The following is a 115,343-nucleotide window of genomic DNA, read 5'->3' on the forward strand; positions in this document are numbered from 1 at the left end:
ATAATTCGTACAGGTGGATTGTTTTTAGTTCTGTATTACTTGCGTATTTTTTAATTGTGAGTCAAAGAACAGCGCCTGGTTTGATTACCGATCAGGTTATGAAAGATTTTCAAATTTCTGCTGCTGTTGTGGGATTAATCACCAGCATTCAATTTGTAGCCTATTCCGGCCTGCAGATTCCTGTTGGTCTTTTGTCTGACCGTTTTGGGCCCAACCGCTTTTTGATTATCGGAACATTATTAAATGGCATAGGGACCATCCTCTATAGCCTGGCAACCCATGAATCTATTTTACTCTTTTCCAGATTATTAGTTGGAGTCGGAGATGCTACGATATGGGTGAATGTGGTGTTAATCTTAAATCAATGGTTTAAGGGTGGGGAATTTACGAGATTACTTGGATTAGCGGGTGTGGCTGGAAGTCTTGGCTCGCTTTTAGCCACGGTTCCTTTTTCATCGCTTATCACCCTTGCTGGCTGGAGACCTGTATTTTTATCAACCGGGATTGTCTTATGCTTTATTTCCGGGCTGCTTTATTTTGTCCTGGAAAAAAAAGCAAAGCAAAACGGCAAAAAGGATTTAACAGCGCTTGTTCGACAACCACAAAAGCATGAAAAAACATCGACAATACTAAAACGAGTGCTGTCAAGCAGACAGGCATGGGCAACCTTTTTCTGTCACTTTGGTGTAGTCGGTACATATGTTGGATTTATCGGTTCATGGGGAGTCCCTTATGGGATGAATGTACTGGAGGTCAGCCGCTCTGCCGCCAGTCAGTTAATGATGTACGGGTTAATTGGGGCCATTGCGGGATCCTTACTAATTAGTCAATTTACCAGTAGACTAGGATCAGTCAAACGTTCCTATCTCGCTATTCAAATCATGATTTTCCTCAGCTGGGTCACTTTATTTGTGATTGAGAAGCCGCCATTCATGCTCGCTATCTTCCTTTTGTTTTTGATTGGCTTCGGGCATGGGGGCGGTCCGTTAACGTTTGCCATTGTCCGCAGCACCTTTCCGCAGAAGGAAGTAGGTGTGGTGACTGGATTTGCCAACACTGGAGGGTTTATCAGTGCGGTATTATTACCATTTTTCTTTGGGCAAGTGCTTGATATGTTCCAGCTGGCTCCCGTTGAAGTGGGTTACCACTATGGATTACTGATCCCTGTCATTTTCACTCTAATCGGTCTTATCGGTGGTATGCTGATAAAAGAACAGCAAAAGAGTACGAAGCCATTGGCAAAATCAAGCGAGATTATCTAAAAAAACAGCGTATAGAGCATGAAACTGCTTTATACGCTGTTTTTTTCTGAATGAACCAAAACAGGCTGTTTCTTTGGCAGGTTTAATAGGGTAATCGCTCCTAACACAAGCAGTATTCCTACTATGGCTAACAGTGTAGGTACCTCTTGATAGAGAAATATACCGAATAGGGTGGCCGCAACTGGTTCACAGGATGATAAAATCGCCGCACGGCCTGTATCTACATACTTCATTCCCCATGTAAATAAAATATAGGGTGCTACACTGGCGATAACGGCATGCAAGAGTAGAAAGGATCCAAAGTAGAAGGGTGATTCTTGTAAGGCAAGATTGATCGGTCCAAAATCAGTAAATAGCGCACCGCCTAAGCTGGCAAATAGAAAGCTGTATACGTTAATAGTCAGTGACTCATAGCCTTTATTCATTGCGAATCGTGAAAAAATACTATATAACGCATAACCAAAGCTTGCAGCAATCCCCAAAATGAGACCGGCTAGGGAGAATGTGATGGCATTTTCAAATAGGCCACTGACCAGCATACAGCCAATGATAGCCAATGTGACGGCTATTAATTTGATGGGTGTCATCTTTTCTCGAAAAAGGATGGCTGATAGCAGTAGCACAAAGATAGGTGCTGTACAAAGTAAAGTAGCAGCTAATGATAGTGTGACCAAACTAATCGTCTGATTGTAGAGATAATTAAAAAGCAGCATGCTGACAATGCCTGTGCCGACAAAGAGCCAGCTGTCCTTTAGTTTTATTTTTAATAACTCTCTTTTATAAAATAGAACCCCAATAAACGTGATAATAAACGCTCCCAGCATTCTTGTTTCGACAATCGACATCGCATTTAATCCATAGCCTTCCAGTGCCCTGACAAAAAGTCCTACCGAGCCCCACATGCATCCTGCAATGACAATGACAAATGGAGCCAAATTTTTCAACATCATTTCTGTCCTCTCCTCTGACTAATTTGTTCAGCAAATATGACTACTAGATGTATTTCATAAATAGTCAAAATCTGATTAATTGAAATATTCTATATAATTATTAGGAATCCTGTATTTTTTACGCTCAAAAAACCCGGGATTCCTGAAAAGTGGGTAAATGCTAAGGGGAATTGGCTGTTTATCGCTAATGTAACAGAAGGAAGATTTCTACCATAGTAGATGAAAAAGGCTAAGGTTCATTTAAGCCAGATAAGGGCTGGTAGGTTGTAATAGTGATGCAGTTTTGGATGAAACAGGTTTACGAAGCTAGTATATTCAAGAAATTTCTTAAAGGTTCTTTAAGAAAAGTCATTATAGTCGTTATCCTTCATTTCGATTATTTTGGAAATAGAGGGAGCCTTAGTGATTCGAGAAGATGACGATGTTCCTAAATCATATAGACTACTTGGAGGGGATATTATGGCAAGAGTAATGCGACTAGGTCGAGTGGAGCTCAAAGTACTAGACTTGGAACAATCAGTAGAATACTATACGAAAATTATTGGTTTGGAAGAAACCGGTCGATATGGTGATAGTGTATATTTAAAGGCATGGGATGAATATGACCATCATAGCTTAATTTTAACAAAATCCAACACAGCAGGAATTGCCCACTTTGCCTTTAAAGTGGAGTCATTAGATGACTTAGCCTACTACGAAAAGAAAATTGAACAGTTTGGCTGTAAAACCTCCCGCATCTCTAACGGAACAAGACTTGCAGAAGGGGAAGCAGTACACTTTATTTTGCCAACGGGCCATCATTGTGAGCTATATTATGAAATGGAATTCCTTGGGACTGCTGTCGGAACCTTGAATCCACATCCATGGCCGTTAGGAAAGCAAGGGATTGCTCCGCATCGGTTGGATCATTGCCTATTAACAGGAGATGATTTGAAAACGGTCACAAGATTCTTTGTGGAAGCGTTAAATTTCAGACAGAGTGAAAGAATCACTTCGATTGATGGGGAAGAGCTATTAGGCTCCTTCTTATTTACAACGAATAAGGCCCATGATATAGCTTTTGTAAAAGGACCGGATGAAAAGCTTCACCATGCTGCTTTCTTTGTTGATTCTCTTCATGAGGTATTTAAAGCAGCGGACCTTTTAGCTATGTATGAGGTTCCGTTTGAGGTAACCCCAACAAGGCACGGCATCACAAGGGGAGAAACGATTTATTTCTTTGATCCTTCAGGAAATCGGAATGAAGCCTTTGCGAGTGGCTATATCACTTATACAGATTTCCCTACACTTACCTGGACAGAAGATAAAATTGGACAAGGGATTTTCTATCACCGTAGAGAATTAGTAGAATCCTTTATGAAGGCATTAACTTAATAAAAGAGGAGAAATGAAAGGAGGTATTCTATGTTTAATGTAAAGCTTTATGCACGTGGGCAGGAATTTAATTATGCCTGTTCAACTGCTGTCACGCCATTACAGGCCGCACGTGATCAGTTTATTCCGATTCCAACCGGCTGTCGGCGTGGAGGCTGTGGACTGTGCAAGGTTAAAGTCATGGAAGGAAAATTCAACCAAGAAATGGTTCGCTCTCATGAAGCGTTGTCAGATGCAGAATTAGCTAACGGGTATGCACTAGCCTGTTGTATGGTGCCAGAGAGTGACTTAAACATGATTATGGCAGAGGAATATGTGAAACAAGAAAAAGTAGAATCATAGTTTCCTCTGATTTCAAAAGGATAGAATAAAAGGCATAACTAGTAGATTTAACTAGTTATGCCTTTTATTTCTGTTTAGAGTGGTGACGTAGCTGAATTCACCTGCTTGCGATAAGAGGTGCTTGTATCACTTCGTGCTGTAGAATTTTTTGTAGATGCTGTTTAATGAGTTTACTATTTTTCTGATTTTCTCTCCGATAAATAATGGAAAAGCGGGTGTCAAATTGGAAATCCTTGATGTGTACGATCGAAAGCTGGCCGCTCTCGATTTCTTTTTTTACATCCGGATAACTTAAAACGGCAAATAAGCCTTTCCCACTCATGACAGCACTTTTTATGGTTTCAATATCACTGATTTCTATAATGTTTTTGAGGAAGGATAATCCTCCTTGGGCTAATTTGGCACGTTTCTTGGCATGCGGAGCCATCAAAAACGTATGCGGTTCCAAATCTTTTTTTACAACCCTTTTATTGCCTGCAAACGGATGTCCCGGTGAACAAATGATCACTAAGGGAATCGAAAAAATAATATCATGATCTAATTGTTTAGTTTGGTAGACTTGTGTAATCATGCGGGTGGATACTAAACCAAATTGTAAAGATTCCTTTTCAACCTGCGTACAGGTATCAAACGAAGGAGACGGGGTAAAGTTTATATCTAATGAAGTAAAGGATTGTGTTTTCTTTAATGATTGATTCAATAGACTATAGATGACATGTGTTACACCAATCGATACAGATTGTGCAGTCTGTTTTAATCGGGTTAGTCTTTCTTCTAAGCTTTGATTAAGATGTTCGATTTCTAGAGCATATTTATAAACCTCTAAACCAGAAGCTGTTAGCTTTATGTTTCTTCCAGAACGTTCGGTCAATTTAACCCCAAAATGACGTTCAATTTCTCGAATATGGCCACTGACTGCCGCTGGACTTGTCAGCATCTCCTTTGCCGTCTCTGAGATGCTCTCTAACTCTACTACCCTGCAAAAAACAGATAAGTTGTAAAAATTCACTCTATCACCTCAAAGATATTTTTATGAAAATATTGAATTTTTAGATAATTCTTAAACGAAATATTCGACATAAAAGAGTTTTGTCCTTCAATGTTTTTGCAAATATAATAAAACTTTACTCATTCTTCTAGTAATTTGTAATGAGCGAGGATATTTTGTAGTTAAATTTGTCAGGATAAAGTCAGTTGTGTTCAAGTTTTTTCCACATTATACCAATATATATCTTAAAATATCAGAACTTTAAGAATTTTCTTAAAGGTATATTAAGAAAAATCGGTATAGTAGATGTAAGCGTTTTGATTTATGATTTTTATAGAAGTTGATGACTGGCATATTTAGATTATAATCGATTAAATTAATAGAAAATTGAAAATATTGTCTAAGCTATGCAGGTTTCCATCACGTAAGTTGACTTCTCAAAAAAAGAAAAGGGAGAGATTATCATGGTAGAAAAGCAAATGACAGAACAAAAAACGAAATATGGAAAGTATATTGCCCAAATCGGTTGGGGGCCTGAATCAAGAAATCTAACAAGAGAAGAAGTAATTGAAAAAAGAATTACTCCTCCGCTAATTGGTGATGCTTTCAACTTGCCAACAGCGACGCATCATATTGAGTCATGGGTAATCCCTGAACCAAAGGCCTTTAGTGCCATGAGTCCTAGGGGAGGAATCCATAAGCACTTAGACTGCAGACCGCCAGGGATGTTTGCTGAAGATGATGAAACATCTATGCTGGATAATTCACCACATTATCACACTTATGATGAAGTATATCTCTTTACCGGAACAAATCCATACGACAACAGAGATTTAGGCGGGGAAGTTGAGCTTTGGTTAGGACTTGGTGACCAAGCTGAAAAGTTTACCTTTGATAAACCAACAATGGTTCATGTACCGGCAGGACTTGTTCATGGTCCATTAGTTTTTCGTAGGGTAGATGACCCTGCCCGTCCGATTAACTGGGTAGTATTCTATGATTCTCCAGTGCTTAGCAATGTTCACGTTCGCATGCTACCTCCAGGTTTTAAACAATTAGATGAAGAATAATAGGAAAGTATCCTTATTCAAAAGTAGGAGAATGCTTAACTGCATTTTTCTCCTACTTCTAATGAAAGAAAGGTGGTAAAAATGAGTAACTATAAATCTGATCTTCATAATCCGGATCTTAAGAATCCAGCATTAGAATTTGAAGAGCTGCGTTCGAAATGCCCTGTTTCACATACTGATGGTTTTGGTGGAGGCTGGAACATTAGCAGACATGAAGATATTGTCAAAACAACACTAGATCCTGGAACGTTTTCCAATGCTGGTGCGATTAGATATCCACATATGCCACGGTTCCCTTTTGAAGCAGATCCCCCCCTTCATACGCCATACAGAAAAGTCATGCAAGAGTTTTTTACCGCCAAGAAAATGATAACCTTCGCAGATAAAGTAAGACCAATTGCCATCGAGCTGCTAGAGCCTATTGTGAATAGAGGCTATGGGGATATTGCAAAAGAAGTGCATTATCCGATGCCAGTCCGTGGCATCATCGCATTTCTTAATCTGCCTGACAAGGATTGGCCGCGTATTATGCATTGGGCTGAAGAGCTTTACTATAGTGCGGCCGAAGGGGATTTTGCCAGACGGAACGCTGCTGCAGAAGAACTAGAAGAATATTGTCGAGCGGCAGTCGCTGACAGACGTGAAAATATGCTAGATCCAAAAGAGGATTTGCTCAGTAAAATGCTACATAGTAGCATGGAAGATGACAGCGGAACTGTTACTGAGAACTTAATTGTCGGAACATTGCATTTATTATTAACAGCAGGACATGAATCGACTACAAGCTCGTTAGGAATCATTGTTAATTATTTAGCCACCCATCCAGAGGACCGGAAGAGGTTGCAGGAAGAACCGGAGTTGATTCCTAATGCGATTGAGGAAATATTACGATATGAATCACCCGTACAATTTCATCCGAGATATGTAACAAAGGATACGGTGATACAGGGACAAGAAATTAAAGCAGGAGAAAAGGTATTTTTACAATGGGGCTCAGGAAATCGAGATGAAGAAGTATTTCCGGATGCAGATCAATGTATCATCGATCGTGATACGAAGAAAAGTCTTGTTTTTGGTTCTGGGATTCATAAATGTATTGGTGCCCCTATTGCCAGAACACAACTGAGGGTTGTCATAGAGGAACTGTTAAAGAGAACAGGCTCATTCCAGTTAAATGGAGAGATTCAAAGAATCGGTTATACCCGATATGGAGTTAGTTCCTTGCCAATCTTATTTGATAAATAATATTTGTGCTGGAAGAGAAGGTAAGAGTTTAAGAGAATTTAATGATCTTTGGGGGGTTAATAAAAAATGAAAAAGCGTTTCTTTGTCACTATAGTATTCTTATCGATTTTCTCATTACTAGCTGCCTGTTCTTCCTCCTCCTCAAGTAGTGATGGGGGAGGCGGAGAAAGTCATAATTGGACCCTTACTTCAAGCTTTCCAGCAGGCCATAATATGAACAATGTCCTTCATAATTTAAAGGATGAACTAGAAAAGCGGACAGATGGTGCCATTAAAATCACACTCCATGAGGATACACTTGGAAAACCGACTGAAGCATGGGATATGGTTAAGGATAATACGATTCAAATGACCTACACTGGTGAAGCTTATAATCCTTCACGTATGCCTGTCACAAATATGATAGCGCTTCCGTTTGAAGTAACAGATCCAACATCAACGTCTGAGCTGCTTAAAAAGTGGGAAGAGGAAGGCAATCTTAAAGAATTGACAGATAGTTTTAAGGTTTTAGGCTATTTACCTACTACAGCCAATCATCTATTCCTTCGTGATAAAAAAGTGGAAAAAATGGAGGATTTAAAAGGGTTAAAGATAAGATCTGTATCTTCGACACAAGCAGAAATGCTTTCAGCATTGGGCTCATCAGCCGTAACGATTTCAGGTTCTGAGGTATATATGAGTCTGGATCGCGGTGTAATTGATGGTACCTTGACAGGTGTTGATAATGTAGTAGACCGAAAATTATTTGAAGCTGCAGATTTTGCACTTAAGCTTCCATTATATGAGGCTGCTTTTAGCTTATTAATGAATAAAGAAACCTGGGAATCCCTTACACCTGAATTACAAGAAACGGTACAAAGTGTGGCAGATGAAGTAATAGGTGAAGAGATTAAACGGGTAGAGGCTATGGACAATGAATTATGGGAAAAGCTTGAGAAAGAAGATTTAATGGAAGTTTATACCTTATCAGAGGATGAACAAAAAAGATGGCATGAAGCAACAAAAAATGTAGCGGATAAATATGCTGAAGAGATTGAAAAACAAGGCTATCCAGGTAAAGCCGCGTTAGAAACAATGAGAGATGCCGCTGGTAAATAAAGAAGAGATTGGATTGAAATAAAAGATGTTGGAGGTAAATGGATGAAATCAACGATTATTCCAGATAAGAATCGTTCTGTTGAAACGGGAGATCAATCCTCTAGCCCCAAAAAACCACTATTGATTAACCGATTGACTCGATATTTGAGTTATGTCGGTATGGTAGTCATGATGGGGATGGTGCTGCTAGTTACCATCGATGTAGCCGCTCGTTATGTGTTCAATAATCCGATAAATGGGTCAACCGATATTATTGAAATCATGATGGTCATTGTGGTTTATAGCTGTCTTGCTTATGGAGCTACAGAAGATAAGCATGTACGGATTGATTTCCTATACAGTCGACTTTCAACCGTTGCAAGGGGTTATGTGGACATTGTTACCTCCATTCTTAGTATCTTAATTGTTGTATTAATTTCTTGGCAATTAGGAGAGAGAGCCGTCAATATCATCAATAATCCCCCAGGACCAACAACAACCTATTTTGGTTGGGAACTCATGCCATTTATTGCCTTTGCTTCTTTTGGAAGTGCCTTATTAGCTATTCAGCTCTGCACATGGCTGTATCAGGCAGTCAAACAGGCATTTGGGAAAAGCACAGACTATCAAAGCACTGTACATGAAAGTGAAGCTGTTCCATCACCGCAAGAATAAACGAATGAAAAACCATTCCATACAAAGAATTTTAGATAGCGAAAGCGTATAACGGATATTAACGAAATGGTGGTGAGTATGTTGGATCCAGCAATGATTGGGATCATAGGATTCCTTGTAATGTTTGCTCTATTGTTTCTAGGAATGCCGTTAGGTCTTGGGATGGCACTGGTCGGATTTGGTGGTTTTGCTATCCTCTCCGGGGTAGATGGAGCTTTAAATCAGTTGGGAAGGATCCCTTTTTCAACCGTTGCTAGTTACACTTTTAGTGTTCTCCCGCTGTTTGTCTTGATGGGTGAATGGCTGTCACATTCAGGGATGATGACCAAATCATTTAGTGCCGTTCAGAAAACTGTCGGCCGCTTACCTGGAGGACTGGCAATGGGAACGGTTGCAACGTGTACTATCTTTGCTGCCTGTACCGGATCAAGCTTAGCTACTTCTCTGACGATGACAAGAGTTTCCCTGCCATCGATGCGGAAATATAAGTATGATGACAAATTATCGTTAGGTGCGATTGCTGCTGGAGGAACATTAGGCATTTTGCTCCCTCCAAGTTCACCGATGATTGTCTATTCTATTATGACGGGTGCTTCTATTGGTTCCTTATTTATTGCCGGTGTCATACCAGGTCTATTATTGTCAGCAATGTTTATGCTAGGTATCTATCTTCAATGTAAAATGAAGCCAGAGCTTGGACCGGCTGCGGAGAAATCTAGCATTGGAGAAATTCTAGCAGCTTCTAAATCTCTATGGATGCCTTTTCTCCTTGTCTTTATCGTCCTTGGCGGAATTTGGGGCGGTGTCTTTTCTTCATCTGAAGCGGGTGGTATTGGTGCCTTTTTTGCTCTAGTAACGCTTGTGATGCTAAAAGGCTTTGATATGAAGGGGATCCTAACAGGACTAAAGGACACAGTCCTTACAACAGCTATGATTTTACTCATCATTATGGGTGCGATGATTTTTGGTGAGTTTATGACGATTAGCGGTGTAACGACGATGCTTGCAGAATTTTTTACAAGTCTTCCATTTAGCAGTACAGGAATCCTTCTTATGATTCTATTAATGTATATCATATTAGGCTGTGTGTTGGATTCATTGGCGATGCTCCTATTAACACTGCCGCTCGTATTTCCAGTGATTGAATCCATTGGGATTGATCCGATTCTTTTTGGAGTTTTACTAGTGATTACGATTGAAATGAGCTTCATCACACCACCGCTTGGAATGGTTGTCTTTGCCCTAGCAGGTGCTGTCAAGGATGTACCGATGACAAATATTTTCCGCGGTGCGATGCCATTCTTTGTTATTATGGTTATCTTTCTTGGAATCCTAGTGGCATTCCCAGATATTGTACTCTGGCTACCGGAAACGATGCGAAGTTAGCGTATCAGGGCATATTACACTTAAATAATTCAGAAAATTCAGTTAAATAAAATGGTGAATGGAAGGGAGAATTTTAATATGAAACAAAGAGAACAATTTGATGTCGTCGTCATTGGAGCAGGAATTGCTGCATCTGCTTCAGCTATCACTGCAGTTGAAAAAGGGGCAAGAGTTCTCATGATTGAGAAAGCTCCAAAACATGAAGCAGGGGGCAACGGTCGTTATACAGGCGGCGGATTCCGGATTGTCCATAAAGGAAATTCTGAGCTCTATAACTATATGACGGGGATTCCAGAAAGCCAGCGACAATTAATTGATGTTAAGGAATACACAGAGGATGAGTTTTATTCCGATATCATGCGTGTCACAAACGGCTTGGCAGATGTAGGGTTAACCGAAATGGTTGTTAAGGAATCCAATAATGCCTTTAAATGGGTAGATTCCTTAAACATTGGCTGGGACGTTAACTATGATATGGCCACAAGAGTAGGCGAACGAATGGTGTTTACACAAGGCGCGATTCCTTTAAATGTAAAAGGAGGCGGAGAAGGCTTTGTTGATTCGATGATTGAAATTGCCATCAAAAAGGGCGTTGAGGTTCGCTTTGAAACAAGTGCAACAAAGCTTTTAGTTGATGAGGATGGAGCGGTTTGCGGTGTAAGAACGAAGAGCAAGGGTGAAGGTCAAGATATTTACGCCAACTCGGTGATTCTTGCTGCCGGCGGTTTCTCTGCTAATGCCGAGATGCGTGCCAAGTATTTAGGCAAGGGCTGGGATTTGGTTAAGGTCAGAGGCTCTAAGCATAATACCGGTGAAGTGATCAAAATGGCGTTAGACGCAGGGGCGCAACCTACAGGTGAATGGAGCGGGTCCCATTGTACACAAATTGATCTTAGTGCAGCGAATGTCGGCGGCGGTTTAAGTACGGACCGTAAGTCCTATACGTTTGGGATTTTAGTGAACACAAATGGAGAACGCTTCTTTGATGAAGGCGAGGATTTCCATGGCTACACTTATGCGAAATTAGGCAGAATTACGCGAGACCAGCCGAACGGCGTGGCTTTCCAAATCTTTGATTCAAAGGTATTTGACCTACTAATGAGTGATTATTCCCACCAAACACCTGTTGAGGCCAATTCAATTGAAGAACTAGCAGAATTGCTGGACATTTCTGTCGAGGCGTTGAAAAAGACGGTCGAAGAATATAATGCAGCCGTTGTAGATGGTCCGTTTAATCAAGCAGAACGTGATGGGAAGCACACGACAGGTCTTGCGATTAATAAATCCAATTGGGCGCAAAAAATTGATCAAGCTCCATTTAGAGCCTACCCGGTTACTTCCGGAATTACCTTTACCTTTGGCGGCGTGAAGGTCAACAAAAATGGTCAAGTGCTGGATGTAACCAATCAGCCAATTAAAGGGTTGTATGCAAATGGTGAATTAGTCGGTGGCTTCTATATCGGAAACTATCCAGGAGGATCTGGGATTGTACGAAATTTAGTGTTAGGTCGTAAGGCTGGGAAGCATGCAGCTTTAGCAGATGGAATGGTCAAAACAAACTAAGACAATCTTGAAGGAGTGATAGAATGCGCATTGTAGTATGCTGCAAAGCAGTTCCTAGTTGGGTAGACAATCTAGAATATGATGAACAGGAAAAGAAAATCAATTATGACAGCAGTGCGTTGGTGATGAATGAATCAGATGAAGCCGCGTTAGAAGAAGCTTTGTTTCTGAAAAAGGAATATGGCGCAGAGGTCATTGTTTTAACTGTCGGCGGTTTAACTTCACAGGAAATGCTCTATCAATCCATGGCAAAGGGGGCTGACCGAGTGATTCGGGTCAGCTCCGACCAAGCCGATGATGCAGCGGAGATTCTAGCTAAAGCTATCCAAAAGCTAGAATGTGATTTAGTACTTACGGGTGTCGAATCAAGTGATAGCATGACGGCAAAGACAGCGATGCTCTTGGCTGAGGAGTTACAGCTCCCACATGCTTTTGTTGTAACCCATATTGAGTATGATGAAACACAGCAAATCATGAAGGCGACATCCGAGCTTGGACAGGGACAATATGAAGTGCTTGGTTTATCATTTCCAGCTTTAATATCGATTCAATCAACGACAAAACCTATTACGCAAGCATCTGTTATGAAAGTACTCCAGGCCCGTAAGAAAAAGGTGGAATCCATGACACTTGATAGTCTGGGATTAAATCAAGACAACCATTCCAATCAAGCCTTTACCATTGTCGATTTATTTGATCCGCCGGTCAATGATGCCTGTGAAATCATTGAAGGAGACCTTGATGAAATCTCAACTGTCTTAATGAGGAGGATTGCTGATGCAGCTAGATAAGGAATATAACGATATCTTCATATTAGCAGAAGCTAAAAATGGGGAACTGGATACATTAGCCCTGCAAATGGCAAGCCGCGGCAGACAGCTGGCGGACGAGTGGGGCTGTGAACTAAATGCTTTAATTCTGGGACATGACCTGGAATCACATGTCCAGCAACTATCAGATAAAGGCTTTAACCATATCTATGTTGTGGATGATGAAGAGTTTGAACCGTATCATCCTGAAGTTTACGTGAATGTCGTGACTAAGTTCATAAAGGAGCAAAAACCATCCTTAGTATTAGTTGGTTATACGTATTTAGGTATGGAGTTAGGTCCGATTATATCAAAGCGATTAGGAACAAATCTCCTAAGCAATTGTGTGGATATTGCCTATGAAAATAACAGTCTGTTTGTGACAAGGCCGATGTTTAATGGTGATGTATTTGCCAAACTCGAGGTGAATGAATTACCGCTTATTGCCAGTGTCCAGAAAAATTACCTTCCACCAATCGAAGGAAGCTTTCTTCCGGCTAAAGTTATCGCGGTCCAGCATAACCAGCAAGCGGCAGAAACAAGAGCCAAAATATTATCGATTCTTAGTCCTAATATTGAAGGAATTGATATTACCAAAGCAGAGATTCTTGTGTCTGTTGGTAGAGGTATTGGAACGAAGGAAAATATCGAGCTAGCAAGAAAGCTGGCTGAAAAATTAAACGGAACTGTGAGCGGCTCACGTCCAATAACCGATATGGGATGGCTGCCGCATGAATGTCATGTCGGTATTTCAGGCCGGATTGTCCGTCCGAAAATCTATATCGCACTAGGAATTTCAGGAGCATCCCAGCATGTTGCTGGTATGGTCGATTCACAATATATCATTGCCATCAATAATGATCCAAACGCCCCTATTTTCAGGGTAGCAGACTGCGGAATCGTTGGTGACATTATGGAAGTCGTACCAGCCCTTTTAGAAAGCGTCCCACAGGCCTAGAAAAAACTTAAGGAAAATTGGAGGAGAATGTATGTCAAAGAAACCTATTACAGTACTTGGTGTTGGAGATGTCATCATTGACCGGGAAGAGCCGGAAACGATATTTGAGCATGTAGCGGAAGTGATGCGTGCAGGAGACATTACCTTTGCCAATTGTGACCAAACCTATTCTGATATTGGTTATGCGATACGTGGCAGCGCCACCTATTCTGCGAGTCGAAATATTCCAGCACTGCTTTATGGAGGCTTTGATGTCCTCTCATTAGCGAATAACCACACACTAGACTGGGGCAGAGAAAATTTAGTGGACACGATGGATAAATTAGATGAGGTCAACCTGCCATACTGCGGTGTTGGTAGAAATATGGAGGAAGCCAGAAAACCGGTCATTCTAGACCGAGATGGAACCAAGGTTGGCTTTTTAGCCTATTCCTGCGTTCATCCTAAAGGCTTTGAAGCGGATGCAAAAAAATCGGGTCTAGCACCTGTACGCATCTGGACCATTTATGATCAGATTGATTATCAGCCAGGAACACCGCCAAAGATTGTGTCCATGGCCTATAAGGAAGATTTAGAGGCCATGGTTGAAGATATCAAGAAATTAAAGCAGGAAGTGGATGTTGTCGTGGTGTCTTATCACTGGGGACAGCATATGATTCCACGCGTGATTCCGATGTATTGCCATGAAGTCGGTCATGCAGCGATTGATGCAGGAGCGGACTTAATCCTTGGCACTCACACCCATATTGCCAAAGGAATCGAAATGTACAAAGGGAAAGCGATTTTCTATTCGACAGGGAATTTTGCGGCAGAAATTGGACCTGGAACGGCCGATGGACCAGGCGGTCCACCATCAGGATTATTAGAAAGATACAATATAACGGCTGATCCGGAGCTGCCAAAGGGCTATATTGCTCGTGAGGCACGAAACACGATGATTGCCAAGGCTTATATTGAGGATGGTGAAATTAAGAAGGTTACCTATATTCCATGCTATATCAACAATGATTGTGAACCGGAAATTGTCGTAAAGGACGATCCATTAGGTCAGGGTGTGTTTGATTATATTGACGATATTTCTAAGAGTGAAGGACTAAATGTTGAGTTTAGCTGGGATGGGGATGAAGTATTAATCCAATCTAAAGACTAGATTCATAGACTTACAGACTGCTGACCTAGCATTCATAAAGCATTACTTACTCATCGCTAAGATGTCAGGTTATTAAAGCAACACTTTATCATTGCTGCTGCCTGGCATCTTACCGCAAATGTGAATTGAATACATATATTCCTTGGGGGTGTCCTATGAAGGATTTTAAGATTGCTGTAACAGGAGATTCAATTATAAACCGTCGGATTTCAGTTCAAGAGGAACCTGGTTTTTTATCATTGGTCAATGTGCTAAGAGAGGCAGATGTATCCTATACCCATTTTGAATCATTAATCCATGATTATGATGGGCCTGAGGTCTATCCTGCCGCAGAGGCTGGCTGGACGTGGATGCGCTCCCCAAGGTTTGTGGCGGATGAATTGAAATGGGCAGGCTTTAATTTGGTTTCACATGCGTCCAACCATGCTTTAGATTATTCCTACGGCGGCTTATTCTCCACCTGGAGGGCACTTGATGGAGCAGGACTCGTACACGCAGGAACAGGGAGAAATCTAGGTGAAGCCAGGGAACCGAAATATCTTGAGACAGCAAAGGGACGAGTCGCGCTTATTTCAATGAGCTCAACCTTTACTGGCTGGGCGAGAGCAGGAGAAACAAGACAAGACGTGAAAGGCAGACCAGGACTCAATCCGCTCCGTTATTATTACCGTGCAGACCGTACCATCATTGAAACGATAAAGGATCTTGCTTTTAAAATGGGCTGGGGCATCGCAAACAAGGGGAAGGAATGGTATTTTAACGCGCCAGGGACGATGATGGCGATTCAACGCTTTGTTGAAAGTGACGAACCGGGAATCACTACGGTTGTAGACGAAGATGATGCTGCGGGTAATTTGAAAGCCATTAAAGAAGCCGCAAGACAGGCAGATCATGTAATCGTAGCCCTGCACAGCCATGAAATGCATCCAGAAAAAGGGTTAAATGTACCAGCTATGTTTGTTCAAGACTTTGCCAAGTCATGTATTAATGCGGGTGCGAGTGTCTTTGTCGGTCAGGGCAGCCATGCACCGCTGCGAGGGATTGAAATTTATAACGGAAAACCAATCTTTTACGACCCAGGTGATTTCTTTGCCATGAGCAGTACGGTAACAAGACTGCCGGCTGATTTCTTTGCAAGACCTGGTTATGAACCTGAGTTAAAAAACGGTCATGCCACGACGGCAGATGGTTTCGATGCTCGTGATGCCTTACCAAAACCATTAAACCCACCTGGCGGACATTTTGCGGTGAAGGTTTTCGGCTCGATTATTCCTGTGTGTACATTTAATGAAGCAGGAGAATTTACCGAGCTAGTCCTTTATCCAGTCACGATGGATCATAAACCGCGCTCGACTGGCGGCATCCCAAGGCTTGCTGAAGGAGAGCTAGGTAAACAAATTATCGAATATTTAGGCGAGCTAGCCGCTCCTTTTGGTACTAGTATTGAATATTCAGATGGTAAAGGGGTGGTACAGCTAAAGCATCCCGTTAAGTAATGTTTGTCATGCTTCAAAATCTCACAGACTCTAGAATTCACTGACTAAATAGATAGATAATCATATAAGTTTGGGGTTTTTCTTATGAGCGATATTTTGGTCAATGTACTTTTCCTACTCGTGATGCTCTTTTTAACGCAGCTCTTTCTGGAAGTGTACAAAAAGGATTTTACAACGAAGGACATCAAAATATTTATGTTTCTATCAGGATTGGTGTCTTTTATCTTTTTCGTCATTTTTCCATTTGCTAGTAATGAAGGGGTTAATTATGACATCCGCGTTGTTCCTTTTATTGTTGCCAGTTTATATGGGGGACCCTTAGCAAGTATTATCTTATACATTTCTGGATTTATTGTCCGATTAGGGTTAGGAATCGAAGAGGCGACATGGATTACGGCATTTATTTATGCTTTGATTCCACTATTAACCTTCTTTTTTTACAAACCATTCTTTCATGCGACGAAGAGTAAAAAACTATGGATTTCGATTTCTATTTTATTCATTCATATGTTTTTCAGTACATTGATGAATAACTTCATTTTTCAAGTGGCAGCCCCGTCCAATATACTACTAATCGGATCCTTGATTAAATTAGGGTGTATTGTCCTGACGGTCATTACAAACGAAAAAATTCTCTATAATCACAAAATGAAGAATGAATTGCTTGAAATGGAAAAGATGGAAATGGTCAGTCATTTAAGTGCATCTGTTGCACATGAAATTCGAAATGGTTTAACAGGTGCGAAAGGATTTATTCAGCTGTTAAAGGAGGAAGAGAAGGATCCACTTAAACAGAAATATATTGAAATTGCCTTGAATGAAATGGAAAGATCTGATTCGATAATTCGTGATTTTCTTACCTTTGCCAAACCAGCTCCAGAAAAGGTAGAAAAGATTAATGTAGGGCAGCTAATGAACGATTTAATCGATATTTTACAGTCTCTTTCAAATATGAGCTCGATTGAAGTGAAAAAGCAGCTTTTCCCTTTTTACATCACTGGGGAAAGAAGAATCGTGCAACAGGCATTCTTAAATATGCTGAAAAATGCCATTGAAGCGATGCCTAATGGTGGAGAATTATTCATTTCGATGAAGGAACATAAAAAACAATATGAAATCGTCATCCAAGATAGTGGGTTGGGGATGGATGAAGGGCAAATGAAACGATTAGGCAAGCCATACTTTACAACCAAGGGTCAGAAGGGAACTGGATTAGGGTTAATGGTCGCTTATCGGGTGATCGAGCAATTAAACGGACAGATTAAGGTGAACAGTGAAAAGGGAAAAGGCACGGAGTTTCATATTTATTTGCCTTGTGCAGGAGAAAAGCAGGAAATTGTTCACGTTGACCAAAGCATGCAGCAGGGTGAAATCCAAATGCATTCTTAAGTAAAATGAAACCTTCAAATCTAATACAGAACGAGAGAATAGGGGGGGGATAAAATAAAATCAAACGTGTTCCATCTCTTGGAACAGCCAGATTGTATTAGTCTTTATAGCGGTTAAAATGATAATACAAACGCTTAATTGTACCCAATAGTAGAACACTGGAGAAAGCTTGTGTCTAAAAAAAATCGAGTGAATGGGGGGATTGGATAAGATGAAGAAGAAAATCGCTTTTTTAATTGTACTTTTAATATTCATCATTATGTCGGCAGCATGTGGCAATGAACAAAGCAGCGGAAATAATCACACAGAAAAGGGAGCCGAACAAAAAATCAAAATCGGTCATCTTGCTCCTGAAAATAACGTCTGGCACGAGAGTCTTCTAAAGTTTGACGAGGAATTGAAGGCTCGTTCGGATGGTCGTTTAAGACTTGATATTTATCCGAATGCTACATTAGGGAATGAAACGGATATGTTTCAGCAGGTACAGGCAGGCTCCCTAGATATGATGATTGTTACAGCTGCAGAAATGGCGAACTATTCAGATTCCTTCTCAGCCTGGTTTATGCCTTTTATTCTTAAAGACCACGAAGATTCCTATAAAATGGCAGCTACAAGTGAAGCTTTAGGGTTATTTGATCCTATCAATGGTGTAGAAGGCTTAGGCTATTATTTCGCTGGAATGCGCCATGTTCTAACAAAGGATGATCCAATAACCGATATAAAAGATTTCAAAGGTGCTTCGATTCGAGTAACACCAAGTCCAGCCATAGTTGATTTCTGGGAAAAAATTGGGGCAGGTCCCACACCGGTCCCACTACCTGAATTATACAGTGCCTTTCAAACAAATGTGGTGAATGTCATCGACATCGATTTAGATGCTACGATAGGAAATGCCTATTACGAGGTAGGAGATCAATTAACGACGATGAATCATATGGTGTGGGCAAGCGGAGTGGTAATGAACGAAGCTCTATGGTCAGATTTTTCTAAAGAGGATCAAAAAATGATAAAGGAAGCCCTGCAGGTTTCTATTGATTTTAATAAAGAGAATAATATGGAGCGAGAAGAAGCAAATCTAAAAGCGTTTAAAGAACAGGGGGGAAAAGTGACAGAGCTTTCCAATTTAGACCCGTTCATGAAGGTAGCCGAGGAAATCCATAAAAAATATGGTGGTCAAGATCCATCCATTCAAGCTTTCATCGATAAAGCAAAAGAGATAGCAAAATAAGCAGGAAAATCTTCAGAAGGGAAGAGACTAATATATGAATCAAGAAATGGAAAATAAAAGCTTGTTAGCTACTAACCAAAAGGATGATTTATCAATCATAGTTGAGGCTGACACACATTGGATTGATCATATATTAAACCGCTTAACAAAGGGAATCGAGATACTCGCCATGATTAGTGTCGGAATCATGTGTATAAGCTTAATCTTCGGGATTATTTTTCGAAAAATTTTGAAAAATCCCCTTGTTGGGACTGATGAAGTAGCGATGTTCTTCATGCTCTGGATTACCTTTTTGGGTGCCTGTATTGCTTTAAGTAAAAGGGATATGGTTGCGGTAACCTTTATCGTTGAAAAGCTGCCTGCAGCCATGCAAAAAAAGATAAAGATTCTTTGTCAAATCTTCATCTTAGGAATTTCAGCAATGCTTTTCTATTACGGCTATCAATGGGTTATGACAACGGCCCTGATGCAGGCAACAACAGCCGCTTTAAAAATACCGATGTGGATTCCTAATCTAATATTTCCACTATCTATGTTGATTATGGTCATCTATAGTACGGCTAATATACGATACTATCTGAAGCAAAGCTAAAACCCTATCGTAAAGGAATGAAATCATGATGCTAATTGCGGGAATCGTGTTTCTGGTACTCCTTCTCATTGGCTTACCGATTGCCTATGTGTTAGGAGCCACTACCATCGTCTATATGCTGATATCTGAAAATCTAAACATGCTGGTTTCCATCCCGCAAAAGATGTCAACAAGCGTTCAAAATTATGGGTTACTGGCTATTCCATTGTTCGTTCTAGCAGGAGAATTAATGAATCGCGGTGGGATTACCTCTAGGTTAATTGGATTATCACAGGTTCTGGTTGGACATTTTCGTGGGGGCTTAGCTTATGTAAATGTCGTGACCAATATGTTTCTTGCTTCCATAATTGGCTCAGCAAATGCTCAGACGGCAATGATGAGTAAGGTCATTGTTCCGGAAATGGAGAAGCAGGGCTATAAAAGGGAATTCAGCTCAGCATTGACTGCATCCGCCTCCTTAATAGGACCAACGATTCCTCCTAGTATTCCCTTCATTCTATATGGCGTCTTAGCAGAGGTTTCGATTGCCAGTATGTTTATTGGAGGAGTGATTCCAGGGATTCTATTAGGGCTCGGATTTGTACTATTAATTATTCTTTTTTCGATAAAAGAAAAATATCCAAAACAGACGAAGGCTACCGTAAAAGAAATGATGAAATCAGTACTAATTGCATTACCGAGTATTTCTATACCGTTACTTATTGTTTTAGGAATCCTGTCCGGGGTTTTTACAGCAACGGAATCGGCAGCCATTGCTAGTTTATTAGCTTTTCTGGTCGGATCCTTTTTCTATCGTGAATTAAAACTAAAGGATCTTCCTAGCATTCTAGTGAATACGGCAGTTATTACCTCTATTGTTACGTTTATCGTTGCAATGGCGACGATGTTTGGCTGGCTTATATCATTTGAGAAAATACCACAGATGATTGCTTCCTTCTTAGTGAACATTACGGAAAGCCAGTTTGGATTTCTATTAATCTGCCTTTTCTTATTTTTAGTCATTGGCATGATTATGGAAGGGGCGGCAGCTATGATTATTCTGGTCCCAGTCATGTTGCCTATTGCTGTTCAATATGGAATTGACCCCGTTCATTTTGGGATTATGATCTGTCTCAATTTAACCTTAGGATTAATTACCCCTCCGGTCGGAACTGTCTTATTTATCACATCATCTATTACAAAGATTTCATTTGAGAAGCTTTCAAAGGTAATCATGCCATTTTTCGCCGTTGGAGTGGTTGTACTCCTTATTGTGACTTATATTCCCGCAGTCACCACTTGGTTACCGTCCTTCATTAAGTAAAAGTAAAAACAACTTGAAAGGGGTGGTGAAAATTGGAGAAAGGTGATGTGCAGCCATTTAAGGTGCAAAAGGAACAAATGCAAATAACATCCGTTCAAAAAGCATTACGAATATTAAAGCTGTTTTCCCATAAGGACCCAGAATTAGGGGTAAGCGAGATAAGCAGAAGGCTTGGCATCGCCAAAAGTACGGTTAGTCGATTGGTCCAAATCCTTTGTCAAGAGGGTTTGTTAAAGAAGAACCCAGAAACACGGAAATATCATTTGTCCCTGACGGTGTTTGAAATCGGGTCCATTGTTTATCAAGAAATAGACATTGTTCAAGTGGCCCTGCCGCTTTTGAAGAAGCTGTTACCAGTCGTAAACGGAGTGATACAACTGGCAATCTATGATAACGGTGGCATTGTCTATTTATTAAAGCTCCCGGAGCATCATGATCAACATGTGATTAATTCAATGGGGAAAAGAGTTCCTGCTCATTTGACAGCAGCTGGGAAAGCGTTATTAGCCTTTCAAAGTGATGAAGAAATTGCCCAATATATATCAAAACCCTTGGAACGAAGTACAGAGCAGACAATTACTTGTTCCGATAAGCTTTGGAATGAATTAATTAAAATCAGAGAATCAGGCTATAGTACCTCATTTGGAGAATATCAGGAAATGGTTGGGGCTGTCGCTATCCCGATAATGGATGAAGAGGGAAAGGTTATGGCTTCCTTAAGTGTAACCAAACCTAAAAACCTACTAAATTCTAATCAAATTCAGCGGATTTTACCAGAAATGAAAATGAAGGGTCGAATCATTGCTGAACGATTAGAAGGAATGACCTGGGAACATCCATTGTTTTCATAATAGGAAAAAAATCATTACTAAAGGAGGTAGGCCATCTTGATTAAGGCTGCCGTAGAAAAAATAGATAATTTTTTTGGTCACCAAGAGGTAAAATCGACCGAATATTTCGATGTGTATGATCCTGGAATGTTTACCGATGTAGTGGCAAAGGTAGCGAAGGGGAATAGTGAAACGGCCGATCAGGCTGTTCAAACCGCGTATCAGGCCTATCGGGAATGGAAAGAGGTCCCCTTAACAGAAAGAATTGAGCTAGTGAAGAAGGCTGCCGTTGTATTAGAAGAATCAACCGAAACCTTAAGACCCTTACTGATAAGAGAGAATGGCGGGACGGTTAAGGAGTCCACTGCCGATTTTATGAGAGGGGCCAGTATTATTCATAATATGGCAGAGCGGGCAGAAGCGTTTCTAGAACCAACACAGTTTGAAAATAAAGTGAGCTGGATGAGCATTGAAAAGACTCCCATAGGGGTTATTGGACTAATTGTTCCTTGGAATTCTCCTATTATCTTAACCATGGCTAAGTTGGCACCTGCCTTATTAGCTGGAAATACGGTAGTCGTAAAACCTTCACGGGATGCTCCTGTTGCCTTGACATTGGCCTTAAAAGCAATGGCGAAGATCCTACCACATGGTGTTATTAATGTGGTAAATGGAAGATCAGATGTCACGATTACACTGACAGAGCATCCTCTAGTGAGAAAGATTTCCTTTACCGGTGGTACGGAAACGGGCAGCTCGATTATGGCTAGTGCCGCATCCACGATAAAAAAGGTTAGTTTAGAGCTTGGGGGTAATGACCCCGCTATCATTTTGGATGATGCCGATGTTAATAAAATCATGCCAAGGCTATGTAAAGGGATTTTCACAAGAGCTGGGCAAATCTGCTTTGCTGTGAAGCGGGTCTATGTTCCAAGCCATATGATGAATTCTGTGTATGAAGCGATGTCGGAGCTTGTGAATGAGTATCAGGTGGGCCATGGCTTGGATGAGCGGACAACATTTGGGCCATTAATTAATCAGAAGCAATTTGATTATGTTCAAGGCTTAGCGAACAAAGCACGCCAATCAGGTGCTACGGTCAGACAGGTAGGGAAAAAGGTTGATCAAGAGCAATGGGTTAACGGCTATTATATGCTGCCATCGATTGTTCGGGATATTGATCCTCGTCATGAATTGGTTGTTAGTGAACAGTTTGGACCGGTGATTCCGTTAATCTCGTACAACTCGATTGAAGAAGCGATTGAAATGGCGAATGGAACTGAATTTGGATTATGCTCCTCTGTATGGTCTGAGGATACGAACCATGCATTAGCTGTAGCCCGGCAGCTAGAAGCGGGCGGTACCTTCATCAACAGTCATAACGTTGATTCACTATCACTTGATATGCCGTTTGGCGGTGTTAAACAAAGTGGATTAGGAAGAGAAAGAACAGAGATTGGTTTCTCTGATTACGTTGAATATCAAGCCATTCGTATGTTGAAAGAAAATTAAATTCAAATAAAAGGAAGTGGAGATAAATTGAATAAAACGATTCATAAAGATCATATATCAAACATTAGGGATTTACTGCAAACGGGTAAGCTCCCGCAATGGATTATGACAGATCCTGAAATTCATCAATTAGAGATTGAAAAAATCTTCAGCAAAACCTGGAATTTTATCGCACATGAATCTGAGATTCCAAACAAAGGGGATTATGTGTCAAGGTGGATTGTTCAAGACCCGATCCTGTTAGTTCGTAATGGCGAGGGTGAAATCAATGCCTTCATTAATTCCTGTACACATCGGGGTGTTCATTTATGTCCATCGGATTTAGGCAATAAGAAAGCCTTCACCTGTCCGTATCATGGCTGGACCTTTAATATGGATGGCGATTTAGTCGGGATACTAGCCGGGAATAAAATATACGGCGAAGAAATGGATAAAAAAGAGTGGGGGCTTAGGAAGGTTCCAAAGGTTGAAAGCTATCATGGATTAATTTTTGCTTCTTTAAACCCAGATGCAGAACCGTTAGAAAAGTACTTAGGCGGATTAAAATGGTATTTCGACATTATGCTGGGCAGAAGTAATAAAGGGATGGAGGTCATTGGGGCACCACAGCGCTGGGTAGTGGATACGAATTGGAAGGTAAGCGCGGAAGTGTTTGTCGGTGATGCTTATCATACCGCCATGACACACCGCTCAACAGTTGAACTGGGAATCAGTCCGAAGGATCCGTTATTTGCCAGCAATGGTTATCAAGTCCAACTTGAGCAGGGACATGGTATCAACGTAATTCAACCGCCAAAGTCTGTGTCCATTCCACCATATCAAGGGCTTCCGGAAGAAATGTGGCCGATGTTTCATGAAAACTTAACCGAAGAACAGTTATCTGTCTTTAAAAAGACGATGGTGTTCAATGGAAACTGCTTCCCTAATCTTTCCTTCTTAAGTCCAATGCACGGAAAAGGGGAACATGAGAACCTAACAAACTTCTTAACGATTAGACAATGGCGTCCACTTGGACCTGACAAGATTGAAGCATGGTCATGGATATTGGTCGATAAAGAAGCACCGCAAGAATTTAAAGAAAATTCTTACAAAAGATACGTGAATACATTTGGACCTGGTGGAACATTAGAGCAGGATGATGCAGAGCTATGGACAAGACTTGCGGATGCGAGCAAAGGTGTAACAGCTCGGGATAAGACCTTACATTTCAATAACGTCGTGAATTATTTGATGGGAATGGATGTTGTGGAGCCTGTTGACGATTTTCCAGGACCGGGCATTGCCTATCCAACGACCTTCTTGGATGTAGTACACCGAGGTTTTTATGAATACTGGCAGGAATTAATTTCGAAAGAATCTTGATTTAGAGGAGGTACTTTAATGGTTGAAATAAAGGAGCAAAATCAATATATCGTAAATTTAGAATTACAAAATGAAATTACCTTGTTTTACTATCGTGAAGCAGAGCTATTGGATACAAGAGACTATCATTCATGGTTTCAACTGCTTTCCGAGGACATTATCTACCGTATGCCGTCACGGGTGACCCGTGATAGCTCAAGCGGCTCAGACATCATTGATGAGATGAGCTATTTTGAAGACGATTATACCACGATGAAAACAAGAGTGGACCGTCTTTATACGAAGTCTGCCTGGTCTCATGATCCGCCATCGCGGACTCGTCACTTTATCAGTCATGTTCGCATGAAAAAAGGTGAAAAAGAAAATGAATTAGAAGTGAAAAGCTATTTTCAATATATCCGTAACCGGGGCAATCAAACCATCAATGACCAGCTAACAGGAGAGCGTGTGGATATTCTCCAAAGAGTGGGCGAAGACTGGAAAATTGCGAAAAGAACGATTTATCCTGATCATGCTGTGATTGGAACATTAAACCTGCATAACTTTTTCTAACGAAGGTGGGACAAATACAATGGGAAAACAGGAAAATTTAACCGAATTTCGGAAGGTGATTGCCGAGCAGCGGAAACCCTTACCAAGGGTAGCGGAGGAGGAGTGGGAGCATGTTGTCGTCCATGCAGATGAAATTCCTTGGTACAGTCCGGGAAAGGAATCGAATCCTTCGCGATTAGGACCGGTTCTCCAGTTGCCGGCAAAGAGCTTTGAGATTTTTTTACAGGAAATTGAACCAGGTTCGGCTTCTGATATGCAGCGCCATCACCATGAATCTGTTCACTATGTGATGTCAGGCACCGGTTACAGTGAAATCGGGGACAGAACCTATCCTTGGTCTACAGGAGATTTTGTTTATACACCGCCGATGGTCTGGCATAGGCATTATAACAGCAGTCAGGAGGAGCCGGTCCGAATGTTCCTGGTGGAAAATTCGAAGTTACTAGAATCTCTCGGGCTGAACTTTCGTGAATCAGAGGGCTCGATTGATTATGCAGAACTTCAGGAAAGGCTGAAAAAGAAAAACGCTGAGCCTCAAATATAGAGTTCAATTAGGCTAGATTTGACAGAGAAAATGGGGGAATAAGGATGTCAGCTTACGAGATTAATAAATTATTTCATGCAATTTCTGTGCATGAGGATGTGAAGCAGAGATATATTCAGAATCGGAAAGTTGTTATGGATGAATATAACTTAAATGAGCAGGAACAAAGGATGGTTCAGGAAAATGATTTTGCCGCGCTTACGGATTATGGCGTGAATGGTCTGATATTAATGAGAATAAAGGATGTTCATCAGGTTCCTGTCCCAGAAATGATCAAAAGCTTAAATCGCAAGATTCATAGTTAATAAATATTTTGTTAAACCATTAGGAGGTTAAATCATGAGTAAATTAGTAGCTGCACTTGCAATGAGTCATAGCCCGTTGGTTCCATCCATTCCAACGGCACCACCGATTGAAAAAAGAGAACGAGTACAAGGAGCCTATGATCAATGTAGAGCGATCCTAGAAGAGGCAAAACCAGAGGTGATTATTATCATTTCTGCGGAGCATATGAGCACATTGTCACCGCAATTAATTCCGCCATTTACCGTTGGGGTAGCAGAAAGCTATAAGGGACCGCTTGATAAATGGATTGGGATTCCTGAAAAGGTCTATCCTGGTTCCCCGGAATTATCCCATTTTATTCTATCCAAGCTATTTCAAAATAATTTTGACGTAGCGATGGCAGGGGAGTTAGCTCTTGATCATGGAACGATTCAACCATTGCATTATGTGGAGCCTCTTAATGAACAGGCTATTGTGATACCGATTATCTTAAATGGAATCACTCATCCATTACCGTCGATGAAACGTTGCTTTGAATTTGGAAAGGTGTTAAGAGAAGCGATTGAACAGCAGGATATTTTTGAAAGAGTAGCGATTCTTGGAACAGGCGGCTTGTCACACTGGGTCGGTACGAAGGAAATGGGCATCGTAAATGAAGAATGGGACCGACAAATTCTCAATTTGATTTCTTCAGGCCGCGCAGAGGAATTTGCGTGCATGAATGATGAGGATATTATCGCTGGCGGAAATGGAGCGGAAGAGGTCCGTGCTTGGTCAGCCGTTGTGGGGGCTTCCTTATCCAATCAAGGCCAGGTGATTGCCTATGAGAACGTGAAGGAATGGGTAACAGGGCTTGGCTTTGTTCAAATGAAGGTGGAAGAGGGTGCCTTAGTTTGAGAGAAACTGTTCAGGATGTAAAAGGAATTTATGCGATTATCCCTACTCCTGCCTTACCGTTCGCTGATCAAATCACAACAGAAGATACAGTGGATTATGAAGAAACGGTAAGAGCGGTTAATCAAATGATTGAAGACGGCGTTGATGCAATTATGACAACGGGAACTTTCGGTGAAGCGGCGACGTTAACATGGGATGAGCATTTGAAATTTGTCGCAACTGTCGTGGAAGCTGCTAAGGGACGTGTTCCTATCTATGCCGGGGCTACGACATTAAATACAAGAGATACGATTGCTAGAGCAAGGGCTTTTCAGGAAAAAGGTGTTTCTGGATTATTATTAGGCAGGCCGATGTGGTGTGAATGTGATGATGATTCGATTGTCAGCTATTATCGTGGCGTGGCAGAGGCCGTTCCAGATTTAGGGATTATCGTCTATGATAATCCGGTTGCCTTTAAAGGCAAGATTAGCTCTGCTGTATATGCGAAGCTAGCTGAAATTCCTTCTATTATCGCAGCGAAATGCACATCCTTGAATACAGCGTTTTGGGAGGATGTCGAAGCAGTAAAAGGAAAAATCAGAATGCTGCCGATGGAACGGAATTGGTATGAAGGCTGGAGAGCGAAGCCTGATGAGGTATTGGCCTGCTGGAGTGGTGCTGCATCCTGCGGCCCACAGCCGGCTGTTGCATTAAAACGGAGTATTTTTAACGGTGATGAGCAAAAGGCACAGGAAATTACGGAAGGAATGCAGCATGCCTCCAGTACCTTCTTTCCAAACGGTGATTTTAAATTATTTGCTAAATATAATATTCAGCTTGAAAAAATTCGTATTAATGAAGCTGGTTATATCAATGCTGGACCGAGCCGACCTCCATATACAAAAGTACCGGAGGAATATGCCGAAGGAGCGAGAGTGGCTGGCAGACGTTTAGCACAATTGCGAAGAAAATATGACGGAAGTAAAGCACGATAGGTAATGTGTGTGAATAGGCGATTTAAGAAGGAAGAATCTCGCAATCTATTAAAAGGGAAAAGGAGTTGTTAAGGGATGAAAGCAGCAACAAAGAATCAGGAATTAAATCTAACGTGGCCGGAAGAAGGAATTACACGAGTTCCGTACCAAGTGTTTTTAGATCAAAAGGTATATGATGAGGAGCAAAAGAATATTTTCCGTGGTCCAACCTGGAATTATCTTTGCCTAGAGGCCGAGCTGCCAAATAAGCATGATTACAAAACTGGTTTTATTGGGGATACTCCAGTCGTGGTTACACGGTCATCAGACGGTACGTTCAGCGCCTTTGTCAATCGCTGTGCCCATCGCGGGGCTACCGTTTGTATGGATTCATGCGGTAACAGCCGTAATTTCACCTGTGTCTATCATGCCTGGGTGTATGATGATAAAGGAAATTTGAAGGGCGTTCCTTTTAAAAATGGTGTGAATGGTAACGGCGGGATGCCGGATGATTTTGACACGAAGAAACTGTCCCTGACAAAGGTTAGAGTGGAAAGCTATCATGGAATGCTATTTGGTACCTTTGATGAAAATCTCGAGCCACTTGACCAATATATTGGCGAAAAAATGGGTCACTATTTGCAGCGGGTCTTTAATGGCAGACCAATTAAAATATTAGGCTACCAGCGCCAAAAGATGCAGAATAATTGGAAATTATATTTTGAAAATGTGAAGGATTCCTATCATGCGAGCTTACTTCACCTTTTCTTTACAACCTTTGGCATTAACCGTTTGTCACAAAAGGGTGGGATTGATTTAGACGAGCGCGGGATGCATCATGTCAGCTATACGTTTGGCAATAAAAATGAGAATGAGAGTGTCTATAAAAATGAAAAGGTACGTTCCTATTCTAAATATACGTTGGATGATCCAAGTCTGTTAGACGGGTGGAATGAATTTGAGGATGGCATTACACTTGCGATTCAATCAATCTTCCCTGGAGTGGTTCTGCAGCAAATTCATAATACATTAGCCGTCCGCCAATTACTGCCAAAGGGCCCGGGTGAATGTGAGCTGATCTGGACGTTCATTGGCTATGAGGATGATACCGAGGAACAAACAGAAATGCGCTTAAAGCAGAATAATTTAGTGGGTCCGGCAGGGTTTGTTTCACTGGAGGATGGCGGTATTGGAGAAATGGTTCAAAAGGCAATTGTCAGGGACCAAGAGAAAACAGCCTTCATTGAAATGGGCGGTCGAGATGTAAAAAGTGAAAACTACCGCATTACTGAAACATCCATCCGTGGTTTCTGGAAGCAATATCGAGAATTAATGCGAGTCTAATGACTGGCTCAGTACATGAATGGAAACCAACAAACAATGATGACAGAGCATAAGGAATAGACAAGGAGGAATAAGGATGAGTAATCAGGAAACAATCGGCATAACAGAGGTACGAGAAAAAATCCAACAATTAAATGACCAGTATATTCATTGTATTGATGATGATCGACTGGAGGAATGGCCTGAATTTTTCACAGAGGATTGTACTTACAAAATCATTTCAAGAGAAAATTATGCGAGAAATCTGCCATCTTCCTTAATTTATTGTAAAAGTAAGGGGATGCTAAAGGACCGCATTTCCGCCCATCGAAATGCCAATATCTTTGAAGCTCATTTTTACCGCCATATTGTCAGCAATAGCTTGATCATGGGAGAGGCAGATGGAGTCTACCAGGTTCAATCAAACTATGTTGTCTTTCAAACGAAATTAGATGGGAATACAGAAGTCTATAATACGGGCAAATATATTGATCAAGTTGTCTTTGAAGCAGGCGAACCAAAGCTAAAAGAGAGATTAGTCGTTTATGATACTTTAAATATCCCTAGTTTACTAGTTACACCTATTTAACTTCATTAGCAAATGCTTTTTGTACCGAAAGCTTGCGACAGGTACAGAAGTCCTCCACTACTACAAGTGGGGGATGAAGGCAAATGGTCCTTCGATTCAGTGGGGGTTCAAACCCCGGCTGAATGAAGTTAAGCCTCCGGCGGATGTCACGGATTTTTTAGGGGTAATTTATCGAGCAAGCTCGATAAAAATCCGGACGCAAATTCGGCGGGGCGAATTTGATTTTAAACAGTTGTGTAAATACAACGGTGGCCTGTGGTGTTTGTGGACTTTCGTTGGATTCAGCATGAGTCAGTTAAAGGAAACTTATGCCAGAGGCCGTCTAGTAGTTAAGCTAGATGAATGGCTTTTTCTCATAAAAAGGAATGGTGAACGATGATAACATTACTGAGCCTACTGATCTTCCTTACCGTTGCAGGCTATGCATTCTATTTGTTTATCAAGCTTGTCTACAGTCGTTATTTGTTTATTAAGCTGGGAAAGAGGGTGGATTTTAATCTCGATCTCAGGGAGAGACTCAATAGCCTTCTAATTAATGGTTTTGGCCAGCGAAAGCTGTTTAAGGACAAGAAAAGCGGCATCATGCATTTCATCTTATTTTATGGTTTTTTTATTATCCAAATTGGACTTATTGAATTGATTATTAAAGGCGTTATTACAGGCTATGAGTTTCCCCTAGGAGAAGCACATAAATATTTCAGTTTCCTGCAGGAATGGACAACCTTCCTCATGCTTTGTGCCATCCTGTACGCGGCCTATCGCCGTTATGGAGAGAAGCTCAAGCGGCTGCAATGGAGACGTGATGCGAAAGCCGCCTTTGTTTACAGTGCCTTGACAGTGCTGACGACATCCATTCTGCTAAGCCTTGGCTTTGAAGCTGTCATGCTTGGCCATGTGCCGAGCTTTACTCACGCACCTTTCTCAGCGATGGTTGCGATGCTCTTTTCAGGCATAGGGACAACCGCAAGCACTGTGCTGTTCTATGTATTTTGGTGGATTCATATGTTGGCAGTAATGAGCTTCATGGTTTTTGTCCCGCAATCGAAGCAGGCCCATGAGCTGTTTGCTCTAATTAATATCTTTTTTAAGAAGGTTGGAAGCGGAAAGCGTTTAAAGAAGATTGATTTTAAGGACGAAACCGTCGAGGAGTTCGGAGTCGGGAGAATTGAAAATTTCAGACGCGATCAGCTGATTGATTTATATGCCTGTGTGGAATGCGGTCGATGTACAAATATGTGCCCGGCATCTGGGACAGGTAAGCAGCTTTCGCCGATGCATCTGATGATTAAGCTTCGGGATCATTTGACCGAGAAGGGGGCTGCGGTTACTTCAAGGGAGCCATGGCTGCCGACCTTTGCATTCGCAGGGGCTGGAGCCCATGAAGCTGCAGCTGGCTCTGTCGCTCTTGAGGAGAATTTGGTTGGAGATATCATGACAGAGCAGGAACTTTGGGCCTGTACGACCTGTCGAAATTGTGAGGACCAATGTCCGGTAATGAATGAGCATGTGGAAAAAATTATCGACATGCGCCGTTATCTCATTCTTACACAGGGAGAAATGCCTGCCGATGCATTGCGATACTTTCAGAATATTGAGCGTCAGAATAATCCATGGGGTCTTAATCGGAAGGACCGGGTGAAATGGCGGGATGGAATGGAAGACATCGTTAAGACGGTGAAAGAAACGGATGAATTCGAGGTGCTTTATTGGGTTGGCTCGATGGGCTCGTATGATGCCAAAAGTCAGAAAATAGCCAAAGCATTTGTACGTATTCTCGATAAAGCAGGTGTGAAATTTGCTATCCTTGGAAATGAAGAGGGAAATTCAGGCGATTCAGCACGCCGGCTCGGGAATGAGTATTTGTTCCAGGAATTGTGTGCGCAGAATATTGAGACTTTCCAAAGATATGGCGTCAAGAAAATTCTCACAACCGATCCACATGCCTATAACCTATTCAAAAACGAATATCCAGAGTTCGGCTTTGAGGGTGAGGTTCTGCATCATACCGAATTTATTCTGCAGCTGTTAAAGGACGGTCGTCTCAATCCGGAGAAGGAGGTTAAGGAGAAAGTAGCCTACCATGACTCCTGCTACATTGGGCGGTACAACGGCATGTATGACATACCGCGTGAAATTCTTAAGGCTATTCCAGGAGTCGAAATTCTCGAGCTGGAGCGTAGCCGAGAGGAAGCGCTTTGCTGTGGTGCCGGTGGTGGATTGATGTGGATGGAGGAGCATGAGGGAACACGAGTCAATATTGCCCGGACAGAAATGGCGCTTGCCACCAATCCAACGGTTATCGGTAGCAACTGTCCGTACTGCTTAACCATGCTAACCGACGGTACAAAGGCGAAGGAAGTCGAGGAGCAGGTGCAAACATTGGATATAGTTGAAATTATTGAACGCTCATTGTAAGCGGCAAAAGGCCAGTCACGAACCGGTATAAACGGAATCGTGACTGGCTTTTTTGATTGAACTGCAGGGTATTGTTGTGTTTTTATTGCCCTTGAAAAAAACATGAATATCAAAATCGAGAATAGGATAGATAGTAATGAGAACAAAAGCATTATTGGAATGGAGGATTGTATGATACAAATATCGGGTGTTCCGTTTCAGCTGCCTGGAGCGTGGCAGCTTGGAACGGTGGAAAAAACCATTATTCAACAGATGCAGAATGCTCCCGTTCATTACTCTTATTATTCCGTGAATGAATTTCTGTTTGAGCTCAAGGTGCGAAAAAATATTATTAAAAGTGCAAAGGAAATGAATCAAGGGAAAGCGGTCTTTACAACTTTTGAAACGGCCAAATGCAATCCAAAATACTGGCAATTAACACCAGCAGGCGGATTCCTGATAAGACCCCATGTAAGACCCGCATCTGCGATTTTGGATATCTATCGAAACAGCGAACTATATGCCTTTGAATGTGCAACCGCCATTCCTATCATCTATTACCATGCCATATTGAATAGTATTGGCAGCCAGTTATTTAATGCTTTGTTTCAACATCTCTATTTATACAGCTGGCATACCGATTCTGACCTTGGAATTGTCACGTTTCATACCGATTATGTTATTCCTGGTGATGTGGTTTATTTTAATAATCCTGATTATGACCGAAGTACGCCACAATTTAGAGGTGTGAATGCGGTTGTTCTTGACGATGGAACTTACTTTGGACATGGATTTAACATAAGACCAGCTAAAGAAATCATTGAAATTCTAAATGAAATGCGAAAGCCTGGTAGTCAGAGACCTGCATATTTAACCAAACTTGTGACAAGACCTTCGTTTAAGTATTTATATAGAGTCTCAAACTGGTACAGAAGTGATCGAGCCTACAAAATACAGCGCCCAATTGTCCACCATAATAAAAGCTCTGCTTCCTATGTCCACCATTTATATTACCTCATTTAACGAGAACGTATAATAACCCTGACAAACACCCATTTATTTTGTAGACGGGCTCCAATTTCATCCTCGAGAGTATGATATATAGAAATTCCTTACTCGAAGGGAAGTGTTAATATGTATTCAAATTTAAACGCACCTCCAAACCTTGGACCTAATCTTGGACCTAATGTAGCTCCAATGGCTACAGCGAATGTTCCACCAATGCCGACTTATACAGCTCCTGCTTATGGTTACGGCTGTCCTGCTCCGCGGAACGATGATTTCATCCTCATCGTCGTACTGTTTATTTTACTCATCATCGTAGGTGCAAGCTTTTACGGATATAGCAAGTGCTAATTCTATTTTGTCTAGAAAATTCCTGAGCGTGAAAACACGATCAGGAATTTTTTTGTCATATACTGGGTCCTGAAGGTTGGCTAACCTATCTAAATGCTGTACTATAAGCCATATATAAGCATGAACATGTCAAATTGCTAAAGAAAGGGTTTCTGTATAGATGCAACTTATCCTAACCTTTATTATCCTTGCTTGTACCATTTTTTTATTTATGAGTAATATTATTCGTGCAGATTTGGTTAGTATTCTGGCGTTACTGGCTCTTGTACTCACAGGGATATTAGAGCCGGCAGAGGCTCTATCTGGCTTTTCAAACTCAGTGGTCATTATGATTGCGGCCTTGTTTGTCGTTGGAGCAGGGATTCGGCGAACGGGACTCGCCCGCAAGGCTGGTGATTTGCTTTTACATTGGTCAGGGAATAGTGAGAAAAAGCTTTTCATTTTTCTACTCATTATTGTTCTTTTTGTCGGTTCTTTTATGAGTAATACAGGTACAGTCGCGATCATGCTGCCAGTGGTCATCAGTATTGCGATCAGTATCAAAAGAGATGTTTCAAAGTTATTAATACCGCTGTCCTATACAGCAAGCTTATCCGGATTGATGACATTGATTGCTTCTCCGCCAAACCTGATTGTTAGTCAAGTACTTAGTGATCATGGCTTTGAAAGACTGGGTTTTTTCGATATGACCCCAATCGGAGTGGTCGCAGCTATTACAGGAATTCTTTACTTATTCCTAGTACGAAATATTCTTCTGCCTAACAATCAAAGTAAAAACCAGGTTGAGAATCACGAGATTACACCGAAAGAGCTCATTTTAAATTATGGGCTAGAGGACAATTTGCATCGCGTGCAGGTGCTGGAAAACTCACCAGTGGTGGATAAGCCCCTTTCAGAATTGAAAATCCCTTCTAAATATCATTTAGCGATTTTAAAAATTGACCGAAAAATCGCTGAGGGGAGACGGCTTTTACCCATTACATACCAAGAAATGGCTGGTCCCGGGAGTGTTGTGCAGGCCAAGGATATTCTTTATATCCAAGGCTCACGTACACAGGTGGAAAAGCTGGTGGAGGATTATCAGCTCATCATGGAAACGGAGAAATCAAGGGATGATGTGTTGGTTTCAAGTAAAATGGGGATTGCGGAGGTCCTATTAACGCCTGATTCTCGGCTGATTAATAAAACGATTCGTGAGATTCACTTTCGGAAAAAATACAATGTGAACGTGATTGCGATTAATCGAAAAGGGCAGTACCTTTTGAGAGAAATGTCCAAGATTAAGCTGCGTTTTGGTGATGCATTGCTTGTACAGGGGACATGGGAGGAAATGGAATACCTGGCAAAGGAGACAAAGGACGTCGTCGTAGTCGGTCAGCCGAAGGAGCTTGCCAGTCAGGCAGCCGCCAGCGGTAAAGCACCGATAGCGGGGATGATTCTTCTCCTCATGGTTGCCTTAATGGTTTTTGAGGTATTTCCGGCTGTTATTTCTGTCTTAATCGGCGCTAGTTTAATGCTGGTAACGGGCTGCTTACGGAATATGGATGACGCATACAGCCAAATGAACTGGGAAAGCATTGTCCTAATCGCCTGTATGCTGCCATTGGCAACAGCCCTAGAGAAAACAGGTGGAATGGTATTTTTATCGGAGGGCATTATTGAGCTGCTTGGCGGATTTGGGACGATAGGAGTTCTGGCCGGCATCTATTTTCTAACAATGGTTTTTGGACAGTTTATCAGTAATACAGCCACAGCTGTCCTATTTGCTCCGATTGGTATCAACGCTGCTATCAATCTAGGCGTCAGCCCCTATCCATTTCTGATTGCGGTTGCTGTTGGCGCCAGCATGGCCTTTGCCACACCTGTGGCTACACCGACGAACGCATTAGTTATGACCGCTGGCGGCTATAAATTTATGGATTTTGTCAAAATCGGGGTTCCGCTGCAGTTGATTATGTTTGTTGTTATGATGATCGCCATTCCGATTCTTTTTTCATTATAGATCAACCTAGACGCATGGATGTCTGAAGTTAGTCCATGCGTTTTTTGGTATCAGTGTGTAGAAATTGACATTCCACCCTTTATCATTTATCTTGAAATCAAGATATTTAATGAGGAGAGTGGATATGGTTAATCAAAATATTTTACATGTGCAAAATTTAGGCTTTCAATGGCAGGCTGAAAGTCCCTTTCTTGTCACGATGCACCATAGGGATGCCTATCCCCCAGGAAATGAGGAGCAGGGACCGAATGTGTCATTAGCAGGAAGAAAGCTTGGGGAGGATTTTAGCGGAAAAGACGGCTTTAGTATGTATCATGGAAAAACAGTACCTGGATTCCCATATCATCCTCATCGAGGCTTTGAAACGGTAACCGTTGTATTGGAGGGCTATGTCGATCATTTTGATTCGACAGGTGCATCCGGCCGTTATGGCAATGGCGATGTTCAATGGATGACGGCAGGGAAGGGCTGTCTGCATACAGAGATGTTCCCACTCGTCCATCAGAATCAGGATAACCCGCTTGAGCTGTTTCAAATTTGGCTCAATCTTCCGGCTAGAAGTAAATTTGCCGATCCGGAATATAAAATGCTGTGGGCGGAAGATATCCCTGAATTTGAATCTGTTTCAGAGAATGGTCAAAAATCAACCGTCAGGCTGATTGCCGGAAATTTATTCAGTAAAAAAAGCTTAGCTCCAAGCCATGCTTCATGGGCAAAGGATGAAAACAACCATGTTGGAATCTATCTGATTAAAATGGAGCCGAAAGCCTCGATTACGTTACAAGCTGTTTCGGCGACCTTGAACCGAAATGTTTATTTTTATAGAGGCAATGAAATCAAGATAGACGATGCTGTTATTCCTAGTATGAATCGTATCAAGCTTGCTGGTGACCGGGAAACGACTATTACTAATGGGAATGAAGAAAGTTATCTATTGGTTCTAGAAGGGGAACCGATTCAAGAGCCCGTTGCACAATATGGCCCATTTGTAATGAATTCACAAGCAGAGATTCGCGAGGCCTTCCGAGATTATCAACAGACGCAATTCGGGGGCTGGCCATGGGGGAGCGCGGAGCCTGTGAATGAAAGACACGCAGGAAGATTTGCCCGTTATGCTGATGGGACCGTTGAAAAAAGATAGCTTAAGATATTAAGAAAGGTGCTTCATCATGTGGTGAAGGCCTTTTTTTATGGTGATGAAAAATGGCTCGAATAGCACTGTTTGTGGTCGGTTTTGATATACTTAGAGTAGAAATGTGATTCGTTGAACAAGTTGAAGGAGTGTGATGTTCGGTGATGAAAAAATGTACAGCAAATGATTTGAAGGCCTTCTTCACTGAGTCTGAAGGGAGAAGCAGGCTGGATTTATCCAATATTCAGGTAGAAAAGGTCAATATGACAGGCTGGAGCCTGGAAAAGGTTGATTTTTCCTATTCTATTTTTGAGCATTGCAGCTTTAACGACGTCACACTTGAGCAATCAAGCATTGAAAATGCATTGTTTGTGGAATGCAAATTCCATAGAACCAATTTTAAAAAGGCAAATATGAGGGGCGCTACCTTTAGAGATTGTGAAAAAGGGACTGGTTGGTTTCGGATATCCAGATAATGCTGGATATCCGAAACCAACCAGTCCCTGATGTTGCGTGGGAAGGTGGCTATCTCAGGTCTCTACGAAGCGACCTGCTGCTTCCGGGCGGCAGTCCTTTTTGCCCAAAGATAGGTGAGAATAAAGCAACCTAGTAGAATCACGGCACCAAATGTGAAGGGAATGCTTAGATGCCAGTCAAATAAGGTACCTGCTAACGCTGGGCCAACCATGTTTCCTAAGCTCATATAGGAGTTGTTCATACCGGCAGCAAAGCCTTGTTCATCACCAGCTGTTAACGAAATTAACGTATTGACGGCCGGACGGATTAACGTGGTAGCCGTTGTGAATACGGTAGCCATTAGGATGATGATATAGAAGCTGCTGACAAATAATAAGCCATACAGACTGATGGCAGCAACAAGTAGATTAAATAAGATAATCTTCATTTCACCAAAGCGTTTGAATAATTTATTAATGGCAAACCCTTGAACAATCACACCGGCAAAGCCTCCCACTGTCATCACAATGGCAATGTCACTTGGTGTATAGTTAAATTTATAGGTTAAAAACATCGTTAACGTAGATTGATAGTTGGAAATTCCGAAGGAAAACACAAACACAACAATTAATAGAACAAAGTAGCTTGTTTTAATGGAACGAGCCATTTGCTGGAGAATATTTTCTCCTTTTTTCAAATCCTTTGTTACTGGTTTGATGGATGGCAGGACCATGAACGATAGGATTCCAGCCACGATGGTCGCAGAGCCTCCGAAATAGAATGGAAAGTGGAGGCTAACATTGGATAGAAAGCCGCCAATACCAGGTCCGATCATAAATCCTAACGAAATAGCGGCGCCTAACCAGCCCATCGCTTTCCCGCGTTCTTGATGGGTGGTGATATCCGCCGCATAGGCCATCACAGGAGGAACAATAAAGGCAGAGCCGACACCTGTAAAAAACCGGCATAAATAAAGTAACCAGAGCTCGGAGGAAAGCCCAAAGCCAATTTGTGAAAGTCCATTAATGAAGAGGCCCAGGATGATTAAATTTTTACGCCCATGGCGATCCGATAAATTCCCGGCAACTGGTGAAAAGATAAATTGAGCTAAAGCCATAATCGCAATAATAAAGCCCAGTGCCTGCCCAGCGGCGCCAAAGGTTTTCAGGTATTCAGGCATGACAGGGACAATCAGTCCAATTGCACTAAAGGTGATGAACATATTGAACATTAACATATAAAGTGCTGCTTTTTTTGAGTATTTCATAGTAGTAATCTCATTTCTATTAATATAGGAAGCAAATAAATTATATTATATTCCTGTTTAATCAGATTCACAATGAAAAAGATATAAGGACTTATTTTTCTGCTCTTTAAGTAAAAATAAAGAAAACACATGGATAAAAAGGGGATCCATGTGTTGTCTATCTGCTATTTTTGTTTACTTTTTCTTGCGCGAGTCCCTTAAAAGGATGACAGCGGCAACGGCCGTTACAATAATAAAAAACCAATAAACTATATCCCATACCATGATCGATCCCTCCAACGAAAATATTATCTTACTATATTATACGATATGCTTTATCGATAGTTTGAGAAAAACAGTAAAAAGGAGGTAGATTCTTTGCCGGCTGTAATAGAATTGTCACATGCATCTAATTAAAATTAAGTGGATTTTATTAATCTAATCATTTCTATATAACTACATTCAGCAGAAGTCCTCCACTTCTACAAGTGGGGGATGAGTGCAAATGGTACTTCGATTCAGTGGGGGTTCAAAGCCCGGCTGAATGAAGTTAAGCTTCCGGCGGATGTCACGGAATTTTTAAAGGTAGTTTATCGAGCGAGCTCAATAAAGATCCGGACGCAAATTCGACGGGCGAATTTGATTAAGAGAATTATTTGAGGAAATTGATGTGACTGTTTCCAAGCGATAAAATAAAGGGGAGAAGTTTTTGCGAAGACAAGATAATGAGTTATGGGGGGGAATCTTAATGGATAAGGAAAGGCTGAAACGTCAGATAGACTTTATCGTTGAAATCGATCAGTTAAAACGAATCATGCGACGGAGTCGGATTATTGGGGATACAAAGGATGATACGCTATGGGAAAATTCAGCGGAGCACTCTTGGCATATTGCGATGCTTGCCATGGTATTGAGTGATTATGCCGATGAAATGGTTGATGCTGTAAAGGTGATGAAGATGGCACTGGTCCATGATATCGTGGAAATTGATGCAGGAGATACATTTGCTTATGATCAGGCAGGGAATCTTGATAAGGCAGAACGGGAGGGAAAGGCGGCTTCGCGCATTTTTGGTCTATTGCCCGATGATCAGCGTGATGAAATGATGGAGCTTTGGCGCGAGTTTGAGGAAGGAAAAACGAACGAAGCCCAATTTGCGGCGGCATTAGACTTCCTGCAGCCCTTGCTGCAAAATTATTATACAGAGGGCTATTCCTGGAAATTGAACAAGGTTACCGCTGATCGTGTTCTTGCCCGAAACGAAGCAGCAACGCATAACTCACAGGCCATCAAGGAGTTCATTGACTGGCTCCTACACGATGCCATTGAAAAAGGGTATTTGCCTGACAAGTATTAGGGCTGACAAGAGAGAAGCGAAAAAGCGAGAGACTGTCAGAAGAGAGGCTTAGTTCTGAGAGGGGAACGAGAAAAAGCCAGGGTGTGTCAGAGCTAAGCCTGAGCTCTGACAAAAAGAGCGCAAAAAAGGCAGAGAGTGTCAGAGGTCAGCCCTAGTTCTGACAAGAGGAGCGTCAATAAGCCAGAGTCTGTCAGAAAACAGCCAGTTTGAGTCTTTTTTATAGACAAGTATAGTAGGGGAATCCTTCAATCATACGTATGAAAGTAGGTTAAAACTATGAAATCAGAGAAAGAAAAAATGTTGGCTGGGGAAATGTATGATCCTGCAGACACAGTATTATTAAAGGATCGTGAAGAAGCTAGACGAAAGGTGAGGTTCTATAATCAAACGCTAGAAACCGAAGGTGAAAAGCGAACTAAAATGTTAAAGGAATTACTCGGCTTAACGGGTGAGCATATCTATATCGAGCCCAATATCCGCTTTGATTATGGCTATAATACATATGTAGGAGAAAACTTTTATGCAAACTTTGATTGTACGATTTTAGATGTTTGTGAGGTCCGCTTTGGGGACAATTGCATGCTCGCTCCGGGAGTCCAAATCTATACCGCTACACATCCACTTCATCCAGGTGAACGCAACTCAGGAAAGGAATATGCGAAATCAATTACGATTGGAAACAATGTGTGGATAGGGGGAAGTGCCATTATCAACCCAGGCGTAACGGTGGGAGATAATGCCGTAATCGCATCAGGTGCCGTCGTAACGAAGGACGTTCCAGCTAATGTAGTAGTAGGAGGCAATCCAGCAAAAATTATTAAACAAATAGAGGGCTAGAATACTAAAACTGAAAAAGGACCAAATTCCCCACTCAAACCTTCTCAGTCGATGGAAATACCTTCTTTGTCAATAGACAGACTCCTGGTATTACATTTGCCATCTGGGGACTTTTCACTATAGCAAAAAAGCTAATCGGCAGTGACCGATTAGCTTTTTTGACTCTATAGAAAATAACTAAGATTTCCGGTTTACCTTCAAGACCTGAGTGAAAAAAACAACCGAACAGATGAATGGGAATAGAGCGAGATAATTTTTATCAAGAGCCTGAAAAATCGCCGTTAGGAAGAGAGTGATGCCGATAATAGAGAAAACTATCCTTTTATAGCTGGTTTCCATCGCTTTGGTCACCTCTCAAATTTACTGAACTAAAAATCAGCCTTCGAATAAATCCGTGTCGAGACGAGATAGGATAGTAGCGTGAAAGCAAAGGAGAGAATCGCAACCGAAAGGAAGGGATGCTCCACCACAATCGATGTCAAGCTGGTTTTGATGGTCAGTAGCTTACCAAATCCGCTTGTCACCACGAAAAAGAAGAGGATTCCAATTAAGCTGGATACTCGATAGCCAAATTTATAGTAAATCGGATAAAAAATAGAACACAATAAATAAGCAAAGCAAAGGGATAGAAACATGACCTTTAGATCAAATGATAGAGTAATAGACATGTGAAAAAGCTGTTTAAGAATAACCACCAATAAGCTATAGGAAATAAACGAGATGAGCCACCATGCGAAGATCATAGCATATTTAGCATTAATGACGGTCTTTCTCTCAATGGGCAGGCTAAGCAAAAGTCTATTTTGCATCCGCTCGCTTTCGCCTAAATTAAAATTGGAATACATCATCATAAAATAGGCTATGCAGGCGATGCTTAAGCCGAAAATCAAATGCTCAATAATGGGATTGTCACCACTGACTTCCTTCCCCAACGTGAGCAAATAGGTTAATAGTAGAAGCGGAATAAAATAGGCGACTTTTCTTTGTGTGTGGAAATCCTTTAACATTAACTGGAACATATTACTGAACTCCTTTCTGTCAGGAATAAGCTGAGTTATATTTCACTCAAGCTTTTTGTGATTTGACAAAATAATACATAATTTCCTCAAGGGTTGGGCGTTCAAAGCGTAGGTCAGATTGAGTTTCCAACTGTTGTGTTTTACGCGTTTCAAGCAAAGCTTCAAACCCTAGCGAGGTTTCCTTCAGCATAATCGGCTGCAGTTGTTCAATCCTTTCCTTCAGCCTTTTCACACCTTTAACGAGCACATACTCGTCTAATAAGGTCTCTGTTTCCTCAGACAAAATAATTTTTCCATTCAGGATGAAGGTGATATAGTCGGCTACCTGCTCTAAATCTGTCGTAATATGGGTGGAAAAGAAGATGGCCTTTCTTTCGTCCTGAATAATCTCCAGCAAAATATCCAAGAGTTCTTTTCTAAAAACAGGGTCAAGGCCTGAGGTGGGTTCATCCATAATAATCAGCTCTGCATGATGGGATAGGGCAACGGCCAAGGCAAATTTCATTTTCGTTCCCTTTGATAAGGCTTTAACAGGCTTATGAAGTGGAACTTGGAAGCTTTCAATGTATCGATAGAAAACTTGATCATCCCATTGCTTATAAAAGGAAGAGATAATTTGTTTGTTTCTCTCCACGGTCAGATCTTCAAAAAAGACATCCTGATCATAAACAAAGCCAATCCGCTGTTTTAAGTCCTTCACATGTTTATGAAAAGGAACCCCAAACATATGAATGTCACCGCTATCGATATGAGCCAAGTCCATCATGCATCTAATCGTAGTGCTTTTTCCTGACCCATTGGGTCCAATAAAACCCATGATAAAGCCTCTTTGAAGGGAAAAGCTTACATCATCCAGCGCGAAATCATTGTAAACCTTACTGACATTCTTTAATTCTAAAATGTAATTCATTCCTCATTCCTCCTTGTAGAGCCTTTCAACAATCTCCATTAATTGATTAAGGGAAATGTCGTATTTTTTGCTATCATTTACAATGCCTCTTAGCTTGACTTCCATCATTTCCAGCTGTTTTTCCTTTAATAGATCCTTGCTTCGATAGGAAACGAAGGACCCTTTTCCCACAACAGAATCTATATAGCCTTCCTTTTCTAATTCCTCATAGGCCCGCTTCGTCGTGATGACGCTTATTTTTAATTCCTTTGCGAGACTTCTAATCGAGGGAAGCTGTTCACCCTCCGTCAACTCTCCCTTCATAATCTGCTCGATGATTTGATCCTTGATTTGCTGATAAATCGGTAAATCAGAGGTATTTAAAAGAATAATGTCCATATGCAGCACCTAATTTGTATTGATTGTATATATTCATTATATACACTTTGCTGTGAAAATTCCATGATTTGCTAATAATGTTCATAAAAATATTGATTTTGAAGGGGACGGCTCATTTAAGTTCCATTAGCCAACATAATAGGGTGAAAATAGGTGAAAATAATTCCATACATATCTTTTTTCACCTGGAATGGAGGTTTAATGATGGAGAATGGGAAGCAAATACGGATTACCTCGACAGAATTGGCCCAGCTGTGGGCGCAATATATGAATGATAGTGCAAGTATTTGTATACTTACATACTTTTTAAAAAAAGCTGAGGACACAGAGATTCAGTCTGTTATTGAATATGCCTTAAGTCTTTCCAATGAGCATATTGAAAAACTTACTCCTCTATTTAAAGAGGAGAAGTATGCTATTCCCAAGGGTTTTAAACTAGAGGAGGATGTCAATTTAGACGCTCCAAGATTATTCTCGGACACTTATGTATTGAACTTTTTACATCAGATGTCGATGGTCGGTTTGACAACCTATTCGGCAAGCCTATCGGCGTCAAGCAGAGCTGACATCACAGATCATTATATGGAATGTATTTCTGAGACCATGCAGCTTTATAAAAAGTCTAAGGATTTACTGTTGTCAAAAGGTCTTTATATTAGGTCTCCATACCTGCCGAACCTAGAGCATAATGATTTTGTGCACGAGCAGAGATTTGTCTGGGATATTGTCGGCGAAAAGCGGCCATTAATTGCATCTGAGATTACTAATTTATTTGCTAACATCCAGAGAAATGCATTAGGGGCAGCTACCTTAGCCGGTTTTTGTCAGGTTGCTCAGGATAAGCAAGTCAAACAATTCCTTGTCAGAGGGATTGAAATTGCTAAAAAGCATATTAAATTATTTGGCAAAAAATTCGAAGACAGCTATCTTCCAGTTCCCACTACTTGGGCCACGGAGGTTACGGCTAGTACAGAGTATACTTTTTCAGATAATCTAATGATGTTTTTTACATCTGCTTTAATTGGCTTAAGCATCGGTTATTATGGAACAGGTGTCGCCCAAAGTCCAAGAGTGGATATTGGCATTATGTATAACAGATTAATGGTTGAAATCCAACTCTATTCTGAGGATGGCTCTAATATTATGATTAAAAACAGGTGGCTGGAGCAGCCTCCGATTGCATCGGACAGAGACGAGTTAGCCAAGGCGAATCTGAAAAAGTGATATTTAGGGGAGGAATTAAACCGTTCTATTGTATATCAAATTTGAGTAATAATAGATGATAAGTTTTTCTAAATGAGGACAAGGATTTTGCTTCTTCGTTTAATGATATTAGTAAAGCGATGGAGTTAAAGAAAAAAATGAAAGAGGACAGCTTATCCTCTTTCATTTTTATTTTCTACTTTTAATGATAGTGGGGCAACCAATTGATTTCATACTGGAATGAAATGAACTTTACTTTTTCTTTTTCTTATCATCAAAAAAACCAAGCGCCACAGCAATCGCAATCCCTATCGCAACCCACACGCCTATCCCAATAATCACCATCTCCTTTTACACGTCCTCCTAACAACATTATGATTCAAAATAGAAAAAGTTTCGCGAGAAGTAAAGGCCATTGTGGTAATTTAGAATGAATAAGCTGGTCTAGTTCGGACAGAGTAACCTGAAAATCCATTATTGTTGTCAGAACCGAGGTCTAGTATGTGGCGGGCAAATTTGATTATCCTTACTTCAAAAAGGTACTTGGCATGACGACAGCAACGACCTCACCACGAGCACATAGAATATCATTGGCATATACCTCTGTAAGGACCTTCCAGCGTTTTGGGTGTATTTCTTCGACAGTGCCAATTGCTTTTAGCGGAACATCCTGTGGAGTGGGTTTCAGGAATTCCACATTGAGCGTGGCCGTAACAAACCTTGGTGGCTCGGAGCCATCGCCAATTTCGTTCCCATTTTTACGATGTAAAGCTAATGACGCAGATCCTGTCCCATGACAGTCAATTAAGGAGGCCATGAGTCCGCCATAGATAAAACCCGGAATTCCCATATACTTTGATTCAGGTGTAAAGACGGTCACCGTCTTATCATCCTGCCAGCTTGTCCGTAGGTGGTGACCATCTTGATTTAGCCGACCACAGCCATAGCACCACGCGAAATCATCAGGATAGATATCCTGTATCGCTTTTCCTTTTCTTTCCTCCATTTTTCACCCTCCAAATTATGTATAAAGTGTCTCAATATCATTAATGGCGTTCAGTCCTGTTGTAGTTTAAGAATATACTTTATTTTCCATTCTATCAACAACCTTTTCTGAAGATTTCGTCAAATATCAACTTCATTCAGCAGAAGTCCTCCACTTCTACAAGTGGGAGATGAATGCAAATGGTATTTCGATTCAGTTGGGTTTCAAACCCCGGCTGAATGAAGTTAAGCCTCCGGCGGTTGTCACGGATTTTTTAAAGGTAGTTTATCGAGCGAGCTCAGGTAATCCGGACGCAAATTCGACGGGCGAATTTGATCAAATAAACATTCCTCTAGTATTCATAGATTCTTCCATAATAAGTCATTAAATGACTTCTATTTATAGTAAAATGTTATTGAAGGTAATATTTTACTTTTCAGCGAAATCGGTATTTAAAATGGAGGTGCATGAAATGAGGAAGCTTGTAAAATGGTTCATCGCATCTTTTCTCGCTTTATCAGTATTAGTCGGCTGTGAGGAAAGCAGCCAGGTTGAAAAGCCAGTGCAGATGGAAGAGTCTGAGGCACCAACAGCTGTGAAGCACGACATCGACGATGTTGTTATCATAAAAGAAGCCGTTCATAAAGAGGGGATTACTCCAAATGGTGAGAAGGTAATCTATGTATACGAAGCACCAGTCATCCTTGTGGATAAGCCAGGAGCCCAAAAAATAAACAATTATTTTCAAGCTTTGGTAAGTGACCTTGAAGCAAGGGTTGACAATGGACAGCTGATGCCTGTAAAAGTAGAGGCCAAAGCGTATTTAAATGACGGGATTCTATCCCTTGTGATGGATGTTCATAAAACGGGGTCAGAAGGAATTTATGCAGTGAATTATCAGCTTGAAAAAGATCAGGAGCTAAGCACGAAGGAATTGCTAGAAAAATATCAATTTGAGCCTCAGCGGCTGATAACAGAAATAACTAGACAAAAAGAATTAAACGAGAGCAAGCCTGAGGAAGAGAGGGACTTTTTCAGTATCGATTATTTTGTCGATACCATCATCACAAATAGTGAGGAGTTTCCTTCACAGGCTGAATATGTAAAAAGACTAGACGAAATCCTACAAAAGCCAAAGGAAGAAAAAGAAGACTTTGTTATGGAAAACATCGATAAAATAAAAGCTTACATGAATTCGGATGCTCATTTTGTATTCATTCATCGAGGAGCGCTTGAAGATGTAGAGCTGGTTGTTCAGTAGGAGAAAAGGGGAGCCGTTAAACCAAAATAGGTCTGGTCAATCATTCATCAAGATTTCTATTTCCTCCGACAAATTTATGCAAGAAATGAAACCTTTTACAGCGCTCATACGTAAAGGTATTATAGAAACATAAAGGAGGGATTTAAGTGAATGGCATGAAGAAGACAATCCTATTATACGGTAATCTAATCATGGCAATGGTTATGTGTAGCTTTGCTTTTGCCACCTTCCTAGATGCAAAAATCTATTTAACCATCCTGCTCGCTGCAGTCGGCATGGTGATGCTTGCCATTGTACGATTAACGGCCTTAAATCATCTTAAATTAGAGGCAAAAAGAATAAAGTAAGCATGCCTATCATATACAACAATCAAAAAGACCACTTCCTTCTATATTATATAGAAGGTTAGTGGTCTTTTTTTGTGAAGTATGAACCGTAAACATGCTTCCACGGTTATTTATTTAAGAAGACGGTACCTATGGCAATCAAGCATATGCCAATAATGGAATAAACAGAAATTTTTTGCTGTAAAACGAGAATAGAAAGGATTGTAATAAGTAGGGCGTTGACCCCTGTTTGGATACCGCCAAGCATGACCGTATTGCCGAACAGCTTGCTGCCTTGAATGAATCCCCAGGCAAGTAGAATGTTTCCTAAAAAAGAAAGAGGGAGAAAATACACATTAAATTTGATACTATCCTTTAACGTCGGTTGAAAAAAATAGGCTGACAAAATTGGTAATAAGGAAAAAACAGCAGCCCCAAGTATAATGGCTCCAATTACAAGAAGCTTCAAAGGAACACCTTCTTTATAGTCATATCTCAAATAGTATATGACATAACATTTTCCTTCTATTCCTTATACGTAATTGATAGAAAGGGGAGGATGGGAACGCCATCCACTCCAATGTCTTTGTTAAAACCGCTATTTCTTATGGATTGGAACAAAGTTTAATATTTCCTTTGTCTCAAAGCTATCGATGAGTCTGTGCTGCCAGTCGTAATACTCAAGCCGTTCCTCTAGCTTACTTAAATCTTTTTTCGCTTGCACTCTTGTTTCTTCAGATGTTTTAGGATCTGCAATCAGTGCCTTTAATTTAGTAAGGGATTTTTCCATAGCACTGCTATTGGTCGTGATGGCTGATCGCCATTTGATGGAAAAGTAATCGAAAAAGCACTGATACCAGTCTTCGTTAATTGTATATAGGTCCTTCCGCTGACCCTTTACCCAAACCTTTTCAACCATATTTAAATCGAGTAAGCTTCGAACCGACGTACTCATGCTTGTTTTACTCATCCCAAGCTCGTCCTTCATTTCATCAAGTGTCAGTGGTTTATCAGAATAAAAAAGAAGGCCGTATAATCGACCAGCGGATGGGGTAATTCCATAAAGGTTCATATTTTTTGCAATGGCATCAATAACCATCGTTCTGGTTCGTTCTAGGATTTCATTGTCTTCCAATCTATTTCACATCCTACATAATTAATAATACTATTTAAACATAGACTACATATTCATTATACAAAAGTAAAGTCTTCTTTTACCCTGTAAAAGGAAGCAAACAGGAGGAATACTAAGTAAACCATTTGTTTGTAACGTACAGTTTTTTCTGTACGTACTATATTGTCGAAAAACACCGAATATACCGTTTGAACTAAAATATACGAATAGTCTATACTTAAGAAGTCCTAAGCGGCAAATTTGGTGAGGTGAAAAAATGGAAGAAACAGATATAAAAATTAAGGTGAGTGATGTAACCAAGATTTTTGGGAAAACATCCAAGAAGGCCTTACAGTTAATCAAGGAAGGGAAAACGAAGGACCAGATATTAAAGGAAACGGGTTCAACCGTTGGGGTCAATCGCGCATCCTTTGAAGTAAAGGCTGGCGAGATCTTTGTGATTATGGGATTATCCGGTAGCGGTAAGTCCACCTTAGTCAGATTGCTTAACCGTCTAATTGAACCAACAATGGGGCAGGTTCAAATTGATGGAAAAGATGTCGTGAAAATGAGTAAGGAAGAGTTACGGGAAGTTAGAAGAAAGAAAATTAGTATGGTCTTTCAAAAGTTTGCTTTGTTCCCTCATCGCACCGTGCTCGAGAATACGGAGTATGGATTAGAAATTCAAGGTGTTGAAAAGGCCGAGAGAAGTCATAAGGCATTGGAAGCATTAGAATTAGTTGGACTAAAGGGCTATGAGCAGCAATATCCTAGTCAGCTGAGTGGTGGAATGCAGCAGCGTGTAGGATTAGCGAGAGCACTAGCAAATGATCCTGATGTTCTTTTAATGGATGAAGCTTTTAGCGCCTTAGATCCGTTGATTCGAAAAGATATGCAGGATGAGTTGCTAGGATTACAATCCACGATGGAGAAAACAATTGTTTTTATTACCCATGATTTGGACGAGGCCCTTCGGATTGGGGATCGAATTGCTTTGATGAAGGATGGCAACATTGTCCAAATCGGAACACCAGAAGAAATCTTAATGTCTCCTGCCAATGAATACGTAGAAAGATTCGTCGAGGATGTCGATCTGTCGAAGGTACTAACAGCACAACATGTCATGAAGCGTGCGGAGACGGTTCAGGTGGATAAAGGTCCACGGGTTGCGCTTAAATTAATGAAGGATTTAGGCATTTCCTCTATTTATGTTGTGGATAAAAAGCAGACGCTTCTAGGTGTAATTACAGCAAAGGATGCTTCGAAGGCAGCTGAAGAAAATCAGCCGATTACTGGCTTTTTAGAGAAGGACATGAATGTAGTTGGAACCGATACCTTATTGATTGATTTATTTGAAAAAGTATCGTCGTCAAGCATTCCGGTTGCGGTGACAGATGAAAATAATCGATTAAAAGGAATACTGATTAAAGGTGCTGTAATTGGTGCCCTAACGGGTAATGAGCGATACATAAACGAGATTGCTGAACCTGAAGCAGCAGCAGCTAAGGAGGTGATGTAAGATGGAAGGAATGTTACCGAAGCTTCCTTTAGCAGATTGGATCGATGCTTTAGTGGATTGGTTGACGGCTACGTTTGGTGATATGTTTGATGGGATATCAGTTGGGGTTGAATTTTTTGTTGAAGGAATTGTCGCGGGATTAGGCTTTATCCCTTCTATAATACTAATGATTCTTGTGAGCTTACTAGCCTGGAAGATTTGTAATTTCAGAATAGCTTTATTTGGACTACTAGGATTATTCCTAATTGATAATCTAGGGTATTGGCAAGAAATGCTAGAAACACTCGCTCTTGTCTTAACGGCTGTGTTGATTTCAATCGTGATTGGGATTCCAACTGGAATTTGGGCATCACAAAACGAAAAAGTACGACAGGTCGTCACACCGATACTAGACTTGATGCAAACCATGCCAGCCTTTGTTTACTTATTGCCGGCGATCTTCTTCTTTAGTATTGGGGTCGTGCCGGGGGTCGTGGCATCGGTTATTTTTGCGATGCCACCAACGATTCGTTTAACTGTACTAGGAATTAAACAAGTACCAGCCGATTTAATTGAGGCAACAGAGGCGTTCGGCTCTACAACGAAGCAAAAGCTATTAAAGGTTCAGCTTCCGTTAGCCATGCCAACGATTATGGCTGGAATTAATCAAAGCATCATGCTCGCTTTATCGATGGTGGTGATCGCCTCGATGGTTGGAGCTCCAGGACTTGGGACAGAGGTGTACCGTGCCGTTACACAAATTAAAACAGGGATTGGGTTTGAAGCTGGTTTGGCCATCGTCGTTATGGCGATTCTGCTAGACCGTATCACGCAAAATATTGGAAAGAAAAAACAAGGGGGAACCGCTTAATGTTTAAAAAATTTGTAGGAATCACTTCAGCAGTAGCACTTACGTTAGGATTAGCAGCATGTGGAGGAAATGATACATCATCAGGATCTGAAGATTCAACGAAATCCGTAGGTGAACAGCTGGATTATGAAATTGTCGGAATTGATCCAGGTGCAGGCATCATGAAAATTACCATCGATGAGGTTTTACCAGAATATGGTCTTGATAAGTGGGAGGTAGTAGAGGGTTCAGGCTCTGCTATGACAGCCGCTCTTAAAAAAGCATATGACAAAGAGGAGCCAATTATTATCACTGGCTGGAGCCCGCACTGGAAGTTTGCCAGCTATGACTTAAAATATCTAGAGGACCCAAAGGGAATCTATGGTGGAGCTGAAGATGTGAACACAATTGTTCGTCTTGGCTTAAAGGAAGACAAGCCTGATGCTTATAAGCTGCTTGACCAATTTAACTGGGAGCCGGAGCATATCGAAACGGTTATGAACTTAATTCAAGAAGGTCAGGATCCAGCAGATGCTGCAGCACAATGGGTAAGTGAAAATGAAGAGCTTGTTAACACTTGGAAGGAAGGCGTTAACGAGGTTGACGGTGAAGAGCTTAAGCTTCTTTATGTAGCATGGGATGATGTTATTGCCAGTACGAATGTGGTAGGTAATGTGCTAGAAAGTATTGGCTATGAAGTAGATTTAGTACAGGTCGATGCAGGTCCAATGTGGGCTGGTGTAGCAGACGGTAGCGGTGATGCCTTGGTAGGTGCATGGATGCCAACAACTCACGCGGACTATTATGCTGAATATGAAGGAAAGTTCGAAGACCTTGGAGCCAATCTAACTGGTACAAAGCTAGGCTTAGTTGTACCAGCGTACATGGATATTGATTCAATTGAAGATTTAAAAGAATAATAGGGTATAGACCAAAAGATAGCAAGATACCTCTTTGCTATCTTTTCGTTTTAGATTCATATGTCAATATAGAGAAGAAAATCATATGGTATACGTAGCGGATTTTTAAAGGAGTGGATGGAATGCTAGTTGGTCATATCAAGGAAATCGTACGTCACCCAATCAAATCCTTTGGAGGTGAACACGTAGAAAAAACGAGAATCATGGAATATGGCTTATATGGGGACCGCAGCCATGCTTATCTAGATGAGACAAATAATGGTGATTTCTTAACCATTACCCATTTTCAGGAAATGGTGCGTTATCATGCAAGGTTTGCAGGAGAAGAAGGACTGGAGCAATATCCGAAGGTCGAGGTCATCACACCGGAGGGTAAGGTATTAGACTGGGATGACGAGAGCTTAATCAAGGAATTAGAGGATAAATCCGCAAGGAAAATTTCTACTATTCAATATACTCCCTCTCATGTGCCAATTGGACCGATTGCCGTGGAGCCTATTCTCCTGGCAACCGATGCCTCATTAGCCCATTTGGAGGAACTATGGGGAAAGGAAAAAATTGATTATCATCGTTTTCGTCCGAATCTATTTATCTCTTTAAAGGAAAAAAAACCGTTTGTGGAAGAGGAATGGATGGGCAGACGGCTGCAAATAGGGAGTGAAGTAGAGCTTGAATTAGTGGGTCATTGTATACGGTGTATGATTATTACGGTTGATCCAGAAAATGCAGAGCGAGATCCAAGCCTGCATAAAACGCTTATTAAGGAAAATAAAAATCACTTTGGTGTATATGCTTCTGTTATCAGAACAGGAGAAATAAAGGCCGGTGATGAAGTGATTCTGCTGTAAATTAAAAAGGGAGTTGCCTAGGTGTCAGACACTACAAGCTATCTTATATCCTATGTGTTTTTATGCAAAGTGATAGAAGATACAGCCTTGTGGTGCCTGGCATTTTTGCTTTCTATAATGAAGATACTCGAGACTGTTAAACTTCATTCAGCAGAAGTCCTCCACTTCTATAAGTGGGGGATGAATGCAAATGGTACTTCGATTCAGTGGGGGTACAACCCCGGCTGAATGAAGTTAAGCCTCCGGCGAGTCTTGCGATTTTTTAAGGTAGTTTACCCGAGCGAGCTCAGGTAATCCGGACGCAAATTCGACGAGCGAATTTGATAAAAATATATTGCAGAAAAAATTCACATATGTATGATGAAGTTATAGCTTGAACACATATTTAAAAGGAAGTTGGAACAAGGACAGGCGTGAATTCGGAGGGGCTGACTCGCTCTCGGAGATGGAGACGCGTCTGGATATTAGTATTCTCCTATTCTATGGACTTAGATAGGATGCTCCATTAAAGGTGGTTATTAAAATGAAGCTTTATCTCAATATATTTATCGCATTTTTTCGATCAGGAATATTAGGCTTTGGCGGGGGTCCCTCATCGATTCCGTTGGTTCACAAAGAGGTGGTTGAAACCTTCAAGTGGATGAATGATGATCAATTTAGTGATGTATTAGCTCTAGCCAATACGTTGCCAGGCCCACTTGCTACGAAAATGGCTGGATATATTGGCTATCGAGTTGCTGGCATACAGGGACTCATCGTTGCCTTGGTTTCCTCCATATTACCTACTGTTTTTTTAATGCTGGCTCTTTTAACCTCCTTTAATCAATTCAAGGATAACCCAAGAGTTCAGGGTATGACCCATGCCGTTGTTCCCGTTGTCGGCGTGATGATGGGAATCTTGACCTGGAGCTTTTTGAAAAAGACAAAGAATGGCTTGGGCTGGAGAAATGGCGGTCTTCTTTTGCTCGGCTGTTTCATCTGTATGGTCGTGCTGCAAATTCACCCGGGTATCGTGATAGGCGTCTTGTTAGTAGGAGCATTAGTGCTGCCAGAAAAGAAAAAGAAAACCGAAGCACCTGTTGAAGGAAAAAGTGAGAGCTTATGATCTATTTGCAATTATTCTTAGCATTTTTGATTCCTGGACTTGTTGGGTATGGAGGCGGACCTGCTTCTATCCCGTTAATTGAACACGAGATTGTCGATCGTTTTGGCTGGATGACAACGAGTCAATTTAGTGAGGTGCTGGCAATCGGAAATTCCTTACCAGGTCCGATTGCGACGAAGATGGCAGGCTATATTGGGTATGAGGTCGGAGGAATTCTCGGTTCATTGGTGGCCTTGTTTGCCATTGTGGCCCCATCCTTAATTCTAATGGTTTTATTATTAAGTATCATCTATCGCTATAAAGATTCACTAAAGGTAAAAAGGCTGTCAAAGGTCGTTCTGCCTGCTGTAGCGATCTTAATGGGAACACTTACCTTTGATTTTTTCCATGAATCGACGATGTCAAATGGACTTTGGGAAACCCTTATTATTGCGATTATCACCTTATTATTATTGGAAAAATGGAAGGTCCATCCTGCCTTTGTTATTCTTGGCGGCCTCGTCTTTGGAGCATTTTTTTTAGTGTAACCTAATAGCTGGGGCTTGTATTGACAAGATTAAGAGAGAAAAAAGATGTTTCACCGTAATGGGTGGCATCTTTTTTCCCGATTATCGTTTAATATGCCGTCATTTCCTTTACAATTTCTTCTCCGCTTAAATGAGAAAAGTAGTACGTTGGCCAATTGTCCAATTCTTTTAAGAGCGTGTCATGGTCTTCGTCGCCAAAGTAGATATGGTAATGCTCTGCTTTTGTTGGGTAAATACCATGGTCACTGAATTGATCATGCTTAGGCACACCAGCCTCATCACCAACTAAATCAAATAAATAACGAACGCCTCGGTTTCCCGCTTCATAGGTCAAAATTTCATAGCCCTGATATTCATATTCGCCCGTTTTAGCTTCACCATTTTGATAAAAGGTCATGGTATCATCCTTAATTTCTAAAAATGCAATAGGAAGCAGCTCTTATATCTAATTAAATAAGTTCCAAAAGATTAGGAGAAAAAGGGAATAGGTTTATGATGTAAAATATAGTAAAATAGTACTATGATATATAGTCATGAATAATCAAGATCCCGAACCGAAATGAATGGATAGAGGTGTGTCCTAACATTTTTCAGCTGGTAATCTTATTTGAGGTGAATAAATGAAGTACACAGGAAGAATTATTCTAGTCCTTTTTTCGATAGCTGTTAGTGTATTTGAATCACTTATTGAGCCTATAACTCTATACAATATACTAGAGGCCTTGTTCTTCGCCACTATCGCTTATATAGTGGGCTGGTCCTTTGATCGCTTGCATTATTTCCGAAAAAGGGCAGAGCAAAGTGAAAAATATAATCGTGAGTTAATTGAGTACTCTCCGGAGTCTGTCCTTGTTTATCATCAGGATAAAATTATTTTTGTAAATGATCGAGTCGAGGAGTTATTACAGATAGCTGCTGACCAGTTAATCGGAAAGTCTATTTTTGACTTCATCCTTCCAGAGCATCATAATCAAGTAAAAGCAAGGATTCAAAGAGCCTCATCAGGACTTCGAAATGTGGAACGAATGGAAATCAAATTATTTTCAGGTAAAAAGGAGATTCTCGATGTTGAGGTTTCCTCTGTACCGATTTTTTATCGTAATAAGAATTGTATGGAGGTCTTTATCAAAAATATAACTGCGAGAAAAAAACTAGAGGAAAAGCTGCGGAAGAATGAGGCACTTTATCGCTTTATTACAGAAAATTCAACGGATATTATCACCTATTTGAAACCGAGTGGTTTGTATGAGTATATATCGCCATCCTGTGAATCGATTTTGGGCTTTAGTCAAGATGAGCTCGTAGGTAAAACGATGTTCGATATCCTCCATCCTGAAGAAATCCAAGTAATCTCTCATTTTTTAACGGAATCTCAATCTCATAAAGATTTTGCCACATTCCCTCATCGGATTAGAAAAAAGGATGGTTCCTTCCTTTGGCTGGAAACAAATGCACGTACGATCCGAAATTCAAGCCATGAGCTAGAGGGCATCGTTGCCGTCTCAAGAGATATCACGGCAAGGCTCGATAAAGAAAGCGAGCTCCTCGAAACCAATGAAATGCTGCGCTATTTATCGCTTATGGATGGTCTCACGGATATTCCGAACCGACGCTGCTTTGAGGAACAACTGCAAAGGGAATGGAATCGAACGATGCGTCATTCGATGCCCTTATCAGCCTTAATGATTGATATTGACTTTTTCAAAAGGTTCAATGATCTTTATGGCCACCCTGCCGGGGATGTATGTATCAAGCAAATTGCGACCGTTATTAAGAATACACTGCAAAGGCCTGCTGATTTTGTTGCCCGCTACGGCGGGGAGGAGTTTGTCGTGCTCCTTCCGGAAACCGACGAAGACGGGGCTGCCTTTGTCAGTGAAGGAATTCTCCAAAATATCAAGCAATTGAAAATCGTCAACGAAGGCTCTGACATTGATGAATATGTAACCATTAGCATTGGCTGCGCAACTGTTTTTCCAACTTCACAGCTAAAGCCTGAAGACTTAATTGAACAGGCTGATAGCGGCTTATACCTAGCAAAGAATTCTGGCAGAAATCAAATGAAAATCAACTAAGCTAGATACAATAAACAAACGGGTCACTGGGAAAATAACTCCCCGTGACCCATTTGTTATCTGCTTTTTTTCAACCAGCTCATTAATTTCTTATTCCTTCTCCATAAATCAAAATGCTGGTCAGCATAAATAATTGCCTCTGATTCTTTTCCAAGCTCAAATCCGTTAGGAAGATACATCGGAATTTCTCTTTCCTCTAATAAAAAAGCAGAAACATACGGATTCTTTTTCAATGCCTTTTGGAGCAGCTGTTTGGCCTTACTAGTGGCTCCATTTTGCAAAAATTCAAGGAGGACACGGTTGTAGGCTCCATTTGCTGTCATCTCTTCTTTATATGTATTTAATAACACGGCAGCTTGGTCCAGCAGTCCTTTTTCAACTAAAACGGTAAATAACTCATAGCGAACCCCTTGATTGTCGTTTGGATTTAGTTCAAGGAGCTCCTCATAGTGTTGAATCGCCTCAGTCAAGCGGCCTTCACTATGTAAAAACTCAGCGTAATCATATTTCGCGCGCATATAAGGGCGGGTGTGGAAAATTCCCCAGAAATGACCGGCATTTTCCTTGAAAAAGTCCTCGCCAAGTTCCTTTTCACCTGCTTCCACTGCCTTTAATAGCAGCTTTTCCTCCTTAAGGGGATTCAACTCGAATTCGGCTAAAATACTATAAGCACCAGGACTATTTGGATAAAGCTTCAGTGCTTTCTCAGCAAGTTGCTTTCTCCGTTTGCCCGTTGCCTCATAGGCATCAAATAATAGCTCCTGTGCTTTTTCCTTATTAGTCAGCTCCCGCTGCGGTCCTTGCGAATGGTTTCGTTGCTTTTTAAGCAAAGAATTGGCTTCATCCTGTGAGCTAAAGGACGTTTTTTCTAGGTTGTTCTGTATGGCATGAAGCTCCCGTTCCATTGGGACTCCGGAGTGGGCAAAAAGTGAGCTGTTGTCGTCCTCTTTATCAAATAAATCGTCTTCATCGAATAGGTCATCATAGACCTCTTCTAGATCAATCGTAGCTAGCTTTTCCTCAAGCTCATGAATTTCCTCCTCAAGCACAGCCTCCATATCCTTGTATCTGGTGGACAAGCTGCTTACGGAAATGGCGAAATCGTCAGCAAGCTCCTTTTGCGTTGTATAGCCGCCAAAGGGATTAAATTGATCGATTAAGTAGAGCAGGGCTGCCGTATAGACGCTTGTTTTCATGATCTTCGGATTCCTTTGCAGGCAGTATTGATGCCATAGATGGACGCCTAGATTTAGGAGAACATCCTCTTCGACATAGTCCTCAAATTCCAGGGCTACTTCCTTATGCTTAGGAGAAATCCAATTAAAATCCTCTATTGTTGGTTCTATCCCGAATAAAAAAAGATGAAGAATTTCCGGAAACGATTGGGCTACAAAGCTGTCAGGCTGAGACCTGTCCCTTCCCTCCATCATATTCATGACTCTGTTGACAACCATATTGGTTAGGCTTGCAGGTAAATCAATAAAAGTGGTAAAGAAGATCGAGTGCTCACCAGCAGGAAGGATAGTGCTCAACACTATGCCGCCGGTTTCAACTGGGTGCTCCTCATCCAGCACCTTTACCCTGTATACCTCGTCTGTGAAAATATCCTTCAGTGTGAGCAGCTGCTGGTCATCCTGATCCTGCTCTGTAATAAGGGAAATGGTGGGCTTTGCCTTTCGCCAGGATTGAAGTATATCCTTTACTCTTTGACGGGTCAGCTTTGCCTTTTGTTGATCAATATAATGGGACATAATTGTTTTTCCATCTACCTCTATAGAGGTAATAAACCAGGTTAAGGTGTAAAAGTGAAACAGTTCAAAGGCCTCATTTGGAATATCGATGGTTTCAAATTGTTCTTCTAGAACCTCTTCAATTTCTTCTGAAAAATGGTTCATGGCAAATTGAATCATATTGACCTGTAACTCCATCAGATCCTTATCAATTAACTGCTCCATGGAGATCACATTCGTTTTTCCACAGCAGTTCTTATATTTTTTTCCGCTGCCGCAAGGACATATATCATTTCTTCCAACCTTTTTCAAATTCTCCATTCCTTTCCTTCATTAGAATAGTGACGAAGACTTTTCAATACTGCAGATGATGATGCTATATTTCTTTTTTTCAAGTGCGTGTAGAGTTAAAAGTATGAAGAATGCTTCACAAAACGATAGCTTGCATTCTCTTTAAATCAGTTCTAGGTAATTCGATTATAACACTACAGAAGAGGGAAGGGGACAAAGAAGAGTGCCAAGCAGCTCCATAAATGTGAGGGTGCTTGGCACTCTGAAGTGAGCTATTGAACCTCTAGGGTCACATCGATATTTCCTCGTGTTGCTTTAGAATAAGGAAATTTAGAGGTAATCGGCTCACCTCAATTATAGTATAAATGTACAATTCTTCACATAAGTGGACTCATTAACTTTAGTCTAGGGTAAGCTGAGAACTATATATTTTTGGAGTCTAGGCCTATTTTTAATTCATACTTGACACATAGGAATTATAAGTTATAAAATATATTTAACGAATTAGTCATATAAGTTAAATCGTATTATCAAATAAGCTCTAAAAAATAAAACACAAATAGTGAAGCTGCAGGTAAGTTACGAAATAAACCAATCATTATTAAAAGGAGTGTTTCCATTGAGAAATAGTGTAGAGCAAAGACGGGAGAAGCTAATCAATAAGCTTTTTGGAGTGAATGTATTTAAGATCGAGGGTAAGCAGCTATATGAGCTGCCGCTTTCCATACTGGAACGAGAGTATCGCAAATATCAAGCAGAATACCATCCACATGGTGAATTTGGTTCTATTAGATGGTCTTAATCTATTCTTTTATGTACCTGTTTCATAATCCCATGTATCATTAAGGTGTTAGCATCATCCAAGCTTTGGAGTGTGCTGACACCTTTTTGTTATATAAAATCCAATTTGCTTGAAGATTCATGGTATAATTCGTTAAATAATATGTAATGAATTAAAAAACGGAGCCATGATTATGAAGCAATATAAACTAAAAAGGCCCTTCAAAGGCTATAAAAAAGGAACAGCCTTTTACCTGATTGCTCAATCTGAGTTTATCGGAGTGAAAGAGTTTGTCCTGCGAACGGATGATTTATCGAATCGGATATCGGTGAATGAGAGTGAGTTTATCAAGTATTTTATTTTTATTAAGAAAATTATCTAACAGCAAGGGGGGAATCATGATGTACGATAATCTCTTAAATATATCGGAAGCAGCAAAGCTATTGGGAGTTTCGCCCAGCACACTACGAAGATTAGAAAAGAACGGCTATATTGAAGAATATGGACTCAAGGTTATCTATACACCAGGAGGCCAGCGAAGGTATATGACAGATGAAATTCAGCAGCTTTTTTCTAATCAAGGGTTTTCTGGACAAATTGGATTTGGTGAAAAACCGGCACTATTAATCCGTGACTTAACGATTGCCTTTACCGATCCGCATTCGCAGTTATCTATTAACGTTGAAAATCAAATAGAAGCGACGAAACAGCTAGTTGAAGCAGCGCAGGAACATCATATACCGATCATTTTTAGTCAAACAATCTATCAATCTGATCATAAGGTTTCAAGGCTTTGGTGTACCAAGTTTCCGTCACTGCAAATATTAGATCCACAAAGCACATGGACGAATCTTCATCCGGAGCTCAGCGGCTATTCATATGATATCATTAATCCTACCGTATACATTACGGATATACATAACGAAGAAGTGAACACCTTTTTAAAGGAAAAGGATGTGGATACCCTTATTCTGGCTGGGGCTACGACAAGCGGAAGTATTAGAGCAACGGCAGTAGACGCCCTGCAAAGTGGGTATAGAGTCATGATTCCTAAGGAAGCAGTCGGGGACCGAAATCAGTCACTGCAAAACTCAACGCTACTCGATTTAAATGCCAGGTATGCAGATGTCATTAGCTTAGACAAACTCTTAAAAAATATGAAAACATAATACCCTTCATAAACCGTGAATGATCATAGATATCATCATGGTTTTTTTATTCAATAAAAAATATTCTGAATATTGACATAAGTATAAAAAAAGTATAGAATAACAAATGTGGTAAGTTTGGTAAGTTTGATTAACTTATATTAACTTTACAAAGTATGAGAAGTTTTGGTGAAAACGAATAATCAATGTAAAATCATATTCTAATTGAATGGGAGATGAAGGCATGGAAAACACTCAAATCATTTCAAAGTATTTAAAAACAGGTGAAATGTATAAAGAAAGTCTTCGTGATAATCGAACCGTCTATTATAAGGGTGAATTAATTCCGGATGTAACTACCCATCCGGTGACTAGCGGTGGTATTAATATCATGGCAAAAATTTTCGATGCCCAGCATCAGCCCGACTTAAAGGATACTCTTACTTATATCAACCCCCAGTTAGGTGAACGTGTCAGTAAAGCATGGATGATTCCAAGAACGAAAGAGGAACTCAAAAGCCGTCGGGAATTAACAGATTTTGTGGCAAAAGAAACATTTGGTGTCTTTGGCCGTCCATTTGACTTAGCTCCGCTTGTTCCAGTTGGCATGGCAGCCCATCTTTCTAAATTTCGTGCAAAGAGACCAGAGTATGCAGAGAATGTGCTTCACTATATTGATTATGCACAAAAGAATAATCTAATGGGACCAGAGGTATTAGTTGACCCGCAAAATGACCGTTCGAAAGCGGCTGCAGGTGGGGCCCGTCTCTTTGAAAATGAGCTAGGAAGTCAAATTAAAGGTGGCAATTCTACTCCTGCATTACTTCGAGTAGTAAAGGAAACGGAGGAAGGCATTTATATCAGTGGAGCAAAGGCGGTAGGATCCGTAGCAGCACAAGGAAACGAGATGATCCTTTCCAATCTAATGCGTCCAGGTTTGCTGCCGGAGGAATCTCTATGGCTGTCTGTTCCGATTAATGCACCTGGAATCCATATTATCGCTCGTGAAACCGTTTCTACGGATCCTTCTAAATCCTATGATCATCCGATTAAATCTCGCGGTGAGGAAAGCGACTCCTTCCTTGTATTTGATAATGTCTTTGTGGAGAAATGGAGAATCTTTAATTACGGCGTACCAGAGCTGAATGAATTATATGGTGAGGTTGTATTGGGTGTTCACTGGCACGTGCTTTCCCGTTTAGCAACGAAAGCTGAATTGTATGCAGGGGCAGCCCAGCTAATAGTCGATGCCTTAGGAACAGGGAAAATTCCTGGCGTTCGCTCGATTGTCTCTGAAGTCATTCAATATGCTCAAACCTTAAGAGCCTATGTACTAGCCTCTGAGGAGCTGGCACAACTTACGCAAGACGAGGTCATGTGGCCGGATGTCAATATGCTAACAGCTGGACGCCTGTACGGGATTACAAACTATCCGCAAATTATTCACCATCTCCAGGAATTATGTGGTCAAGGATTAGTGATGAGGTTCTCAGAAGAGGATTATGCCAACCCATTTATCAATAGCAAATTAGAGGAGCTTCTGTTTGGACATGAAATGACCTCTAAGCAAAAGAACCTATTAATGAACTTTATCTGGGACATTACAACAGATTCCCATGCAGGCCGTGTAGCATTATTTGAAAACGTTAATGCATTACCGGCACCACTTCTTCGCGAACGCCTCTATCATGAATACGACAGAACACCATTTATGAACCATATCCGTCAATCAATCGGACTACCGTTATAAAAAAATTTTCCTAACAGCTGGAAAAAATAAATAGGTGGGGGAGAAGGAATGAAAAAAAATTATCGTATTGGCCTTGTTGTGCCTAGCTCAAACACCACAATGGAAACGGAAATTCCCGCCATGCTTCAGCGAAAGCAGCAAATAGAGCAAGAAATATCCTTTACCTTCCATTCAAGCAGGATGCGGATGCAGAAGGTGACAAAGGAAGAGCTGAAATTAATGGATATTGAAAGCGACCGCTGTGCAGTAGAGCTTTCAGATGCAAGATGCAATGTGCTTGCCTACGCATGCCTTGTCGCGATCATGTGTCAAGGTCCTGGGTATCATATGGAATCAGAGCAGCGTTTGTTTAATCAAACGAAACAAAATCAAGCACCAACCCCGATTGTCAGCAGTGCCGGTGCATTGATTGAAGGGATTCAGGCCTTGGGAGCAAAGAAGGTTGCGATTATTACTCCTTATATGAAGCCATTAACAAAGCAAGTGATAGATTATATTGAAGCAAGCGGCATTCAAGTGACCGATTCTATTAGTCTGGAAATTCCAGATAATCTCGAGGTAGGCCGCCAGAATCCAATGCGACTCGTGGAAGTCGTGAAAAATCTAGATACAAGCCAGGCTGATGCCGTTGTTCTATCTGCGTGTGTGCAAATGCCTTCATTGGAGGCGATTCAAATCGTAGAGGATGAAATTGGAAAGCCTGTGCTTTCTGCCTCTGTCGCAACCGTCTATAAAATTTTGAAGACATTAGAGTTAGACCCATATGTTCCAAATGCAGGAGCTTTGCTGTCCAGAAAAATGGTGGCAAATGCTTCAATAGAGAAGGGAGGTCGTGTTCATGAATGAATTACAAAAAAACTTTCGTGAATCTATGAGCCGTTTGGCTGCCGGGGTAACGCTCGTCACTACCGAAATCGATGGGCGGCCATGGGGACTTACGGTAAGTGCAAGCTGTTCAATTTCCATGGATCCTCCGCTTATCTTAATTAGTCTTGCCAATACAAATGCCAGTACAAAGGCGATTATGGAAAATAACTGTTTTAGTGTTGCTCTTCTGGCACAAGATCAAATCGAAGTAGCGCTAAAGGGAGCAAAAGCAGGGGCGCCTAAATTTTTCGAGGAATTTACCGAAAGAAAAGGAAATGCCTATTACGATATTAAACAGGCATTAGCCAATATTCATTGTAAAGTAGATAAAGTAGTGGAGGCAGGAGACCATACGATTTTTATCGGATTAGTAGAAGAGGTTTCTTTAGGTGACGCACAAGCTCCATTACTATATTTTGACCGTCAATTTGGCGAATTTCAAACAGCTATCAAAAACAATTAATGATCATCATGGATTGGGATAATCCAATCTCACATGATGAGGGAGGGCAGCCTGATGGTACATGAAATAGATGATCAAGCTTTCTTTCAAGAAAGAGGCTTCGGTAAAAGGTTAGGGTTTGGGAAGAAACCTGGTTTGATTGTAGTCGATATGATTCATGGATTTACCAATCCATCGATGCCGATGGGGTCAGACCTATCACAGCAAATTGAAAAAACAAATCAACTTATCGATACCATGCATGCTTTGAAGCTTCCAGTATTTTTTACAACCATCGCCTATGATGATGAAACGCTGGCAGATTCCGGGATATGGTATCAAAAAATGGAAGGGTTAAAAACCTTGAAAGCAGGTACAGAGGCTGTCGAGGTGGATTCCCGCCTGGACTTCCGTTCGGGTGATGGCCTGATTGTAAAAAAATATGCTTCTGCATTCTTTGGAACGGACCTTATCGCCCGTCTGAATGCCAATCATGTTGACACCGTTATTATTGTCGGCTGTACAACTTCAGGCTGTATTCGTGCTTCCACTGTTGATGCCCTGCAATATGGCTATCGTCCAATTGTTGTAAGGGATGCGGTCGGTGATCGCTCACAGGCGTCCCATGACCAAAGCCTATTTGACTTAGAGCAGAAATATGCGGATGTAATGAACACAGAGGCCGTCATCGAATCCATTTCAACTAAATATCAATCAACTTCAATTAATTTTTAAAAAGATAGAGGGAATAGGTCTTTTTTTGAGAAAGGCTTATGTATACTACAAAGTTCAGAAAATTGACACTATTATGTTAGATGGATAGAATACAATTATGACTGCTATTGTAGGTTTATTTTAGGGATGAATGGCAGGCAGTATACAGCTTTGATAGGAACATCCTGCTAGTGTAAATAATCTATTTTGATAGGGTGGGAGATGAAGGAATGGAAAACATTCACGTAGTATCAAAGTATCTCAAAACAGGTGAAATGTACAAGGAAAGTCTTCGTGATAACCGCACTGTTTATTATAAAGGTGAATTGATTCCAGATGTAACAACCCATCCAGTCACAAGTGGTGGTATCCATATCATGAGTAAGATATTTGATGCCCAGCATGACGAAGCCACAAGAGATACCCTCACCTATATGAGAGAGGATATTGGTGAAAGGGTAACGAAGGCATGGATGATTCCTAGAACGAAGGAGGATCTTAAAAGCCGCCGTGAATTAACTGATTATGTAGCTCGAGAAACCTTTGGTGTCTTTGGACGACCATTTGACCTGGCACCGCTTGTTCCTGTTGGAATGGCCGCACATCTTTCTAAATTTCGTGAGAAACGTCCTGAATATGCCGAGAATGTCCTTCATTATATTGATTATGCACAAAAAAATAACCTCATGGGTCCAGAGGTTTTAGTAGACCCGCAAAATGACCGTTCCAAGGCAGCTGCCGGCGGTGCGCGTCTGTTTGAGAATGAACTGGGCAGCACGATTAAAGGTGCCAACTCTACACCTGCTTTACTGCGAGTGGTAAAGGAAACAGAGGAAGGAATCTATATTAGTGGGGCGAAGGCAGTTGGGTCGGTTGCCGCGCAGGGAAATGAAATGATTCTTTCCAATTTAATGCGCCCCGGCCTGCTGCCAGAGGAATCGTTATGGCTATCTGTACCGATTAACTCACCTGGTATCCATATCGTCGCGCGTGAATCGGTTTCGGCTGATCCTTCCAAAGCTTATGACCACCCCATTAAATCACGCGGAGAGGAAACCGATTCCTTCTTAATTTTTGATAATGTGTTTGTTGAGAAATGGAGGATCTTTAACTACGGCGTGCCAGAGCTGAATGAATTATATGGTGATGTCATTCTTGGTGCTCATTGGCATATTTTATCTCGTCTTGCAACAAAGGCTGAAATCTATGCAGGGGCCGCCCAGTTGATTGTCGATGCGTTAGGAACAGGGAAAATCCCTGGCGTTCGTGCGATTGTCTCAGAGGTCATTCAATATGCTCAAACCTTAAGAGCGTATGTATTAGCCTCTGAGGAGCTGGCAAAGCCAACCCAGGATGAAGTCATGTGGCCGGATGTTAATATGCTGACAGCCGGACGGTTGTACGGAATTACGCATTATCCGCAAATCATCCATCATTTACAGGAGCTTTGTGGACAAGGATTAGTGATGAGGTTCTCTGAAGAGGATTACAAGAATCCATTTATTTCCGGCAAGTTAGAGGAGCTTCTGTTTGGACGTGAAATGACCTCCAAGCAGAAAAACCTGTTAATGAACTTTATCTGGGATATCACAACAGACTCCCATGCAGGCCGTGTCGCGTTATTTGAAAATGTAAACGCGCTGCCAGCACCGCTTCTTCGTGAACGCCTCTACCATGAATATGACAGAACACCATTTATGAACCATATTCGTAAGTCCATTGGGCTTCCTGTTTAAGCAAAAGATTGAATTCTGCGGCATGATTGAAAAGGGGGCTAGTCCCCCTTTTAGCCTTTAAGTCTATAAAAATCCAGTTGATCTAAGGGAAGGGAGCAATTGAATTGGTTGAACATACATCCTTTGAGGATTTATACGTAGAAGGACTGCAAGCAAAGATTCACCTTATTACAAAAGGGGATAAAAATGGCATTCCTGTCATTTTCCTGCCTGGAATTAGCAGCTACAGCTTATCCTTTCGAAAAATCTTGAATTTGATGCCTGACCACTACTATTGTTTATCAATGGACCCAAGGGGTAGAGGACTGTCAGATGCACCAAAGGAAGGCTACACCCTCCAGGATTATTCGGAGGACTTACTCAATGTAATCAATGCGATCACTGATAATCCCCATCCTCCAATTCTAGTCGGACACTCTATGGGCGCTAGAATAGCGGCAGCATTTGGCAGCCGTTATGGTTCACTTATTTCCGGCATCGTCTTAATTGACCCTCCGATTAACGGTCCGGGTCAAAGAGAGGTTTATCCAAATCCACTATCTATGTTTATCCAACAAAAAGAAGCAGTAGACCAAGGGAAACTAGAACTTTTCCGCAGCTATTTTCCGTCCTTTACAGAAGAACAGCTGACAGAAAGAATGGAAGAATATAAGAATAATAGCTTACAGGCCATCATTCAATCCTATGAATCTCTCCTAAAGGAACCTTTTCAAGTATATGTCAAACTGTTAACAACACCAACCCTCCTGTTAGCAGCAGAGCATGGTGATACCATTCGCGAGAATGAGCTTCAGGTTTTAAAGCGATTGAACCCGGCAATGGAAACAGTGCGGGTGAAGGATGTTGCTCATATGATTTACAAGGATGCTCCAGAGGAAACAGTAGATTATATCACTTCTTTTGTTGATAAAATAATAAATCTAAAGGAAAGTGGTGTTTTATAATGAGTGTTCAGGATGAAATGATCTCTCTGTTTAAAAAGGAATTGGAACTATGCAAGCTGAAGCCGAATGAAACAGTGGCGGTTTTAACCTCTGGTGAGATTCGGGCGGATTACGCCAAAGCGTTCTTAGCAGCCGCCTCGCAAATTGGTGCCAATGCCTTTGAACTGAAGCTTCCACAAGCGGCCCGTGGAAATGAAGGATCATTTGGCATCACACCGTTAACCGATAACCGAGTAGCGGTGGAATGCTTGAAAAAGGCCGACCTGGTCATTGATTTAGTCCTCTTGCTATTCTCGAAGGAACAGCTGGAGCTTCAGGAAGCCGGCGTCAGAATATTAATGGTTGTGGAGCCCTTTGATGTCATTCAAAGAATGTTTCCGAAAGAGAGTGATAAGAAACGAGTTCTGTTTGCCACAGATCTTTTAAAGAATGCAAAGGAATTAAGGGTGACAAATCAGGCCGGTACGGATGTGACGTATCAATTAGGCCAATATCCAATCTTGACGGAATACGGCTTTGCTGATGAGCCGGGAAGATGGGACCATTTGCCAAGCTGTTTTGCCGCAGCCACTTCAAATGATGGTGGGGTTGAAGGGGTGGTGGTGATGGATAAAGGAGATATCCTATTTCCATTTAACCGATACCTCCAGGAGCAGGTGACCTTCACCATCAAGGATGGCTTTGTGACCAACATTGATGGCGGCTTTGAGGCGATGTTGATTAAGGATTATATGGAAAGCTTTAACGATTCTCGTGCCTATGCGATTTCACATATTGGCTGGGGGTTGAATGAACGAGCCCAATGGCACAGTCTTGCCTTTGATGATCAAGTATTTGGCATGGATGGACGCGCGTTTTATGGGAATGTCCTGTTCTCCCTAGGGCCAAACTCTGAATTAGGTGGCAGCAATGATACCCCATGCCATCTCGACTTACCAATGAAAAATTGCTCGTTATATCTTGATGGGAGATTAATTGTGAAAGATGGCGATGTGGTCATCGAAGAAATGAAGCCAATCGATAGTCAGCTAACAAGATAATACCTGGTTAATAGAGTTATGAGGTTAGTGCTATTTTTAAATAGGGCATCATGAGAGTGAGGGTACATATTCGCATATGTACCCTCACTCTGTCCATATAGAGCAATTTCATGGTGGTAGCTGAAACCCATTAAATGAAGAGGTGGTAGTGAAATGGCTGAGCTCCTAACAAATGAACAAGCAGGGGAAAAGGACGATTTTACACTTGATGCCGTACCAGTGGAAAAAAGAATGCCATGGCTGAGCATTCTCAATGTTACCTTAGGGATTACCGGTGCCATGATTTTCATGCAGGTAGCCGGTCAAATGGCGCTGGCTTACGGAAGCAGGAATGCTATCATTGCGATGGTTTATGCAACTGTCATTAACGGTATCTTGGCAACCATCTTTGCCTTTTTTGCCGCTAAAACGGGATTGAATTCCAATTTGATGGCCAGGGGAGCGGGATATGGCTTTGTTGGGGCTGCCCTTACTTCCTTAATCTATGCTTCAAACTTTATTGTTCTCGCGGCTATCGAAGGAAGTATCATGTCGCACGCCATTCACGCGTACATTCCTTCGCTGCCGATATGGCTGATTATGGTGATACTCGGGATTGGGATTATTCCGCTGAACTGGTATGGAATGAAGCAGTTGAATAAATTCCAAAAATATTCTCTTCCTATTTATCTGATTCTACTAGTAAGCGGAATCATCTTTGCCCTCAATATGAAGGTCGCTCCTGCGGCTACTAACTGGATTACCTTCCTGCCTGAAGGCCAAGCAACCGGCGGGTTAGCGCTATTGACCTGTATGGGAGTTTACAACGGAATTATTGGCTTGCAATCATTATTAACTGCTGATTATGCGAGATATTTAAAGCCAAAAGAAATCAAATTCGGCTCCTTACTCATCGGCTTTCTGCCGCAAATTGGATCGTATTTCATCATGGGAATGGTTGGCATTTGGTTTGCTCTTCGTTTTGCCGAATCCAATCCTGGTGTCTACATGGTTACTGTACTTGGAATTGGAGGAGCAGCTTACACCGTTTTAAGTCAGCTACGAATTAACCTCATTAATCTGTACAGCGGATCCCTCTCCTTAGCTAATTTCTTCTCAAGAATTTTTCATTTTACACCGGGCCGAGTCTTTTGGGTTGTGGTTACAGCCATGGTCGCTCTCATTGCCATGCTATCTAATATCATCGATCATATTGGTGCGATTTTAACCTTCCAGGGTGTCAGTATGTTTGCCTGGACCGCATCCATGGTGGCCGACCTGCTCATAGTCAAAAAGGTTCTGAAAATTGGACCGTCACAAATTGAATATCGCAGAGGATTTTTGAGAGATTGGAATCCGGTTGGACCGATTGCCTTACTTCTTGGTTCCGTTGTCGGATCGTACTTTGCCATATTCCAGCAAGGGACCATCTCCGCGGCTATCTCTGCCTTCATCGCCGCCGGCATTTCATTTGTTGTGCATATCATTCTAGCAGTCGCAACAAAAGGAAAATACTATGATGTCCCGTCACCACACCAGGAACCAATAGAGCCTACCACAACACATATATAAAGGAATTTATTCTTGTTTTATAAAGGTGAATATAGAAGGTAGCAGGCACTATCCAATATTGGATGGTGTCTGGTATTTTTTTAAAAGAATGTATTTCTTCAATTTTGTTTGTGAAGCTGTTTTCATATAAACTATAGAAAGGAATTATGGAAGATTTTCCAATGAAAGGAGCGGTGTTAAAGGTGAAAAACGGAGGCCTATAGATACGATTGCAACAGGTAGTTATCATACCATCGGCCTTAAATCGGATGGTACGGTCACCGTATTTTTAAGTAAAATGGGAAACTCTGTTTTATGAGAGTTTCCCTTCTTGTTTTATGTAGGAACACTTTCATCAAATTAGTTTGCTTTTTGATGGAAGCAATCTTCACATATGAAACTACCTTCGTTCTTTAGATAGGCTTTTATTTCGGTCATCCCTTTATGCTTTGGATAACGCATTTTTATAAAAACAACCTCGTCACCCGTGATTTCTTTACCACATTCAGTACAATTAGGCTTTTCATCAAACATGTATAAGACCCCCTTATTCATTTTTTTATATTCAGTTTTTTATTACGGATCAGCTTCAGAAAAGTTCCTTATTCTGGGACGTTTTACTAGCAACTATTATCATTTATTATTGTTTTGTCCACTTGCTAGCCATAACGAAAAAGGATAGGTCAGTAGAAGATAAGATAAACATTCTGTCCTAAACTAACTACTTTATTCAATACCTAAAAGGAAGTATGCTTGGCATCATTATGCCTATGCTCGGACAAGGAGAAAGGAATAACGGACAAAGCTGTCAGAAGTAGGGATAGGTTCTGACAAGGAACCTAGAAATCCAGGAAAATCTGTCAGAAGCAGGCTTATATAAAAAGTGAATCCAATCTAAGGAATGTCTGTTATTTTTGACTCTTTTTCCATTCAAAGATATACTGCCAATAAACAGCACTCACATAGATAAATTATTGAAACTAACTATCATACTAATACACTTTTAGATACAATGAAGCGGGTCTATCGTTACATTTAAATCCTTAAACTATTGAAACGAAAGAACTGACTTCATGTTTCCCATGTATCTAAGAAGGGAGGGAAAAGGAGTGAATCGAATTCGGCTGTTTTCCAGTCTATTTTTGTTAATGGGCTTTTTCCTCATGCTGCTTCCTGTGGACAGTAAGGCAAAAGGGGAAGTGGTGTATGTTGTACCGATTGAAGAAACAGTGGAAAAGGGCTTGCACGCCTTTTTGAAGAGAGCTGTTGAAACGGCAGAAGAGGAAAAGGCAGACGCTATTATCTTTGAAATTCATACACCGGGTGGAGCGGTTGATGCGGCAGCTGAGATTGGCAAGCTGCTCACTTCCACCGATGTAAAGACCGTTGCTTTTATTAATACGCAAGCGCTATCCGCTGGGGCCTATATTTCACTTAATATGGATGAAATCTATATGGTGAAAGGAGGAACAATCGGCTCGGCTGCGATTATTGATCAGCAGGGGAATACAGCGGGAAAGAAAGCGGAATCCTATTGGTTTGCCGAAATGAGAAACGCAGCCAAGCATGCTGAACGTGATCCGATTTATGCACTTGCGATGGCCGATGAAAGTGTCGATTTGCCAGAGTATGGCGCCGGAAAAGGAAAGCTATTAACTCTTACCTCTGAGCAGGCTTTAGAGGTGAAGTATGCGGAAGGTATCGTGAACAACTTGGAGGAATTGCTTGTTCAGCTTGGATATTCCAACGCGGAAGTACGTCCCCTTGAACTAAGCTTTGCCGAAAAATTGGCCCGTTTTATCACGAATCCGGTTGTTTACTCCATTTTACTGACCATTGGTAGCCTGGGACTTGTCGTGGAACTGTACTCACCTGGTTTCGGTATTCCGGGATTTATGGGATTGTCAGCACTTTTACTGTTTTTCTATGGGCATCTCGTCGCAGGGCTCACGGGCTTTGAATCGCTTATCCTATTTGTCGTTGGGATTGGTCTCATCCTATTAGAGTTTTTTGTCTCGGGTGGTATTGCGGGGATTCTTGGTTTTATCGCCGTTATTGGGAGTTTGTTTATGGCATCTGACAATGTGATTCATATGGGAATCTCTCTTCTTGTTGCCTTTACGGCTTCCATCATCCTCGCTATTTTATTAATAAAGGTGTTTGGGAAAAGGCTACGCTTGTTCCAAAAAATGATGTTAACCGATTCTACGAACACAGAAAGTGGCTATATCTCGAATATAAGCCGTTTAGAATTAGTCGGAATGGAGGGCGACACGTTAACCGCCATGCGCCCATCTGGAACCATCCTCATTGAAAACGAACGAATCGACGCTGTCAGTGAAGGGGCCTTTATTGCAAAAGGAGCCAAAATCAGAGTAGTTAAAGCAGAAGGAGCGCGGATTGTTGTAAGAGAAATAGCCAATTCGTGAAGAGTGCCAGACACCGTCCAGCTTATGGATGGTGCCTGGCACTTTTTCTTATTTCATGGAAAAAACATGCGGAGCAGCCTCTTTCCCCGCTAAATCAAACCAGCTCTCATCATGCATCTGACATTCATTCACATGCTGAAAATCATTACACTCTGGCACATAGACATAATCTTTTTGATACCGGCTCACATTGGACACAATGTCCTCTATGGCGTGAGCGATATATGTCACATCCTGCTCGGTCATGGTTGGATGGAGGGAGAGACGTACCCAGCCTGGCTTGATCAAATGATGACCTTTATCGATTTCGTTTGTAATAAATTGAGAATGCTGTCGATCAATCTGTAAAAGATAATGGCCATAGGTTCCAGCGCAGGAACAACCCGCTCTCACCTGGATGCCATAAACATCATTTAACAGCTTAGCTACCAGCTGGTGATGAAGGCCTTCCACATAAAATGAAACGATCGGTAGCCGTTCCGATGGAGGGCCATCTAACAAAATAAGCTTTTCATTGTGCCTTAATTGGGAGAATAATAGCTGATACAAATTCTGATCTTGCGCTAAGATGTTTTCAGTCCCCATTTCCTCCTTTAAACGAATCGCTAACGCGGTTCGAATCGCCGGTAAAAAGCCAGGCGTGCCACCGTCTTCTCTTTCCTCAATGGGGGATAGATAGGATTTTTCACCCCAGGGATTCGTCCAATTGACCGTACCACCACCTGGCCGATCAGGGATTTTCGAGTGGAGAATTTTCTCCGAAACGATTGCCACGCCCATTGTCCCTGGACCACCTAAAAACTTATGAGGGGATAAGAAGATGCCATCTAAGTGCTGCAGCTCGCAGGGAGGATGCATGTCGATGGGTAAATAGGGTGCGGATGCGGAAAAATCGACGAAGCAGATGCCGCCATATTGATGCATTACCCTAGCTAATTGATGATAGGGGGTGATTATTCCCGTTACATTCGAGCAAGCGGTAAAGGAACCAATTTTTAACGGGCGATCTCCATACTGCTTAATCATGTTTTCTAGCATCATAGGGGATACATTTCCGTGAGCATCTGGTGGCACAATCACCACATCTGTCATTGTTTCCTCCCATGAGATTTGATTCGAATGGTGCTCCATATGGGTGATGAAGACAACTGGTTTCTCGCAATCGTTTAGTTTGGTTCTATTTTTATAGGTTTCATGAAGCGTTAAGCCTAATAACCTCTGTAGCTTGCAGATAGCTCCGGTCATTCCTGAGCCTTCAAAAAGAAGAACATCGTTTTCAGCCGCATGGACATGTTTTTTGATGATAGTCTTGGCTTCACGGTAGGCCCACGTCATACTTTTACCCGTAATATTCGTTTCGGTGTGAGTATTGGCCACATAGGGACCAAATTGCTGAAGGATTTTTTCCTCGATGGGCATGTACAATCTGCCGCTCGCTGCCCAGTCTGCATAAAGCAGCTTTTTGGGGCCATATGGAGTCGTGATCCATTGGTCATTGCCAATGATATTTTTTCTAAAGAATTGAAAGTGTTCTTCTAAATGATTCATTTCCTGTTTGCACCTCAACTCTATTCATTAGTAAAACTCAGAGTCGTAAAATAGACAAATAGACCTTAATAAGAATAGAAGGCCGTTCATTCAATCCAATCTATTTACTGACCAAAAGGGGACCGGACCCGATCGAAATCGAAGTCCGGCAGCTATTACATTTATACAGTGGCTTTGACCCATTCATTCTCAATCGGAATGCCAGCATCCTTCATTGTTTTAAAAACTGGACAACGCAAATCAACAGCATTTTGCATTTCATTGATACGCTCCTGTGTTTCAGAGGTTTGAACAACCGCTTTAATCTTAACCTGCTGGAAATATGGCTTGACTTCTAAATTTCCCATAAGACCACTTGGGTCAAGATCCGCTTCCACATCAAAGGAGATGCCTTGAAGGTCAAACTCCATTTCCTTCGCAATGATTTGCGCCATAACATTTTCACAGCCAATCAGTGAAGCTAAAAGAGTGGAAAGGGGATCAATCGCAGAATCCTGACCGCCCATTGTAACCGGTTCATCAATAGCAATTTTATGCTTACCAGCTACTGAATCTGTTCTCATTCCATTGCCCATTCCTTGTACGTTAAATTTCATTAGTTGTCCCATTTTTCATTCCTCCAAGATTGATTTTCTTTTCAAGCCCATACTCTGTCAAACTTACACTCTAGCCATTTCGCGAAGCTTTTTAGCCGCTTCAACCATTACCTTTAATTTTTCAAGGACGATTTCATCACTATTCATCGGACGTTGGGCAAAAGTGCCAAAGCCGCAATCAGGATTTAAAAGGATTTTTTCATCCGGTAAAAAGGCTCTGACTTCCTCCACACGTGCCACAATATCGTCAACCGCTTCGACCTCGACCGTACGAGGATTAATGACCCCAAATCCAAGGGACTTTCCGCCAATCTGACGAATCGCATCCAATTCACCTGCTCGAGGTGTGGCATATTCAAGGGCCAATTGATCGACGTGTGCTCCTTCAAGGTAAGGAATTAACGGGAAATATGGACCGCGCAGTAGGATGTCATCGTCTGTACTCCAATTTCCGCGGCAAATATGTACACCAATCGTTGTGCCTCTTCCTAGCATGCCATCTGTCACTTGATTGATTAAGCTTAAAGCAAAGGCTAATTCTTCTTCTGCGTCTGCTTTTGCTGTAAGGGCGCCGCACATGAAGGTTCGGTTAGCATTCTTTTTTGTAAAAACAACCTCTGTTAGTACAGGCTCATCGAATTGAACAAATTCCACTCCTGCTGCAATCAGATCCTTTAATTCCTCGCGTAATACCTTAACAATATCGACAGCCAAATCCTCTTTTGTTGGATAGGCATCACTTGATAGCCCTTCGACCCACATCGATCTAGTTAACAAATAGGGTCCTGGTAAGGTCACTTTAACCGCTTTGTCTGTATGCTGTTTTAAAAATAAAAAATCATTTAAGGCAAGCGGCTTTTTACGGCTAATTTTGCCAGTCGCCGCAGGGTTTGACATCGAAAAGGATGGAACATCTAATGTCCCTAGGATTTCTTCAAAGCTTGATTTATCTTCTACATAATCGAGCAGCTCAGAAACACTCAGCATCCGAACATTGTTCAAATGCTCGGCAACAAAGGAGATATAATTATCTCGTCGCTGTTCACCATCTGTCACAATGTCAATGCCGGCTTCTTCCTGCCATCTCAAGCATTGTAGAGCCGCTTGATTGGCAACCTCTTGAAATTCTTCCTCGCTGATTCGGCCTGCACGCTTATCGCGCATCGCTCGTTGTACTTCCTTCGAGCGTGGCCAGCTACCAATAACAGTTGTCGGAAATGCTGGTAATGTCATCTAGATAACCTCCTCAATAGACAATCGAAAATTGTATATCGATTTTCATTGTTTGTTTGAGCGTTTGATAAAGAGGGGACCGTTCAAGCGTCGTTTCCCACAGCTTTTCTAATGCTTCCTCTGACTGGGGCGAGGAAACATAGAAGCTTCCTTTTATCTCTTGAATTCGCGGACTTCCTTCATCCTCTAACTCCAAGTGGAATAATACATTTTCCAAACCAGCCTTTAAGGAGACCTCTAATTGGTCCAATTCAATATTTCTTCGAGACGCCTGTGCTTTGAAGCCAACCGATAAATCGGAAGCAAGTGCCCCAAGTAAGTAATCAATGGCACTAGGGGCTTCAACCTTCGCGCTGAAATCAGCCGGCTGTCCAACAACAAAGGTATGATTTCGAGAATGAACCTTTGCGGTTAAAGCGTTTTCAGCCTGAACGCGAACATTCCATTTATAGCCTTTTGCTGCTTCTAGGTCACTGGTTAAATCCTGCTGCGAACCTTTACGAATAAAATATCTAGTTGTATTGTCTCCAGGCTCTGAGCCAAGAAACTCGTGATCAACCATTCTGCACCAGGCGGGTAAATCATCAACAACCGTCCGTTCACGGCTGCGAACCTCTAATATTTCACCATCTAATAAGGGATCCATGGCCTTTTTGATGATTAACAATAGACCTGAACCACAATCTAAATCGCCGCCATCGCAAACGGCTTTTGGATTCTCCATAGTATCACCTTTTTCACATTGTTAAACTTTTCACTTGCGGGATTTTATTTGTTCCTCTCCTTGAAAATAGGGGAGGAAGGTTCTAGTCAATGATCATTCTAAAATGATATGATGCCATGTCCCACAAAAGCACCATTTTAATAAGTAATCGAAGCAGCGCCTTGACTTAAAAATTCAACGATTTTGGCTCCACCCACAATGGTAGCGCCTTCAATTAGATCTTCTTCGTTTAAATTACGTTTTTTGTAGCAGGGGCTGCACACCCAAAGGGTTCCGCCAGCTTCAACAAATTGTTCCATCAGCTGTTTTAATGGAGCAAAGCCTTCTTCATGGATATCATCGTTATAGCCTTTAGATGCTAGATAGGCTCCTTCCACATTTAAAAAGACCACTGTATCTTGACCGGATGCAACCGCCGCATTGGCTACCACAAAGCCAACCGTCGCTTTATCGGGATCGTTTTTTGCGCTTGTTAAACTAACTAGAAATTTACCTGCCATTTTCATTTCCTCCTAATAATTCCATTAATTATGTAAAAGGCTGATTTAACCTTTTTCAATAAAATAATGACTGATGTTTCCTGAATCTACTCGTTGTAGCAGCTGATGCTTTTGCAAACGGCACCATGCCGGAAGGTCCTCACGTGCACCTGGATCATAAGAAATGACTTCAATGATGTCTCCACTATTCAGCTTTTTCATCGTCAGAAATAAATTCATAATTAACTCACCGCAACCGGTTGGACCCGCATCATACGTCATAACCGGTATATAAGGCTGCGCCATCTTTTTCGTTCCCTTCAACAATAGGATTCTCTTACTATGTAATTCTCTTAAAGTATAAGCAAATACTATTCTAATATAAATTTATTTTATCGATAAATACAATCGGAACTAATCGATTTTTTGAATAGCAAAAGCAAAAACCTTATCATATCAACGTTCTTTGCCTATTGGAATCAATACCATATTACCAGGATTTCACAAAAGCTTAACATTTGCATGATGTTAAAAAAATTAACATTTGCTGGGGGAATGGTTTTTTCGTTGGAAGTGGTAAGGAAGATTCGGGTAAAATTGGATGGTATGAAATACGTAAATCTTGACTCCATATTATTTCAATCATGAAGCAGGGTGCCTGGCACTTTTTTTAAAAAGCGCCAGGAACTCTGGTAAAATCTCAACGGTCTGTATCAGTTGTACTGTTTTGGGAAACAACCCAAACATGTGCATCCTCATCGATATAAATATTGTCCTCTGGAATTTTGTATGAGGTTCCTGTTTCTAAATAATCTAAACAATATTCCAATAATTCATCCTTGTCACTGCAAACTTGATAATATTCCGATTTCAATTGAACGATTTGTGCGGCTAGGGCAGTCGCTTGCGCTTGCATTTGTTTTAGCTGCTTAGCGTGCGGTTTGGCTAAACAACCCAAATAAATACCATACTCCGCAACTAACTCATCATTTTGTTTCGTATCCTGTGCTTGATTAAATATTTTTTGATAGGATTTCCCTGTGAATAGATCAATAACATTAGAAGAATTCATCTTCGATACCTCCGTTGCTCTTAAACTAGGATAAAGAGTAGATTGGCTTTGGTGCAATCATCACAATTCCAAACTTTTCGCTAAACACCAAAAGCTTTCAGAAGGGCATGTATCTCATCAGCTGATTTTCCTTCATCCTGCAATTCCTTAATAATCTCCTCACGCACTCTATCTGCCTTTTCTACGCTTGAGATTTTGTGATTCATTAGCATTCTGGCTCCTGTACTTTCTGATACTTGATTTGGTTTATTTTTTATCATATTTGTGTCCACCTCCTTCATTAAGAAGCATACATAGGCTTGTGAAAAACTGTTTTGAGATGAAATGGTAAAGGGAGATAGCAGGCAAGGCCCCTTTTCGTATGGAAGGGAAGAGGGGGTTGAAGTGGGCGAAGACAAGCGTAAGAAAGCTGATAAAAAGGTTCTACAGTCGATGAAGTAGTGGGGGATATTAGTTGATCAAAAGAAGAGGTAGATAAGACTTTAGAAACGCTCGGAAAGTGAATTTTTTAGAAGGTGCCAGGCACCTAACATATACGAAGTTAGTGCCAGACACCTTCTAGGTTAGAGCGTCAACCGTTCGATGCCGGTATTTTTCTCTAATTTGAAGCCTATTTTCTTATCGCCATACATAAGCTCATAATCACCAAGGAATCCGTTAAATGTTACCATTCCGTTTTCATCCGTCCTTCCTGTCACATTTGTATACCAATCACCTTTGATTAGCTTCTTCAATACTTCATAAGACGGTTTTGGACTATTATCACTTCGAACAAATCCGGAAGGTGCATGAATCCAAGCGCCATCGTCACTGAATTCCCAAGAGCTAATGGCTTCTACTAATGGATGCTTGAATAGGATGGTATACATTTCTTCTATTTCTTTTGCCTGTCGTTCTTCAAATTCAGGAGTTGATGGCCAATCGGTTACTTGATAATCATTAAGATCGACAATCTCAGGAGGCATAAGCTGTCCAGATAGCAAGGTGTTTTCGGTAAAATGAATCGGAAGACCAAATGGAGAGAAACGATCCAATACTTCTTCCAGTTTTTCGCGTCCCCAATATCCTTGATGCTGATGTGACTGAATCCCAATCGCATCGATTTGAATCCCAGCACTTAGACAGCCATCAAGTAATATTTCATAGTTAATCGATGTATTAAAGTCATTCAATAGGAGCGTGGCACCAGGGTTGAATGCTCGTGTCTTCGCAAACATTTCTTTAATCATTCCAACACGACCCAGTTCTTTTGCAATTCTAGTTATCCCATTGTCATACTTATCATAGATAGGCATGATGACAACCTCATTGATTACATCCCACATGTCGATTAATCCTCTAAAGTCTGAGACCTCACGTTGGATTCTAGCAAACTGCGCCTTAAGGATTTCTTCATTGCTCAAATCGAGAAGCCATGGAGCTGTTGCTGTGTGCCAGACAAGAGGATGTCCCTTCACCGTTACGTTCCGATTCTTTAACCATTTGGCAGCGGCCATTAATTCTTTTGTCCGTGGTTTTCCTTTTTCAGGCTCAAACCCTCCCCAATAGCCAGGGAATTCTCCCCAATAAAACGGCAGAGTGGCAAAGTTGAAAACATCTAAAAACAAATCTAATTTTTTTTCCAAAAAGGCAAGTCTGTCTGCTGGTACACTTTTGTTTGCTACCTCAATGGCATTAAATATCCCACTGCCAAACAGGAACTTATGGTTTGTCTGTTTAAATGTTACGTCTTTACCGACCACAGGATTTCCTAAGGCATCAACAAGAATTATAGTTTTATGTGCCATCCGATGCGATAAACCAATTGTATGTACCATTTGATAACCTCCATCTAGCATTATTAATATATATTTGAACTTCTAAAAATTATTTTACCAAACATTGTTTATCTATTAAACAAACAAATTATAAACGCTTACATTATCCGAATTTTACAAGGTGCCAGGCACCATCCAATATCTGTTGCACCGATCATTTGTCTAATACATATAGATTAATAAGCTTACCTTTTAAAATGGAGGAATTCAAATGTATGAACATTATTATCAAGGCAACCCAACATCAATGTATAGACAAAGAATCACTATGCAGCAAGCGAAGGATATTGCGCTTCAACGGGTACCAGGACAGGTTCAACACGTTGATATGGATTTAGAAAATGGTGTTTTAGTTTATGAAGTTTTTGTCTTAACACCAGATAATAGAATTTTTGAGGTTGAGATTCTTGCTAAATCAGGCAGGATTTTAAAAGTCGATCAAGAAAATGATTTTGATTAATATGGAAAAAGGTGACAGGGTGAACCCATTTTTGGTGTTCTCTGTCACCTTTTTTTACATGATAGTTCGGCTTAAATGTAGTAGGTTTACGAAGGGACGTTCATGAGCAAGCTGTTAAGGACATACCTATAACCTAATTATACATATTCCTATATTGTTACTTTTTTCATGGACAATGATAGGGCGTTATTTGTTTGGGAGTTATTTATTAATTTTTAACTTCATTCAGAGAAGTCCTCCGCTTCTACAAGTGGGGGATGAATGCAAATGGTTCTTCGATTCAGGGGGAGTTCAAACCCCGGCTGAATGAAGTTAAGCCTCCGGCGGATGTCACGGATTTTTTAGGGGGAATTTATCGAGCAAGTTCGTTAAAAATCCGGACGCAAATTCGACGGGCGAATTTGATTAGAAAAATATGAGGTTGATGAAAATTTTTTTCATTAAAGGAGAAAAAACTATGAAAAAAAACAAATTACTAAGAATGGACAATGTCGGCATCGTTGTAGAATCTCTTGAGGACGCGATTTCTTTCTTCGAGGAGATTGGCTTAAACCTCGAAGGGAGAGCCACTATCGAAGGTGAATGGGCTGGTCGCGTAACCGGGCTGGGTACTCAGAGTGCAGAGATTGCGATGATGGTCACCCCAGATGGCTACAGCCGACTTGAACTTTCGCGATTTCTCACACCAACTGTTATTTCAGATCACCGGACAGTTCCTGTAAATGCACTCGGTTATCTACGAGTCATGTTCACGGTTGAAGACATTGACGAGATGGTTTCCAGACTTACTAAGTTTGGTGCTAAGCTCGTTGGCGAAGTGGTTCAGTACGAGGACTCCTATCGTCTCTGCTATATTCGTGGAATCGAAGGGCTTCTCATCGGTTTGGCGGAGGAACTCCATAATAAATAAGTAAGTGAAGATGATAAAAAGCTTACTGAAATATGAATGAAGTAAAAATGGAATGGAAAGCAGTGTGATAGGAACTCATAAAAGTCGAGTAACAATACTGAATTCACACTTTGGGATTTCCTGAGTCCCTGGAGAGAAAAAGAAAGGCAATGAAAATGTTACGAAGTAAGTATATTAATATAGGAATAGAAAGTGATAAAAACACTGAAAAACAAAACATATGAGTATAGCTTGACATTTCTTGGATATTATGATTATCTTAAGTTAATAAAGTTTGGAAGGGTGAATCGAGTACATGATTTTTTAATCCTATTAACTAGAAAACATTCGTTATAAGATACAACATGTTTTCTGAATAGGATAAATCTGTACTTTTTTCATTAAGTAATGTAGCCCCCAAAATAAAAGGGTTATTTGTGTACATTATCCTCCTATTCAGAAACACAATGTTTATAACTTTGCCTTTTCTGATAGGATTTATGATGTACTTCATACTAGTCAAAGAGTATTTTTTTGAGTTAAACTTTTTGATTTTGATGATTACCTCCTATTCAGAAATGGATAGGAGGTTTTTTATGTTTAAGTAAAAACAAAATATCGATTATGAATTTTATCAATTTGTTCAAAGGAAGGGGGAAATTTAATGCTGATTCTTGAAGCAAATCATATTGAAAAATTTATCGATGACCGGAAACTCTTAGACGTTACTCATTTACAAGTTCATTATGGGGATCGGATTGGTGTAGTTGGTCGTAATGGAAGCGGGAAAACGACCTTATTATCTATATTGGCTGGTGAAATAGAAGCAGATAAAGGTGAAGTGAAGACAAGTGCAAGTCGCTACCTATTACCTCAATTGAAGGAGACGGATCCTTTCAGAAGTGGTGGTGAGATAACAAAAACCTATATTGACAAGGCATTGGCGATGAAGGCGGAAATTTTGTTTGCTGACGAACCCACGACAAACCTTGATGCCCACAATATAAAAGAACTTGAAAAGCATTTCAGACGATATCGTGGGGCAATCATCCTTGTATCACATAACCGGTATTTTTTAGATCAAATTTGTACAAAAATATGGGAAATGGAAGCTGGAGAAGTGAAAGAGTTTCTCGGTAACTATACAAGTTATGTAGAGCAAAAAGAACTACTCCGTCGACAGCAACAACAGGAATATGAAAAATATATAACGAAGAAAAGGCAACTGGAGCGAGCGGTTATCCAGAAAGAACGAAAGGCGCAAAAAATGATTAAGCCTCCTTCAAAACAAATGGGAACTTCTGAATCCCGAATATGGAAGATGCAGCATGCGACTAAACAAAAGAAAATGCATCAAAATATTAAGGCTCTGGAAACACGTGTAGAAAAATTAGAGCGTGTGGAAAAACCAAAGGATTATCCGGCTGTTAAAATGAAGTTGTTAAACCGAGATCAAATACAGGGGCGCAATGTACTTCGGGTAAAAGACTTATCTGTATCCTTTGGGAATCATGTGCTTTGGAAGGATGCTTCTTTTGCCATTAAAGGCGGGGAGAAGGTTGCCATTATTGGCAATAATGGGGTCGGTAAAACAACATTGTTGAAACAAATTTTAGAAAGGGTACCAGCGGTTACGATAGCGCCCGCAGCAAAAATCGGCTATTTTAGCCAGAATTTAGATACGCTGGATAAACATGCGTCGATCTTAGAAAATGTCATGTCTACTACTATTCAGGATGAAACTACTGTTCGGACTGTACTCGCAAGATTGCATTTCTACCGTGAGGATGTTTATAAGGAAGTTCAAGTTCTAAGCGGTGGGGAACGTGTAAAGGTTGCTTTTGCAAAACTATTTGTTAGCGACTGTAATACGTTGATTCTGGATGAACCAACAAATTATTTAGACATTGATGCCATCGAAGCGTTAGAGGAGCTCCTAATTAACTATGAGGGGGCGGTGCTATTTGTATCTCATGATTGTCGTTTCGTGCAAAATATTGCATCCAAAATCATTGAACTATCCGACCAGAAGGTTATAGAGTTTCCTGGAAGCTATAAAGCGTTTAGAGAAAGATCCCAAGCGACAGAGCGTGATTATAGGAAGGAAGAGCTTCTTAAAATTGAAATCAAACTTACTCAAATCATTAATGATATGAACGACGAGGCATCAAATGAATTAGAAGAAGAATTCCAAACGTTGATTTATAGACGTAATCAGTTAAGAAAAGAAGTAAACAATTAGATGAGTTTTGTTAGAATATCATAGAAGTGATGTTAAACATATTAATTGGAATAGGAGTTGCTAATATGAATTTGAAAATAAGACAAGAACAGATAGACGATTATGAAATCACGGAAGGTGTTGTAAAGGCTGCCTTTGCTCATGCTGAACATAGTGATAAAAAAGAGCATGAATTAGTAAATCGAATCAGAAAATCGAGCGAATTCATTCCGAGATTGTCATTAGTGGCAACAGATTCAAGCACTAACAAAATACTGGGACATATTCTTTTATCTAAGATAATCATTAAAACAGATAATCAAAAGGTAGATTCACTTGCTCTTGCACCTGTTTCTGTCCTACCAGAGTATCAAAATAAAGGGATAGGTGGACTTTTAATGACCGAAGCAGTGAAAGAAGCGAAAGAACTAGGATACAAGTCAGTGATTGTCTTGGGTCATCCAGAATATTATCCGAAGTTTGGCTTCAAAAAAGCCTCCATATGGGGGATCAAATCACCGTTCGAAGTTCCAGATGAAGCATTCATGGCACTAGAACTAAGTGAAAATGCTCTCCATAATGTTTCAGGAGTTGTGGAATATCCAAGTGTGTTTTTTGAATAAAGAACTCCAATATCAGTTTTGAACAATCAGGTCTTTAACAAATGAACTTCATAGATATAGCCCAGTCCGATTCAATCTGAACTGGGCTTTCTCTGTTTTTATTTTTACAGTGTAAATAGTTTTTTGTGAGGTAATGTCAGAAAATCAATCGGTCAAGAAAATCCAACTCTGTTCAATAAGTAAGGAAGCTTGTAAAATATGGATGTATACATATTGTGTTGACGTTGTGATTACAGCTGAGATATAATCAGGTTATTCTTAACTAAGGAGAAATACGAGATGGATACTAATTTGCACATACGCATATCAAAGGATTTGAAGGAAAGATTTCAACAAATTGCAAAGGAAAATAATAAAGATACCTCGTCCCTGGTACGTGATTGGATTATGGACTATGTAGCGCAACATCAAAAATCTGAAGAAGCTATTGCAGCAGAACTATATCTGGTAGGGTACCAATTGCAACAGGAACTTGGAGGAAGAAATCATGTAAGTAAGGATTTAGCAAAACAATTACAGGAATATGCCTTAACGGACCAAAAGGAATTCACGCAGCTAATTCTAAACACATATATGGACCATGATCTGACCATTCCTTCAGTTGTAACAAAAATATATAAAGGGTATGCATATGCTCAAATGTTTTTGTTCGGCCTAATTGGCGATAAACCAAAGGAGAATGTATAGGCTACTAAGCCTTCCTTTAGATTAGATAATCTAATGGGTAGTTGAGGTTCCCACTCGTAAACGGGCAAGCAGACTAACGTCTGTGGATTCTTGAGTGACGAAGCGTTCGCAGTCCCTTTCTGTTTTGAACAGTCCTCAAGGTTGGGGCATCTCATTGCCCTTCCCTATCCAGTGACTATAGCAGATAGGGCACCGCTACTATAACCAAAGTGTACAGCTTTTTGCGATTTTTTAAAGGTCGTTTACCCGAGAGAGCTCAGGTAATTCGGACCCAAATTCAACGGGTGAATTTGATTAGAAGGATATGAATTACCAAATCATTAAGTAGGTTATTTTAGAATAGGATATGTATGTGGATCATTATTAGCCTCATTCCCCGCTATAAGAAGGGGGAAGGGGCTTTTTTTCTCTTCCATGCTTTGTATCAGGTAAATGCTAGGTCAACGGATAGTAATATTTTGGGGAATTAAGATTTTATACTAGGACTGAGTGTATGAAATTATTCGTTTTACATTATTATGTTGATAAATTAGTAATCAATATTTTATTTATCTATTGATGTTAGTAATTATCAGCGTTTCTTGTTTATGTTCTTTATAGTACATGATTTTATCTTTAATATGAAATTTTTACCTATGCATCAAATTGTGCTGGTCATTGTACGTTTCTTTTTACTATTATCAATTTATACAAATTCTGAAAGAAGACAGATATGCCATAGAGGAGGAAAATCGAATGACAGAACCTTATAATAGAATGCCCCTTGAAGAGCTAGAAAGACTGCAGGAAGAATGGGTATACAGAGATGAATCAGAGGAAGATCCGGATTATCGGCAGGAGTGGGTGGCAGAAGGAATTGAGATTCACAAAGCACTGGTAGAGAGAAGAATAAGCGACGACAAAAAGGCGATGTATTTTCGAACGCTGGCTGAACTTTATTTAGAATACGGCCGTTCAGAGAAGATGATTCAGGGAAACCACCGTACGGCCTTTCGTTATTTGCAAAGGGCAGCCAGGGCGCGTCCTGAAAAGGGAGATACCTTTTATCATTTAGCCTTTTTAGCGGAAAAAATGACCTGGGGAAGAGAAAAATGGGAGTCTGCTGCCTTTTATGCCAAAGAGGCGATGGAAAGGGGAGTAGATCATGATAAAAAGATCAAAATCCTGTGCTTGCTTGGCAAAGCGTATGCTGAATTAGGTTTCACCAATGATGCAGCCGAATGCTTTAACCAATCGAAGCGTCTCGATCGTGAGGATGAGTATGCTCGTTTTCGCGCCTCCTATAGTAAAAAAACAAAGGATTCCTCAACATTTGTTCGCTTAAAAGGTTCAGGTGCTCCGAGGAGTAAGAGAGCAGAACAGGAGGCTCTCTTGGAAAAAAGCCGGCAAGGTACATGCTTCGTTCTCGAAACGAATCGTCATGGGTCCATCCTTCATGGCAATGATGCGTCGATGCCGTTAAATCCTCGTCAGGCAGAGTTCATTAAGTTATTTTTCGAGTGGAAAGAGGGCTTGGACAAATACGATATCATCAACCATACCATGAGTATACGGAGTCGCAGCCCGGAAGCGGTGAAAGCGCAAATCTCGCGTTTGCGATCGGAAATCAAAAGAGGGCTCGAGGTGGATGGGAAGGAACTGATTCAAACCGTCGGTGTAAGGGACGAACAAAAATACATGTGGAATCCAGCGCTGGAGTGCCATCTTCTTGAAAAGGTATAGGTTTCCATCGGTTACATGCTTCGTAACCCGAGATTGATATATTAGGTTCAACAAAGAAAACAAACACCAATCTCAAGGGGGACGAAAATATGAAACCATCACTTTATGTATTAATGGAAACAAAGACAGGTACAGAAAAGCTGGCAGAGGCTCTGCTGTTAAGAGGCTTTCCAGTGGAAGTCAAACAGGATTTTATTACGTTACGAAATGGCAGCACGCACGATTATGCCCAACTGAAAAGCTTTCTTGAAACGTTGAACATTCCCGTATTCTGGAATGGCGGTCAATTTCAATTGCTAACCAATCGCTTTCCATTACAGATGATGAAAAAAATCATTGAATTTCGCGGACGTGAGCATAGGATTCATATGGAAGGCTATCATTTTAAATGGAGAAGCTTCGTCAATCGCCGTTACGGCATTCGCACAAACACAACAGATCTTTGCCCATACACGGCCATCATGGTCAAAGCGTTAAATGAAGCGGGGATTGTCACGCTATCTGGCTGTAATGGTCATAGCCACCACAGTCCAAACTTTAAACTATCAGGCATCTACCATGGCATCTGGTTCTCCCTCATCCAGCAGCAATATATGAAGGATCTATCCCTCCATTATCAGTGGAAGGTCGAATATACTCGCGGAGCAACCCAATCAGCCATCCTTGCGAATAAACCATCGGATGAAAGATGGGAAATGAAAAAAGTGTTAGCCGATTGCTTTCAAATGGCGAATGTCTTATTCACTCATGCAGGGGAGATTCGCGACTGGAAGGCACAGAGCTTTAAACGGAGTATGAAGCAGTTTGTTGAACCGTTGCGGGAGAGCGGGGATGTCGCTGGGGTTTATGATTGGATGAGGGGTGTGGCTGGAGTCGGGAAGAGGTAGGGGGGAGGGATTTCATTTTGTAAATGGAGGTTATTTGAGTTTTGAGATATAAAGCTATAATATGAATATAGTTTAATTTTTGTAATGGAGGACGTAATGAAGAAAGAAATTTTTGTTGTAGGAGCAGTAATCATTGAAAATGGGAAAATTTTATGTGCTCAAAGAGGCCCAGATAAGTCTTTGCCTCTTAAATGGGAGTTTCCTGGTGGGAAAATTGAGAAAGGGGAAACGCCACAAGAAGCATTATTACGTGAAATTAAGGAAGAAATGCATTGTGAAATAGAGATAGGAGAACAAGTCGAGTATACAGTTTATGATTATGATTTTGGAGTTGTCCATTTAACTACATTTATCTGTAAACTGATTGAAGGGGTACCTGTTCTAACTGAACACGCTTCTATAAAATGGATGTCGCCAAGTGAGCTAATAACATTAGATTGGGCACCTGCAGATGTGCCAGCTATTGGAAAGTTAGCAGAGATGTCTTTCGTTGGTTAATTTTTTAATAATCAGCTGTTCACTATATGTTTGTGGACGGCTTTTTTGTTTTTTCATATATTGAACTTTACGTAAAGTATCATTACAATTATAACTAATAAGTGGAAATGAATGGTGATTATATGGGAGAATTTATTCGTAATTTAGAAGAATCATTACGTAAAGGCTTTATTGATCATAAGCATTTAATTAATGGAAATTATAAACCAAAACTATTAGTAAATCATGCAAAAGAAAATAAAACAGTTCTAACTCCGCTATTAGATGAACTGGAAAAATGTAAATCATTTATTTTTTCCGTTGCGTTTATAACGGAAGGTGGCCTAGCAACCCTTAAATCACATTTTCTTGATCTGAAAAATAAAGGAATTAAAGGACGTATTTTAACATCGACATTTTTAAACTTCAATCAACCAAAAGTATTTAAAGAACTAATGAAGATTCAAAATGTTGAAGTTAGACTAACGGACTTAAAAGGGTTTCATTCAAAGGGATATATTTTTGAAAATGATAATTATTACTCATTAATTGTTGGGAGTTCTAATTTAACTGCACATGCACTAAAGGTAAACTATGAATGGAATGTAAAATTAACTTCACATGAAAACGGAGAAATCGTTCATCACTTTAAAAATCAATTTGAAGATGTTTGGCGAGAATCTAAAGTTTTAACGGAGTCCTGGATATCCAACTATGAAAAAAATTATACTCAAGTAATTAGTCAGAAAGAAATGGACCAGGTAATTGAATTTCCTACTGAATATAGGACCAATTCAATAAAAGATTCAGTAAAAATTGTACCGAATAAAATGCAGAAAGCAGCATTACAAGAAATCCAATCTTTAAGGAATACTGGGCACAAAAAAGGTTTAGTCATTTCTGCTACAGGAACGGGTAAAACATACTTATCTGCATTTGATGTAAGAAGTTATGCCCCTAAACGAATGCTTTTTATCGTACATCGTGAGCAAATATTACAAAAAGCTAAATCTGATTATAAAGAAGTACTTGGTGGAATTGAAGAAGAGTTTGGTATTCTATCAGGTACGAACAAGCAAATGAAAGCTAAATATTTATTTGCAACAATCCAAACTATTTCTAAGGATGAAACTTTACAGGAATTTAAACGTGATGAATTTGATTATATACTAATTGATGAAGTGCATAAAGCCGGTGCACAATCCTATCAAAAAGTTATTGATTACTTCAAACCGAAATTTTTATTAGGCATGACAGCAACCCCAGAACGAACAGACGATTTTAATATCTATGAATTGTTTAATTATAATATTGCTTACGAGATACGGCTTCAAGAAGCATTAGAAGAAGATATGCTGTGCCCATTTCATTATTTTGGGGTAACGGATATAGAATATAACGGGGAGACCATTGATGATGCGACTGTTTTATCAAAGCTTGTTGAGGAAGAACGTGTAAACCATATTTTAGAAAAGATAGGGTACTATGGATTCTCCGGTGAAAGAGTAAAAGGGCTTATGTTCTGTAGCCGGAAAGAAGAAGCGAAAGAGTTATCAAAAGCATTAAATAAAAAGGGGCTTCAAACGGTTGCTTTAACGGGAGATGATTCTCAGGATGAAAGAATTAGATGTGTCAACCAGTTAGAAAACGGTAATCTTGACTATATTTTAACTGTTGATATTTTTAATGAAGGTATTGATATTCCATGTATTAATCAAGTGGTAATGCTTAGACAGACGCAATCTAGTATTATTTTTATCCAGCAATTGGGAAGGGGATTGCGAAAGCATGATACGAAAGAATTTGTTACAATTATTGATTTTATAGGGAACTACAAAAATAACTATTTAATTCCAGTTGCCCTTTCAGGTGATAAATCTCAAAACAAAGATAATATCCGCCGTCAAACACAGGATACGAGCTATATCAAAGGAGTATCAACTGTTAACTTTGAAGAAGTGGCTAAAAAGCGAATATTTAAAGCGATCAATAGTAGTAATTTAACAGCAATGAAAGTTTTGAAAGAGGCGTATACCGAGCTGAAAAACCGAATTGGTCAAGTGCCATATTTATATGATTTTGTCTCAAATCATTCTATTGACCCAGTTGTTATTGCGGATAAGTATGCTAACTATTATCAATTTTTATTAAAAATGAAAGAGAATGTTCCTGCAACCTCAGAGTATGAAGACAAAGTATTAACGATGCTAACGCAAGAAATATTAAACGGTAAGCGAAAACATGAATTGATATTGTTGGAACTGTTATTAGTTCGAACAGAAGTGGGTAATGAAGAATATATTAATTATTTAAGGGAAAACGAATGTCAGGTAGATGAGGCTACTTTAACCTCTGTTCAACGTATATTTGATCTTTCATTTTTTACTCAAACTTATAAAACGAAATATGGAGACACGCCAATTATCGTTCATGAAGATCAAGTGATTCGTTTTAATGAGTCAATTACTTTAAGTCTACGTAATAATTACCTTTTTAAAAATATGATAAACGATGTTGTTCAAACTGCAAAAGTAAAGAATAGAAAGTACAAGTGTGACCAACCACTTACACTGTATGAAAAATATACTAGAAAAGATGCATGCAGACTTTTAAAATGGAAAAATGATGAAAGTTCAACAATGTATGGTTACAAAACTAAATATGGAACATGCCCGATATTTATTACCTATCATAAAAAAGATGAAGTCGAATCAAGTGTAGCCTATGGTGATGAGTTCTTAAGTCAAGATGTTCTTAAGTGGTATACTCGTAGTAATAGGACGTTGAACTCTGAAGAAGTTAAGAAAATTATTGATGCAAAAGAAAATAAAATTGATATCCATGTTTTTGTAAAAAAGGATGATGATGAAGGAAGCGACTTTTACTATTTAGGGAAGGCAAATCCCAATCAACGTACTGTACAACAAGATCAAATGACTGATGGAAAGCCTGTTGTGCATATGAATATGGTGTTGGAGAATAGTATTGATAGTAAGCTTTATGATTATATTTTGAGTGGCATTAATGCAATTTAAATGATAAATAACTTTACCTTCTATTCTTTTATTGGATATGAAGGTTTTTTGATTGTTTTTACTACTAACTAGGATTATAAGACAGCAAATGAAACTCCTTATTTGCAGTTATTTGTACTGCTGGATGAAATGAACCTGGCACGTGTGGAATATTACCAAGGAACAATGGTTCTCAGATTTAGACGAGAAGGTGCTGGTTGGATTAATATCCTCAACAGTGGATTATCATACATTTATTCAAGACGGGTACTATCAGCTCCCTGTTCATGTGTTAAAGAAAGGTTGGCAGGACGCAAAGTATATTGCTTTATATGCTAAAAATGGTGTAGCGAAAAATCAAGGTGTATGGGAATATGGGAAGATTGTCGATGTTACCTTTGTGGAAGTGAATCAATTAGAGCAGGTGAGATTTCATGTGGATTACTGGAGGAATCTTCAACAGGTAATTACGCCTGTTCATTACGGGATTGCAAATTACGCATTAACTTCAATTAATATGCTAAAAGAAGCAAGGGAGTTGCCTGAGTTATTTTTGAAATCTCAGAATGAATTAGTGCTATGGAGAATGCTGCGGCGAGTATCGGACCAAATCAAAATAACTCTGAATGAGAATAATCTAGACGAAGCCACCTATGTTCATTCTTACTCTATTAAAAATATAAAAATCGAGTTAAATAAAGCAAAGCGTGAGATTGTTTTTAAAAAAGGGAACCAGGAAAAGGTTGTTTCAATAGAATGGTTAGAAAAACAGCCTTCTAAGGTATTTAGAATTGTATTAGAACTAGTGAATGATTGATGGCTTATTAAAAAGGTGTCAGGTACCATTTTTTTTGGATGGTGCCGCTTTTTCATTGTTATTCTCGTTTTTCATGACGTTTAGCGTTCAACTCGCTACCAGAGTATCTATTCATACCTTAAAGTAAATACTTTTGAAGAATTCATTCATATCAAGATGCGCATAAATAAAGCGTGTCTTTTTTTAATTAGAATAAAATAAAAGGAATTGATGAAACGAAAGTATCATTTCGTTTCATTAGGTGGTAAGATATAAGAAAGGGGGGATTGATAATGCAAATACAAGTTTCTAATGGAAATAACGCTGAGTTAATGCCAATTTTACTTAAAAGGGCCAATTATGAATCCGGGGGAGATCATATAAGTTTATTATCATTATTCGTGTTTGCGATACAATCAAAATATAAATGTTACTTAGTTGGCATTTCCCCTAGTGATAATACCGTATTTAAGTCGAAAAATGATATGGACACTATTTGTTTAGATGCTCTAAATAACGGACTCCAATCAACTGATGTAACTATTGAGAATTTTGCTCAAGTAAAATATGCCTTAGACAAGTTTTTTTATGATATTACAGTTAAAGGAACGTTGATTTATACGTATCAAAAATCATATTTAATTTCGTCTTCAGAATTGGGGAAAAGCTTGGATATATCACGTGCGACAATTCATCGATATAAAGAATTAGGATTGGAATCAGTTGATGGTGTTGGTCATCATTCTTATCCTAAACATAATGAATTTTATTGGAAAGACGGGGTTTGGTCTTCGCGTATACAGGCTCTCTTCCAGAGTTTTAAAATTCGAAACCAGTCAAAAGAAGACTTGATTGTAGAAATTGAACATGAACTAAATCTATACAAAAAGCAATATGGTGGTACATTTGAAGAAGTATTTGGAAATGTGACAGATCCGTATCAGCTTGATGAACCTGATGATTACTTTGATTGGAAAGAATTATCGGGGGATTTAAAAAAGCTTTATGAATAGACAACATCAACTGAATAGGATTAATTATATCACTGAGCTTATTGCATCTAACAAACAATTATTTAATACCTCTTTTATCCCGGAAATTAAAGCGCGAGGGATAAGTAAAGTTGTTGCTAAATTACCATTGCAATCTCATGTTCAATACGGGGACACTATTTTGTACATTAATGAACTGTTGGATGAAGATGGCGCGATTAAAGAGTATCGATATGGATGGGAAATAGCGAATACACCAAGAAGACGATTAAGTAAACAAGCGAGACATATTTTTGCATTTGACAAGCAAGCCCATCCGGAACCACCCCATCAGGTTGATACAGATCCTTTTCATCATCATCATGTTCCTGGGGACATGTCTAAAAGAAAATCAACTAATATTCAGAGTTTAGAGGATGTCTTATCTATTTTGAATGATTATATTGCAGCCAATCTTGAATATAATAGCAATCATTCCTTTTGACTGTAAACAGGCACCTAGCACCATCCATTTGGATTCGTGCTAGGTGCCTGTTTCACTTTTGTAGTAGAACTCCTTTTTTGAAAAATGCATTTGTACCAAAAATCGCAATTTCGTTCTGAATTCGTATCAATTCATTCCGGATTCATAGCAATTCAGAACGAATTGGCTCATTTCGGAATGAAATTCGCATTTTTTGAGAATTGTACATAGCTGTTCAGATTATATACATTTGAGATTGAAGGTGGAAAAAGAATCCCTGTATGGATGTCAACGATTAATTTTTCCTTTTAATAAATTCGTATCAAAATTTCAATTTGCGCCGCAAATGATATGTTTTCAGGCTGAATTTATATCATTTGCCGCTCAAATTGATATTTTTGTGGACCAATTTGAGGTTTTTGGAAAATGTACAATTGGCTTTTCATTTTATACATTGGAAGGGAAAGAGATAGGGAGTTTCCCTAAATAAGCTAATATGACCAAAACAGCATGAATTTCTGGAGGCCTGACACATGTACAAACTAAACTTTGAAACTATCAAAAACTATCAATCTTTTTCTACAATCGAGGAAATGGATCAAGCTGTTCGTGGGTTTTTATATAAATTCAAGTCTTCTTTATCAGATGGAGCGATGAAGGTATTGAAATATTTATGGAACTACTCAGTAAAGGTAGTTGGAGTGTCATTCTCAAAATATGATACGATGGCTGCAACTATCGGGCTAAGCCGTAGGACTGTGATTCGTGCAGTGAAAATGTTAGAGGAGCTCCTTTTTATCAAAAAAATCCCAACCTCACGAATGAACGGAAAGCAAGGGGTGAACCTATTTGTCATCCAGCCTTTTGCTGCGATTGATTCTTTATTGGCTAACGTGTCACCCCAGGATGTCACCCAACCTGTCACTCCTAATAAAGCAGAGAATAAACAAAGCTCACTCTGTGAGAATAAAAAACAAAACCGTATTTTCGAAAACGAGGTTGATGTTGATAATACTGTTAGAGAAATGGAATTTGAATCAAGTACAGTTTGCGATTTTGCAGCAGCTGGTGAAAATAGTCCTGTTGAACAGAAGGCAGAATTGACTCCAGGTGAAGAGCAGCAACAAAATGGAAAATCAAGTGCAGCTGTTCAATCTCATGTTCAACTGGAATCGGTACAATGGCATCAATTTGATCCAAGTTATTTACCGTCGTATGTAAATAAAGACTTTATAAAAGCAGCACAGCCGTTTTTTCATGCTGGTGACATTCATAAAATCTGGTCAAAGGTTCATTTGGCATATAGAAAGGTGAAGCTAGAGGCACGTTTGGATGAGGTGATGGAAACCATTATTGCTGATTTTAAACAGACAGTTTTCTTGTATAAGACAGGGAAGATACATACTACATTTGAGGGGTATTTTTATAGTGTTATTTATCGAACACTGTGGCATTTGAAGGTGCAGGAAAATCACCAGCAGTGGTATGAGAATGTGATGAATCGTTATTAGTAATGTTTTGTTGCTAACAAAACACTGATTACATATAATTTTCCTTCAAACAACTTTGTTTTGCTATAATAAATAAATAAGATGAAAAAATATTATCTAGTTTGTTAGGTGAGCTATGAGTTATAAACTGCAAATAGGTGAAATGAAAGTAGAGTATCTTACTGATAAAGAAATTTGGGGTCATTTTAATTATATCTTTTCCGCTAAATCCAAAAACTCTACTACATATAAATTTGTTCTTATAAAATCACTAATTGAAAACCTTTACAATGTGAATGACAAGCTTGAGTTACAGTATGATGTCCTATTCTATAGCTTTTCGAAGATTTATTGGAATCTTGTCATTCATCATCGTTTAAATCAAATTAATATGATTGATAAAAAGTCGGAGGTTCAACGGATTTTATTAGATGTTCAATCAAAACATATGATCCCGGATTCCTTTGTATTTGATAAGCTTTCAGATGAACTGCAAATACAGATTGTTCATAAAGTTAAAAAGAAGTGTAAGTTGAATGTGATGGGAGCTATTTATGGTGATACAGACGGGACTATCTACGACTTTGATAACAAGAAAGAATATTTACGTTTTAGTCCTGCTTTTTATTCGTTCATGCAGCGGTTTCAACGAGTGTTGAAATATTTATCAAATTACCATTTAGCTTTATTTCTAGAAAAGTTTAATGAGCAAGGGGATACAAGCAATCTTTTATTAAAGGTAGAGAATGTCTCGAAACGTGCCTCTTTAGACCCTTTTTATCAATTATTGGCTGCTTTTTATGATGGAACATGCTTTTATTGTGGAAAGACGATTAAGAATAAGAATCAGGCGCATGTCGATCATTTTATTCCTTGGAGTTTCGTTCAATCAGATCAGCTATGGAACTTAGTGATTGCCTGTTCTTCTTGTAACCTTTCCAAAAATGATAGGTTGGCAAATACTCACTACTTGGATAGTTTAATTGACCGTAATGAGATATTTCTTTCTTCATCTGAACTTATCATTAGAGTGGATATGAAGGTTTATAATAATAAAAAACTGAAAGAGCTATATACCTATTCTATAGATAATGGTTATACAGATATTTGGTCACCAAGGAAACGATTAGAGAGATAGAAAAGGCACAGAAAACAATATGCGAGAGTACGATTGAGTTTTGTAATCTCGTATCTAAAAACACTTTGAGCAAAAGAGAAACAGATAAAGAAAAGAGTGAGTTTTCTTATATGACTTGTGTATTCTGCAATATAAGTGAAGTGGTATTGGAAAATGATTTGGCACTAGCCTTTTTTGATAAATATCCAGTCAACAAAGGCCATCTTCTCATCATTCCTAAAAGGCATGTGGAACAATACTTTGACCTATCAGCTGAAGAGAGAAGTGCTATCGATCGATTGTTATTTGAGGGTAAAAGAATGCTGGATGAGCAATTTGCCCCTGATGGCTATAATATCGGCATGAACTGCGGGGAAGAGGCTGGGCAGACGATCTTTCATGTGCATGTTCATTTGATTCCAAGGTATAAAGGTGATATGGAGGAGCCGCGTGGGGGAGTGAGAGGGGTTATTCCAGACAAACAGAAATACTAGAGTTAACCTTTCGATGAAAGAGTAAAAGGGAGAATTGGCCTGTGAAACTAGACCAGTTCTCCCTTTTTTTGAGCATTTAAAACGTTTGAAAATGCTTTTAGCGTCCTTCCAAGGCCATAATATCAACCAAATAAGGCTTAGACGAAAGAAGGTTACCATCTCTATCTAAAATAGGTGCATGAATCACACATTGTCCCTTCTTCAGATTCGATAACCGCATTTCCCATTCCTTTCGTTCTCCGGAATCCTGTGTAAGGTTTGCTGCAATAGAGGCCACTTCATTTTCCATTGGTGCAAAGATAACCTTCATTGCTGCGTTTTGTAGTCGGCTGACCTGATCGGTGGAGAAGCCGCCCTTTAGGAATTGGGTAGCAAACCAACCGGACCAACCAAACTTCCTGCCTTCTACTAGAATTTTTGCACTTGGAGAGTCTCCGCTGAAATCCAAGCGTTGTGATTCATCCAATATGACTGGGAAGGGAAGATTCTTTTTCCCGTGCTGCAGTTTATAGTACCATAAATCCCATAGGATAAACTCTGTTATCATTTTCTGCACATCTGGAGAAAAGCCTGTCAATTGAACGACAAAGACCTTTCCTTTTTCTTTTTCAAGAAAGGACCAGTCAAAATCCTTTTCATAATCAAATGGATTCTTATCAATTAGTAAATTCATTTGTGATAAGGCTGTTTTGGCTGGAGTGGAACCATCCTCCTCTAGCAGCTCACGAAGAATTTGCAAATTCATTCGCTCATCGTGAATGGACATTCCCTTCATAACCGCTTGGTAAATGGCATTTAATTGCTGTGGTCCTAGTGTTGTGTAGATAGAGCTGATGACATTCTTCATTCGTTCTGCTACGTCAGAGTCATCCTCAACAATCAAAATATCCTCATCCAGCTCCTTTTGGTTCCTTTTAAAAGGATTCACTGGAAACTTCTTTGCTAAAACGATAAATTGCTCCAGGTTCTCTCCCATTTTCTCCTTGAAATCATCCTCAAGCTGAGATTTCTTGAACCCATCCGTATAATCGATAATCATGCTTGAAATCCCGTTCTTAGACAGCTCCCAAAGTAGACATTGAATGAAGTAGGTTTTACCCTGCCCAGAACGTCCCGTTATAAACAAGTGGCGGTTTGCAAGGCCTGGGTTGCCGAATTCCCAATGAACCATATGATTCGATCCTTGGATGGTACCGATTGGAACTCTAATATCTGAAAGAGGTGTAACCGGGTAATTTGCATGAGTATCGTCCACTTCGTTATTATCCTTACCTAAATCCGAGGCATCAGCATTCGACGTTTGCTCGGATGAGTCAAGCTCCTCTTCCATAGGATTTTCCTTCATAGCATCCTCATCAGATTCTTGTTCTAATTCAGGGGAAGTTTCGTTTTCACCAAAATTATCAACTAAAACTGTTTGGTCTGATTCTGGATGAGTAGGTTCAGAAGGCTCTCCATAATGAGCGGCTTCTTCCGCAATTTTCATGTGGTCAGGTTCCATCAAATATTTTCCTTCAGTCTCAGCTTTAACAGGTTTCCATACAACATTCAAATCTGATTTCTTCGGTTTATATAAGGAAAATAACATCTTCTCAGGAACAAAATCCATATAGCCCTTTTGCATTTTCTCTAATATTTGGTCCATATTCATGACCAATCCAGCAAAAGCATCCTCTTCAATGAAGGTAAGCTTCAAGCTGTTGTTTTCCAGCTGGGCTGAGCGAAATCCATAATCCTTTCGGAAGGTAAGAACCGCGCTTTGACCGATATAATTTTCAAGATGCAGGCCAATTCGGAAAGCATCATTCATTAATCTTGGCTTTAATTGATGAATCTTTTGATATTTTTCATCCGACCACAGGCCGTTTGCATAGAGCTTCTTTGCGTTAGCTAGAAGAATTTGTGCAAAGAAATTTCGGAAGAATTTCTTTTTGAAGCTATCTTCTCCAGGCTCTTCGATTAAAAAGGTCTTAAACAGATTGGTTGTTTTTTCGATTTGTATTTTAGCCTTCGTCGTTTGTAGCCGTCCAATTTTCACCTCTACCGGATAAAAATAAAGTACGAGCTCATCCTCAATTTCCTCTACACCCATCATTAATATATCATCACTATGCTTTCCGCTTGAGTTTAGATTCTTTGCCGAGAAAATTCCTTCGCTTTTCGTCAGCTTGATAGCCGATGCGACACGGAGAATTTCCTCTAAGGATACAGGTATCCATGTGATATTCGGGTGATAGAAATATCCTTCAACAAATTTCATTGCTGCGACAAGACTAATTTTTTCTCGGGCGAGATGTCCTTTGCTGCCAATAATGTTTAATAGCCATTCTCCGTTGATGGAGTTAAATGACTTTATGGCTAAATCAATATTTCCCTGTGTGAATTTCACCTTGCTGCCTATGTAATCGGAAATGACCTTTTTATATTGATCAGATTTATCGGTGACTGTAATGGCATCATAGCGATCAGACGATGTGTGCTGATCATTGTAATGGATGACTAAAAGATTCTGACTTGATTTTTGGAAGAAATCAAGATCCACACCCGGATCGATAAAGGTAACCCATGCAGATGATTGATAAAGCTTATCTAGCAAGCTTTTCCCTTCTGTTGATGTACTCATGACAATCGATTTGTTTTTACTATAGGAGTTCTTTCCTTCATTTTGCATATTAAAGGAAAGCTCATTATAGCGGGCAGCTAGGGTAATTAAGACATTCAAATTCTTCGGTGCATTCAATAAGCCAAAGCCGATCTGTAATCTGATTCACTGGCAATTGCCACAACTGATGAGAGTAATCCGTCTAATGCAATTCCTGTTTCCATACTATCTACCTGATGCGATGCATCGATGTCTTGGGTAGGCAGCTTGAAAAAGGATATATGTGCATATTGGAATTCCGTTGATGGTGTTAAATCAATTTTAAAATAATGAATTCGTTCTCTAATTAGACGTAACACATCAACTGCGTCAAATTCTCTGGAACTTAAGCTTATGTTGAACTCAGCTTCAATTTCAGATGGGGTCTTCAGTGTCGAGAATATTTCAAAGGCACTTGGATTTTGCACATGATCCCGATAAAGAGCAACCTCTATTGGAATCATTCCATCCTGCCCATTTGTTTCAAGCTGTTGCTTTAAAAAGTTAAATAGCCCGCGCACGACTTCCTTATCATTATGAATCTCAATTACATTCAACAGAAGGGGAGAATGTGCGCTTTCGAGAAATAAATAGTCAAAATGACGAATGAACTGCTTGATTTTATCCTCGACAACGGTTGCAAGGAACTCATTTGCTGTTCCGACTGTTATCAGCTTCTCTGGCTCATAGCTGTACCACTCCGCAAAAGGGGAATCCATGGAAGGCCGATACAAATCATCCTCACGTGAATAAAGGAATGGAAGAAGATTTTGTGGATGAAGCCGGTCTAAGATTGGATAATCAAGCTCCTCATCCTTAATTTCCTCCTCCAGCCTTAATTGATAAGCTACATTTAACGGATGAAGGGAGGACAGCCAAATTTTTCCGTTCGTAACAGACATACCTAGCGTAAAGAGATTTTTTTGCTCCTGCGTTAGGAGGGTGTGCTCCTCAATTGCATGAATTTCCTCCATTACGGCTTGTACATATTGTTGGGCAAGTGGAATTAATTCTTCATCCATATAGCTTAGGCTTGGAAGCCGGTTATAGGTAGTAAAGTAGTCCAAATAAGCTGTAAATGAAGCTCGAACTTTCTCAGGGAGTGAATAAGGTTCTACCTGTTTTCCGTCTATGAGAAAAGTATACTTATTTTCCAACCATTTTTTTTCTAATAGGAGAATCTCCTTGAAGTTTTCGTATGGATAGAAGGTATTCGTTCCATATTTCAAACGATCATGGTCTAAATAAAAATGCTCACGTTTTTCCCTTTTAAGCTTCCAGACTCGTCTTGCCGGAATGGGATAGGATTTCGTATCGGTATCCTTTAATTCAATCGGAAGATAGTAGCCGTCAATTTGCACCGTGAAATTAAGGGAATCATCATCCCATGCACCAGCATCAACATCTAAAATGAGCTTTTCATTTTCTGTTTTAATGATGGTTTCAAAGGGTTCCTTAATGGTGTGCTCCCTTGCAGCTTCACCGGTACCAATCGTGGTTTGGTCGCCTTGATACTTTAGGAAGATTCCTTTTTCAGATGGCTTGATTTTAATTTCAAATAAGGACTCGATACCCTCGAGTTCGGATACCGCAAAAGGAACAATACAAAAATTAAATTCGTAGCTGGACTGGTTTTCCTTATTATGCTTGTATTTTATCTGCTGAAATTGAATCCCTTCAGGAGAGGGGAGAGTTACTTTTAATTTCCTTCCACTCGTGACGGCAAAGGGTTCACTCCGTTTATCGATAAATTGCTTTTTTAAGTAGTCATCGAATTCAAAGTGCATTTCTACCGATGGTTTCTTTTCTTCGTTAAAAATAATGATATGGCGCTTTCTCTGACCGACCTTTGTTTCTAGAAGAGGACGCTCCCAAAAGCTGATATGTTTATTTAGCTTTTTTGTTTCACTGCTCAAATAATCTAATGAACGCTTCACATTATTGTGGGCATCCTTAACTGGGGCAAATTCATTTTCAAACCAATTTTCCCTCTTCAGCTTAGGAATCATTTTTTCATCAAAGGATTTTTCCAGCTCTGTGTCTAGGGTTTCATAGTCATGGATTCGCTGGACCAGCTCAAATAGGCGATTGTTCTCATCCAAACGCTTTCGGATATCAGAGGGCTTGATATAGGAGCCTTTTCCAAGTTCCTTATCTGGAAAGAGATATAAAGCCTTATAATCTTGTTCGTCAATATTGCCTTTGTTGATTAAAGCAATCACATCGGCGTAATCCCAAAGGGAAGTTTGGATGACGATATCCTCCAGCTTTTTATCCAAATGAAAATGGATGATTTCCTTTTCAGCAGTAGACAGGTTGTCGTTATAATCCAGCTCATTCTTAATATAATCGGTAATGCTTTGAATATTAAAGGGCATGCCCTTTTGCTGCAAGTTCTTGCTTCCGCCCTGTATACTATCAAGGGATAGATGGGAAATAAAGATAATGGATGTATGCTCCCACTGGTCCTCCTGTTCACTAACCAGATTTCGAATAGTCACTAAAAAGTCAGGAGTGATTTCATTAATGGTAGCAGCAACAATAACCTTTACGTCACCAACCTGTAAATAAAAGGTGTTATACGGTGAGCCAAGTTGGTGCTGATATTGAAATGCGTTAGATTCTGGGAGGTTTTTTAACGTACTGTAGAAGTCCCTTACATTCTTTTCATCATCAAACTGAAGATAGAAGCGTTCGCCTCCCTCTAGGTGCTGACCTTCCAAAAATGTAAACAGCTTTTTAGCCATATAGTTATAAAATTGGTTTAACATATTGCGCATCACCACTATCACTTTTTTTCTCAATTAAATTGAGCTTGTTAAATAATTCTACGATGGCTTCCTTTGAATATCGGTCAAAGTAAACCCCTCGTTTTTCGAATTCGATAAATAATTGCTTTAATGATATTTTCTCATGCTTTACGGAAACCGCGGTCAAAAGAATGAGAAAGTCCTGTGTGACATTCAGGATATTGCCAAGAGATCCACGTGTTTTTAAGAAATAAGTTTTTCCAATTTCATTTATTGCTAATGCATAACGATACTTTGTTTCTAATGACAACCCTTTTGAGAGTTGATTATGTAGCTGTCTACAGCTTTCCATGAAGTCCTGTTTCCTATTTACCTCATGTTGGTTTCCTAGAACAATCTCCGAATATTCACAGGTCCAGGCATACATATCGTTCAATCGATCTGCTCGCTCCGCCTCTGTCAATGCCTCGAACTGTTCCTGTAGCTCCATATAATTCAGGTTTTCCGTTTTCAATAAATAATTTAAATGCTCAAGTGTATTGACGTGGCTTAATAGTCTACGAGCGTTATCCATGATGACTTTAAAGCCTGTCTTGACAGCCATCCGGCTTCGGTTTGATGCCTCCCAATCTAAGTTGTAATAGATTGGAGTTGGAGAGGCTGGATCCATTTTCTCAAATTGATTGATTTTCAACGTAAATTGTGACGATGAATAAAAATAATAATAGGCGAGAAAAAGGTTAATATGATTCATGAAAAAATCCTTGTTTGATAAAAGCGTATGGATATCTTCTAAGAATATTTCTCTTATAAACGGAAGGGTAGGGATATATTTTCTCTTTTTTTCCGTTTGATCAAGCTGAGGCATATGTTGCTGGATGAGACGGGACAGCACATGCTCTTTTTCCTTCAGCTTTACGATATCCTCTAATTCTTGTGACTCTCTTTCTAATAGCGCATCATAAAGATAGTGAGCGATTTCTTCCTCGCCGTGAGATTCCTTTGATTCCGACAAAGGAATGTATTTATACATACTTGGATGAAAGATTCGTATAGAGTTCGCCTCAAAGAGATAGGATTCAAGAATCCGTTCGAAATAAGGTCGGTCTTCCTCGTCCATCCCAACCGTATTTGAAATTTCTTGGATAATGCTTTTCTCATTTAATTCAAAATCGGAGCCTGCATTTTCTACATTTCGGAAAAACTGCCCCAATACCGGGGTGAAACCATTTTTAAATTTGGCTCTTTCTGGATTTCTTGTTTGGAAAGGGAGAAAGCAGGTCTTTTTATTAATGGTATGCTTTAAGGTCCGCTTTCCATTTTTTGTACTAACTAATGTTTTTCTAATATCCTCTAAAGCACTCAAAATCATCACTGCTCCCTGTAAAATGAATAGGATTCAAATTCTGAATCGTAAAGTAAACGGAAAGACAGGCGATGCTCAATATCCTTAATGAGAATTTCCTCCTGCTGCTTTCCGAATGGTAATAGCTTCTCGATATAATCGATGAATTGAATCGAATCCTCGCGATCCTTTTTATTTAAACGATAACCATTTTTTACCCTAATAACCATTTCGTACAGCTGTAAATCAATTTCAACCTTATGAACCTCTGGATAAGGGTCACATCTAAAGCCAAGAAAGATAGTAGGAGTAAATCGTTCGACCACATCAATTTTTTCATTTTTTATTGTAATCGGTGCCTTTTTTATTTCTAGTGGTTCCGCAATTCGAATGGTGCTGCCTTCTGGGTCAATATATAAGTAGTTATTCTTTGGACTGCCCCTCCAAAGGTAGATGGCTTTTTCAATATCAAAATACAAGTTTTGTAGCATTGGCTTTCTATCTGTATTATAGGCATACAAAAACTTCATATAATTCGCATAGACAAGATCCTTAAATGCAAGCTGTAGATGGGATTCGTATAAATAGGTTGATCGAATAAATAATTCGCTTAGCTCCCTTTTTGTATCCTTATCTAGCAGTGCTACTTCCTCAATAGGCTCTAATAGGTTCATCCATCCCTGGGCATCCGGATCGTATATCACATCTCTGAAAAAGGTGTAATAGCTTCCTGAATTATTCAGGCTGATTAACTTTTCATCTAACTCCTTTATTCGACGATGAATGGGATCATGGTTGGCAATCATTCTTAAAAGATGAGATTTTTCAACGCCCTCGAACAATAGGTTAGGCAATAGGCTTGGCAACATATCAATAAAGTCGGATGTTCGAATTTCCTCTACGGAGGTTGGGACAAGGATGTCATAGATAAAATTCAATAATGCACGTGAAGAAACAATGACCTTGTCTTTCATAATGGTTTTAATAATAAGCTGAATGATTTGCTTTTGAACAGATTCTGACGTGAACATTTCGAAATTCACCAAAAGTGGATTAGTGGCTAATTCCTTTTTATCCATCAAATATGCCTGATAAAAAGGATTCTCATCTATTGGAATCGTGATTCGCTGAAATAATTCAGATAGATACGAAGAAATGGGTCCTTCTGCACTCAGCTCGAAGGTTCGATAATCACCAAAGTTAAGGAGAATAAAATGATTATCCTCTGGTGGATTCGTTATGGCATTTGAATCAAATACATTTGCCTCTAATATATAGTCCTTCAGCCTTTGATATTTTTCCTCTGCATACGGGGACTCAATAAAGTTATTTAGCACACCAAGGTTAATCGCCAGTATGAGCTTTTCGTTGCTTGTATCAATCTTGTCGTCTGAAAAGCTATCTAAAACCAATGCCAGAGTATCTAAGGAATTTTTTCTTGGGTCAAAGCTTTCTGTTGCATCATTATGTATAGTGAATGTATCCATTATCTCAGGCATTGTTGTGGACAGACGGGCTAGAAGATGAGATTTCCCATCTCCGACACTTCCGCAAAGAAAAATTAGTCGACTAGTAGAGGCTTTCGCACATTCGCGTACATATGCTTCTAATTTCTCTTCAATTGGTCGCTTCACATGTAAATATTGTTTAAAATCACTTAATCCGTTAGGACCTTCAACTGCACCCTTTGCAGATTCTCTCAACTGATTAAGCTGATAGAGAAGTCTTGAGTCATGCAGAACTGGAAGCTCATTTTCAGCTGGTGTTTCGTTTTTTTCGACTTCTAGTGAATTTCCATCCTGTACTTGACCGATTTCCTTTAAGTAATTTGGCAAGTAGTCATGCAGCAGCTTCTTCATTTTATCGTCCATCATTTCTTCCAAGTCCACCGGCTTTGGATCTTGGTATTCAGGTACCTTAATATCAAAGCTTAAATAGGACTCTGTATACCATTTTAGGATGGTATATAAATTAAAATGTACCTTTAACCCATCAGAGAAGGGAATCTTTTGTTTATCGTGGACAGCAGTGTTTCCTAATCTCCGAATTCTGTCAAATGCTTTAAACAAGTCCTCTTCAAAGACTCCGGCATTCTTTACTATCATTAATCTTTCCGCATGCTTGGCAAAAGTCGGGTAATCTATTTCTTCTTTTTGATAGACATCTTCAATTATATGCTCAGTTAATTTTCTTGCCTTCATTAAAGCAGCTTCCATATCCGTGAACAAAAGTTTTTCAAAATCCTTTGCAAGCTGTGCCCACTCTTGATTTTGTTCGCGAATAAAGGCAAAAGCATATTCCTGCTTTCCCATCGTATTACCTCCGAAATATGTTAGTGGAAAAATTCCAATAAATATACTATAGCATGTTAAAAACATCGGTTCCAGGCGTTATCCAAATGATGGGTTTTATATAAAACCAACAAAATGAGGAGTGTTCGATTCTATGAATTATTAATAATTTAATGATGATAATGATTCTTTAATATTTTTAATTCTCAGTATTACAGCCTTATTCCATATAAATGAATCAATGAATCCTTTATCATCTCCTTCTGGAGAATGAAAAAGTTATAGTATAATAGTGTTATAGATAATCACAAAGAACGTATATTTTCTTATATATACATATATAAATGGGTGGCTGCAAATTGAGTAGGTATTCTATGAAGTAGAAATATCTTTATTATTAAAGGGGGAATAATAAGTGAGCTTATTTGATAAAGCTTTTTATCATGTATTTAATGGGAAAAGAACCATTACAGGTCCAATTTTTAAGAAGGATTTTGAAAAGGAAAATAAGCACTTAAGAGAATTAACGGCGCTATTACATACAGTAGTATCGAATAAAAGGAAATATATTGAGAGAGATATTGCGTTATTAAAGTACGGTTTAGAAGGAGAAAAAAATCTCTATTATGAATTAAAGAACTCATTTATTCCTATGTTATGTTTGCATGATATTCGGCTTGAATATAAGGATTACGTGGCGCAATTTGATTTTATTCTAATCACAAACAAGTTCATTTACGTTTTAGAATCGAAAAAGCTTAGTGGGGATATTGAAATTAATGCAGATGGGGATTTTATTAGAATTATCAAAAATAGCAATGGTAAGGTTGTGAAAAAAGAAGGGATGTACAGCCCCATATCCCAAAATGAACGGCATGTTAATATTCTACGAGAAATTCTCATTAATGAAGGAGTTATTAAAACACTGCCGATTAAATCTGCTGTAGTCATAGCTAATCCCACAACAATTGTTAATAAACAAAAGGCCCCGATACATGTACAGGGCAATATTTATAAATATGATCAAGTTAACACCTTATTAAAGAATGAATTAAGCGATCCTAAAAATGAAAAGGATATGTTTGAAAAATATATGTACCAGATTGCAGATTTTCTTGTGGATCATCATAAGACGATAACCTATGACTACAAAGCAAAATATTCTTTATCCAATGAAGATCTTCATAGTGGTAATACTACTGAACAGGTTCAAACTGATTTAAGTTTATATAATGCTTTAAAGGAATATAGATTACAAAAAGCTAGAGAAGAAAAGATAAAAGCCTATATGGTATTTACAAATGAAATGTTGGATTTATTGACACAAATAAGACCAGTAACAAAAAAAGAACTTCTTAGTATAAAAGGGTTTGGAAATAAAAAAGTGGAACAATACGGTGAGGAGATTCTTAGCATTATTAATCAATAAGAACAATTGGATTTCAATCACTTTTTTAACAACTAGTTTTTTAAGCATATTTAGCTTTAACTGTTTCTATAGTAACTATCATATATGATAGAACGAACTTCATGGTAGCTACTATAGAAAAGTTTGACTAATCGTCATTTAAAGGAAAGTTATTAAGTATTATCTCTTCTAATTCTATTAGATTTTTATTAAGAAACTGTTTTAATTCAAAGATTAACTTTTCTTTAATCGAAGAAACATCGTTTTGTTCAAAAAATGATTTTGATATCAATTCCTTTGAGAATATTTGAGTATATTGAGTTCGTAATTTTATAGATCTTCCGATAAATTTATCCTTATGTTGGGTACTTATGTCAAAAAGCCTATCTCTGGTTGAAGGTTTTCCAGGTCCTATAATAAGTTTTAATACCACTTTTTCAGTTCTGTTCTGAACCTCAAATAAGAGTATTCTTTTCGTATTTGTCCAGCCACTCCCTTTTGCTGTGATTATGGAGTCTAATTTGGAAGTAGTAAAACGGATATAGGTTTTGCCTGAAACATCTAAAATAATATTTGGAAGATTTATTAACTTATCAGTTATGGTCTCTGCTATCTCAGAATAAATATCTGGCTTGTATTCAAATATTAAATCAAGTGCTTTTTGATGCTTATAATAGATTTCTCTGCATATTTTTTCTAATTCTTTATCACCCACAATATACCTCCTTAATATCTCTAGATAGTGCTCCATAAAAGTCCATGCTTGTATGCTGATATTATCTTTTTTCAAGGCTTTTGATTTTTCTAAAGCTTCAATTATGTAATGATAATTAATACTAAACCAGTTTTCTTCGTCACTGGGTCTGTCTCCAATAGGAGTTAAGAATAGAAAGAACTTGTTGTAACCAAGGAATTCTTCTTGGATGGTATTATTATATTTATTGAGTTGCTTGTTAGATTCTTTACTCCAAATTTTATTTTCGATGATGATAACAATCTTGTATTCATCTGAAAAAATAAGTAAATCTATATTTCTCCATTCCCTGCGTACAATAAACCTTCTATAATCCATCAGGGAAATTTTAAACAAGTCAATGTTTGAGTTTTGAATACTATTTCGATGATTATAGAAAACTTCCTGTAAAAACTTCTTAATAAATATATCATCTAGACCATGAGTTTCATCTGGGGTTAAAAGCCACGCGATTACATTACTGTGTCTAATCTCAGTATTAACAATACCTAGCGTTTCAAAAATATTGAAATTAGAAATTTTTGATTCCAAATGATCGAGTATATCTACATCCATTAGAAAGTCTTCAATTGCTTTTCTATCCTCTTCTAGCAATATTTTTCCTTCCTTTCTAAAACTTAGTTATGTTCTACTACATGTAGATGTTTATTGTCTGCTTAGTTTTGTTTAAACAATATAAATTTATGAGATGGTCCACAGGGACAGGTTCACTGGCCCATTAAGTGGCTATACAAGACGCTCCTTCATATGAGGAGCGTCTTATTAATTTTTGGCAAGAAAATCAAATGTGATAGAAACATCCAAATTCTGGATGGTGCCTGGCACCCTTTTCAATAATTCTGAAAAAGGGGTTGCTAATATATTTTCTGGTGTTATACTGTGTATATAGATATACACAGATATACACTTAGAAAAAGGGGAGAAAGTATATGAAGGTTATTTGGGGTTATGTTTTGGTATTTGTTTTGGCGGCCGTGCCGTTTTTTGAAGGGTATGGGGTCATTCCGATTGCGGTCATTGCTGGATTGCCGATGATTCCGGTTTTCTTGCTTGGTTTAGCCGGAAACATTTTGACGGTCTTTCTATTAGTGAAGTTTATTGATCAGTTTCAAAATTGGCGAAGGAAACGGAAGAATAGTGACGAACAGAAAGAAACGAAGCGGACAAAACGGGCGGCGAATTTGTGGAAAAAGTTTGGGCTACCGGGGCTCGCGATGTTCGGACCGCTTTTGGTCGGCAGTCATTTAACCGCCTTAGCGAGCATGTCCTTTGGTGGAGCGAAAAAAAGTACGTTCCTTTGGGTTTCAGCGAGTATTATCCTTTGGAGTATTGTCTTTACTGTCCTGCTTTATTTTGGTATCGACCTATTAGGCTTGAAGGATCGCGGGATTCTTAACTATTTTCAAAATTAATCTAAAGTGAGGAGTGATTCTATGTTGAAGGAAGCCGTTTGGCTGGTGAAAAAGGAATATCAATATCAGTGGCTGGCCTTTATTGGCACCTTTATCGCCAGTATTGTTCTTGGAGGCATTGTCGGCTTGATGCTGACAGGGCCCAGTGGAGATGGATTTCAGGATTTTTCCGTGTTCCTGCACCGCTTTTTGTTAGATTTGTTTTTTGTTGGAATTGCACCGTCCTTAGCGACCTTTTTTATGGCAAAACCGTATTTAAGCTTTCAAAATGCGAGGCAGAATCCGTATGGGAAGCGAATGGCTGTCCTCCGTTCGCTGCCCATCCCGGTTGCGGTCTTATCCTTAAGCCGAATCCTTCTCATGATAAGCACCTTAGTGATCATGTCCCTCGCTTTTTACGGCATGATGGGGACGGTTTTGTATGGATATATGGGACCTATTTTTGACACGCTGACGTTTGGTGAATATGTGGTCTTTGTCTTCTTTTGGTTTGGCTTTGCGATGATGGTGGGCGGCATGAATCCGTATATTGAATACGGTATGAAGGGGACCATGCTGCATGTTCTACCTTATCTTTATATGGCACTGTTTGTCGTGGTGGAAGTGATTTTCATGCTTAACGGAATTGGGATGGTAGAAATAAGCTTTGAACTCATCAAAGGGGTTGGCTGGCCGGCAGCGGTGATTTCGCTAGTTATTGGAGCCCTGGGCTGCTTTGGTTGGAATCGGTTGCTAAAAACTCGTTTGGAAAATCGAGATTATCTATAGAAAGGAAGCGGGATTTCTATGAAAATTCCCATTCATGTATCAGAGGAAAGCCGAGAGCCTATTTATCATCAGGTCGAAACTCAAATTAAGACCCTGATTGCAAGCGGGCAGCTTCCGCCTGGCACGCCGCTTCCATCGATTCGGGCTTTGGCAGGTGATGTGGGCTGTAGCGTCATTACAACGCGAAGGGTGTATCAAAATTTAGAAAGCGCGGGTTTTATTAAAACCATCCAGGGCAAGGGGACGTTTGTCCGGGAAATGGAAAGTGTACAAATGGAAGAAACGAAGCAAAAGGTCATCTATGAAGCGTTTGAAAAAGCGGTTGAACAGGGAAAGCAGCTTGGCTGTACGAAAGAGGAACTGGGCGCTATTTTTCACGAAACGGTTGAAAGATACTATAAAAATGGGGGATGAAGATGCAAACCTCGCTGGTGGAAGTTATAGGTTTAACGAAAAAATATAAAAAGTTTACGCTAGGTCCGCTCGATTTCAAGGTGGAAAGAGGCATTGTAATCGGTTTAGTGGGAGCGAATGGCTCGGGGAAAAGTACCTTATTTCGCCTCTTGATGAATCTCTTAAAAGAGGATGACGGTCAAGTTCAGATGTTCGGCAGGACACACATTGATGCTGAGTGGAAGCAAAAGGTCGGCTATGCTGGAGAATTGCTGGAGGCCTATGATTTTCTCTCAATTTCAGAAATGAAGAGGCTGATTTCCCGCTGGTATCTTTCTTGGGACGAGGAAATGTATGAAAGGCTAGTGAAACGCTATAAAATTGACGTTTCGGAAAGGTTCAGCAAATGCTCAAAAGGGACAAAGAAAAAGGTCGAGTTTATTTTCTCCCTTTGCCACCATCCGGAGCTGCTTCTGTTAGACGAACCGACCGCCGGAGTGGATCTGGTGTCACAGCGGAAAATGAAAGAGGATTTGCTTCATTTTATGGATGACGGTGAAAAAAGCATCGTGCTGGCCACACACATCGTCGATGAAATCAATCAGCTTTGTGATGAAATCATGGTGCTGGACGAAGGACGTGTCGTTCATACGTACAATAAAGACGAAATCTATGATCAATGGGCGCGAGTGTGGGTCACAAACATCACCGATTCCATCAAACAGCACCCAAACGTCATTCATTACGGCACTGCACCCATGCAGATTGTTACGGATAACCTATGGGAGCTGGAACGAGTCTTAGCAAAAGCGCAAATCGAAATTGGGCAGGTCCAGCGCTTAGCGTTGGAGGAGGTATTGGAGTATTTGATTGAGGGCAAGGAATAAAAGGCGACAGACACTATCCGAATTTTGGATGGTGTCTGTTGCCTTTTCATTTCAGTGGATAGACTCCTGGAGATTAAGGACTAAAAATTTGGTAATAGTTGTCATCTGTATAATTGACGAACGTTTGTTCTTGTAATATAATGAATCTATACAAAACGATTTCAATTCAAAACATAATAGATTTCCATAGGATTAGGTTAACGCCGTTTTTTCTTTGCTATGTTATAATATAAAAAACTTGGAGGTAATGAATGATGAGTAAGGAATTACAAGAATTATTACGTTCAGTTTTAAAAGAAGAATTAAAACCAATGGATGATCGCCTAAACGCAATTGAGAAAGATGTGAAAGTGAATTCGCAAGAAATGCAGGAGTTTAGAACAGAGGTAAATGACCGGTTTAATAAGGTAGACGATAGATTCAACGAAGTAGATGACCAATTTAATAAAGTAGATGAGAGATTCAACGAAGTAGATGACCGATTTAATAAAGTAGACGATAGATTCAACGAAGTAGATGATCGGTTTAATAAAGTAGACGAGAGATTCAACGAAGTAGATGATCGGTTTAATAAAGTAGACGATAGATTCAATGGAGTAGATGACCGATTTAATAAAGTAGACGAGAGATTCAACAAAGTGGATGAATTTAGAGTCGAAGTAATCAATCGTCTTGATGGTTTGGACAAAGGTCAAAGTGAACTTAAAGAGATTATAAGACATAACGCAATATTAATGACTGAAAACTTTACTACTATTCGAAAAGATTTACGAATAAAGGTTCAAGATAATCAAGCTGATATTGATCTATTGTTCAAAGAGGTAGAAGGAATTAAACGAAAAACTAACAAGATTGAGCAAAAATTAAATAATTAACTAGGTAATGCTACAGGAAAAAGTCCTGTAGAGAAATTCTCTACAGAACTTTTTCCGCTATTTTCAATCACTAATTATACGGTGGTGTATAGAACTGCCCCTTGTTGGGTAAGGGGAAGGGCTTTTCCTCTTGTTAACAAAATCTGAACCATCCGATTGTTTCTGTACCTTCAGTATTAAACAACTGAATACCAGCGATCATCTAGTTCGCCTTTTTCTAGACGACATAGCCCTTGCTTAACGAGTTGATCCAAAAACATGGCTACGTGAGGATAAATGAGGGGCTTCCCTGTGCTGAAGTATCCTTTATAGTTATGCTCAATTGTATTCAGTTCCTCGCAAAGTTCTAGTACACTGATGGTCCCGTTGTTCTCTAATGATTGAATAATCAACTGATGGGCGATTGAACCCAAAGGAGTAGTGATTAAAGGCTTCTTGGCCAGCTTTTTGGGACGTGATCTTGGTATCTCATTTACAACAGGCTTCGTTACAGACTTAGAAACCGATAAGTTTCTTTTTCGCTGCTCTTCCTTCAGTTTTTCAAGCTCTTTTATATATTTTTGTATGTGTAATTCTTCTTCTTTTTCCCGTACCAGCTCGGCTAATCTGTTCATCTGTTTATCAAGTAAAGGTAATCTAAGCTGAAGCTGTTCATATATTTCTATCGGAATCTCTAGTTTATAGTCTATGATCTTCTTTATAAGGGATCGATCCCAGCCATTCTCTAATTTATAGAGAATTTCATCTAATTCATAATCAATTGACTCAAATCCTTTTATAATATCCTTCACAATATTAGCGGGTATTCCTGTGTGAAATTCGAAATGATTTCTCCCGAATTTTTTTATTGCTCCTGACCGTATGTTTTTAACAATATATTGATAACGGAGGGACATGCCACACTCGCAGCGATAAGGTCGATTTCCTTCCCCTCCATCTAATAAATCAATGAATTCCCATAGTTGAATTTCCTGTTCTAAATCCTGGTCGGAGCCTAAGTAGGTACCTTTCCCCAAGGCTAATGCATTCGAGAAAACGGTTCGCTTGCCTCTTTTTAACTTTTCAATTAAAAAAAGACGCTGATTCTCTGTTAAGGTACTCAATCGGGCATTTCTTTGCTGCGAAGTATAAAAATAGTCCATGTAAGCCACCTCCTGAAATTTATTCAAAGCGAGACTCTATGGTGAAATCGCTATTATATAAATGCATTTTACTCATTATGTACTTTTTACTAATTGTAACTTAATAGGATTGTTTTTGTGAACTTAATAAATTCAATACCAGCAATCATTCCGTCCAATTTCCTATAAGTATCAAACCCTTTCCTAAACCAGTTTGTGTTATATTTTTGAAAAATTCTAATAATTAAGGGTATATTCCATTTCCAAATGGTAAAATAGAACTGTTCATAGATGAATGGTTTAAGAGAGAACATTTGGTGAGCAGACAATCTATATGAGGTGATGGAATGAAGTTTGTAACGGTGAAGGATCAAAGCGGTGAATTTATTGGTGTAGTGGATGAATCAGGTACACGTGTTTTACCTTTAAAGAAGGCATGGGAGGAAATAGAGAATACTCCGTTTCCAGATACCATGCTGCAGGCGATTGATCTAGGCGATGAATTTATTGAAAAGGTACATAAGTTGATGGAAAAAGTAAACATAGATTCCTTTCTTTCGCTTGACCAATATACGATACTGGCGCCCATTCCAACTCCACGCAAAAATATCTATTGTGTGGGAAAAAACTATGCGAAGCATGCGATTGAAATGGGAAGTAAGGAGGATATTCCGGAGCATCCGATTATTTTTACAAAATCTCCAACGACCGTTGTTGGCTGTGGTGCTGAAGTGTTAAATCATCAGCAAGTGACAAGTGAGCTGGACTATGAAGGCGAATTAGCGGTGATTATCGGGAAAAAGGGGAGAGGCATCAGCCGGGAGGATGCTTTAGACTATGTGTTTGGTTATACGATTTTGAATGATGTAACGGCAAGAGATTTGCAAGCGCAGCATAAGCAATATTTTATCGGTAAAAGCCTTGACACCACATGCCCAATGGGACCGTGGATTGTTCATTCCTCTGAGATTGAAAAACCACATAATTTAAACATTGAAACAAAAATTAATGGTGAAGTTAGACAGTCATCCAACACAGAAAACTTTATTTTTCCGATTGAGGAAATTATTCATGTCCTATCCAAGGGAATGACACTTGAACCGGGCGATATCATTGCAACCGGCACACCTGAAGGAGTCGGTAAAGGCTTCAAACCGCCGCGCTTCCTAAAAAGCGGTGATGTCATGACCGTCACGATTGAGCAAATCGGAACGTTAACCAATACAATTTCATAAAAGAGGCGCTTTTTTAAAGAATGTTCCACGGGGACAGTCCTGTCCCTTTGGAACAAAGGGAAGGTATTTGATATGGGTGGAGCTTCCATAGAAAAACAGGAAATACTATCCTCAAAATAATCCGTGTAAGGGGTGCAATTATCATGACATCAAATAAGAAAATGAATGGTAGAAACAAGTTGTCTGGTCCTGAACAGGTTACGGAATTTATGGATGAGCTTCAACATCCGCTTAAAGAGGAAATTTCCATGGTTCGTCAAATCATTCTCAGCACGGATCAAAAAATTACCGAACATATTAAATGGAATGCACCTAGTTTTTGTTATGATGGTGAAGATCGCATTACTTTAACCTTAATGGTAAAGGGTTTTTCCGACTCATCTTCCATTGTGGAGCAAAGGTAAAAGAACGAAATACAAAGGAACCACTGATTAATGATACAAGTGGGTTATTAGAATGGAAATCTGTTGACAGGGCCATGATGAAATTTACGGATAAAACGAACGTTTATGCGAAAGAAAAACAGCTTAGAGAAATCATTATAAAGTGGCTAGATGTTATATAATATATAACGTTCAACCATTTGGACTATTTCGTAAGTCGTTGCATATATGACTAATTCTTTTAAGTGTAAAAAGATGCCTATCACAACACATCGACACATCGGGAAAAAAATAGTAAACTAACAATATACTTTACAATTACATAAACATTCGTACTTTTACGATAGAGGTTCTAGCCCCCCTCGATAAAAAAACTAAGTAAAACAGTACTTCGTCTTGGGGTACTGTTTTTTTGTATTTTGAAAGGAGTTATTTAAATATGCTTAAAGATGAAAAGGCAGTGGTTGTATTTAGCGGTGGACAGGATAGTACAACTTGTTTATTTTGGGCCATCGAAACCTTTAAAGAGGTAGAAGCGGTTACCTTTAATTATAACCAGCGACATATTTTAGAAATTGAATGTGCGAAAAATATTGCGAATGAGCTAGGTGTCAAACACCATATATTAGATATGTCATTATTGAACCAGTTGGCACCCAATGCTTTAACTCGAGACGATATGGAAGTGAAAGAAGGGGAGGAGGGAGAGCTGCCATCTACTTTTGTGCCAGGACGGAATCTATTATTTATCTCGTTTGCTGGTGTGCTTGCTAGTCAGGTTGGGGCCAAGCACATTGTTACAGGTGTGTGTGAAACAGATTTTAGCGGGTATCCTGATTGTCGTGACGTTTTTATCAAATCATTAAATGTTACCTTGAATTTATCGATGGATCAGGAATTTGTGATTCATACACCATTAATGTGGCTGGATAAAGCAGAAACATGGCAACTGGCAGATCAAATGAATGTCTTAGACTTTGTGCGAGAGAAAACCTTAACCTGCTATAACGGGGTTATTTCGGACGGCTGCGGGGAATGTCCTGCCTGTCTATTAAGAAAAAGAGGGCTCAATCACTATTTGAGCACCAGAAAGGAGGACTGAATCTATGTATGGTTTTCGAATTGTGGATAAGCTCCAAAAGCTGGATCAGGATATTCATCGCGAACAATTAAAATATCATTCTAAAAGAGTTTTAGTTAGTAAGGAATTTACTTTTGATGCAGCGCACCATTTACACAACTATGACGGCAAGTGTAAAAATTTACATGGTCATACCTATAAAGTGATTTTTGGGCTGAGTGGTTATGTAGACGAAAGAGGCATTATGATTGATTTTGGCGATATGAAGGAGATTTGGAAAAATGAAATTGAAATTTTTCTCGATCATCGATATGTCAATGAAACACTTCCGCCAATGAATACAACAGCGGAAAACATGGTCGTTTGGATCTATGAAAAGATGGCAGAAGCCATACAAAAAGAAGAGAGAACGCAAAAATATAACAGTCCAAGGGTAGAGTTTGTCCGTCTATATGAGACACCTACGAGCTATGCAGAGGCGAGACGGGAGTGGATGGAAGTTGAGTAAAATCCCGATTATAGAAATCTTTGGGCCGACGATTCAAGGGGAAGGAATGGTCATCGGGCAAAAAACGATGTTTGTTAGAACGGCAGGCTGTGATTATTCCTGTACCTGGTGTGATTCTGCCTTTACATGGGATGGAACGGGAAAGGCTTTAATCAAGCAGATGGATGCGGAAGAAATATGGCAGGAGCTTGTTTCACTGGCAGGGGAGGGCTTTTCCTTTGTCACGATCTCAGGCGGAAACCCTGCATTATTACCCAATCTTAGCGGTTTGATTGATCTTTTAAAGAAAAAGGGGATCAAGATTTGTCTCGAAACACAAGGAAGCAAATGGCAGGATTGGTTTTATGACATCGATCAATTAACTCTTTCGCCGAAGCCACCGAGCTCCGAAATGAAGACGAATTTTCATCGTTTAGATAAAATCATCGATCGCCTCAAACTAGCATCTAAAATAGAGAATACTAGTTTAAAAGTGGTTGTTTTTACCAATGAAGATTACGATTTTGCCAAACAAGTGCATTTCCGCTATCCTGAAATCCCGTTCTATCTCCAGGTTGGTAACGATGATAATCAGACAAAGGATAACGAACAATTGGTCTCTCACTTATTAATGAAGTATGAAAAGCTAATTGATAAAGTGATGCAGGATAAGGAATTACATCAGGTCAGAGTGCTTCCCCAGCTACATACATATATTTGGGGAAATAAACGCGGCGTATAAGCAAGGAGACTGAGGTGCCTGGCACCTCAGCCCTAGTTTAGACTTCCGCTTAGCAAACTTAAAC

Annotated in this window: 112 protein-coding genes and 1 pseudogene (2 of these 113 only partly in view); 85 read left to right on the top strand and 28 right to left on the bottom strand. The window is 39.9% G+C overall.

Annotated features, from left to right (window positions below; translation table 11 throughout):
• Window positions 1-1,262, top strand: the 3' portion of a protein-coding gene (locus BQ5321_RS08840; protein ID WP_071394148.1) for an MFS transporter. 13 nt of this gene lie to the left of the window's left edge; 1,262 of the gene's 1,275 nt are visible here — the last part of the coding sequence; its start codon lies beyond the left edge, outside the window; the stop codon is at window positions 1,260-1,262.
• Window positions 1,263-1,291: 29 nt separating this feature from the next.
• On the opposite strand, the gene BQ5321_RS08845 is transcribed toward BQ5321_RS08840, so the two are convergent.
• The gene (locus tag BQ5321_RS08845; RefSeq protein WP_084786707.1) at window positions 1,292-2,212 is read right to left on the bottom strand and encodes a DMT family transporter; all 921 of its coding nucleotides are present in this window, start codon (window positions 2,210-2,212) and stop codon (window positions 1,292-1,294) included.
• A gap of 459 nt (window positions 2,213-2,671) precedes the next feature.
• Between BQ5321_RS08845 and BQ5321_RS08850 the strand changes: the two genes are divergently transcribed.
• Entirely contained in the window at window positions 2,672-3,586 is a 915-nt protein-coding gene (locus tag BQ5321_RS08850) for a catechol 2,3-dioxygenase (protein WP_071394149.1), read from the top strand.
• Between the two features lie 30 nt (window positions 3,587-3,616).
• Entirely contained in the window at window positions 3,617-3,928 is a 312-nt protein-coding gene (locus BQ5321_RS08855; RefSeq protein WP_071394150.1) for a 2Fe-2S iron-sulfur cluster-binding protein, read from the top strand.
• 97 nt (window positions 3,929-4,025) lie between these two features.
• Here the strand turns inward: BQ5321_RS08855 and BQ5321_RS08860 are convergent, their stop codons facing one another.
• Complete coding sequence (locus tag BQ5321_RS08860) at window positions 4,026-4,937, bottom strand: LysR family transcriptional regulator (protein ID WP_071394151.1); 912 nt, start codon at window positions 4,935-4,937, stop codon at window positions 4,026-4,028.
• 443 nt (window positions 4,938-5,380) lie between these two features.
• On the opposite strand from BQ5321_RS08860, the gene BQ5321_RS08865 reads away from it, so the two are divergent.
• The 30 genes from BQ5321_RS08865 to BQ5321_RS09015 all read left to right on the top strand — a co-directional run bounded on the left by BQ5321_RS08865 (window position 5,381) and on the right by BQ5321_RS09015 (window position 37,064).
• Window positions 5,381-5,986, top strand: a complete 606-nt coding sequence (locus BQ5321_RS08865; RefSeq protein ID WP_071394152.1) for a hypothetical protein — start codon at window positions 5,381-5,383, stop codon at window positions 5,984-5,986.
• Window positions 5,987-6,067: 81 nt separating this feature from the next.
• Window positions 6,068-7,231 carry a cytochrome P450 gene (locus tag BQ5321_RS08870; RefSeq protein WP_071394153.1) on the top strand — a complete coding sequence of 388 codons (1,164 nt, stop codon included), beginning with the start codon at window positions 6,068-6,070 and terminating at the stop codon, window positions 7,229-7,231.
• A gap of 66 nt (window positions 7,232-7,297) precedes the next feature.
• On the top strand, window positions 7,298-8,329 hold the full coding sequence (locus BQ5321_RS08875; RefSeq protein ID WP_071394154.1) for a TRAP transporter substrate-binding protein: 1,032 nt from the start codon (window positions 7,298-7,300) through the stop codon (window positions 8,327-8,329).
• A gap of 42 nt (window positions 8,330-8,371) precedes the next feature.
• Window positions 8,372-8,983, top strand: coding sequence for a TRAP transporter small permease (locus tag BQ5321_RS08880; RefSeq protein WP_071394155.1), 612 nt, complete (start codon window positions 8,372-8,374; stop codon window positions 8,981-8,983).
• A gap of 78 nt (window positions 8,984-9,061) precedes the next feature.
• Window positions 9,062-10,369 carry a TRAP transporter large permease gene (locus BQ5321_RS08885; RefSeq protein WP_159433411.1) on the top strand — a complete coding sequence of 436 codons (1,308 nt, stop codon included), beginning with the start codon at window positions 9,062-9,064 and terminating at the stop codon, window positions 10,367-10,369.
• 78 nt (window positions 10,370-10,447) lie between these two features.
• A complete protein-coding gene (gene tcuA, locus BQ5321_RS08890) occupies window positions 10,448-11,932 on the top strand; it encodes an FAD-dependent tricarballylate dehydrogenase TcuA (protein ID WP_071394156.1) in 1,485 nt (494 codons plus the stop codon).
• 23 nt (window positions 11,933-11,955) lie between these two features.
• On the top strand, window positions 11,956-12,723 hold the full coding sequence (locus BQ5321_RS08895) for an electron transfer flavoprotein subunit beta/FixA family protein (RefSeq protein WP_071394157.1): 768 nt from the start codon (window positions 11,956-11,958) through the stop codon (window positions 12,721-12,723).
• Entirely contained in the window at window positions 12,710-13,699 is a 990-nt protein-coding gene (locus tag BQ5321_RS08900) for an electron transfer flavoprotein subunit alpha/FixB family protein (RefSeq protein WP_071394158.1), read from the top strand. The genes BQ5321_RS08895 and BQ5321_RS08900 overlap by 14 nt, the downstream gene beginning before the upstream one ends.
• Window positions 13,700-13,730: 31 nt before the next feature.
• Window positions 13,731-14,849, top strand: coding sequence for a CapA family protein (locus BQ5321_RS08905; RefSeq protein WP_071394159.1), 1,119 nt, complete (start codon window positions 13,731-13,733; stop codon window positions 14,847-14,849).
• A 155-nt stretch (window positions 14,850-15,004) separates the two neighbouring features.
• A complete protein-coding gene (locus BQ5321_RS08910) occupies window positions 15,005-16,345 on the top strand; it encodes a CapA family protein (protein WP_071394160.1) in 1,341 nt (446 codons plus the stop codon).
• Between the two features lie 84 nt (window positions 16,346-16,429).
• The gene (locus BQ5321_RS08915; protein ID WP_071394161.1) at window positions 16,430-17,734 is read left to right on the top strand and encodes an ATP-binding protein; all 1,305 of its coding nucleotides are present in this window, start codon (window positions 16,430-16,432) and stop codon (window positions 17,732-17,734) included.
• A 211-nt stretch (window positions 17,735-17,945) separates the two neighbouring features.
• Entirely contained in the window at window positions 17,946-18,962 is a 1,017-nt protein-coding gene (locus tag BQ5321_RS08920; RefSeq protein WP_159433412.1) for a TRAP transporter substrate-binding protein, read from the top strand.
• Between the two features lie 34 nt (window positions 18,963-18,996).
• Window positions 18,997-19,554, top strand: coding sequence for a TRAP transporter small permease (locus tag BQ5321_RS08925; protein ID WP_071394162.1), 558 nt, complete (start codon window positions 18,997-18,999; stop codon window positions 19,552-19,554).
• Between the two features lie 25 nt (window positions 19,555-19,579).
• Window positions 19,580-20,857: a TRAP transporter large permease gene (locus BQ5321_RS08930; RefSeq protein WP_315970097.1), complete on the top strand. Its 1,278-nt coding sequence runs from the start codon at window positions 19,580-19,582 to the stop codon at window positions 20,855-20,857.
• 32 nt (window positions 20,858-20,889) lie between these two features.
• Window positions 20,890-21,708, top strand: coding sequence for an IclR family transcriptional regulator (locus BQ5321_RS08935; protein ID WP_084786711.1), 819 nt, complete (start codon window positions 20,890-20,892; stop codon window positions 21,706-21,708).
• Between the two features lie 36 nt (window positions 21,709-21,744).
• Entirely contained in the window at window positions 21,745-23,199 is a 1,455-nt protein-coding gene (locus BQ5321_RS08940; RefSeq protein ID WP_084786712.1) for an aldehyde dehydrogenase family protein, read from the top strand.
• 27 nt (window positions 23,200-23,226) lie between these two features.
• Window positions 23,227-24,561: an aromatic ring-hydroxylating oxygenase subunit alpha gene (locus BQ5321_RS08945; protein WP_071394163.1), complete on the top strand. Its 1,335-nt coding sequence runs from the start codon at window positions 23,227-23,229 to the stop codon at window positions 24,559-24,561.
• Window positions 24,562-24,579: 18 nt separating this feature from the next.
• Window positions 24,580-25,113 (top strand): aromatic-ring-hydroxylating dioxygenase subunit beta, encoded by a 534-nt coding sequence (locus BQ5321_RS08950; protein WP_071394164.1) that lies wholly within the window; start codon window positions 24,580-24,582, stop codon window positions 25,111-25,113.
• A gap of 19 nt (window positions 25,114-25,132) precedes the next feature.
• Window positions 25,133-25,657 carry a cupin domain-containing protein gene (locus BQ5321_RS08955; RefSeq protein ID WP_071394165.1) on the top strand — a complete coding sequence of 175 codons (525 nt, stop codon included), beginning with the start codon at window positions 25,133-25,135 and terminating at the stop codon, window positions 25,655-25,657.
• Window positions 25,658-25,701: 44 nt separating this feature from the next.
• Entirely contained in the window at window positions 25,702-25,962 is a 261-nt protein-coding gene (locus BQ5321_RS08960; RefSeq protein WP_071394166.1) for a hypothetical protein, read from the top strand.
• A 34-nt stretch (window positions 25,963-25,996) separates the two neighbouring features.
• Window positions 25,997-26,839 (top strand): DODA-type extradiol aromatic ring-opening family dioxygenase, encoded by an 843-nt coding sequence (locus BQ5321_RS08965; protein ID WP_071394167.1) that lies wholly within the window; start codon window positions 25,997-25,999, stop codon window positions 26,837-26,839.
• On the top strand, window positions 26,836-27,813 hold the full coding sequence (locus BQ5321_RS08970) for a dihydrodipicolinate synthase family protein (protein ID WP_071394168.1): 978 nt from the start codon (window positions 26,836-26,838) through the stop codon (window positions 27,811-27,813). Before BQ5321_RS08965 ends, BQ5321_RS08970 begins: the two co-directional genes overlap by 4 nt.
• 75 nt (window positions 27,814-27,888) lie before the next feature.
• Window positions 27,889-29,136, top strand: a complete 1,248-nt coding sequence (locus BQ5321_RS08975; RefSeq protein ID WP_071394169.1) for an aromatic ring-hydroxylating dioxygenase subunit alpha — start codon at window positions 27,889-27,891, stop codon at window positions 29,134-29,136.
• Between the two features lie 76 nt (window positions 29,137-29,212).
• Complete coding sequence (locus tag BQ5321_RS08980) at window positions 29,213-29,704, top strand: aromatic-ring-hydroxylating dioxygenase subunit beta (RefSeq protein ID WP_071394170.1); 492 nt, start codon at window positions 29,213-29,215, stop codon at window positions 29,702-29,704.
• A 375-nt stretch (window positions 29,705-30,079) separates the two neighbouring features.
• Entirely contained in the window at window positions 30,080-32,119 is a 2,040-nt protein-coding gene (locus BQ5321_RS08990; protein ID WP_071394172.1) for a (Fe-S)-binding protein, read from the top strand.
• 171 nt (window positions 32,120-32,290) lie between these two features.
• Window positions 32,291-33,121: a protein-glutamine gamma-glutamyltransferase gene (locus BQ5321_RS08995; RefSeq protein ID WP_071394173.1), complete on the top strand. Its 831-nt coding sequence runs from the start codon at window positions 32,291-32,293 to the stop codon at window positions 33,119-33,121.
• Window positions 33,122-33,319: 198 nt separating this feature from the next.
• Window positions 33,320-33,454 carry a YjcZ family sporulation protein gene (locus tag BQ5321_RS25090; RefSeq protein WP_139187905.1) on the top strand — a complete coding sequence of 45 codons (135 nt, stop codon included), beginning with the start codon at window positions 33,320-33,322 and terminating at the stop codon, window positions 33,452-33,454.
• A gap of 160 nt (window positions 33,455-33,614) precedes the next feature.
• Window positions 33,615-35,456 carry an SLC13 family permease gene (locus BQ5321_RS09005; RefSeq protein ID WP_071394175.1) on the top strand — a complete coding sequence of 614 codons (1,842 nt, stop codon included), beginning with the start codon at window positions 33,615-33,617 and terminating at the stop codon, window positions 35,454-35,456.
• A 124-nt stretch (window positions 35,457-35,580) separates the two neighbouring features.
• Entirely contained in the window at window positions 35,581-36,597 is a 1,017-nt protein-coding gene (locus tag BQ5321_RS09010) for a pirin family protein (protein WP_071394176.1), read from the top strand.
• A 155-nt stretch (window positions 36,598-36,752) separates the two neighbouring features.
• Window positions 36,753-37,064 (top strand): pentapeptide repeat-containing protein, encoded by a 312-nt coding sequence (locus tag BQ5321_RS09015; RefSeq protein WP_234978460.1) that lies wholly within the window; start codon window positions 36,753-36,755, stop codon window positions 37,062-37,064.
• Between the two features lie 62 nt (window positions 37,065-37,126).
• On the opposite strand, the gene BQ5321_RS09020 is transcribed toward BQ5321_RS09015, so the two are convergent.
• Window positions 37,127-38,311 (bottom strand): MFS transporter, encoded by a 1,185-nt coding sequence (locus tag BQ5321_RS09020; protein ID WP_071394178.1) that lies wholly within the window; start codon window positions 38,309-38,311, stop codon window positions 37,127-37,129.
• Window positions 38,312-39,038: 727 nt separating this feature from the next.
• Here BQ5321_RS09020 and BQ5321_RS09025 point away from each other — a divergent pair.
• Complete coding sequence (locus BQ5321_RS09025) at window positions 39,039-39,647, top strand: HD domain-containing protein (protein WP_071394179.1); 609 nt, start codon at window positions 39,039-39,041, stop codon at window positions 39,645-39,647.
• Between the two features lie 276 nt (window positions 39,648-39,923).
• Entirely contained in the window at window positions 39,924-40,484 is a 561-nt protein-coding gene (locus BQ5321_RS09030; RefSeq protein WP_071394180.1) for a sugar O-acetyltransferase, read from the top strand.
• 368 nt (window positions 40,485-40,852) lie between these two features.
• Here BQ5321_RS09030 and BQ5321_RS09035 read toward each other — a convergent pair whose 3' ends face one another.
• From BQ5321_RS09035 to BQ5321_RS09045, 3 genes are read right to left on the bottom strand one after another with little or no spacing between them, the layout of a single operon-like run.
• Complete coding sequence (locus BQ5321_RS09035; RefSeq protein ID WP_071394181.1) at window positions 40,853-41,503, bottom strand: ABC-2 transporter permease; 651 nt, start codon at window positions 41,501-41,503, stop codon at window positions 40,853-40,855.
• A 46-nt stretch (window positions 41,504-41,549) separates the two neighbouring features.
• Window positions 41,550-42,413 carry an ABC transporter ATP-binding protein gene (locus BQ5321_RS09040; protein WP_071394182.1) on the bottom strand — a complete coding sequence of 288 codons (864 nt, stop codon included), beginning with the start codon at window positions 42,411-42,413 and terminating at the stop codon, window positions 41,550-41,552.
• Between the two features lie 3 nt (window positions 42,414-42,416).
• Window positions 42,417-42,791 (bottom strand): GntR family transcriptional regulator, encoded by a 375-nt coding sequence (locus BQ5321_RS09045; protein WP_071394183.1) that lies wholly within the window; start codon window positions 42,789-42,791, stop codon window positions 42,417-42,419.
• A gap of 201 nt (window positions 42,792-42,992) precedes the next feature.
• Here BQ5321_RS09045 and BQ5321_RS09050 point away from each other — a divergent pair, with 201 nt between their 5' ends.
• Window positions 42,993-44,015 carry a DUF3231 family protein gene (locus BQ5321_RS09050; protein ID WP_315970098.1) on the top strand — a complete coding sequence of 341 codons (1,023 nt, stop codon included), beginning with the start codon at window positions 42,993-42,995 and terminating at the stop codon, window positions 44,013-44,015.
• Window positions 44,016-44,520: 505 nt separating this feature from the next.
• Here BQ5321_RS09050 and BQ5321_RS09055 read toward each other — a convergent pair.
• A complete protein-coding gene (locus BQ5321_RS09055; protein WP_071394185.1) occupies window positions 44,521-45,000 on the bottom strand; it encodes a PaaI family thioesterase in 480 nt (159 codons plus the stop codon).
• A 451-nt stretch (window positions 45,001-45,451) separates the two neighbouring features.
• Between BQ5321_RS09055 and BQ5321_RS09060 the strand changes: the two genes are divergently transcribed.
• Window positions 45,452-46,240, top strand: a complete 789-nt coding sequence (locus BQ5321_RS09060) for a hypothetical protein (RefSeq protein WP_071394186.1) — start codon at window positions 45,452-45,454, stop codon at window positions 46,238-46,240.
• A 146-nt stretch (window positions 46,241-46,386) separates the two neighbouring features.
• A complete protein-coding gene (locus BQ5321_RS09065; RefSeq protein WP_071394187.1) occupies window positions 46,387-46,587 on the top strand; it encodes a hypothetical protein in 201 nt (66 codons plus the stop codon).
• A gap of 106 nt (window positions 46,588-46,693) precedes the next feature.
• On the opposite strand, the gene BQ5321_RS09070 is transcribed toward BQ5321_RS09065, so the two are convergent.
• Entirely contained in the window at window positions 46,694-47,035 is a 342-nt protein-coding gene (locus BQ5321_RS09070) for a hypothetical protein (RefSeq protein WP_071394188.1), read from the bottom strand.
• Between the two features lie 129 nt (window positions 47,036-47,164).
• Window positions 47,165-47,701 (bottom strand): GbsR/MarR family transcriptional regulator, encoded by a 537-nt coding sequence (locus BQ5321_RS09075; RefSeq protein WP_071394189.1) that lies wholly within the window; start codon window positions 47,699-47,701, stop codon window positions 47,165-47,167.
• Between the two features lie 256 nt (window positions 47,702-47,957).
• On the opposite strand from BQ5321_RS09075, the gene proV reads away from it, so the two are divergent.
• The 6 genes from proV (at window position 47,958) to BQ5321_RS09110 (ending at window position 53,428) form a co-directional block, all read left to right on the top strand.
• Window positions 47,958-49,199 carry a glycine betaine/L-proline ABC transporter ATP-binding protein ProV gene (gene proV / locus BQ5321_RS09080; RefSeq protein WP_071394190.1) on the top strand — a complete coding sequence of 414 codons (1,242 nt, stop codon included), beginning with the start codon at window positions 47,958-47,960 and terminating at the stop codon, window positions 49,197-49,199.
• Window positions 49,200-49,209: 10 nt separating this feature from the next.
• The gene (locus tag BQ5321_RS09085) at window positions 49,210-50,049 is read left to right on the top strand and encodes an ABC transporter permease (RefSeq protein ID WP_390622185.1); all 840 of its coding nucleotides are present in this window, start codon (window positions 49,210-49,212) and stop codon (window positions 50,047-50,049) included.
• Window positions 50,049-50,948: a glycine betaine ABC transporter substrate-binding protein gene (locus tag BQ5321_RS09090; RefSeq protein WP_071394192.1), complete on the top strand. Its 900-nt coding sequence runs from the start codon at window positions 50,049-50,051 to the stop codon at window positions 50,946-50,948. Before BQ5321_RS09085 ends, BQ5321_RS09090 begins: the two co-directional genes overlap by 1 nt.
• 122 nt (window positions 50,949-51,070) lie before the next feature.
• Window positions 51,071-51,796, top strand: coding sequence for an MOSC domain-containing protein (locus BQ5321_RS09095; RefSeq protein WP_071394193.1), 726 nt, complete (start codon window positions 51,071-51,073; stop codon window positions 51,794-51,796).
• 523 nt (window positions 51,797-52,319) lie between these two features.
• Window positions 52,320-52,901: a chromate transporter gene (locus BQ5321_RS09105; protein ID WP_071394195.1), complete on the top strand. Its 582-nt coding sequence runs from the start codon at window positions 52,320-52,322 to the stop codon at window positions 52,899-52,901.
• Window positions 52,898-53,428, top strand: coding sequence for a chromate transporter (locus tag BQ5321_RS09110; protein ID WP_071394196.1), 531 nt, complete (start codon window positions 52,898-52,900; stop codon window positions 53,426-53,428). The genes BQ5321_RS09105 and BQ5321_RS09110 overlap by 4 nt, the downstream gene beginning before the upstream one ends.
• Window positions 53,429-53,516: 88 nt before the next feature.
• On the opposite strand, the gene BQ5321_RS09115 is transcribed toward BQ5321_RS09110, so the two are convergent.
• On the bottom strand, window positions 53,517-53,864 hold the full coding sequence (locus tag BQ5321_RS09115; RefSeq protein WP_315970115.1) for a ZinT/AdcA family metal-binding protein: 348 nt from the start codon (window positions 53,862-53,864) through the stop codon (window positions 53,517-53,519).
• A 184-nt stretch (window positions 53,865-54,048) separates the two neighbouring features.
• Between BQ5321_RS09115 and BQ5321_RS09120 the strand changes: the two genes are divergently transcribed.
• The gene (locus tag BQ5321_RS09120; protein ID WP_071394198.1) at window positions 54,049-55,503 is read left to right on the top strand and encodes a diguanylate cyclase domain-containing protein; all 1,455 of its coding nucleotides are present in this window, start codon (window positions 54,049-54,051) and stop codon (window positions 55,501-55,503) included.
• A gap of 56 nt (window positions 55,504-55,559) precedes the next feature.
• On the opposite strand, the gene BQ5321_RS09125 is transcribed toward BQ5321_RS09120, so the two are convergent.
• Window positions 55,560-57,554 (bottom strand): tetratricopeptide repeat protein, encoded by a 1,995-nt coding sequence (locus BQ5321_RS09125; protein WP_071394199.1) that lies wholly within the window; start codon window positions 57,552-57,554, stop codon window positions 55,560-55,562.
• 589 nt (window positions 57,555-58,143) lie between these two features.
• Between BQ5321_RS09125 and BQ5321_RS09130 the strand changes: the two genes are divergently transcribed.
• The 12 genes and pseudogenes from BQ5321_RS09130 to BQ5321_RS25095 all read left to right on the top strand — a co-directional run.
• On the top strand, window positions 58,144-58,326 hold the full coding sequence (locus BQ5321_RS09130) for a Fur-regulated basic protein FbpA (protein ID WP_071394200.1): 183 nt from the start codon (window positions 58,144-58,146) through the stop codon (window positions 58,324-58,326).
• Window positions 58,327-58,498: 172 nt separating this feature from the next.
• Window positions 58,499-58,687 (top strand): hypothetical protein, encoded by a 189-nt coding sequence (locus BQ5321_RS09135; RefSeq protein ID WP_071394201.1) that lies wholly within the window; start codon window positions 58,499-58,501, stop codon window positions 58,685-58,687.
• Window positions 58,688-58,703: 16 nt separating this feature from the next.
• Entirely contained in the window at window positions 58,704-59,474 is a 771-nt protein-coding gene (locus BQ5321_RS09140; protein WP_234978373.1) for an isochorismatase family protein, read from the top strand.
• Window positions 59,475-59,697: 223 nt separating this feature from the next.
• A complete protein-coding gene (locus tag BQ5321_RS09145; protein WP_071394203.1) occupies window positions 59,698-61,203 on the top strand; it encodes a 4-hydroxyphenylacetate 3-hydroxylase N-terminal domain-containing protein in 1,506 nt (501 codons plus the stop codon).
• 48 nt (window positions 61,204-61,251) lie between these two features.
• Window positions 61,252-62,049 carry a maleate cis-trans isomerase family protein gene (locus tag BQ5321_RS09150; RefSeq protein WP_071394204.1) on the top strand — a complete coding sequence of 266 codons (798 nt, stop codon included), beginning with the start codon at window positions 61,252-61,254 and terminating at the stop codon, window positions 62,047-62,049.
• Entirely contained in the window at window positions 62,042-62,533 is a 492-nt protein-coding gene (locus BQ5321_RS09155) for a flavin reductase family protein (protein WP_071394205.1), read from the top strand. Before BQ5321_RS09150 ends, BQ5321_RS09155 begins: the two co-directional genes overlap by 8 nt.
• A gap of 54 nt (window positions 62,534-62,587) precedes the next feature.
• Window positions 62,588-63,247: an isochorismatase family protein gene (locus tag BQ5321_RS09160; RefSeq protein WP_084786713.1), complete on the top strand. Its 660-nt coding sequence runs from the start codon at window positions 62,588-62,590 to the stop codon at window positions 63,245-63,247.
• Between the two features lie 209 nt (window positions 63,248-63,456).
• Complete coding sequence (locus tag BQ5321_RS09165; protein WP_071394206.1) at window positions 63,457-64,962, top strand: 4-hydroxyphenylacetate 3-hydroxylase N-terminal domain-containing protein; 1,506 nt, start codon at window positions 63,457-63,459, stop codon at window positions 64,960-64,962.
• 104 nt (window positions 64,963-65,066) lie between these two features.
• The gene (locus BQ5321_RS09170) at window positions 65,067-65,906 is read left to right on the top strand and encodes an alpha/beta fold hydrolase (RefSeq protein ID WP_071394207.1); all 840 of its coding nucleotides are present in this window, start codon (window positions 65,067-65,069) and stop codon (window positions 65,904-65,906) included.
• Complete coding sequence (locus tag BQ5321_RS09175; RefSeq protein WP_071394208.1) at window positions 65,906-66,946, top strand: 2,5-dihydroxypyridine 5,6-dioxygenase NicX family protein; 1,041 nt, start codon at window positions 65,906-65,908, stop codon at window positions 66,944-66,946. The genes BQ5321_RS09170 and BQ5321_RS09175 overlap by 1 nt, the downstream gene beginning before the upstream one ends.
• A gap of 153 nt (window positions 66,947-67,099) precedes the next feature.
• Window positions 67,100-68,497, top strand: a complete 1,398-nt coding sequence (locus tag BQ5321_RS09180; protein ID WP_071394209.1) for a purine-cytosine permease family protein — start codon at window positions 67,100-67,102, stop codon at window positions 68,495-68,497.
• A 146-nt stretch (window positions 68,498-68,643) separates the two neighbouring features.
• Window positions 68,644-68,780 (top strand): annotated as a pseudogene (locus tag BQ5321_RS25095) (RCC1-like domain-containing protein); the annotation flags it as partial.
• A gap of 56 nt (window positions 68,781-68,836) precedes the next feature.
• Here the strand turns inward: BQ5321_RS25095 and BQ5321_RS09185 are convergent.
• Complete coding sequence (locus BQ5321_RS09185; RefSeq protein WP_071394210.1) at window positions 68,837-69,010, bottom strand: Fe3+ hydroxamate ABC transporter substrate-binding protein; 174 nt, start codon at window positions 69,008-69,010, stop codon at window positions 68,837-68,839.
• Between the two features lie 614 nt (window positions 69,011-69,624).
• Between BQ5321_RS09185 and BQ5321_RS09190 the strand changes: the two genes are divergently transcribed.
• A complete protein-coding gene (locus BQ5321_RS09190) occupies window positions 69,625-70,905 on the top strand; it encodes an NfeD family protein (protein WP_139187907.1) in 1,281 nt (426 codons plus the stop codon).
• Between the two features lie 48 nt (window positions 70,906-70,953).
• Here the strand turns inward: BQ5321_RS09190 and BQ5321_RS09195 are convergent, their stop codons facing one another.
• The 9 genes from BQ5321_RS09195 to BQ5321_RS09235 form a co-directional block, all read right to left on the bottom strand.
• Window positions 70,954-72,453, bottom strand: a complete 1,500-nt coding sequence (locus tag BQ5321_RS09195; protein WP_071394211.1) for an aminotransferase class V-fold PLP-dependent enzyme — start codon at window positions 72,451-72,453, stop codon at window positions 70,954-70,956.
• Between the two features lie 161 nt (window positions 72,454-72,614).
• Window positions 72,615-73,061 (bottom strand): OsmC family protein, encoded by a 447-nt coding sequence (locus BQ5321_RS09200; RefSeq protein WP_071394212.1) that lies wholly within the window; start codon window positions 73,059-73,061, stop codon window positions 72,615-72,617.
• Window positions 73,062-73,112: 51 nt separating this feature from the next.
• Window positions 73,113-74,282 carry a cobalamin-independent methionine synthase II family protein gene (locus tag BQ5321_RS09205; RefSeq protein WP_071394213.1) on the bottom strand — a complete coding sequence of 390 codons (1,170 nt, stop codon included), beginning with the start codon at window positions 74,280-74,282 and terminating at the stop codon, window positions 73,113-73,115.
• 13 nt (window positions 74,283-74,295) lie between these two features.
• Complete coding sequence (locus tag BQ5321_RS09210; RefSeq protein WP_071394214.1) at window positions 74,296-75,006, bottom strand: sulfurtransferase TusA family protein; 711 nt, start codon at window positions 75,004-75,006, stop codon at window positions 74,296-74,298.
• Between the two features lie 137 nt (window positions 75,007-75,143).
• Window positions 75,144-75,506 carry a DsrE family protein gene (locus BQ5321_RS09215; protein ID WP_071394215.1) on the bottom strand — a complete coding sequence of 121 codons (363 nt, stop codon included), beginning with the start codon at window positions 75,504-75,506 and terminating at the stop codon, window positions 75,144-75,146.
• Window positions 75,507-75,551: 45 nt separating this feature from the next.
• Complete coding sequence (locus tag BQ5321_RS09220; RefSeq protein ID WP_234978375.1) at window positions 75,552-75,809, bottom strand: sulfurtransferase TusA family protein; 258 nt, start codon at window positions 75,807-75,809, stop codon at window positions 75,552-75,554.
• Between the two features lie 376 nt (window positions 75,810-76,185).
• Window positions 76,186-76,557, bottom strand: coding sequence for a hypothetical protein (locus BQ5321_RS09225; protein WP_071394216.1), 372 nt, complete (start codon window positions 76,555-76,557; stop codon window positions 76,186-76,188).
• A gap of 80 nt (window positions 76,558-76,637) precedes the next feature.
• Window positions 76,638-76,817, bottom strand: coding sequence for a hypothetical protein (locus tag BQ5321_RS09230; protein ID WP_071394217.1), 180 nt, complete (start codon window positions 76,815-76,817; stop codon window positions 76,638-76,640).
• Window positions 76,818-77,120: 303 nt separating this feature from the next.
• Complete coding sequence (locus BQ5321_RS09235; RefSeq protein ID WP_071394218.1) at window positions 77,121-78,374, bottom strand: endo-1,4-beta-xylanase; 1,254 nt, start codon at window positions 78,372-78,374, stop codon at window positions 77,121-77,123.
• A gap of 211 nt (window positions 78,375-78,585) precedes the next feature.
• On the opposite strand from BQ5321_RS09235, the gene BQ5321_RS09240 reads away from it, so the two are divergent.
• The 16 genes from BQ5321_RS09240 (at window position 78,586) to BQ5321_RS09315 (ending at window position 94,706) form a co-directional block, all read left to right on the top strand.
• Window positions 78,586-78,834, top strand: coding sequence for a PepSY domain-containing protein (locus BQ5321_RS09240; protein WP_071394219.1), 249 nt, complete (start codon window positions 78,586-78,588; stop codon window positions 78,832-78,834).
• A 457-nt stretch (window positions 78,835-79,291) separates the two neighbouring features.
• Window positions 79,292-79,744, top strand: a complete 453-nt coding sequence (locus tag BQ5321_RS09245; RefSeq protein WP_071394220.1) for a VOC family protein — start codon at window positions 79,292-79,294, stop codon at window positions 79,742-79,744.
• A gap of 643 nt (window positions 79,745-80,387) precedes the next feature.
• Window positions 80,388-81,965, top strand: coding sequence for a Vga family ABC-F type ribosomal protection protein (locus BQ5321_RS09250; protein WP_071394221.1), 1,578 nt, complete (start codon window positions 80,388-80,390; stop codon window positions 81,963-81,965).
• A 65-nt stretch (window positions 81,966-82,030) separates the two neighbouring features.
• Window positions 82,031-82,567, top strand: a complete 537-nt coding sequence (locus tag BQ5321_RS09255; protein WP_071394222.1) for a GNAT family N-acetyltransferase — start codon at window positions 82,031-82,033, stop codon at window positions 82,565-82,567.
• A 279-nt stretch (window positions 82,568-82,846) separates the two neighbouring features.
• Entirely contained in the window at window positions 82,847-83,254 is a 408-nt protein-coding gene (locus BQ5321_RS09260; RefSeq protein WP_071394223.1) for a CopG family ribbon-helix-helix protein, read from the top strand.
• Between the two features lie 735 nt (window positions 83,255-83,989).
• Window positions 83,990-84,976, top strand: coding sequence for a tetratricopeptide repeat protein (locus tag BQ5321_RS09265; protein ID WP_071394224.1), 987 nt, complete (start codon window positions 83,990-83,992; stop codon window positions 84,974-84,976).
• An 89-nt stretch (window positions 84,977-85,065) separates the two neighbouring features.
• Window positions 85,066-85,863 carry a hypothetical protein gene (locus BQ5321_RS09270; protein ID WP_084786715.1) on the top strand — a complete coding sequence of 266 codons (798 nt, stop codon included), beginning with the start codon at window positions 85,066-85,068 and terminating at the stop codon, window positions 85,861-85,863.
• A gap of 96 nt (window positions 85,864-85,959) precedes the next feature.
• On the top strand, window positions 85,960-86,361 hold the full coding sequence (locus tag BQ5321_RS09275) for a (deoxy)nucleoside triphosphate pyrophosphohydrolase (protein ID WP_071394225.1): 402 nt from the start codon (window positions 85,960-85,962) through the stop codon (window positions 86,359-86,361).
• A 122-nt stretch (window positions 86,362-86,483) separates the two neighbouring features.
• A complete protein-coding gene (locus tag BQ5321_RS09280; protein WP_071396845.1) occupies window positions 86,484-89,375 on the top strand; it encodes a DEAD/DEAH box helicase in 2,892 nt (963 codons plus the stop codon).
• A 142-nt stretch (window positions 89,376-89,517) separates the two neighbouring features.
• Window positions 89,518-90,171: a hypothetical protein gene (locus BQ5321_RS09285; RefSeq protein WP_071394226.1), complete on the top strand. Its 654-nt coding sequence runs from the start codon at window positions 89,518-89,520 to the stop codon at window positions 90,169-90,171.
• 272 nt (window positions 90,172-90,443) lie between these two features.
• Window positions 90,444-91,163 (top strand): helix-turn-helix domain-containing protein, encoded by a 720-nt coding sequence (locus BQ5321_RS09290; RefSeq protein WP_071394227.1) that lies wholly within the window; start codon window positions 90,444-90,446, stop codon window positions 91,161-91,163.
• Window positions 91,156-91,626 carry a toxin-antitoxin system TumE family protein gene (locus tag BQ5321_RS09295; protein WP_071394228.1) on the top strand — a complete coding sequence of 157 codons (471 nt, stop codon included), beginning with the start codon at window positions 91,156-91,158 and terminating at the stop codon, window positions 91,624-91,626. The genes BQ5321_RS09290 and BQ5321_RS09295 overlap by 8 nt, the downstream gene beginning before the upstream one ends.
• A gap of 241 nt (window positions 91,627-91,867) precedes the next feature.
• Window positions 91,868-92,095, top strand: coding sequence for a hypothetical protein (locus BQ5321_RS09300; RefSeq protein WP_071394229.1), 228 nt, complete (start codon window positions 91,868-91,870; stop codon window positions 92,093-92,095).
• A 43-nt stretch (window positions 92,096-92,138) separates the two neighbouring features.
• On the top strand, window positions 92,139-93,116 hold the full coding sequence (locus BQ5321_RS09305) for a helix-turn-helix domain-containing protein (protein ID WP_071394230.1): 978 nt from the start codon (window positions 92,139-92,141) through the stop codon (window positions 93,114-93,116).
• 115 nt (window positions 93,117-93,231) lie between these two features.
• Window positions 93,232-94,233, top strand: coding sequence for an HNH endonuclease (locus BQ5321_RS09310; protein ID WP_071394231.1), 1,002 nt, complete (start codon window positions 93,232-93,234; stop codon window positions 94,231-94,233).
• A 140-nt stretch (window positions 94,234-94,373) separates the two neighbouring features.
• Entirely contained in the window at window positions 94,374-94,706 is a 333-nt protein-coding gene (locus BQ5321_RS09315) for an HIT family protein (RefSeq protein ID WP_234978461.1), read from the top strand.
• 97 nt (window positions 94,707-94,803) lie between these two features.
• On the opposite strand, the gene BQ5321_RS24935 is transcribed toward BQ5321_RS09315, so the two are convergent.
• Genes BQ5321_RS24935 through dptF form a run of 4 tightly spaced genes read right to left on the bottom strand, consistent with a single transcriptional unit; the run spans window position 94,804 to window position 103,754 of the window.
• The gene (locus tag BQ5321_RS24935; protein ID WP_071394233.1) at window positions 94,804-97,428 is read right to left on the bottom strand and encodes a helicase HerA domain-containing protein; all 2,625 of its coding nucleotides are present in this window, start codon (window positions 97,426-97,428) and stop codon (window positions 94,804-94,806) included.
• Window positions 97,429-97,442: 14 nt separating this feature from the next.
• Complete coding sequence (locus BQ5321_RS09325; RefSeq protein WP_071394234.1) at window positions 97,443-100,118, bottom strand: hypothetical protein; 2,676 nt, start codon at window positions 100,116-100,118, stop codon at window positions 97,443-97,445.
• Complete coding sequence (dptG, locus tag BQ5321_RS09330; RefSeq protein ID WP_159433413.1) at window positions 100,099-101,463, bottom strand: DNA phosphorothioation-dependent restriction protein DptG; 1,365 nt, start codon at window positions 101,461-101,463, stop codon at window positions 100,099-100,101. Before dptG ends, BQ5321_RS09325 begins: the two co-directional genes overlap by 20 nt.
• A gap of 5 nt (window positions 101,464-101,468) precedes the next feature.
• On the bottom strand, window positions 101,469-103,754 hold the full coding sequence (dptF, locus tag BQ5321_RS09335) for a DNA phosphorothioation-dependent restriction protein DptF (RefSeq protein WP_071394236.1): 2,286 nt from the start codon (window positions 103,752-103,754) through the stop codon (window positions 101,469-101,471).
• Between the two features lie 394 nt (window positions 103,755-104,148).
• On the opposite strand from dptF, the gene BQ5321_RS09340 reads away from it, so the two are divergent.
• Window positions 104,149-105,162 (top strand): HRDC domain-containing protein, encoded by a 1,014-nt coding sequence (locus tag BQ5321_RS09340; RefSeq protein WP_071394237.1) that lies wholly within the window; start codon window positions 104,149-104,151, stop codon window positions 105,160-105,162.
• A gap of 127 nt (window positions 105,163-105,289) precedes the next feature.
• On the opposite strand, the gene BQ5321_RS09345 is transcribed toward BQ5321_RS09340, so the two are convergent.
• A complete protein-coding gene (locus BQ5321_RS09345; RefSeq protein WP_234978376.1) occupies window positions 105,290-106,489 on the bottom strand; it encodes a PDDEXK-like family protein in 1,200 nt (399 codons plus the stop codon).
• 335 nt (window positions 106,490-106,824) lie between these two features.
• On the opposite strand from BQ5321_RS09345, the gene BQ5321_RS09350 reads away from it, so the two are divergent.
• The 5 genes from BQ5321_RS09350 (at window position 106,825) to BQ5321_RS09370 (ending at window position 110,230) form a co-directional block, all read left to right on the top strand.
• A complete protein-coding gene (locus BQ5321_RS09350; protein ID WP_071394238.1) occupies window positions 106,825-107,307 on the top strand; it encodes a small multi-drug export protein in 483 nt (160 codons plus the stop codon).
• Between the two features lie 21 nt (window positions 107,308-107,328).
• Window positions 107,329-108,075: a hypothetical protein gene (locus BQ5321_RS09355; RefSeq protein ID WP_071394239.1), complete on the top strand. Its 747-nt coding sequence runs from the start codon at window positions 107,329-107,331 to the stop codon at window positions 108,073-108,075.
• An 18-nt stretch (window positions 108,076-108,093) separates the two neighbouring features.
• Window positions 108,094-108,489 carry a GntR family transcriptional regulator gene (locus tag BQ5321_RS09360; RefSeq protein WP_071394240.1) on the top strand — a complete coding sequence of 132 codons (396 nt, stop codon included), beginning with the start codon at window positions 108,094-108,096 and terminating at the stop codon, window positions 108,487-108,489.
• Between the two features lie 2 nt (window positions 108,490-108,491).
• Window positions 108,492-109,355: an ABC transporter ATP-binding protein gene (locus BQ5321_RS09365; protein ID WP_071394241.1), complete on the top strand. Its 864-nt coding sequence runs from the start codon at window positions 108,492-108,494 to the stop codon at window positions 109,353-109,355.
• 311 nt (window positions 109,356-109,666) lie between these two features.
• Window positions 109,667-110,230 (top strand): hypothetical protein, encoded by a 564-nt coding sequence (locus tag BQ5321_RS09370; RefSeq protein WP_139187777.1) that lies wholly within the window; start codon window positions 109,667-109,669, stop codon window positions 110,228-110,230.
• A gap of 176 nt (window positions 110,231-110,406) precedes the next feature.
• On the opposite strand, the gene BQ5321_RS09375 is transcribed toward BQ5321_RS09370, so the two are convergent.
• On the bottom strand, window positions 110,407-111,372 hold the full coding sequence (locus BQ5321_RS09375) for a DUF3895 domain-containing protein (protein WP_071394243.1): 966 nt from the start codon (window positions 111,370-111,372) through the stop codon (window positions 110,407-110,409).
• A 326-nt stretch (window positions 111,373-111,698) separates the two neighbouring features.
• Between BQ5321_RS09375 and BQ5321_RS09380 the strand changes: the two genes are divergently transcribed.
• From BQ5321_RS09380 to queE, 5 genes are all read left to right on the top strand, one after another.
• Window positions 111,699-112,586, top strand: coding sequence for a fumarylacetoacetate hydrolase family protein (locus tag BQ5321_RS09380; protein ID WP_071394244.1), 888 nt, complete (start codon window positions 111,699-111,701; stop codon window positions 112,584-112,586).
• A gap of 143 nt (window positions 112,587-112,729) precedes the next feature.
• The gene (locus BQ5321_RS24645) at window positions 112,730-112,990 is read left to right on the top strand and encodes a DUF1801 domain-containing protein (RefSeq protein WP_234978377.1); all 261 of its coding nucleotides are present in this window, start codon (window positions 112,730-112,732) and stop codon (window positions 112,988-112,990) included.
• 391 nt (window positions 112,991-113,381) lie between these two features.
• Window positions 113,382-114,071 (top strand): 7-cyano-7-deazaguanine synthase QueC, encoded by a 690-nt coding sequence (queC, locus tag BQ5321_RS09390; protein WP_261798740.1) that lies wholly within the window; start codon window positions 113,382-113,384, stop codon window positions 114,069-114,071.
• 4 nt (window positions 114,072-114,075) lie between these two features.
• The gene (queD, locus tag BQ5321_RS09395) at window positions 114,076-114,558 is read left to right on the top strand and encodes a 6-carboxytetrahydropterin synthase QueD (RefSeq protein ID WP_071394246.1); all 483 of its coding nucleotides are present in this window, start codon (window positions 114,076-114,078) and stop codon (window positions 114,556-114,558) included.
• Window positions 114,551-115,279: a 7-carboxy-7-deazaguanine synthase QueE gene (gene queE, locus BQ5321_RS09400; protein WP_071394247.1), complete on the top strand. Its 729-nt coding sequence runs from the start codon at window positions 114,551-114,553 to the stop codon at window positions 115,277-115,279. The genes queD and queE overlap by 8 nt, the downstream gene beginning before the upstream one ends.
• On the opposite strand, the gene BQ5321_RS09405 is transcribed toward queE, so the two are convergent.
• A protein-coding gene (locus BQ5321_RS09405; protein ID WP_234978378.1) for a phage tail protein crosses the window boundary here: on the bottom strand, window positions 115,241-115,343 show its 3' portion. Its footprint extends 389 nt past the window's final position; 103 of the gene's 492 nt are visible here — the last part of the coding sequence; its start codon lies beyond the right edge, outside the window; its stop codon occupies window positions 115,241-115,243. The two genes, queE and BQ5321_RS09405, sit on opposite strands and share 39 nt — an antisense overlap.

Origin of the sequence: Bacillus tuaregi, from assembly GCF_900104575.1 — a bacterium.
Classification (GTDB): domain Bacteria; phylum Bacillota; class Bacilli; order Bacillales; family Cytobacillaceae; genus Bacillus_BD; species Bacillus_BD tuaregi.

Bases quoted from the DNA above. Each gene is read 5' to 3' on its own strand.
- BQ5321_RS08855 (WP_071394150.1), top strand. From the start codon at position 3,617: ATGTTTAATGTAAAGCTTTATGCACGTGGGCAGGAATTTAATTATGCC.
- BQ5321_RS09375 (WP_071394243.1), bottom strand. From the start codon at position 111,372: ATGGACTATTTTTATACTTCGCAGCAAAGAAATGCCCGATTGAGTACC.
- BQ5321_RS09140 (WP_234978373.1), top strand. From the start codon at position 58,704: ATGATGTACGATAATCTCTTAAATATATCGGAAGCAGCAAAGCTATTG.
- BQ5321_RS08850 (WP_071394149.1), top strand. From the start codon at position 2,672: ATGGCAAGAGTAATGCGACTAGGTCGAGTGGAGCTCAAAGTACTAGAC.
- BQ5321_RS09120 (WP_071394198.1), top strand. From the start codon at position 54,049: ATGAAGTACACAGGAAGAATTATTCTAGTCCTTTTTTCGATAGCTGTT.
- BQ5321_RS09290 (WP_071394227.1), top strand. From the start codon at position 90,444: ATGCAAATACAAGTTTCTAATGGAAATAACGCTGAGTTAATGCCAATT.
- BQ5321_RS09270 (WP_084786715.1), top strand. From the start codon at position 85,066: ATGAAACCATCACTTTATGTATTAATGGAAACAAAGACAGGTACAGAA.
- BQ5321_RS09060 (WP_071394186.1), top strand. From the start codon at position 45,452: ATGAGGAAGCTTGTAAAATGGTTCATCGCATCTTTTCTCGCTTTATCA.
- BQ5321_RS09165 (WP_071394206.1), top strand. From the start codon at position 63,457: ATGGAAAACATTCACGTAGTATCAAAGTATCTCAAAACAGGTGAAATG.
- BQ5321_RS09380 (WP_071394244.1), top strand. From the start codon at position 111,699: ATGAAGTTTGTAACGGTGAAGGATCAAAGCGGTGAATTTATTGGTGTA.
- BQ5321_RS08910 (WP_071394160.1), top strand. From the start codon at position 15,005: ATGAAGGATTTTAAGATTGCTGTAACAGGAGATTCAATTATAAACCGT.
- BQ5321_RS09175 (WP_071394208.1), top strand. From the start codon at position 65,906: ATGAGTGTTCAGGATGAAATGATCTCTCTGTTTAAAAAGGAATTGGAA.
- BQ5321_RS09185 (WP_071394210.1), bottom strand. From the start codon at position 69,010: ATGTTTGATGAAAAGCCTAATTGTACTGAATGTGGTAAAGAAATCACG.
- BQ5321_RS09030 (WP_071394180.1), top strand. From the start codon at position 39,924: ATGAAATCAGAGAAAGAAAAAATGTTGGCTGGGGAAATGTATGATCCT.
- BQ5321_RS09010 (WP_071394176.1), top strand. From the start codon at position 35,581: ATGGTTAATCAAAATATTTTACATGTGCAAAATTTAGGCTTTCAATGG.
- BQ5321_RS09240 (WP_071394219.1), top strand. From the start codon at position 78,586: ATGTATGAACATTATTATCAAGGCAACCCAACATCAATGTATAGACAA.
- BQ5321_RS08925 (WP_071394162.1), top strand. From the start codon at position 18,997: ATGAATCAAGAAATGGAAAATAAAAGCTTGTTAGCTACTAACCAAAAG.
- BQ5321_RS09255 (WP_071394222.1), top strand. From the start codon at position 82,031: ATGAATTTGAAAATAAGACAAGAACAGATAGACGATTATGAAATCACG.
- BQ5321_RS08900 (WP_071394158.1), top strand. From the start codon at position 12,710: ATGCAGCTAGATAAGGAATATAACGATATCTTCATATTAGCAGAAGCT.
- BQ5321_RS09205 (WP_071394213.1), bottom strand. From the start codon at position 74,282: ATGACATTACCAGCATTTCCGACAACTGTTATTGGTAGCTGGCCACGC.
- BQ5321_RS09125 (WP_071394199.1), bottom strand. From the start codon at position 57,554: ATGGAGAATTTGAAAAAGGTTGGAAGAAATGATATATGTCCTTGCGGC.
- BQ5321_RS08870 (WP_071394153.1), top strand. From the start codon at position 6,068: ATGAGTAACTATAAATCTGATCTTCATAATCCGGATCTTAAGAATCCA.
- BQ5321_RS09020 (WP_071394178.1), bottom strand. From the start codon at position 38,311: ATGAAATACTCAAAAAAAGCAGCACTTTATATGTTAATGTTCAATATG.
- BQ5321_RS08930 (WP_315970097.1), top strand. From the start codon at position 19,580: ATGATGCTAATTGCGGGAATCGTGTTTCTGGTACTCCTTCTCATTGGC.
- BQ5321_RS09260 (WP_071394223.1), top strand. From the start codon at position 82,847: ATGGATACTAATTTGCACATACGCATATCAAAGGATTTGAAGGAAAGA.
- BQ5321_RS09275 (WP_071394225.1), top strand. From the start codon at position 85,960: ATGAAGAAAGAAATTTTTGTTGTAGGAGCAGTAATCATTGAAAATGGG.
- dptF (WP_071394236.1), bottom strand. From the start codon at position 103,754: ATGGGAAAGCAGGAATATGCTTTTGCCTTTATTCGCGAACAAAATCAA.
- BQ5321_RS09265 (WP_071394224.1), top strand. From the start codon at position 83,990: ATGACAGAACCTTATAATAGAATGCCCCTTGAAGAGCTAGAAAGACTG.
- BQ5321_RS09035 (WP_071394181.1), bottom strand. From the start codon at position 41,503: ATGTTCCAGTTAATGTTAAAGGATTTCCACACACAAAGAAAAGTCGCC.
- BQ5321_RS08950 (WP_071394164.1), top strand. From the start codon at position 24,580: ATGGTTGAAATAAAGGAGCAAAATCAATATATCGTAAATTTAGAATTA.
- BQ5321_RS09245 (WP_071394220.1), top strand. From the start codon at position 79,292: ATGAAAAAAAACAAATTACTAAGAATGGACAATGTCGGCATCGTTGTA.
- BQ5321_RS09105 (WP_071394195.1), top strand. From the start codon at position 52,320: ATGAAGCTTTATCTCAATATATTTATCGCATTTTTTCGATCAGGAATA.
- queD (WP_071394246.1), top strand. From the start codon at position 114,076: ATGTATGGTTTTCGAATTGTGGATAAGCTCCAAAAGCTGGATCAGGAT.
- BQ5321_RS09135 (WP_071394201.1), top strand. From the start codon at position 58,499: ATGAAGCAATATAAACTAAAAAGGCCCTTCAAAGGCTATAAAAAAGGA.
- BQ5321_RS09355 (WP_071394239.1), top strand. From the start codon at position 107,329: ATGTTGAAGGAAGCCGTTTGGCTGGTGAAAAAGGAATATCAATATCAG.
- BQ5321_RS09085 (WP_390622185.1), top strand. From the start codon at position 49,210: ATGTTACCGAAGCTTCCTTTAGCAGATTGGATCGATGCTTTAGTGGAT.
- BQ5321_RS09155 (WP_071394205.1), top strand. From the start codon at position 62,042: ATGAATGAATTACAAAAAAACTTTCGTGAATCTATGAGCCGTTTGGCT.
- BQ5321_RS08980 (WP_071394170.1), top strand. From the start codon at position 29,213: ATGAGTAATCAGGAAACAATCGGCATAACAGAGGTACGAGAAAAAATC.
- BQ5321_RS09145 (WP_071394203.1), top strand. From the start codon at position 59,698: ATGGAAAACACTCAAATCATTTCAAAGTATTTAAAAACAGGTGAAATG.
- BQ5321_RS08905 (WP_071394159.1), top strand. From the start codon at position 13,731: ATGTCAAAGAAACCTATTACAGTACTTGGTGTTGGAGATGTCATCATT.
- BQ5321_RS09190 (WP_139187907.1), top strand. From the start codon at position 69,625: ATGGGCTTTTTCCTCATGCTGCTTCCTGTGGACAGTAAGGCAAAAGGG.
- BQ5321_RS09295 (WP_071394228.1), top strand. From the start codon at position 91,156: ATGAATAGACAACATCAACTGAATAGGATTAATTATATCACTGAGCTT.
- BQ5321_RS09195 (WP_071394211.1), bottom strand. From the start codon at position 72,453: ATGAATCATTTAGAAGAACACTTTCAATTCTTTAGAAAAAATATCATT.
- BQ5321_RS09215 (WP_071394215.1), bottom strand. From the start codon at position 75,506: ATGGCAGGTAAATTTCTAGTTAGTTTAACAAGCGCAAAAAACGATCCC.
- BQ5321_RS09310 (WP_071394231.1), top strand. From the start codon at position 93,232: ATGAGTTATAAACTGCAAATAGGTGAAATGAAAGTAGAGTATCTTACT.
- BQ5321_RS24645 (WP_234978377.1), top strand. From the start codon at position 112,730: ATGACATCAAATAAGAAAATGAATGGTAGAAACAAGTTGTCTGGTCCT.
- proV (WP_071394190.1), top strand. From the start codon at position 47,958: ATGGAAGAAACAGATATAAAAATTAAGGTGAGTGATGTAACCAAGATT.
- BQ5321_RS09055 (WP_071394185.1), bottom strand. From the start codon at position 45,000: ATGGAGGAAAGAAAAGGAAAAGCGATACAGGATATCTATCCTGATGAT.
- BQ5321_RS09235 (WP_071394218.1), bottom strand. From the start codon at position 78,374: ATGGTACATACAATTGGTTTATCGCATCGGATGGCACATAAAACTATA.
- BQ5321_RS08995 (WP_071394173.1), top strand. From the start codon at position 32,291: ATGATACAAATATCGGGTGTTCCGTTTCAGCTGCCTGGAGCGTGGCAG.
- BQ5321_RS09200 (WP_071394212.1), bottom strand. From the start codon at position 73,061: ATGGGACAACTAATGAAATTTAACGTACAAGGAATGGGCAATGGAATG.
- BQ5321_RS09360 (WP_071394240.1), top strand. From the start codon at position 108,094: ATGAAAATTCCCATTCATGTATCAGAGGAAAGCCGAGAGCCTATTTAT.
- BQ5321_RS09040 (WP_071394182.1), bottom strand. From the start codon at position 42,413: ATGAATTACATTTTAGAATTAAAGAATGTCAGTAAGGTTTACAATGAT.
- BQ5321_RS09325 (WP_071394234.1), bottom strand. From the start codon at position 100,118: ATGTTAAACCAATTTTATAACTATATGGCTAAAAAGCTGTTTACATTT.
- BQ5321_RS08895 (WP_071394157.1), top strand. From the start codon at position 11,956: ATGCGCATTGTAGTATGCTGCAAAGCAGTTCCTAGTTGGGTAGACAAT.
- BQ5321_RS08880 (WP_071394155.1), top strand. From the start codon at position 8,372: ATGAAATCAACGATTATTCCAGATAAGAATCGTTCTGTTGAAACGGGA.
- BQ5321_RS09015 (WP_234978460.1), top strand. From the start codon at position 36,753: ATGAAAAAATGTACAGCAAATGATTTGAAGGCCTTCTTCACTGAGTCT.
- BQ5321_RS09180 (WP_071394209.1), top strand. From the start codon at position 67,100: ATGGCTGAGCTCCTAACAAATGAACAAGCAGGGGAAAAGGACGATTTT.
- BQ5321_RS08845 (WP_084786707.1), bottom strand. From the start codon at position 2,212: ATGATGTTGAAAAATTTGGCTCCATTTGTCATTGTCATTGCAGGATGC.
- BQ5321_RS25090 (WP_139187905.1), top strand. From the start codon at position 33,320: ATGCCGACTTATACAGCTCCTGCTTATGGTTACGGCTGTCCTGCTCCG.
- BQ5321_RS08865 (WP_071394152.1), top strand. From the start codon at position 5,381: ATGGTAGAAAAGCAAATGACAGAACAAAAAACGAAATATGGAAAGTAT.
- BQ5321_RS08875 (WP_071394154.1), top strand. From the start codon at position 7,298: ATGAAAAAGCGTTTCTTTGTCACTATAGTATTCTTATCGATTTTCTCA.
- BQ5321_RS08960 (WP_071394166.1), top strand. From the start codon at position 25,702: ATGTCAGCTTACGAGATTAATAAATTATTTCATGCAATTTCTGTGCAT.
- BQ5321_RS09045 (WP_071394183.1), bottom strand. From the start codon at position 42,791: ATGGACATTATTCTTTTAAATACCTCTGATTTACCGATTTATCAGCAA.
- BQ5321_RS09095 (WP_071394193.1), top strand. From the start codon at position 51,071: ATGCTAGTTGGTCATATCAAGGAAATCGTACGTCACCCAATCAAATCC.
- BQ5321_RS09150 (WP_071394204.1), top strand. From the start codon at position 61,252: ATGAAAAAAAATTATCGTATTGGCCTTGTTGTGCCTAGCTCAAACACC.
- BQ5321_RS09370 (WP_139187777.1), top strand. From the start codon at position 109,667: ATGGATGATCGCCTAAACGCAATTGAGAAAGATGTGAAAGTGAATTCG.
- BQ5321_RS09305 (WP_071394230.1), top strand. From the start codon at position 92,139: ATGTACAAACTAAACTTTGAAACTATCAAAAACTATCAATCTTTTTCT.
- BQ5321_RS09005 (WP_071394175.1), top strand. From the start codon at position 33,615: ATGCAACTTATCCTAACCTTTATTATCCTTGCTTGTACCATTTTTTTA.
- BQ5321_RS08885 (WP_159433411.1), top strand. From the start codon at position 9,062: ATGTTGGATCCAGCAATGATTGGGATCATAGGATTCCTTGTAATGTTT.
- BQ5321_RS09350 (WP_071394238.1), top strand. From the start codon at position 106,825: ATGAAGGTTATTTGGGGTTATGTTTTGGTATTTGTTTTGGCGGCCGTG.
- tcuA (WP_071394156.1), top strand. From the start codon at position 10,448: ATGAAACAAAGAGAACAATTTGATGTCGTCGTCATTGGAGCAGGAATT.
- BQ5321_RS09225 (WP_071394216.1), bottom strand. From the start codon at position 76,557: ATGAATTCTTCTAATGTTATTGATCTATTCACAGGGAAATCCTATCAA.
- BQ5321_RS09250 (WP_071394221.1), top strand. From the start codon at position 80,388: ATGCTGATTCTTGAAGCAAATCATATTGAAAAATTTATCGATGACCGG.
- BQ5321_RS09090 (WP_071394192.1), top strand. From the start codon at position 50,049: ATGTTTAAAAAATTTGTAGGAATCACTTCAGCAGTAGCACTTACGTTA.
- BQ5321_RS08955 (WP_071394165.1), top strand. From the start codon at position 25,133: ATGGGAAAACAGGAAAATTTAACCGAATTTCGGAAGGTGATTGCCGAG.
- BQ5321_RS09280 (WP_071396845.1), top strand. From the start codon at position 86,484: ATGGGAGAATTTATTCGTAATTTAGAAGAATCATTACGTAAAGGCTTT.
- BQ5321_RS09365 (WP_071394241.1), top strand. From the start codon at position 108,492: ATGCAAACCTCGCTGGTGGAAGTTATAGGTTTAACGAAAAAATATAAA.
- BQ5321_RS08965 (WP_071394167.1), top strand. From the start codon at position 25,997: ATGAGTAAATTAGTAGCTGCACTTGCAATGAGTCATAGCCCGTTGGTT.
- BQ5321_RS08915 (WP_071394161.1), top strand. From the start codon at position 16,430: ATGAGCGATATTTTGGTCAATGTACTTTTCCTACTCGTGATGCTCTTT.
- BQ5321_RS08990 (WP_071394172.1), top strand. From the start codon at position 30,080: ATGATAACATTACTGAGCCTACTGATCTTCCTTACCGTTGCAGGCTAT.
- BQ5321_RS09230 (WP_071394217.1), bottom strand. From the start codon at position 76,817: ATGATAAAAAATAAACCAAATCAAGTATCAGAAAGTACAGGAGCCAGA.
- BQ5321_RS08975 (WP_071394169.1), top strand. From the start codon at position 27,889: ATGAAAGCAGCAACAAAGAATCAGGAATTAAATCTAACGTGGCCGGAA.
- BQ5321_RS09160 (WP_084786713.1), top strand. From the start codon at position 62,588: ATGGTACATGAAATAGATGATCAAGCTTTCTTTCAAGAAAGAGGCTTC.
- BQ5321_RS09025 (WP_071394179.1), top strand. From the start codon at position 39,039: ATGGATAAGGAAAGGCTGAAACGTCAGATAGACTTTATCGTTGAAATC.
- BQ5321_RS08920 (WP_159433412.1), top strand. From the start codon at position 17,946: ATGAAGAAGAAAATCGCTTTTTTAATTGTACTTTTAATATTCATCATT.
- BQ5321_RS09210 (WP_071394214.1), bottom strand. From the start codon at position 75,006: ATGGAGAATCCAAAAGCCGTTTGCGATGGCGGCGATTTAGATTGTGGT.
- BQ5321_RS09050 (WP_315970098.1), top strand. From the start codon at position 42,993: ATGATGGAGAATGGGAAGCAAATACGGATTACCTCGACAGAATTGGCC.
- BQ5321_RS09110 (WP_071394196.1), top strand. From the start codon at position 52,898: ATGATCTATTTGCAATTATTCTTAGCATTTTTGATTCCTGGACTTGTT.